Source organism: Rathayibacter sp. AY1F9 (assembly GCF_002932155.1).
In the GTDB taxonomy this organism is placed as follows: domain Bacteria; phylum Actinomycetota; class Actinomycetes; order Actinomycetales; family Microbacteriaceae; genus Rathayibacter.
This window is the reverse complement of record NZ_PSVA01000002.1, coordinates 167,610-277,527: the sequence shown is the minus strand read 5'-3', so window position 1 is coordinate 277,527 and position 109,918 is coordinate 167,610. Positions and strand designations below refer to the sequence as shown.

Below are 109,918 nucleotides of genomic sequence, written 5' to 3'. Positions count from 1 at the left end.
GGGGCGAGCAGGGCGGCGGGTGCGGGGAAGGCCAGGAGACCGCGCTCCCCCGGGGCGCCGAAGGCCGCGGCGGTGCGTCCGCCGAAGGTCCGGGCCGCGGCGACGGACACCTGCTGGCCGAGGACCGCCATGACCGCCGCCTCGAACGCCTCCGGGTACTGCGTCGCGCGCAGCCCCGGCCGGGCCGCGACGGAGCGGGCGAGCAGCGGGTCCCGCGAGAGCTCGGCGCCGATCGCCACCACGTCGGAGTCGAGGTCGAACCAGGCTCGGACGACCGCGGCCGCCGGCGTCAGCACGTCCGGCTCCGCCTCCACCCGCAGCCCGGTCTCCGTCACCTCGAGCACGATCGGCCGCGGCGCCCCGTCGAGGGTGAGCAGGCGCTCCAGGCGTCGGCCGTCGGCCGAGACCCGCTCCACTCCGGGGAGGGCGTGGTTGCGGAGGAGGCTCGCGGCGCCGGCTGAGTCGAAGGGCCCGAGGGCCGGCAGGTCGAGGGAGGACGTCTCGTTCAGGGGAGCAGGACCGTCTTGCCGCGCGCGCGGCCCGACTCGACGAGGGCGAGCGCGGCGGCCGCCTCGGTCAGCGGGAAGGAGGGCCCGAGCACGACCTCGAGCTCCCCGCGACCGGCGCGGTCGAGCAGGCCCGGCCGGGCGGCGTCGCGGAGCGCGGTGCCGGGATCGGCTCCCGGTCCGCCGCCGAGCAGCAGGATGCCGCCGAGGCGGGCGGCGTGCTCGAAGCCGGCCACAGTGGCGATGCGCGAGCGGTCGGCGACCAGAGCCACCGAGGCGTCCAGCGCCTCGTCGGTGCCCGCCGTGTCCAGCGCGACGTCGACGCCGCCGGGGGCCAAGACGCGCACGCGCTCCTCCAGCCCGGCGCCGTAGCGGACCGGCTCCGCGCCGAAGCGGCGGACGACCTCCTCGCCGCGCTCGCTCGTGGTGCCCAGCACCCGTGCTCCGCGGGCGACCGCGAGCTGCACCGCGAGCGAGCCGACGGCCCCGCTCGCCCCGTGCACCAGGACGGTGTCCCCGGAGGAGACGCGGGTGGCCTCGACGAGGTGCTCGGCGGTCGTCCCTGCCAGCAGCAGGCCCGCGGCCGCCGCCCAGCCGAGCCCGGCGGGCTTGGGCAGGACCGCGCTCGCGGGCGCGACCAGCTCGGCGGAGTAGCCGCCGGAGACCCGGAACGCCACGACCTCGTCGCCCACTCGGATCGGGCCGAGCGGCCCCTCGGCCCCCACTCCGACCGCGGTCACGACTCCGGAGACCTCGCTGCCCGGCCGGACCGGCACCCGACCGCGCCCGAACATCCCGCGCAGGAGCTTCGCATCGGCCGGGTTCACGCCCGCGGCGCGCACCGCGATCCGCACCCTGCCGGGCGTCGGCTCCCCCGGATCGACCTCGACGGCGCGCAGCGCCTCCGGCCCGTCGAATCCCTCGGCCTGCATCGCGACGACCATGCGTCCGCCTCCCGTCCCCGGGCGCCTGCGCACCCGAGCGCGACGCTAGCAGCAGCGTCCGATCCCCGGACCCCCTGCGGAGAGCGCGGCAGCCGACCGAGAACGCCCGTTCTGGTAGCGCCTACCATGGAGGGATGTCCCCGATCCTCGACGAGCGCCCTCCCCGCGAGGCGATCCTCGCGGCCGCCGACCGGCTCTACTACGAGCGCGGCATCCAGTCCGTGGGGATGGACGAGCTCCGCACGGCCGCGGGCGTCTCGCTGAAGCGCCTCTACTCGGAGTTCCCGAGCAAGGAGTCGGTGGTGGTCGCCGTCCTGCACGGCCGGCACGAGCAGTGGACCCTCGGCGTGACCACCCGGGTCGCCGCGGCGGACGGACCTCGCGGCAAGCTGCTCGCGATCTACGACTTCCTCTTCGACTGGTTCTCCGAGGACTCGTTCCGCGGCTGCGGCTTCATCAACGCCTTCGGGGAGCTCGGCTCGTCGAACCCGATGGTCGCCGAGATGGCGCGCGACCACAAGGAGACGTTCCAGCGCTTCCTCGCGACCCTCGCCGAGGAGGCGGGTGGCGGCGCCGAGCTCGCCGCGCAGCTCGCGATCCTCGCCGAGGGCGCCCAGACTACCGCGGCCATCGCCGGAACCCCGGAGGCCGCCCTGCACGCGCGTCGCGCCGCCGAGATCCTCATCGACGCGGAGACGCGCCCCGTCTGAGGCGCGCCGCGCTCGGGATCAGGCCTCGCCGCCCCCGGGCGGGCCGACCACCAGCAGCGCCGCGAAGACGACGGCGACCAGAGCCAGGACCAGCGCCCCGGCGAGCACGGGCCGCGCGAGCGCCCAGCGGAGGAGCCGGCTCGTCACGCGCCGGTCGCGCGGGTCGTCCGTGGCGTGCGTCCGCCACGGGCCCTCCAGCAGGCCGCGGCGCTCGAAGCCGCGCTCCAGCGGGACCGTCGCGTAGGGCACGACCGCGCTGACGACCGCGAGCGCCGTCGCGCCCGCCGACCACCGCTGGTTCACCGCGAGCACCAGGGCCGCGGCTCCGTAGGCGAGGAACGCGAACCCGTGGATCGGCCCGGCGACGCTCACCGGCCAGTCGCCGGCACCGGCCGCGTACTTCAGCAGCATCCCGACGATCAGGAGAGTCCAGGTCACCGCCTCGACGATCGACAGCAGGCGGAAGAGGCGGCGCGGGCTCATGGGATCGGCTCCGTTCGGTCCGCGGCGACGCGGCTCGGGGTCGGTCGAGGGTCGCCCGGAGCCTACGGGAGCACGCTCGCGAGGAACCTGAGCGGACGAGGACCGCTCGGGGCGCTCAGCCCAGCCAGCCGGTAAGCGAGAGGGCCGTCACCGCGCCGACCAGGCCCGTGGCGACGAGGGCGACCGTGCCCGTGACTCCGCTGCGGGAGGGGGCTGCGGCGGGGCCGCCGGCCAGGCGCGCCCAGAGCCGGCGTGCCACCTCCTCGGCGGAGGGGCGGTCGGCCGGATCGAGAGCGGTCATCGCGGTCAGCAGCTCGCGCCACTCCGCCGGGACCGACTCCGGGACGACGGGCGCGTGGTGGAGGCGCTGGATCGAGATCTCGAGCGTCGTGCCGGTGTAGGCCCTGCGGCCCGAGACGGCCTCGAGCAGGACCAGCCCGAGCGAGTAGACGTCGGACGCCGGTCCGACCGGGCCGGAGCCGAGGCTCTCGGGGCTGAGGTACGCGGCGGTGCCCACCAGCACGTCGGAGCGGGTGAGCCGGGCGTCGTCGACCGAGCGGGCGATCCCGAAGTCGCTGAGCTTGGCCTCGTGCGCGGAGAAGCCGGACGCGGTGGCGCGCGAGCGGACGAGGACGTTCTCGGGCTTCACGTCGCGGTGGAGGACGCCCTGCGCGTGCAGGTGCGCGAGAGCATCGGCCACCTGAGCGCCGACCTCCGCGACGAGCCGCTCATCGCCGGAGCCGAACCAGTCGGCCGCCGGGTCGCTGCGGTCGAAGTACTCGAGGACGAGGAACGCGAGGTCGCCCTCCTCGCCGGGGATCTCGCCCTGGTCGAGGACGTCCACCACGGAGGCGTGACGCGAGTCGATCAGGAAGCGGATCTCGCGCTCGCGACGCGCCCGCTCGTTGGGGGTGTCCGGGACGTCGCGGTGGACCTTGACCGCGACCTGGCGGGCGAGGCGGAGGTCGCGGGCGCGGTAGACGACGGCGCTGCCGCCCTCCCCCACCCGCTCGAGCACGAGGTAGCGACCGGCCAGGGTGGAGCCGACCAGCGGATCCACGACGTCGGCCAGGAGCGGCTGCAGGCGGTCGAGTTCGTCCAGCACGGGCAGCTCCCTTCGCGAATGAGTCACTAGCTCGTCTAACTAGTAGTCCCTTCGTAGTGGTCGCCGCCCTTCCAGGCAAGCACCTCGGGGGAGGTTGGCTTGTCTAGATGTTCTTGCTACGAGACTGTCTAGACTGTTCGGCATGGATGAGGTCACGCTGAAGCGACCCGGGGCCTTCTGGTTCTCGGGTGAGGCGACCGAGCCCGGAGCGGTGGAGGTCCTCGCCGCGATGCGCGCCTTCCGCACGGCGGAGGCCGCGATGCGCCGACGGACCCGCGGATCCATGGGCATGGGCGAGAACGACCTGCTGGCCGTGCAGTTCCTCATGCGCCGCCAGCAGAAGGGCGTGCACGTCAGCCCGAAGGACCTGGCCTCCTACCTCGGCATCTCCTCCGCCTCCACGACCGTGCTGATCGACCGGCTGGTCAAGAGCGGGCACGTGGTCAGGGAGCCGCACCCGAGCGACCGCCGGGCCATCCGCATCGTCGCCACCCCCACCTCCCACCGCGAGGTGCGCGAGACGCTCGACGAGATGCACCGCCGCATGCTCGAGGCGGCCGAGACGCTCAACCCCTCCGAGGCCGGGACCGTCATCCGCTTCCTGCAGACGATGCGCGACATCGTCGAGCGCCCGGCCGACTCCGAGACGGTCGACGCCGCCCAGGAGCTCGCGGGCGAGCCGATCGGCGAGTACGCCGACGGCGTGCTGGAGCAGCGCCGCGCCTGACGCGCGTCCACGCGGCCGTGGCCGTGCGTCCCCGAGAGTTCACTCCGAGGGACTTCTGCCGCGCCCCGGGTCCGTCGGAGAATCGAGGCGACCGGCGGCGATGGACAGAAAACGCAGTCCGCGACGTAAGTAGCTAGCTCAACTAGTAGGAAGTCTTTCTAGCGATATAGAGTGACGGACGTCAGCCACTCGCACGTCAGATCGGAGCACACCATGGGCAACATCCTGTACGGCACTCCCCCCGCCGCCATCGAGGTCGAGGACCGCGCCCTCGCCCACCTCCAGATCGTCATCATCAACAAGTTCCGCCGCGACGAGCGCTTCCTGCTCACCCTCGACGCGAGCCCCCAGGCCGGCACCGGCCGCCGCGGCGTGTGGATGCACCCGACCATCCCGATCCAGTTCGAGTTCAAGGGCAGCCGCCAGCCCACGATCAACCCGGAGTGGGTCGAGGCCCTCATGGAGCGCGCCAACAGCGGCGCCGGCCTCCGCATCGTGCCCGAGCCGACGAGCAACGCTGCCGTCCCGCTGCGCCGCGCCGAGCCCGCCGCCTGACCCTCCGCGCCGGAGCCGCTCCCGATCAGGCTCCGCCGCCGCACACCGACACGACCCGCCTTCCCGCCCGGGAGGCGGGTTCCGTCGTCTCCGGGCCAGAGAACCCCGGGAGCGCGCTCGCAAGTGGTTGACATTCCGCGCCACGGTCAGGGTCGCAGTCCTACACTGCTCCTGCGGCACGGGGTCGTTCCGGCGGGCTCGTCCCTGCTGTCGCACGCATGACCGGCCGCCGGCCGCTCGGGCCCCCCTCTCGAGCGACCGGCGGACGGCTGCGCGGCGCACCCGAAGCGCCGTCCGCGAGGTCCGCCGGAACCAGGAGCGGCCAGATGACCCACGGAACGAACAGCCTCACCACCACCGTCGACGAGGTGCGCCCGGGCGACCTCTTCTGCGCCGTCGTCGCCCACGAGACCGAGCAGTGGCGCGTCGTCGCCGTCCTCGGCATCCGCGTCCTCGCCGAGCGGGTCTCCGGAGGAGACCGCCGCAGCTTCACCCTCCGCTTCGTGCGCCACCAGCTCTCGCCGGACGTGCTCATCGCGAGGGGCGCCGCAGCGACGGCCTCTCCGGACTCCCGCCGCTAGAGCGACGCCGTCGCCACGGCGGGACGCGCCAGGCGGGCGAAGAGGCGGTCGAACACGACCCGCCGATCGAACTGCAGGGCGTACTCCCGGGCGGCCGCCGCTCGGCGTGCGCGATCGTCGGCGCTGAGCTCGAGGACGGCGTGGTCGAGGAGCGCGGCGATCGTGTCCGGGCTGTCGACCGGGGTCACGAAGGCGTGCTCGCCGATCGCCTCGCCGATGCCGCCGGTCAGCGTGGTGATGATCGGCCCGCCCCCGGCGAGCATCTTCTCGGCCAGCGCGATGCCGAAGGTCTCGACGAACTCGGGCCGCGGCTTGCTCGGGAGCACGAACGCCGCGCAGCCCGCCATCAGGAAGGGCTTCTCCGCGTCGCCGACGTCGTCGAGGAAGCGGATGCGGTGCGCCAGCGGCGACGCCGCCGCGATCCGGCGCAGCTCCGCCTCCTGCGGACCGCGACCCGCGATGACGAGCTCGTGGCGCTCGTGGACGGCACTGCGCTCGTAACCGGTGATGAGGTCCTCCACGCCCTTCGCCTCGGTCAGGCGCGAGAGGAAGAGGACGTAGCCGTCGGTCCGGAGTCCGCGGGCCCGCACGACCTCCTCGACGACGCCGGGGTCGAGGTCGAGGTACGCGTCCGCGTCGATCGCCGGGTAGGACACGGCGATGCGCTCCCGGCACTGCGGAGCGAAGCGCGTCCCGTGCGCGGCGTCGACGCGCTCCGCCTCCTCGATGATCAGGTCGCGCGTGTACTCCGACACCGCGACGCAGTGGTCCTGCGAGAGGTAGGAGGAGAGGATGTGGGCGGCGGCGCCCAGCCGGCCCTCCTCCACCGCCCGGCGGACCACGTTGGTGACGTCGGAGCCGACGGCCTCGGCGATCGTGGTGACCTCGACGGGGAGTCCGGTGCTCCAGGCGGCGCGGAGGGCGTCGGCCACGACGAGCGTGTGCGGGCTCAGGTAGAGCGAGAGGCAGACGGTCGGGACGCCGTCGGTGAACAGCTCGATCAGGCGTCCGGTCATCCCGGCCAGCCAGCGGCCGTCCGGGACCTTGTAGTCGCCCACGGGTCCCGGCCGCTCCACGACGATGCCGTCGCTGTAGGGCAGCACGGCGTCGAGCGGCTTGAGCGGGAGGCCCGCGGCCTCGAGCCGGTCGATCGGCCAGGTGACGATCCGGACCTCGTCGAATCCGCGCTCCCGGGCGGTCTCGGCGAGATTGCGCGCTTCGACGGAGTGCCCGCAGATCACCGGATCGGCGCGGACGACGATGACGAGTCTGTTCTGCACGGTGTTCGCGTGCGTGCTCTGGTCCATGGGTCTCCTTCAGGGGTCGTCGGTCGGGTGCGGCGGCGGAGGCCGGACGCGCGGGGTCGGTGGTAGCGGGGGTGACGGCGAGCGGGGGTCAGTGCCGGCGCGCCGGCCACGAGGGCGGCCGATGCTCGGGCAGGGTCCCCCAGTCGGAGGGCTCCGGACCGAGGTGCAGGACCAGCTCGCCGCCGCGATGGAGGGCGGCCGCGGTCAGGACGCTCGTCAGGAGGGGCGCGCCGTCGAACTCGGCCGACTGCACGTACTGGACCGGCCCGCCCGGCTCGGGCTCGACGAAGCCGGTGGTCCGGATCTCGAGGTCGGCCCCTCCGATCGCCACCGACGCGCGCGCGAAGCTCGGCGCGTTGACCAGCACCAGGCCCTGCCCGGCGACGGGGAACAGCCCGAGGCTCGCCCACACGTACCAGGAGCTGAGGCCGCCGGAGTCGTCGTTCCCCGGCAGGCCGCCCCGGCCCGCTCCGAACCGCTGGTGCAGCACGCCGTGCACGATCTCGGCGGTCCGGTCGGGCCGTCCCGCGTAGTGGTACGCCCACGGCGAGTCCATGTCGGGCTCGTTGTTGAGCCCCTCGAAGCGTCCGAGCTCGGCTCCCGCGAGCATCTCGCTCCGCTCGGGGCGCAGCCCGGGCTGGACGACCGGCTCGGCTCCGTAGCCGAAGAACTCGTCCAGCTGGGCGACGAAGCCCTCGTCCCCTCCGCTGAGGGCGATGCGCCCGGCCATGTCGTGCAGCAGGCGGAACGAGTAGTTGTGGCGGGTGCCCTCGTAATACGTCGAGTCCTTGAGCAGGCCGGAGCGGAGGTCGAACGCGTTCACCCACTGCGCGGCGCGCTCCTCGAGCTGCTCGGCGAGCTCGAGATCGCCGACGTGGCGGGCCACGACGGCCGTGCACCAGTAGCCGTGCGCCAGGTCGAGCGTGTGGCTGATCGGGTGAGCCTCCCCCGCGGCGAGGAACTCCTCGCCGTACATCCGCTTGAGGTCCTCGCTCATGTGCACGAGAGCGGCGTCCCAGTCGACCCCGGGCAGCCCCAGCCGGCAGAGGTCGGCGAGGAAGGTGTGCGCGAGGGCACTGCCCTGGCGCGAGAACCGGTCGCTGCCCTTGGCCATCCGGTAGCCGATCGGGAAGTTGCCCTCCTCCTCGCAGATGGTGAGGAGCGCAGCCGCGATCTCGACCGCCCGCTCGGGCAGCAGCATCGTGAGCAGCGGGAGCTGAGTGCGGTAGATGTCCCACATCGTGCTGATGTCGAAGACGAAGGGTCCGTCCGTCGGCCAGAACGGGCTCTCGGAGGGAGCGAGGCACGGCTTGATCAGCGAGTGGTAGAGCGCGGTCGAGAAGACCGTCTCGCGCTCGGCGGACGGGGTGTCGACGGCGATCGTGCGCAGGCGCTTCCGCCACGTCTTGCGGGTGCGATCACGGCGCTGGTCGAACCCGGTGCCCGCAGGAGGGACGTCGCGATGCAGGTTCTCGCGGGCGCGGTCGGTGCCCCGCAGCGAGAAGCCCATCCGGAGCTCGACGGTCTGCCCGGCCGTGCTGGGTCCCGCCCACATCAGCCCGAAGGGGCGCAGCGTGGTGGGACGGATGTGGTCGAAGTCGAGCCGGGTCCCGCCGGGCATCAGCCGGCGGTCGTACCAGAGCATCTGCCGCCACTGCAGGGCGTCGCACTCCAGGTGCACCGCGAGCGGCGCCCCCTCCATCACGACCTCGCCGGCCGCGACGCCGGGCGAGATCGAATGCAGCTGCGCGCGCAGCGGCACCGTCGCTCCGCTCGGGATCGCCAGACCCCCGAGGGAGAGGTCGACCACCACGCGGGCGCTGCGGTGCTCGGGGAAGGTGTAGCGGTGCACCACGGAGGCGGGCCCGACGGTGAGCTCGGCCCGCACGCCGGAGGAGAGGGTCGCCGCGTAGTAGCCGGGCTCCGCCACCTCGTCCTCGAGGGCCCAGCTGCGCCCGAGCTCGTCGAGCGGCTCGAGCATCGGCGTGACCCGCAGGTAGTTGTAGTACTTGCGGATCGCGCCGGTGCCCGACTGCTGGAAGTGGGTGAATCCGCTCGCCTCGAGGCCGTCGTGGAGCGTCGGCGGGACCCCCTCGAGCGCGAGGTCGTAGCGGCCGTAGCCCGTCGGATAGGCGCCGGAGTAGGAGCACGCGGACACCATGCCGAGGGGGTAGGTGGCTCCGGGGTGCGTGTTGCCGATCTGCGGCTTCGGCGACCACCACGTCGCTGCGAGCCCCGTCGGCTCCGGGAGCGCGGTCGCCTCCGTGCCCAGGAACGGGTCCACCCGCTCGATCATCCGCTCGCCGCCATGCCGTGACGCTAGGCACGGCGGGGAGACGAGGGGTGTCGACGGGGTATCCGGCGGACGACGGAGCGGCGACGGATGAGGGCCGGCGGGCTAGGGGATCAGGCGCTCCGCGCGGTAGCGGTCGAAGAGCGCCGTGAACGAGTCGACCGTCCGGTGGAACGCCGTGAAGCCGGCGAGGCGGGACTTGCCGATGTCGGTGACGACCTCGAGGTTCCGGCCGAGGTCGGCGTCGGTGTGCCACCAGGAGGCGACGCGGGAGAGGTCGGGCTCGATCAGCCCGTGCTCGTCGACGAGGCGCCGCCAGACGGGCTCGGCATCGGCCATCTGCTGCTCGAGCGGCTGCGGCTCCTCCCCCGGGCCGACCGGCTCGACGCCGAAGTGCTCCGCGATCCGGGTCCACATCCAGCGCCAGCGGAAGACGTCGCCGTTGACCACGTTGAAGGCCTGGTCGCGGCCCGCCTCCGACGTCGACGCCCAGAGCATCTGCTCGGCGAGGATCGTCGCGTCGGTCATGTCGGTGAGTCCGTTCCACTGCGTGAGCGAGCCGGGGAACACGAACGGGGTGCCCTCGGCACGGTGGATCGACGCCGCGACCGCGAGGGTCAGCCCCATGTTCATCGCGTTGCCGACGGCGTGCCCGATGACCGTGTGCGAGCGGTGCACCGACCAGGTGAACCCGGCGCGCCCGGCCGCGGCGAAGAGCTCGTCCTCCTGCGCGTAGTAGAAGTTCGGGGCGTCGAGGCGCTCCTCCTCCTCGTGGAACGGGGTGTCGGGCATCGCGCCCTGCCCGTACGCCTCGAACGGGCCCAGGTAGTGCTTGAGGCCGGTCACCAGCGCGACGTGCTCGACGGGAGCGTGCGCGAGCGCGGCGAGGAGGTCGCGGACCATGCCGCCGTTGACCGCGATGTTCTCCTCCTCCGTCGCCTGGCGCGACCAGGCGGTGAAGAAGAGGTGCGTGGGGCGCTGGTCGGCGAGCACGCGGGCCAGGTCCTCGGCGGAGCGCAGGTCGGCGGCGAGCGGAGTGACGCCGGGGCGCGCGTCGATCGGGCGGCGCGAGAGGGCGGTCACCGGCCAGCCCTGCTCGGTGAGCAGGTCGACGAGGGCGGAGCCGCCGATGCCGGTCGCACCGACGACGAGGGCGCTGCGGGGGTCGGACGGGGGGACGGGAGTGGTGGAGGACATCCCCTGGGCCAACAGCCCCGGGGGCGAGGCATTCCCCGATCCGGGCGTCACGGAGGGACACCGGAGGTCACGGAGGGACACCGGGCGTCACGGGCGGACCGCGGACCGGGCTCCTCCCCTACCGTCGAGCACGAGCCGCCCGGGGTGGGCGCAGCGGAACAGGAGCCGACGATGACCGCGACCGATCTGCGGGCCGTGCCCGAGGTGGACTACGAGGAGCTGGCGGGGCGGTTCCGGCCGCTGTTCGCCGAGATCGCGGCGGGGGCGGCGGCGCGGGAGAGCGCACGCGAACTGCCGGTCGCGCAGATCCGAGCGCTGGCGGACGCCGGGTTCGGCGCGGTGCGCGTGCCGCTGGAGTCCGGCGGGGCCGGCGCGAGCCTCCCCCAGCTGTTCCGCCTGCTGACGGAGCTGGCCGCCGCCGACTCCAACTTGCCCCAGGCGCTCCGCGGCCACTTCGCCCTGGTCGAGGACCGGCTGCTCGCGACCGACGGGACCCGCGAGCGCTGGCTCCGGCGCTTCGCCGACGGCGAGCTCGGCGGCAACGCCTGGACCGAGGTCGGCACGGTCGCGATCGGCGACGTGCAGACGAAGGTCGCTCCGGTCGAGGGCGACCCGACGCGGTTCACGGTGACCGGCACGAAGTACTACTCCACCGGCAGCGTCTTCGCCGACTGGATCGACACCTTCGCCCAGCGCACCGACACCGGGCAGAAGGTGATCGCGATCGTCGACGCGCGCCAGGCGGGCGTCGAGCACGCCGACGACTGGGACGGCTTCGGCCAGCGCACCACCGGCTCGGGGACGAGCACCTTCACGGAGGCGGTGGTCGCGGCCGAGGACGTGATCGCCTTCGAGACCCGGTTCCGCTACCAGACCGCGTTCTACCAGGCGGTGCTGCTGGCCGTGCTGGCGGGCTCGATCGCGGGGGCCGAGCGCGAGATCGCGGCCGAAGTGCGGGCGCGGACCCGGATCTTCTCGCACGGGAACGCCGAGTCGTTCGCGGCGGATCCGCAGATCCTGCAGGTGGTGGGGCAGGTCTCGGCCGCCGCCTACGCGGGAGCGGCGATCGTGGAGCGCGCGGCGGTCGCGCTGCAGCGGGCGCACGACGCGGCCCTCGACGGCGACCCGCTCGAGGACGAGCGGCAGAACGACCTCGCCGAGCTCGAGACGGCGCAGGCCCAGATCGTCCTGACGCAACTGGCCACCCGGGCGACCTCCGACCTCTTCGACGCGCTGGGCGCCTCCGGGGTGAGCACCCGCAAGAACCTCGACCGGCACTGGCGCAACGCGCGCACGGCCGCGAGCCACAATCCGTGGGTGTTCAAGGCGCGGATCGTCGGCGACCACGCGGTCAACGGCACCGTGCCGCCGCGGGTCTGGGCGATCGGCGCGGGGCCGAAGCGGTAGTCGCCTCGGCGCCGGCCGGGGGCGGTGGACAGCCGGCGAGAGCGGAGGAGAGGATCGAGGGGGCGGCGACGCGGCCGCCGCGGACGAGGGGGCTCGCGATGATCCGGACGACGACCGCGAGGGGCGCCGGTGCGCTGCTCGCCTGCGGGGCGGGGCTGCTCGCGCTGAGCGGCTGCACGGGAAGCGCCGACGAGGGGACGGCCCCGACGACCGCTCCACCGCTGATCTCGAGCGCTCCGACGCCGAGCAGTGCCGTGCCGACCGCGAGCGCCGGCAGCACGTCTCCGCTGCCCACCGCGACCCCGGCCACCGCCCTGCTCCCCTGCGAGGACCTGCTCACCGCCGACGAGGAGGGGTCGCTCGCCGAGGACGGTCTCGCCCTCTCACCCGAGGCGACGGTCTACGACGTCGACTACCCCGTCGTGCAGGAGATCGCCGAGGACGGGGTGCTCTGCCGGTGGAGCGGCCAGGGCGACGTGTCGGTCGTGGTCGGGCAGCTGGCGGTCCCGGACGCGGAGTGGCCTGACCGGAGCGCCGCGCTCCTCGCGGATGGGTTCACCGCCGACGACACCGCGGCTCCGGGCTTCCTCGACGGGCCCGACGGACCGGACGAGAGCTACCCCGGCCGCGGCGTCCTCCACCGCGACGGCGTCCTCTACTACGTGAGCTACTCCGGGATCGTCGGCTCGATCGTGCCGCTCTCCGGCTGAGGCGGCGGATCGACGACCCAGGGCGGGCGCCCGTGGTCGGCGCTGCTCCCCGTCGTCAGCTGCTCGCCGTGGTGGTCGAACGACAGCGGGGCTCCCGCCTCGGCGCACTCACGGCCGATCAGGTCCATGGCGTTCCAGAAGTACTCGCTCGCTCGTCGATCCCCGGAGATCGCGGAGAGCAGATTGCTCGTGGCGAGACGAGCAGCGTCGGACGCGATCGAGTTCGAGGAGCTCTCGTCGAAGCCCTCGAGGGCTTCGCGAAACGGTGGACGCAGAACGGGATCGAGTTCCGGCGCGTAGTCGTTCCACGTGCGCTCGAGCGGGACACAGGGAGCGGCCTCCTGATCGCCTCCCGGCTCGGTGCAGCCCACGAGGAGCAGCACGGATACGAGTACCGCCGATGAGGCGGTCGGGCGGTCCACCATCGTTCATCGCTCGATGTGCATCGTCCCCGTCGTGACCCAGACCGCGCAGGCCTTCTTGCGATGTTCCGGGGCACTGGTCTCGACGATGTGATCGCAGGTCGAGACGCCGGTGTACCACTTCACGCACCCCCCTTGGAACTCGTACTCGCAGTTCTTGTTCGGCTGAATCGGAGCGGCCGAGGCCACCTGCGCCCCGAGAACCGACGTCAGCGCCAGCGCGACGACAGCGAGACCGGACCCGAACCACAGAGAACTCTTCATGACGTCTCCTCATTCGCCGGCAGATCCATCGGGTCCTGGGACCGTATCCATCGCGGAGAGGGTGTCGGACGGTCGGCGCGAACTCGACACATCGAGGCGCGGGCCGGGCCCTCGAGAAGGGGTAGCGTCGACAGGTGCGATTCCCGTGGCGTTCCCGAGACAGCGAGCGACTGCCGCGGGACGTGCTCGTGCTGGGGGTCGTCGCCTTCTTCGTGATGCTGGGGTTCGGCGTCGTCGTGCCGGTGCTGCCGACCTACGTGCGCAGCTTCGGCGTCGACTACACGGCGGTCGGCGCGGTCGTCTCGGCGTTCGCGCTGATGCGGCTGGTCGCGAATCCGTTCGTGGGGCCGCTGGTCGACCGGTTCGGCGAGCGGGTCGTGCTCGCCGTCGGCATCGGCATCGTCGCGCTCTCCTCGGCGCTGGTCGGCTTCGCCTCCGACTACCCGCACCTCCTCCTGCTGCGCGGAGTCGGCGGCATCGGCTCCGCGATGTTCTCCGTCGCGGCGATGACGCTCCTCCTGCGCACCGCGAGCCCGGAGCGGCGCGGCCGCTCGATCGGCTTCTACCAGGGCGGCTTCCTGCTCGGCGGCATGGCGGGCCCCGCGGTGGGCGGCGTGCTCACGGCGATCTCGCTCACCGCCCCCTTCTTCTTCTACGCCGGCACGCTCGCGATCGCGGGGCTCGTCGGGCTGATCCTGCTGCAGCGGCCGGAGCGCGACGCGGCACCGTCCGCCGCGGCGAGGACGAAGCCCCTGCGCGAGGTCGCCCGCGACCGCCGGTACCAGAGCGCGGTGCTGGCGAACTTCGCCCTCGGCTGGTCGGCGATGGGAGTCCGCGCGACGCTCGTCCCCGTGCTCGTCGTCGAGGGGCTCGGCGGGCAGCCCGCCTGGACCGGCATCGCCTTCGCGATCGCCGCGGTGGTGCAGACGATCGCGCTAGCGCCCGCCGGCCGCTTCGTCGACACGGTCGGCCGGCGCCCGGCGCTGATCGGCGGATTCTCCGTCGCGGCGGTGGCGATGCTGGCGATGCCGTTCGTCTCGGAGCTGTGGCTGCTCGTCGTGCTGCTCTGCGTCTACGGAGCGGCGGCCGCCTTCATGGGCACGGCCCCGGGTGCGCTGGTCGGTGACGCCGCGGGCGAGCGCGGCGGCAAGCCGGTCTCGGTGTTCCAGGCCGCGTCCGACCTGGGCGGCGTGATCGGGCCGCTGCTCGCAGGCGCTCTCGCCGACGCCGCATCCCCGACCGCGGCCTTCGCCTCCGCCTTCGTGCTGCTGGCGGCGAGCGCGCTGCTCGGCCTGCGGATCCCGCGCTCGCGGATCGCCTAGCTGTTCCGCCCGCGGGCGTCGACGGGCCAGACGGCGCCGCCGCCGTCGCGGAGGAGGACACGGTACTCGTCGGCCAGGTTCACCGCGACGCAGACGTGGTTCGGCGCGATCCGCACCCGCGTCCCCACGGGCAGGTCGACACCGGTGATCGTCGCATGGTGCTCCGAGAGCACCGGGATGCGCGCCTCCGGGTGCTCCGGGAGGCGGCCGAAGCCGCTCGAGGCCGCGCCACGATCGGAGGAGAGCACCTTGCTGCCCGCGTCGGCGATCAGGTGGTCGCCGCGGCGGGACACGATCGTGGCGAGGACGGTGACGGCGATGTCCTCGGGCGTCACCGTGCCGATCTCCCACTGCTGGGCGTCGCCGAGGGCCGAGACCCCGGGGCGCAGCTCCGTGAGCACCGAGGAGTCGGCGAACGCGGCCGAGGGGGTCGAGCCTCCGCTGACCACGCGGGCCTCGACTCCGGACGCCGCGAGCGACGCGACCGACTCGGCGAGCGCGCGCGCCTCGTCGCGGGCGGCCGCCGCTCCGTTGCCGGCCGCGTAGCTGTGGCCGGGGAAGGTGAAGACGCCGGCGACGTCGAGCCCGGCGGAGACGGCGGCCGCGGCGATCGCGCCGGCTTCGGCGGGGAGCACGCCGCTGCGGTGGTGGCCGGAGTCGATCTCGACGACGACCTCGAGCCCCTCGCGCTCGGGCAGGGCCGCGGCCAGGCGCTCGGCCGACTCCGCCGAGTCGACGCCGACCCGCACACGGGCGCTCGCGAGGACGTGGCGGAGCCGCCCGGCGCGCTCGGCGTCGAGCCAGAGCGGGTAGGCGATGAAGAGGTCGCGGATCCCTCCCGCGGCGAAGACCTCGGCCTCCGAGACGGTCGCGACGGTGAGCCCGACGGCCCCCGCGGCGAGCTGGCGCCGGGCGATCTCGAGCGACTTGTGGGTCTTCGCGTGGGGGCGGAGCGCCAGACCCCGCTCGCGGGCAGCCGCGGCGACGGCGGCGATGTCGCGGTCGAGCACCGCCTCGTCGAGCACCAGCGCCGGAGTGGCGAGAGCGTCGAGCGCGGCGGAGCGGGCGGAGGAGTCGGCGGCGGCGGTATCGACGGTCACGCGCCGAGCCTAGGGCGCACCACCGGCCCGCGTCCGGCCGTCACGGCGGCCTCGCGCCGGTCCGCCGCCCGGTCGTCGAGCCCCGCGGAAGGCCCCGCGGAAGGATCCCGTCGAGCAGGACACGTCGTCGACCTCGGAGGCGGCCGCGCCGCACCGACACCGTCTTCCGGATCGCCCACCTCTCCGCCGGGACGCTCGCGACGACGCTCCTGGGCTTCGGCGTCGTCGGGCAGAGCCCTCTCGTCCACTGACCGTTCATCCGCCGCGGGATGCGGGGAGGACCCCGGCGCTGCCAGGCTGAGCGGATGACTCCGCAGTCCTCCCGCCTCCGGCCCTTCGGCCCGTCCGGCGCCACCGTCACCCGGCTGACCCTCGGCACCTCCTGGCGCCCCGAGCGCGTCGCCGACCTCGACCGGGTGCCGGCCCTCGAGCGCGTCCTCGACTCCGACGCCGCCACCCGCGCCGTCTCCGTCGTCGACACGTCCAACGAGTACGCCGGCGGCCACAGCGAGCGCCTGATCGGCGAGGCCCTGCTGGCCCGCGGCGGCGTCCCCGAGGGGATCACCGTGGTCACCAAGCTCGACCGCGACCCGAGCACCGGCAGCTACTCGGCCGAGCGGATGCGCCGCAGCCTCGACGAGAGCCGCGAGCGCCTCGGTATGGACGTCCTCCCCCTGCTCTACCTGCACGACCCGGAGCGCATCTCGTACGACGAGGCCTTCGCCGAGGACGGCCCGGTCCGCGCGCTCGTCGCGATGAAGGAGGCGGGCGTCGCCCTCTCGATCGGGATCTCGGGCGGACCCGCGCCGATGCTGCGCCACTACGTCGACACCGGCCTGTTCGACGCCGTGATCACCCACAACCGCTTCACGCTCGTCGACCGCTCCTCCGAGGAGCTGATCGACGCGTCCGTGGACCGCGGCGTGATCGTGGTCAACGCGGCGGTCTACGGCGGAGGCGCCCTCGCACGCTGGCCGGAGCCGGTCGCCTCCTACGCCTACCAGCCGGCGCCGCGCGAGATCGTCGACGCCGTCGCGGCGATGGGAGCGGCCTGCGAGCGGGCGGGCGTGCCGCTCGCCGCCGCCGCGCTGCAGTTCTCGACGCGCGACCCCCGCGTGACGACGACGGTCGTCGGCGCCACCTCCGCCGAGCACTACGACTCCTTCGTGGCCGACGACGCGCTCGAGATCCCCGACTCGTTGTTCGAGGAGCTGGAGTCGCTCGCTCCGCCGAGCACCGTCTGGCAGGACGCGCCCGGGGCGACCTGGCCGCGCTGATCCGGGCATAGCCGGGCTCTCCTCCCGGTTGGAGCACGTGACCCCCTCCGCGAGATGCCGTCGGCGTGCGCCCTCACCGGCGTATCGCCTACCGAAGCGGCGTTCCGCGGAGAAGCACGACAGGAGAGACATGACCGACACCGCCTTGTTCCAGCCGCTGACGCTCCGCTCGAGGACCGCGCGCAACCGCCTCTGGGCGGCACCGATGTGCCAGTACTCGGTGGAGGCGCAGGACGGCGTGCCCACCTCGTGGCACCTCGTGCACCTCGGCGGGCTCGCGCGCGGCGGATCGGGCGTCGTCATCGCGGAGGCCACCGCCGTCGTCCCCGAGGGGCGGATCAGCCCCTGGGACACGGGGCTGTGGAACGACGAGCAGCGCGACGCCTGGGCTCCGATCGTCGATTTCGTGCACGGACAGGGCGCGCTCGCGGGCGTGCAGCTCGCCCACGCGGGCCGGAAGGCGTCGACCTACCGCGAGTGGAGCGGACGCGGATCCGTGCCGCTGGAGGACGGCGGCTGGCCGACCGTCGCTCCCTCGGCCGTCGCGTTCGAGGGCTATGCGGAGCCGCGCGAGCTGGCGGCGGACGAGCTGCCCGGCCTCGTCGAGGCGTTCCGCGCCTCCGCCCGCCGCGCCGCGGACGCCGGCTTCGACGTGATCGAGCTGCACGCCGCGCACGGGTACCTGCTCCACCAGTTCCTGTCGCCGCTCTCGAACACGCGCGAGGACTCCTACGGCGGCTCGCTCGAGAACCGGGCGCGCCTGCTGCTCGAGGTCGTCCGCGCGGTCCGCGCCGAGATCGGGGAGCTCGTGCTGCTCGTCCGCTTCTCCGCGACCGACTGGGCCGAGGGCGGCTGGACACTGGAGGAGACGATCACCGTCTCGGAGTGGGCTCGCGCCGAGGGCGTGGACCTCTTCGACGTGTCGACCGGCGGACTCGTGCACGCCAGCATCCCGGTGGCGCCGCTCTACCAGGTGCCGTTCGCGCGCGACCTGCGGAAGGCGACCGGTGCGCTGGTCGGCGCCGTGGGACTCATCACCACGGCGGAGCAGGCGGAGGGCGTGGTCGCGAACGGCGACGCCGACGTCGTGCTGCTCGCCCGCGAGCTGCTGCGCGATCCGAACGCTCCGGTGCGGATGGCGCACGAGCTCGGCGCGGACCTGCCGGTGCCGCCGCAGTACACCCGGGCCTGGCGCTGAGCCTTCAACCGCGAGATGCCACTTGTGCGCACGCCTCGCGGCGTGTCGTGTGCACAAGTGGCATCTCGCGGAGGAGAGCGGTCGGGCTCCCCGGAGGAGAGCGTCAGCTCTCGGAGGGCTCCTCGGGAGCGTCCTCCTCGGGGTTGAAGTGCGAGTCTCCGGAGACCCCCACCGCCAGCCCGTCCTCGGAGTGCGGGATGGTCTCGTCGTCGCCGAGACCGTTCGCCTTCTTCTCGCCCTCGGACGAGGTGGCTGCGTCGGTCACGGCTCAGGCCTCGACGTCGCCGCGCCAGGCACCGTCGGGGGTGCCCTGCTTCTCGATGTACTCCTTGAAGTTGTTCAGGTCCTTCTTCACGGCGTGGCTGCCGGCGCCGACGAGCGAGCCGAGCGTCTCGAGGAAGCCCTTCGGCTCCCAGTCGAGCTGCACGGTGACGCGGGTCTCGGTGTCGGAGAGCTTGTGGAAGGTGACGACGCCGGCGTGGTCGGTCTCGCCGCCGGTGCTGTTCCAGGCGACGCGCTCGTCGGGGTGCTGCTCGGTGATGTTCGCCTCGAACTCGCGCTCGACGGGGCCGACCTTCACCTTCCAGACGGTGAGGGTGTCGGTGACCTGCTGGATCGACTCGACCTCGTCGAGGAAGCGCGGGAACTCCTCGAACTGGGTCCACTGGTTGTAGGCGACGGACACGGGGACGTTGACGTCGACGGTCTCGATGATCTGCGGCACGGTGGTGCTCCTTGCTGTCTCACTCGGTGTGCGGCGTTCCGCTGCTGCGGTCGTCACGCTCGACGTTAGGCGGGAGCCGCCTGGGAGCGCACCGGGTTGCGGACTGCCCCGAACGTGGTAAGCGGAGGCGGTGCTGCGGTGCGCGCGCCGGGACGGCTCCGTCGGGTGCCGAGACGCCGCCGTGCGCGCCGGGACGTCCGCGGGAGGGCGGCGTCCGGACGGCACGGCGGCGTCTCGGGAGCGGCAGGCCGGAGCAGGCCGTGGTCAGCGGTCCTGCGGGTCCCCGCCGAGCTGGCCGATGGCGGGGAGGGGGCCGCCGTCGTCGGCGCCGGTGCGGCGCCAGCGGGCGATGGCGTTGCCCAGGTGGTAGATCACGAGGGCGGCGCCGGCGCCGAGGACGATGCCGCCGAGCTCGAAGCCGCCGGAGGAGAACGAGAAGCCGGCGATCGCGATCACGAGGGAGACCGCGGCGGTGTACTGGTTGACCGGGCGCGAGAAGTCGACGCGGTTGTCGATCCAGATCTTGATGCCGATCACGCCGATCAGGCCGTAGAGCGCGGTGGTGGCGCCGCCCAGGACTCCGGCCGGGATCGAGTTGAAGACGGCGCCGACCTTGGGCGAGAGGCTGAGCAGGATCGCGGTGACGCCGGCGACCCAGTAGGCGGCCGTCGAGTACACGCGGGTGGCCGCCATCACTCCGATGTTCTCGCCGTAGGTCGTGGTGCCGGAGCCGCCGAAGGCGCCGGAGAGGGTGGTCGCCACACCGTCCGCGATCAGGGCCCGGCCGGTGCTGGCGTTGGCGGAGGCGTCGGTCATCGTCGCGACGCCGCGGACGTGTCCGACGTTCTCGGCGATGAGGACGAGCACGACCGGCAGGAACATCGCGATGCCCGACCACGTGGATCCGGAGGCGAAGTCGGGGAAGGTGAACGGCGGCAGCCCGAACCAGTCGGCCGCACCGACCGCGGAGTAGTCGATCTCGTTCCGCAGCAGGGCGACGACGTAGCCGATGACCACGCCGAGGAAGATCGAGACGCGGCCGAGGAAGCCGCGGAGGAACACGCTCGACAGGATGATCGCGGCGAGCGTGATCGTCCCGGTGATCGGCGCCTGCTTGAAGCTGAGGTACGCGGTCGGAGCCAGGTTGAACCCGATCAGGGCCACGATCGCGCCGGCGACGACCGGCGGCATCAGCCTGTCGATCCAGCCGAGGCCGACGACCTGCACGAGGACGCCGACGGCGGCCAGGAGGAGGCCCACGGCGACGACTCCGGCGAGCGCCGACCCCGTCCCTCCGACGGTGGTCGCGGCCGTGACGGGCGCGATGAACGCGAAGCTCGAGCCGAGGTAGCTGGGGAGCCGGTTGCGCGTGATCAGGAGGAACAGCAGCGTCCCGACTCCGGAGAAGAGCAGGGTCGTGGCGACCGGGAACCCGGTGAGCACGGGCACGAGGAACGTCGCTCCGAACATGGCGACGACGTGCTGGATGCCGATGGCGATCGTCGCCGGCCAGGCGAGCCGCTCGCCGGGGGCGACGACGGCGCCGGGCTCGACGGTGCGGCCGTCTCCGTGCAGGGTCCAGATGGGCATGGGGCTCCTCGGCGGGGAAGGGAGGCGGGGGTCGACGTTCACAGTAGCGAGGGGTCTGGCCGTGCCGCGGCACCCGACCTACGATCGGGCCATGGACGGAGCGCGGCGTCTCGGCGAGGAGGAGTTCTCCGCGCACCTCGCCGAGCGGGTCGCGCGGATCCGCGGGTCGTTCGGCGACCTCCCGCTCTGGGCGGTCTCGGGCTGGAACGGTCCGCGGCTGCTGGCGGAGTGGACGCTGACGGGCGGCCCGCGGGGGCTCTCGTTCCTCGCCGACGACGCGGTCCCGGGCGGGCCGGGGCCCTCCGTCGAGATCCGCACGACCCTCGGCGATCCGCGGCACGACGTCGCGCTGCTCTGCTGCCGGGAGGAGGCGCCCGTCTCGTTCGTGCAGCCGGAGGCGCTGCCCGCTCCCACGCGGATCGCGGAGATCCCGGTCGACGGGGCTCCGGAGCCCTTCGAGGTCTGGGAGGGAGCCGGGGCCGTGCGCGCGGCCGCCTGGGTGCGGGGGCACGTCCTCACGCTGGAGTGCCGCGGAGTCGATCTGGACGCTCTCGCGTTGGACGAGGTGGACGACATCGAGCCGTTCGTGGCCGGCTGGCTGGAGTTCGTCGGCGCCTCGCGGCGTTGAGCGACGACCCGCGCTCCCGCGCTGCTGGGAGAGCGCGGAGTCCCGCCCGGCGCGCCGGTGAAAGATGTGCGCCGATCCCGGACAGGAGGGAGCATGAGGCACATGCCAGCTCCCCTCGCGGGTCCCGACCGGTTCGCCGCGGTCGCCGCCGCGGTCGCCGATCCCGTCCGCCGCTACCTCTGGCGGCGCACCGACTCCGCCACCGCCGACGACGTGCTCGCCGCGACGCTCTCGGCGCTCTGGCGCCGCAGCGCCGACGTGCCCGAGGACGACCCGGTGCCGTGGGCGATCGGCGTCGCCCGGCTCCAGCTGCAGAACGCCCGGCGGATGCAGCGCCGCCAGGTCATGCTCGCCCAGCGGATCGCGGTCGTCGATCCGCCCCAGGTGCAGATCGACGAGGGCGAGGCGTCGGGCGCGGAGGAGACCGTGCGCCTCGTGCTCGCCCGGATGCGCGAGCAGGACGCCGAGCTGCTGCGCCTCTGGGCGTGGGAGGAGCTCGACGTCCGCGGGATCGCCGCGGTCCTCGGAGTCACGGCGAACGCCGTCTCGATCCGCCTCCATCGCGCGCGGCGCCGCTTCGCCGAGCTCTACGACTCCACCGACCCGCACGCGCCCGAAGGGGGACTCCGATGACCGGAACCGACGACGAGGACGTCCGCCGCCTCCTCCGCACGGTCGACCCCGCGCGGAGCCTCCCCGCGCTCGACCGCGACGAGCTCGCCGAGCAGATCGCCGCCGCGACGGGTGAGGGCACGCGGACGGTGCACTCCCGCCGCCGCTCCCCCTGGCTGATCGTGGGAGTCGGCGCGCTGAGCGCCGGGGCCGCCGCCTCCCTCCTGCTGCCCTTCGCGCTCGGCGTGGGCGGGGGCAGCACCTCGACGCTGATCCTGCCGAGCACGGGCGGGCCGATGGCCGCGTGCTCGCCGGTGACGGCCGCCGCGCTGGCCCCTGCTCAGCTCGCGTTCCGGGCCGAGGTCCGCTCGATCGACGGGAGCACCGTCACCCTGCACGTGCTCGAGCGCTACGCGGGCGAGGTCGGCGACGGCGTCACGGTCACCCAGGGCAGGGAGACGGCGGTGGACGGGGCCCCCATCGTCTTCGAGACCGGGGTCGACTACCTGGTCGCGGCCGACGGCGACACGATCCTGACCTGCGGCCTCAGCGGCGAGAGCTCCCCCGAGCTCGCGGCGCTGTACCAGGAGGCGTTCTCGCGGCAGTAGGCGGAGGCGGGTAGCGGCCCGCGCGGGCGGTGGCAAGGGCCTCCCCGATCGGGGGGAGCGGCGCGCAGGCTGAGGCATGGGCCTCTCGGCCCTCCCCCTCCGGTCGCCCGGCGGCGCCCGCGGGCCCTCGGCGACGCCGCCCCGCCCGCCCCGCAGGAGGCCCGCATGCCGGTGTTCCGGCTCCTCGAACCGCTCCACGCCGCCGGTGTCGCGCTCGCCGACCTCGCGAGCGATCGGCTCCGCCTCCACGGCGACGGCTCCGACGTCCGCATCACCGCGGTGACCGTCGCGCACACCGAGGCGGGCCCCGGCGCCCTCTTCGCCGCGCTCCCCGGGAGGAGGAGCCACGGCGCCCGGTTCGCGGCCGACGCGGCGGCGGCAGGAGCGGTCGCCGTGCTCACCGACGCGGGCGGGCTCGACGAGGCCCGCGCATCCGGACTGCCCGTCCTCCTCAGCGACGACCCCCGCACCGCCCTCGGCCCGGTCGCCGCGCAGGTGTACGGCACGAGGAGCGGACCGGTGCTCCTCGGCGTGACCGGCACCAACGGCAAGACCAGCACCGTGCACCTCCTCGACGCGGTGCTCCGGCAGCTGGGCGTCGTCTCGGGGCTGAGCTCCACCGCCGAGCGCCGCAGCGCCGACCACGTCGTCGCCAGCCGCCTCACCACGCCCGAGGCCTCCGAGCTGCACGCGCTCCTGGCCCGGATGGCGGAGGACGGCGTCGAGGCGGCGGCCATCGAGGTCAGCGCCCAGGCGCTCGTGCGCTCCCGGATGGAGGGGATCGTGCTCGACGTCGCCGGGTTCACCAACCTCAGCCACGACCACCTCGACGACTTCGGCGACCTGGACGAGTACCTCCGCGCCAAGCAGCGCCTGTTCACGCCCGAGCGGAGCCGCCGCGGCGTCGTGGTCGTCGACACCGAGGCGGGGCGCCGGGTCGCCCGCGAGGCCTCCGTCCCGGTCGTCACGCTCTCGGCCGGGGACGGAGCCGACTGGCGGATCGACGTGCTCGAGACCGCAGTCGACCGCACCCGCTTCCGGCTCACCGCCCGCGACGGCTGGTCGACGACCGCCTCCGTCCCGCTCCTCGGCCGCCACATGGCCTCGAACGCGGCCCTCGCGCTGGTGATGCTGATCGAGGCGGGCCACGCGCGCGACCGGGTGGCCGCGGCGGTCGGCTCCGGGATCGACGTCACCGTGCCCGGGCGGACGCTGCTCGTGTCCGGCGCCGACGGGCCCCGGGTCTTCCTCGACTTCTCGCACACCCCCGACTCGGTCGCGCGCACCGTCGACGCCCTCCGCGAGGTGACGCCCGGCCGCGTGCTCGTCCTCCTCGGCGCCGACGGCGACCGCGACCCGAGCAAGCGCGCGCCGATGGGCCGGGCCGCTGCCGAGCGCGCCGACCTGGTGATCGTCACCGACCACCACCCGCGCTTCGAGGACCCCGCGCGGATCCGCCGCGCCCTGGTCGACGGCGCCCGCCGCGTCGAGCGCTGCGAGGTGCTCGAGATCGCGGAGCCGGCCGACGCCGTCCGCGCCGCCCTGCACCGGGCCGGCCCGTCCGACTCCGTCCTCTGGGTCGGCCCCGGCGACACCGACTACCGCGTGGTCGGCGCCGACGACCTCCCCTACTCGCCCCGCGCCGACACGGCCCGCGCGCTGGCCGAGGCCGGCTGGAGCGTCGACCTGCTTGACTGATCGGGTGTTCTCGACCCTCCCGGTGCGCCGCGTGCAGGCCCGACCCGAGCACCCCGCCGACCTCGCGCGCTGGCCCGCGACGCTCGCGCCCGTGCGGCAGGTGCTGGCCGAGGGCTGGGATCTCGGCCAGGTGACGGTGATCACCGGCGAGAACGGCTCGGGCAAGTCGACGCTGCTCGAGGCGGTCGCCCTCGCCTACGGGCTGAACGCGGAGGGCGGATCCACGGGTGCGATGCACTCCTCCCGCGCCTCGGAGTCGGACCTGGCCGAGCACCTCCAGCTGGTCCGCGGGGCCGGCGCGTCCAAGCGCGGCTTCTTCCTCCGCGCCGAGACGATGCACGGCTTCTTCAGCTACCTGGAGGAGGTGGGGATCGACGGCGGATACCACGAGCGGAGCCACGGCGAGTCGTTCCTCGACATCGTGGCGAACCGCTCCCGGATCAGCGGGCTGTGGCTCCTCGACGAGCCGGAGTCGGCCCTCTCGGTGTCGGGCTGCCTCGCCCTGATCGGGCAGCTGCGCGACCTGGTCGCCGGCGGCTCGCAGGTCGTCCTCTCCACGCACTCGCCGATCCTCGCGGCCCTCCCCGGAGCCGACCTCTACGAGCTCGACGAGACGGGCCTGCGCCCCTGCCGCTACGACGACCTCGACCTGGTGCGGACCTGGCGCGGCTTCCTCGACCAGCCGGCCCGCTTCCTGCGGCGACTGGAGTAGGCCGGCGGCCGCTCGGCCGCGCCGGAACGGGCCCTGCGTGTTCACCACGAAGGGAAGTACGTCGGCAGGCTGCCCCGTTCTAGCGCATCCCGAGCCGGCCGGGCGAAAGTCTCCGCCGGCACGAGCACTGTCAGGCCGCGGAGGTCGCCGCCGGTCGGGCGACCCGGGGCGCCCAGCCCACCGCGATCGCGGCGCCGGCGAGCGCGAGCTGTCCGAGCGGCGGCAGGATCGCCGAGACCAGGGAGCCGTCGCCGCCGGAGGTGACGAAGGTGTCGGCGACCGACATCCCGAAGCCGAACCCTGCGAAGAAGCGGAAGACGACGGCGCTGGCGACCAGGGCGAGCATGAGCACAGCGATCCGCCGCGGAGTGAGCGGCGACCTCCGGCCGACGAGGGCGCCGGCCGTCACGACGATCGCGGCGGCCGTCCAGAAGGCGGCCCACCCGGTGACCCAGATCGCGTGGGAGCCGAACTCGAAGCCGTCGCGCTCGGACATGGTCGCGTAGATCTCCGCCAGGGCCACGCCGGGGACCTTCGCCTGCGGATTCCAGACCAGCAGGTCGACGGCGCCCACCACCGTGACGCCCGCCACGAGCGCGAGGCCCGCGAGGGCGACGGGGAGGCGCTGAGCGCGGGTCGCCGTCCGCGGTGCGAGGGCGATGGTCCTCGAGCCGCCGAGGACGATCGCCCCGCAGACGAGTCCGGCGAGGGAGACGGGCAGGCCGACGAGGGCGAGGGGTCCGGGGAGGAGGAGGCCGGCCGCGGTGAGCACCGGGCCGACGACGGCGGCGACCAGGGAGATCCGCGCGAGCACCGTGCGGGCCGACGCCGCAGCGCCGAGGAGGTGGACCGCGCCGAGGACCGCGACCGCGACGGCGGCGACGAGCACCGCGGTCTGCACGGCGCCGACGGCGGCCAGGGCTGTGTCGGAGGCGGCACCCGGCTCGGGGACGATCCCGCCGCCGGTCAGCGCGATGCCGCTGAGCATCAGCGCGGCCGCGGCGAAGAGCGCGAGTCCGCGGCGGGCGAGGCGGCGCGGGAGCGTGCCCCGCGCTTCGCCGGTGTGCGCGGGCAGGTCGCGGTCGACGCTCACCAGCAGGGCGAGCGCTCCGAGGACGACGCCGCGCCGGGGCAGTCCCAGCTCGGCGGCCCCGGCCAGGTCGGCCCGCCACTCCTCGAGGTAGCGCTCGCGGGCGAGCGGGGGCAGCAGCAGCGACAGGAGCCGCAGAAGCGCGCTCATGCGGTCGCCTCCGCCGCTCGCGGCGCCGTCCGCGCGGTCGACCGCATCCGCTCGACGGCGGCCCGGGCTGCCGGGGCGCCCTCCGCGGTCAGCTCGTAGAGCCGGCGACGCGGGCCGCTCCGCTCGCTCGCGGCCTCCCACTCCGAGACCACCCAGCCCGCTCCCTCGAGCCGCTCCAGGATCGGGTAGACGCTGCCCGCCGGTCGCCCGGTGGCCTTGATCACGACCATGCCCCAGGTCGGGCCGTCGGCATCGAGGAGGGTCCGGAGGACGTCCGCGGTGGCGGACGTGAGGCGAGGGAGTGGCTGCACACGGATGACGCTACCTATGTAGAGATAGCGGGGTCAACACAGGCGGGACGGCATCTCTAAGCAATACCGCTCTCTGGATTCTCAGCTGCCTGTCAGCCTCTGACATACTCCGCAGATGACCGAGTTCAACCCCGCCGTATTCCCCGGCTCCGCCCCCTCCGCTCCGAAGAAGACCGGCAACGGGCTGGGCCTCGCCTCCCTCATCATCGGAATCCTCGCGCTCATCGGCGCCCTTATCCCGATCGTCAACTACGCCTCGGGCTTCCTCGCCTTCATCGGACTCGTCCTCGGCATCATCGGCCTCTTCCTCAAGGGCCGCTCTCGCGGCACGGCCATCGCCGGCACCGTCCTCAACGTGATCGCGCTTGTCCTCTCGATCATTCTCGCCATCGTCTACACGGCCGGATTCGCGAGCGGCGTCTCGAACGCGATCGCCACCGCGCAGGCCGAGAGCTCCGAGGCCGCTGCCGTGCCGCGGACGCTCGTCTATGAGGTCACCGGCTCGGCTACCGCGGCCTCCATCACTTGGTCGACCTACGACGGAGGAACCTCCGGCTCCGAGCAGGCCACCGGTCAGGCGCTCCCCTTCACGAAGGAGCTGCAAGTCCAGACCGGAGGCGACTTCACCTTCCAGAGCTTCACGCTGACCGCCTCGAACGGCATCGATGACGAAGGCGAGATCAGCTGCCGAATCACCCTCGACGGCGAGGTCATCGCCGAGCAGACCAGCACCGGGGCCTTCGCGTCGGCGCTCTGCTCGGCGACCCCGGAGTAGCCGCCGTGCGTAAAGCCCTTCTCCCTGCAGCTCTCAGTGCGGCAATGCTCCTCCTGACTGCCTGCACGGCTTCCCCGCCCGCAGCAGCTCCGGCCGAGTCGACGACCCCTGCACCTGCGGCGCCCGCGACACCTGCGTTCGTCGAGCTCGACACCGCACAAGCGGCGTCCCGTTATCTCGATCTCGTCTGCCCCAACAACATCGCGATCAAGAATCTGAGCGACGCCTTCTCATCCGGCGAGGACGAGCTTCTGAACGGTGGCGACCCGGACCCTTCCGGCGTGCACGCCGCTGCGTCTGCTCGGCTCGATCTGACAAGACGGACACTCACGCTCCTGGACGACTCGTACTACCACTGGCCGAGCGATGTCTCCGAGCAGATCGCGACGATCCGCGGCTCCTACATCGCCGAGATGTCCACTCTCAACACGATGGCCAACTCGGCCGATTTCAGTGACGCCTATTACTCGACGTTCCCTGAGGCCACGACTGAACAGCAGAGCGCCGGACAAGAGGTCCGCTACGCGCTGGGCGTCGATCCGGACACGGTCGCCAGCTGTGTCGGGCACGAGAACGGGATCGACGCTCTGACGTCCGAGAAGGAGCAGCGGGATGCCGGAGCGTAGCGCCTGATCGAGAGGCAGCGATCGGTGGGCGCGTGTTCCCGGAGACGGTCGAAAAGGGGACCGAGGGCTCCGACGCCGACCAGGCGACGTGTTCGCAAGCGGGAGCCCTCGCGCTGACCGTCCGCCGCCGGCCCTCGCGCCGCTAGCCGGACCCCGCACGCAGAACGTCGGCCGAGAGCAGCCGCCCTCCACCCTCGGGGGACGGCGGGCACTCTCGGCCGACGTTCTGCGCGCGAGCGCGGGGACTACTTGCGGAACATCCGCGCCGTGGTCTCGAAGAGGCCCTTCACGGGGCGCTGCTGCTCGCCCTGCTGGGCGCCGAGGACGATGATGACGGCGGTCAGCACGGGGATGGCCCACTGGGTGACCTTCTGCACGCGGAGGGCCGTGGTCAGCTCCTGCGAGTTCTGCTCCGACGCCTCGGTCACGCCGGGGGCGCCCTCGTCGGCGTGCTTGGCCTGCGTCGCTCCGGCGACCGCGGCGATCACCGAGGCGGCGCCGGCGAGCCCGGTCACGACGGTCTTGACGACGGTGTTCGTGCGGCTCTCCTGCTGGTTGGCCAGGCGGGTCTTGTTGGCGAGGACGAGTCCGATGCCGCCGACGCCGTGGGCGGCGATCGCGGCGAGCTGCACAGGGGTCCAGCGGGCCCAGCCGTTCGAGGAGAGGCGGAGGCGCTCCGCCGGGTCGGACGAGGTGGACGCGGCGCCGTTCAGGCCGACGGCGCCCATGAGCGAGCCGCCGAACCAGGCGGCGGCTCCGAGGTCGTGGAGACTGCGGACGAGGGTGTTGCGGGAGGGCATGTGGGCCTCTTCTCTGCCGGCGGCGGACGCCGGCGGTGGTCGGCTGGTGCGGACTCCTCCGACGCTACGCGCGCCCTGGAACCGCGCACGGGGCTTGACCTCTCCCCCTCCGACAGGCTCCGCTGGAGGTCACCGACCGACCCGGACCGACCGACCCGAGGAGCCCCGCGATGCCCACCGACGACGAGAAGCGGACGACCCGCGACGAGTTCCACGACGCCGTGAACATGACCGCGAAGGAGCTCGAGGAGTGGCTCGGCACCGACGAGTCGAAGGAGGTCGGCCAGAAGCCGGAGGGCGGCGGCGAGTCCGTCGGCCACGAGAGCGGGCGCCGCATCGTCGAGCTGCTGGGCACGAAGCAGGCCGACCTGAGCGAGGACGACTACGCCCACATGACGAAGGTCGTCGGCTACGTGCACCGGCACGCGAAGCAGCGTCCCTCGGGCGATGTCACCGAGACGAAGTGGCGCTACTCCCTGATGAACTGGGGCAACGACCCGCTGAAGGGCTGACCCGGTCCGAGAGCTGCGCTCAGCACATCCCGAAGAGGTTGCAGAGGGCGCCGCGGTCCTGGATCGACTCCATGCCGCCCGGCTTCTGCACCTTCGGCAGCTCGTAGGAGGCGGCGACCGTCTGCACGCCGGCGGACGAGGCGGCCTGCACGGGAGCGGCGGCAGGAGCAGCGGCGGGAGCGAGAACGGCTCCGAGGGCGAGGGCGAGGGCGGCGGCGGCGAGGATCGGGGCCATGGTCGTTCTCCTGTGATCGAGGGGTGCGATCGGCTCGACCGCTCCATAAGCATGGCGACGCCCCGTCGCACCGCTCCTGTACGAAAGACCAGTCCGCCCTTGTACGGAAGGCCGACGGGGCTCGGGGGAGGCTTCGGTACCCTGGTCCCGTGGTGGGGACGACGCGGTGGACGAACGACGTGCGGACGCTGCCCGGCGGGTGGATCACCCGGTCCCTCCTCCTCGGCTCCTTCACGCTCCTCGTCGTCATCGACCTGATGGGCGGCAGCGTCGACCTCACGTCGGTCCGCGGCTGGATCGAGCTGGCGCTCCCCTACCTGCCGCTCCTGGCGCTGCTCGCCGGCGCGATCCCCGCGGCGGTCTCGCTCTACCTCGTCTACGCCGTCGTCCTGATGCTCGGCGCCCCGCCGCTACTGCTCGCGGCGCTGATCTTCCCGACCATCGTGGTGGTCGGCTTCGTCACCTTCCTCCTCCCCTGGCGCGCGGGGCTCGTCTTCGTGCTCGGCACCCTCGTCCTCCTGCCCGCGGTGCTGCTCGTCGACCGCGCCATGGGCACGGCCGTCTACGTCCTGGGCGCGTTCGTCCTCTTCGGCGGCACCGCCGGGCTGGGCCTGAACGCCTTCCGGGGCCGCAGCGAGCGGAGCGAGCGCCGGGCCGACCGCATCCAGGAGGAGCAGGCGCGGATCCGCAACGAGGAGCGGACCCGGCTCGCGCACGAGCTGCACGACATCGTCGCGCACGAGGTCACCATCATCGCCATGCAGGCCCGCCGCGCGACCTCGGTCGAGGACCCGGCCAAGACCGAGCGCATCCTCGAGAGCATCGGCGACGCGGCGCAGCAGGCGCTGCAGGATCTGCGGAGCCTCGTGACGCTCCTCCAGGACGAGGACGAGGCAGGCGCTCCCGCCCGCGGCGACTCCGACCTGCTCGGGACCCCGGAGGTCTCGGGCGCCACGACCACCGCTGTCGGCTTCGTCCACGACGTGCGGAACGTCGCCGACGCGATCGAGCGCGCGGGCTTCCGGGTCCGCCTCGACGTGGCGGGCTCCGTGGCGCAGGTGCCCGCGAGCCTCCGCCAGGTGCTGCGGCGCACGGTCCGGGAGCTGGGCACGAACGTGCTCAAGCACGGCGACACCGCCGGTGAGGTGCAGCTCCGGCTCGAGGTGTCGGGGGGCGAGGTGCAGCTGAGCTCCTCCAACGCGATCGCCTCCGCGGCTCCGATCGTCTCCTCGCACCTCGGGATCGAGGCGATGTCGGCCCGCTGCGCCGTCTTCGGCGGGCGGCTGGACGCGGGAGCCCGCGGCGGCCGCTGGACCACGACCATGACCATCCCCCTCGAGGGCCGGGCGTCCGGTGCGCTCGTCGCGGGGGCGACCGACGAAGGACGAGAGCGATGACCCGCGTGCTGCTGGTGGACGACGAATCGATGACCCGCGAGATCCTCCGCGACTACCTCTCGCAGGACCCGGCGATCGAGGTGGTGGGCGAGGCCTCCGACGGGAGGATCGCGGTGCAGCAGGCGGCGACGCTCCAGCCCGACCTGATCCTGATGGACATGCAGATGCCGGTCATGAACGGCGTCGCCGCGACCGAGCGGATCCACGCCGAGCACCCGGGCATCGCGATCCTCGGGCTCAGCACGTTCACCACGGACCGCTACGTCGTCGACCTGCTCCGCGCGGGCGCCTCCGGCTACCTGGTCAAGGACACGAAGCCGCGGGAGATCATCGCGGCGGTGCACGCGGTGCTCGCGGGCGAGTCCGTGCTCTCCGCCGAGGTCACGCGCCACGTGGTGAAGGGGCTCGAGGAGTCGGTGCCGGCGGAGACGGTGCCGGACCCCGATCTGCTCGAGGCGCTCACCGAGAAGGAGCTCGAGGTGATCCGCCTGCTCGCCCGCGGGATGAGCAACCGCGAGATGGCGCAGGAGCTGTTCGTCACCGAGTCGACCGTGAAGGCGCGGTTCGTGAAGGTGATGGAGAAGCTGGGCGTGCGCGACCGGGTGCAGATCCTGGTCTCGGCGATCGAGCACGGGCTCGTCGACCTGGGGACGCGTCCCGGCCGGAGCTGATCGAGCCCGCCGGATTCAGCCCCAGCCGACCACGTCGGCGACGGGCCGCAGGAGCCCCGCGACCGCCCGCTCGAGCGCACTCTCGTCGACCGCGGCGAGCGCCGGCTCCGGATCGAGCACCAGGGCGCCGCCCCAGCCCATCACCTCGTACTCCACCAGGGTGCGCGCGAGCGTCTCGGGCGACCGCCAGGCGCGGAGGAGGTTCGCCCGTCCGAACGCGTGCGCGGCGCGTGCTCCCTCCCCGTGCGCGGCGCGGCCGTCGAGGACGGTGCGCAGCACGGTCTCGAGGGTCGGGATACCCTGGCCGGCCGGGGAGACGACCTGCCAGGTGAGGGAGGGGCGGCTCGAGCGCAGGCCCCGCGCGACCTGGGCGACCGCATCGCCGCCGGCGGAGCGCAGTGCGGCGGGGACGAGCGGCTCGGCCCCCGCGGTGAGGCGGCACAGCGCCAGGAACGTCGCAGCGTGGCCGACTTCGCCGGACGGGTCCGCGCCGGTGACGATCGTGCTCTCGTAGCCCTGCTCGCGGGACTGGTGCAGAGCGCTCGGCAGCGGAGCCGCGGCGGGCACGGAGACGGGCCGGGACGTCTCGCGGACGGCGCGTTCGGGCCCGACCACGGCGAGCACCGGATCCCCGGCTCCCTGGGCGCGCTCGAGCGTCAGGGCGGTCCAGGCCGCGGCGCCCTCCGGAGGGAGCACCGCGGTGAGGCTCTGCGCCCCGGCCGTCGCCGTCCACGCGAGCGAGACCGCTCCGGGGGGAACGGCCGAGCGGAGGCGGGCAGCGCGGTCGGGCCCGTCGTCTCCGGCCGGGGCGCGCCAGCCGAGGGCGACGACGGCGAAGCGGGAGCGCTCGTCGACGACGGCGAGCGGGGGTGCGGCGGTCATGGGCTCCTCCTTCCGGGACGGGTGGAGGCGGCGGGAACGCCCAGTGCGGCGAAGGGCTGCTCGGCGAGGCGGGCCGCGGCGTCCGCGAGCAGCGGGCGCGGCGGCCGCGCGGCGAGGGAGTCGACGAGCTCGCCCGCGAAGCCGGGCGCACCGCGCAGCAGGGCATCCCGGGCGACGGTGCGGGCCAGACGCTCGTCGTCGTGCACCAGCCGCTCCGCACGCAGCACCGCGCGGTGCCGGGCGTGCTCGAGGGCGGAGTCGTCGCTCACCGCGAGGGCGCGGAGGCGGTGCCACGGATCGACGGGCACGGCGGTGTCGTCGACCAGCACGAAGAGGTCGTCGGCGACGGTGTCGCCCGGGCCGAAGAGTCCGGCGCTCGCGTCGAGTCCGGCCTGCGCAGCGAGCGCCTCGGCGGCGATCAGGTCGCCGAGCAGCTCGTCGGAGACGCGGGTCGACGGCGCGGCGGCGGTCGCGGCGAGCCGGCGGGCGGCGGGCTCGGCGCGGTACTCGGGGCGGGCCGTCCCAGGTGGGACGGCGACCGGTCCTGCCGCGCGATCGGGCGTCTCCGCGAGGGCCGCGACCAGGCGGTCCAGGAGCCGGGCGGGGTCGTCGGCCGTGACGCCGACCAGCACGGAGCCGGCCGGGCGGTAGTGGCGCCTGTGCAGCGCGCGCAGGACGGGCTCGGTCGCGCGGCCCTCGAGGTCGAGGTCGCCGCTGCCGTCGTGCGCGTTCGGGGCGTCGGCCCAGTAGCGGGCGGTCAGGTGCGGCCACGGCAGCACGCCGCCCGGAGCGGGGGCGAGGCGCGCGGCCCGCTCAGAGGCGACCGCGCGGATCTGCTCCGCGATCTGCTCCGGCCGGAAGGCGGGGCGGAAGACCTGCTCGACGAGCCGCTCCGCGATCACGGCGGCCGACCCGGGAGAACCCGTCTCGAAGAACTCGGAGTAGTCGAGGTGCGTGTGACCGCCGAGGACGCCGCCGCTCTCGGCGACGCGGGTCTGCCGGACGAGACCGGCGACCCCCTCACTGTCCTGGTAGACGAGGTGCTCGATCAGGTGCAGCATCCCCTCCTCGCCGTCGCGCTCGTGGCGCATGCCGGCGGGCACGGCGAGGGCGACCGAGTCGTTGCGGACCTCCGGCCGGTGCACGACGAGCGCGCGGGCGCCGGAGGGCAGGGCGGCGGACAGGGTCGGGACGTCGCGGGCGCTCATTCCGCCCGCTCCCCCAGCTGTGCGGCGGACAGACGCAGCAGCAGCCGCGCCTGATCGCTGCTGGCGCCCCCGGAGCGGTGCCAGTCGACGGCGTGCTGGGCCAGCCGGAACGCGGTGCCGACGCGCAGCAGCTCGGCGTCGTGGTCCTCCTCGAGCGAGAGTCCGCGGCGGAGCGCGTCGAGGGCCGGGCGGAGCGCGGGGTGGAAGGCGTGCAGCTCTGCGAGCTCCCCGAGCACCCAGGCGGCGTCCCAGACCGGGTCGGCGAGCCCGACGTCCTCGCCCGTGAGCAGAGCGACGCGGGTCCCGTCGACGACGAGGTGGGCGAGGCCGGGGTGGCCGTGGACCACGACCGCGGCCGGCGAGGCGACGACCGCCTCCGCCCAGTCGGCGAGCTCGAGGAGACCGCCGGCGCCGAGCTCCTCGGCGGCGGGCGCCCAGCCACCGGCGAGCCAGCCGCGGGCGCGCTGCAGCGGACGCGGAGGGAGCGGCTCCCCGGCGGGCCGGGCGCCGTGGAGCGCGTCCAGCGCGCCCTTCCACTCGCGGCCGACGGAGACGAGCGCCTCCTCCGACAGCTCGTGGAGGAGCGCGGGCAGCAGGGCGCGGGCGGTGGTGCGGTAGCGGCGGATCGACGGGTCGGCGCCTCCCGGCACGATCCGGGGATCGGGCGCTGCGAGGCGGACGGGCACCGGCGAGAACGGCAGCGGCGCCTGCTCTCCGAGGCGGCGGGTCCAGACGGTGGTCCCGTCGGGTCCGGCCGAGAGCTCGGTGACGAGCAGCCCGGTGACGAGGGCCCGCGGAGGGGCGGTGGTGCTCACGCCGACCTCGCCTCCTCCGCGGCAGCCGGTGCCGTGCGCAGCGACTCCAGGTGGCGCAGCACCGCGGGGAACGCGGGCGGCACCCAGGCGAGCGCCGTGTCGCTGGACTCGCTCGGCCCGGGCACGGGGTCGATGACGGTGAAGTTGGCCGGCTCGCGCAGCAGCGCGAGGGTGGACTCGACGACCGGGTTGCCGAGCGCCCGCGGCGGGAGCGACGGAGCGATGCACACCGGCGCCTCCGTCGTGAGGGCCGCGAGCAGCGATGGGGAGTCGGTGATGCCGTGCGCGAGGCGCGAGGCGTAGTCGAGGGTGGCCGGGTAGATCAGGATGAGGTCGGCCCACTCGGCGAGGTCGACGTGGGCGACGACGATCTCGTCGTCCCAGCGGTCGTCCTGGATCCGGCCGCGCAGTCGCGACTCCAGGTTGTGCCGGGTGGTGAAGCGGTAGGCCGAGTCGCGGACGAGCACGCGGAACTCGGTCGCCGGAGCGGCGGCGCGCGCCCACTGGATCCAGTAGGGCATGACCTGGGTCATGGCGGAGCCGGTCAGGACGAGGGCCACCCGGGAGTAGCCGAAGCGGCCGAGCGAGAGGTCGGAGAGTGCGGCGCTCTGCGCACCGGGCGGGGTGGTCATGGCGGTCTCCTCAGAGGGCGGCGGGCGGGAGGGCGGATCGGGTCACGGCCGGCGGTGAGGACGGCGGCGGACGGGCGGACCGTGCCCGCGGAAGGGGCGGACGGGGATGGGCGGACGGCGCGAGCGGACGGCACGCGCCCGGGAGGGGCCGGGGCGACGCGGTCGAGGACCGGTCGCCCCGTGCCCGTCAGCACCCTGCGGTGAGGGTGACGCCGATGATGACGCCGGCGCAGAACGGGGTGGTGGCGGGCGCCTCGGAGGCGGCGTCGGTGCCGATCTCGTCGGCGGCGGTGAAGGTGTCGTGGGCGGTGGCGAGCTCGGCGAGGTCGGCGGGCTGGACGGTCTGGGCGGTGATGGTCGACATGGTGTTCTCCTTGGATGAGTGGTGGCGGCGGATCCGCCGGGTCGTGCGGGGAGTGGTGCGGGTGGTCCGGCCGGAGGGCCGGGGAGCGGGTGCTGCGGGAGCACCCGGGCGGGAGGAGGGCCGGGTCAGCAGCCCGCGCCGAGGGTGGCGCCGACGATGATGCCGACGCACAGGGGCGTGGTGGCGGGCGCCTCGGTCGCGGCGTCCGAGCCGAGCTCGTCGACGGTGGCGAAGGTGTCATGCGCTCCCGCGAGGGCGGTGAGGTCGGCGGACTGGGCGTCGGTGGAGATGGTGGTCATGATGTGTCCCTTTCGTGGAGTACCTCGGGCTGAGGTGGTGGTCCCCTCGGGATCGAGGGGAGGTTCGTGGGGCCCTAGCGGGCGGTGAGTCCCGGGCGGTCCGGGTCGATGCGCGCGGCGCGGGCGGCGTCGGCCCAGGCGTCGGCGGCGGGGATCGTCTCGGCCGAGGAGCGCAGGAGCGCTTCGGCGAGGACGCGGGAGCGGTGCTGGCCGAAGCTCAGTCCGCGGTAGGAGGAGCGCTCGTCGGCCGGGTCCTCGGCGTAGGCGAGGCCGTCGGCGAGCCTCTCGGCGAAGGCCGAGACGGCGGTGCGGGGCGAGGGCCGGGCATCGAGCAGCGGAGTGATCCTCCGGGCGACGTCGTCGGCGGAGTCGGCGGGCAGGTAGACGACGAGGGCGTCGGAGCGGGGGAAGGCCCGCGGGTCCGAGAGCGCCTTGGCCTGGTGGCGGGCTCCGGAGGCGGCGAGCGCCTCCAGGAGCGGGCCCCACAGGGCGAGCGCGTCCTCCGCCGAGTCGGCGACGAGCGAGAGGCGCACGACCCGGTCGGCGGGATCGAGTCCCATCGGGCCGAGGGCGAGGAGGTAGCCGGGAGTGGTGCGGGTGCGCCAGCTCGGCAGCCGGACGCCGGCGACGGCCCCGTCGGCGGAGCGGACGAGATCGACCTCGGGCACGAGGACCCGGACGCGGCCCAGCTCGACGACCCGGCGCTCCTCCCCCTGCACAGTGGCGGAGCCGAGCACCCCGGAGGGAGCGGGCTGCAGGACCGTGCGGTGCGGGATCGCGTCGATCAGCCGGGGGGCGAGGTCCTGGCCGTCGCCTCCGGCGGTCTCGCCGAGCAGCGGGTTCCGGAGGTGCAGGTGGGTGTAGAGGGTGGCGGCGAGTCGGGCCCGCAGCTCGATCGGCCCGGTGGCCTCGATCACGGTCCCGTCGACCTCGGCCCGCAGCCGGGCTTCGTCGACGCTGATCACGGCCTCGTCGAGGACGGAGCGGGTGGTGAGGGCGGTCATCGCGGGCTCCTGTCGAATCCGAGGGCGGTGGAGTAGGCGGAGGGGGCGAGCAGGACGCGGCGGCCGATGCCGGCGGCGGCCCGCTCGATCCCGGGGAGGCGGGAGACCATCGAGGCCCGGGCGAGGGTGCGGTCGACGAGGTGCCAGCCCAGGTGGGCGGTGGCGCGGACGGCGAGAGCGTCGTCCGCGCCGGCGGTCTCGGCGGCGTAGGCGAGCCACATCCGCCGGATCCTCGGGACCAGTGCCGCCATCCGCTCCGCGATGCGGGCGTCCGCGGCCGCGGTGTCGAAGGCGAGGGGAGGAGCGGAGGCGCCCTCCCGGGTGGTCACGGTGTCGAGCACCGCGCGGTGGATCCACTCCCCCGCCAGCGTGCCGAGGTCGCGGGCCGGATCCCCGATCCCGAACTCCTCCCAGTCGAGCAGCTGGAGGCGCCCGTCGCGGAGGTGGAACTGGTCGAGGCGGAGGTCGCCGTGGATCGGGGCCGTGCGGTTGCCGCTCTCCCACTCGCGGAGATCCTCCGTGGCCGAGACGAGCTGCTCGTCGTGCTGCAGGTCGCCCCAGAAGGCGAGCTCGGCGAGGGTGAGGTCGACGTAGCGGGTGTGCGGGATGCCGACGCGCAGCATCTCGACGGGAGGGCTGGGGTGCGAGGTCGCGGTGAGGCCCGCCACCGGGCCGGCGTGCAGCCGGGCCAGGAGCCGGCCGGCCTGTTCGGGGAAGTCCGCGGGGACGCGCTCCTCCACGAGCAGGAGGGCCAGGCTGGTGCCGGGGCAGTGCTCGAACACCAGCAGGGAGTCGTCCTCGTGGGCCGCCAGCAGGCGGGGTCCGGCCGGGGCGTGCTCGGGGCTCCGGGCGGCGAAGCCGGCGAAGTCCCTGGAGCGGCGGAAGGCCGCGGGGCCCGCCGTCCGGGGCGAGACGTGCTTGACGAAGACGCGGGCGCCGTCGTCGAGGGTCATCGTCCACGACGCGTTCCGGCCGGCGAAGGCGGGGCGGTCGATCGCGGCGACGCGGTGGCGTCCGCCGCCGAGCAGCCGCTCGGTCGAGGCCGCCGCCCGGAGGGCCGCCGGATCCGCGGGGCGGTGCCCAGGGGTCGCGGGGCGGAGCCCGGGAGTCGCGAGGAGAGTCACGATCGTGTCCTTCGGTCGGTCGAGCGGATCAGAAGAGGTAGGTGACGACGAGGTAGGCGCCGCCCGCTCCCCCGACGAGGAGGGCGGTGTTGACGAGCAGCTTCTTGAGGGGCGAGGGGCGGGTCGAGGCGGTGCGCGAGGTGGTCATGGTGGTGTCCTTCCGAGGGGTGGTGGTGGTGGATATCGGGAGCCGGGCCTAGGAGGCGTCGGCGGCCTTGAGGGAGGCGCGGAGCGAGACGCGGGAGCCGGTGCGGAGCGCGTTGTTGCGGTAGATGCGGACGACCAGGCGGAACAGCAGCGGCACCGTGATCGCGGCGACGACGGCGGCGATCACCATCTCGGGGGTGCCGACCGAGTCGAGGCCGAAGCGCATCGGCATCAGGTAGGAGGAGAAGAGGGGGACGAAGGAGAGCGCGTGCACCCAGGCCTCGTCGAGGTTCGCCGGCACCACGTAGAGCGCGATGATCAGCAGCGCCATCTGCACGACGGAGAGCGGCATGGCGGCGGTGCCCAGGTCCTCCTGCCTCGACACGGTCGAGGCGAGCAGGGTGCTGAGGAGCGCGAAGAGCACGTAGCCCTGCAGGAACCAGACGAGGAACCAGACCAGGCTCGGGCCGAGCTCGATCTCGAGGACCGACCACCCGCCGACCACGCTGAACCCGCCGACGACGGCGCCGCCGATCACGAGCAGCTGGGCCAGGGTCACCAGGCCGACGCCGATCATCTTCCCGGCGAGCAGCGGGGCGACGCCGATCTTCGTCAGCAGGATCTCGACGATCCGGGACGACTTCTCCTCGACCACCCCCGAGGCCAGACTCGACGAGGAGTAGACCATCGCGGCGAGCAGGGCGCTGATCATCGCGGTCGCGAACAGGATCCGGGTGTCGAGGACCACGGTCCCCGCCTCCCTCGTCGCGTCGACCAGGAACCAGCCGCCGATCCCGGCGCCGAGGCCGGCGATCGCGGCCAGCGCGAGGGTCGCGGTGAGGATCGTGCGGTTCCCGGTGCGGGTCAGGATCTCGCGGCGGACGATCGTCGCGGCTCCCCGGGCCGGCGTCGGAGGAGCGGAGCTCTCGGCGGTCCGGGCGTGGGCGGCGCGGGGGTGCGTGGTGGTCATCGTCCTGCTCCTTGGATCTCGAGGCGGCGCTCGGCCGCAGGGGTGGAGGCGGCGGTGAGCCGCTCGGACAGCAGCTCGGTCAGCGAGCGCTGCGCGGTGCGGATGCTCCGGAGGCCGCCGTGGCGGGTGAGGGTCGCGAGCACCTGCTCGGGGACGTCCCGGCCGCTGCCCTCGATCGAGACGAGCAGCGACTCCGGCTCACCGGGGACCGGCTCGGCCGACAGTCCCGGTGTGACGCCGAGCTCGGCGACGAGCAGGTCGTCCAGGGGGCGGGAGAACTGCAGCTGCCAGCGGCTGCGGCCGTCGTCCTGCAGCTCGGCCACCGCGCCGCTCGCGGTCACGCGGCCGGAGTCGAGCACGCAGACGGTGTCACAGAGGCGCTCGACCAGGTCGAGCTGGTGGGAGGAGAAGAGCACGCCGACGCCGCGGGCGGACTGCTGCCGGATCAGGCCGGCCATCGTCTCCACGGCGACCGGGTCGAGCCCCGAGAAGGGCTCGTCCAGCACCAGGAGCGACGGATCGCCCACCAGGGATACGGCCAGCTGCACGCGCTGCTGGTTGCCGAGCGAGAGGTCCTGCACCAGGGTGTCGGCCCGCTCGGCCAGGCCCAGCGCGTCGATCACCTCCTCGGCGGTCTCACGGGCTCCCCGGGCGTCGTGCCCCTCGAGCAGAGCGAAGTGGATCACCTGCTCGCGGACCCGCATCTGCGGGTAGAGGCCGCGCTCCTCCGGCATGTAGCCGATCGAGCGGCGGTCCTCGGCGGTGATCGGCGCGCCGTCCCAGGTGATGGTCCCCGTGTCGGGGGTGAGCAGGCCCAGGATCAGCCGCATCGTCGTGGTCTTGCCGGCGCCGTTGCCGCCGATGAAGCCGACGATCTCGCCGCGGCCCACGGACAGGTCCACGTCGTGCAGGACCCGGTGGCCGCCGAATGCACGGCTCACGCCGCTGAGCTGAAGCCCTCGCATGTCATCTCCTCGAAGTCGTTTCTCTTGACTCCTCAGACGCTACGGACGCTCTCGCGACGGGCTCCTGTACTTCGGTACAGCGCCGAGGTGGCCGAAAGTGCAGGTCCCGGATCACCGGACGTGCAGGTCCCGAGGCGGCCGCGCGTGCAGGTCCGGGGGCGGCCCGGGTGCGGGCCGCCGGCGTCCCGAGCACGACGGACGCCCCCGTGCTCGTCCGGTCGGCGACCGGAGCGCACAGGGGCGTCCGTGGAGGAGGAGGAGCGGGGGTCAGGCCGTCGCGCAGCTCCCGTCGACCTCGCCGATGACGCCGTCCGTCACCGACACGACCGCGCAGTTCGGGTAGCCCCGCTGCGGCCGGTGCGCGGGGTCGAGCGCGCGGAGGATGCTCCCCAGCACCGCTCCATGGGTCACGACCAGCACGTCCCCGTGCTCCGCCGCCGGCGCGAACCGCGCGATCGCGGCCTCCACGCGGGCGCGCACGGTGGCACCGCTGTCGGCCCGGCCGGAGGGGTCGTGGCGGTGGATCGCGTCGAGCACCGAGTCGAGCCCGGCGTCGGTCATCCGCGGCCAGTCGGCGGAGGAGGGCACGTAGGAGTAGCCGTGGTCGGCGAACACCGGCTCCCAGAGCGAGGCGTTCGGCTGCCCCTCGAAGGCGCCGAAGTGCCACTCGCGGAGCTCGACCATCGGCTCGGCCTCGAGCGACGGGTGCCCGGCGAGCGCCGCCGCCGCCGTGGTGCGGGTGCGGGTGAGGTCGCTCGTGAACGCCGCGACGAGCGGCACGTCGCGCATCCGCTCTCCGAGGGCCGCCGCCTGGCGCTCGCCGCGCTCGGTCAGCGGCGAGTCGCACCAGCCCTGCAGCTGGCCGGCGACGTTGAAGAGGGTCTCGGCGTGGCGGACGAGGTGGATCGTGCCGCTCACGGGCGCGCGCTCGCGGGCGTCGTCGGGCGGGCGGGGGTGGCGCGGTGCATGCGGTTCTCCGGGGTCAGCGCGCTACTCCGGAGCGGCGCGCGCGATGTGGAGGGCCAGGAAGGCGACCTCCTCGTTGGGCAGGGCGGCCTGGTACTCGGCCGCCACGAAGGAGCGGACCCGCTCGGCGGAGGCGATCGCGCGCGGGTAGCGGGCGCTGAGGCTGGTGAAGAGGAAGTCGTCCTCGCTCTCGAGCAGGCCGCCCGAGAAGAAGCGCTCGGCGAAGTACTGCAGGTGCGCCACGAAGCGGGCGGAGCGGAGGTCGTCGCGGTCGAGCGCGGCTCCGCTGGAGTGCTGGATGATCGCGGTCACCGAGCGGATGAGCTGCACGATCCGGAGCGAGTCGATCCCGACCTTGCCGAGCTCCGCGTTGGCGAGGTGGAACGCGACGTTCGCGGCCTCGTCGGCGGGCAGCTCCACGTCCAGCCGCTCGCGCATCCGCTCGACCGCCCGCTCCCCCACCGCGTACTGCACGGGGTAGACCGTCCGCATCTCCCAGGCCAGCCGGTTGGCGACCGAGAGCCCGCGCCGCTGCCGCTCCACCGCGAAGTGCAGGTGGTCGGTGAGCGCGAGGTACACGTGCGGGTCGAGCTTCAGCCCCTGCTCCTCCGCGTCGGCGACGACCGCGCGGGTGAGCTCGACGAACTCCGGCGGGATCTGCGCCAGGAGCTCGACGAGGTCGCGCTGATCCGAGTCGTCCAGCGCCACGAACACCTGGTCGACGCTCGAGGGCTCGATCGCCTCGCCGGCCTTCGCTCCGAAGCCGATCCCCCTGCCCAGGAGCACGCGCTCGACGCCGCGCTCGTCGACGACGAGGACGACGCTCGAGTTGAGCACCTTCTTGATGGTCTGCATGCGTGTCTCCGTCGACGGCCGCGTCAGGGCTGGGGTGGGGGTGGCGGGGCCTCTGCCCGGAGAGCCGGACGGCGCCTCCGGGCAGAGGAGGATCATCCCAGATCCGCGCCGTTGGAGGCGATGACCTTCTGGTACCAGAAGAACGAGTCCTTCCGGTAGCGCTCGGTGCTGCCGTGGCCGAGGTCGTCCATGTCGACGTAGACGAACCCGTAGCGCTTCGAGATCTGCGAGCTGGAGGCGCTGATCAGGTCGATCGGCGCCCAGCTCACGTAGCCGAGCAGCTCCACGCCCTCGTCCACCGCCTGGATCATCTGCTCGAAGTGCGCGCGGAAGTAGTCGATCCGGTACGGGTCGTGGACCCGGCCGTCCTCGGTCAGCTCGTCGCGCATCCCGAGCCCGTTCTCGACGATGAACAGCGGCTTGCCGTAGCGGTCGTAGAGGTCGATCAGCGAGATCCGCAGCCCGACGGGATCGATCTGCCAGCCCCACTCGCTCGACTCGAGGAACGGGTTCTTGACGCCGAGGACCGTGTTGCCGGGTGTGCGCTCGGCGTCGGGGCGGACGGACTCCGTCATCGACATGTAGTAGCTGAACGAGATGAAGTCGACCGGGTGCTCGCGCAGCAGCTCGACGTCGCCCGCCTCGAACGGGATCTCGACCCCGCGGCTCTCGAGCGCCCGCAGCGCCAGGCGCGGGTAGGCGCCGCCCGCCTGGACGTCGGTGCAGAGGTAGAGCATCCGCTCCTTCGCCTGCGTCGCCGCGACGTCGTCGGGGTGGCAGGTGTTGGGGTAGGTGGTCAGCATCGTGAGCATGCAGCCCATCCGCGACTCGGGCCACAGCTCCTTCAGCGTCCTCGTGACCGAGGCGGAGGCGACGAACTGGTGGTGCAGCGCCGTGTAGCAGGCCTGCTCCACGCTGCCCTCGACGGTCTCCTCGATGATCCCGCCCGAGGTGAACGGGTGGCGGATGATGCCGTCGATCTCGTTGAAGGTCAGCCACATGTCGACGAGGTGGCCGAAGCGCTCGAAGCAGGTGCGGGCGAAGCGCTCGAACAGCCCGATCGTGCGGCGGTCGACCCAGCCGTTGTGCTTCAGCGCGAGCGCGAGCGGCGGGTCGTAGTGCGAGAGCGTGACCAGCGGCTCGATCCCGAGGCGCCGCATCTCGGTGAAGAGGGCGAGGTAGTACGCGATGCCCTCCTCGAGCGGCTCCGCCTCCTCCCCCGTCGGGTAGAGGCGGGTCCAGGCGATCGAGACGCGGAGGGTGGTGAAGCCCATCTCGGCGAACAGCGCGAGGTCGCCGGGGTAGCGGTGGTAGAAGTCGATGCCGCGGCGCTTGGGGTAGTACTCGGTGTCGTCGTCGGACATCGCCGCCGTGATGCTCTCCACCGTGTTGCGGTGGTGGATCGCGTACTCCTTCGGGTCCGCCTTCGGCTTGTAGGAGGCGACGTCGCTGACCGCCGGGCCGCGCCCGCCCTCGCGCCACGCGCCCTCGACCTGGTTGGCGGCGAGGGCGCCGCCCCATCGGAATCCGTCAGGAAGCGCCATCGGCGAGCTCCTTCTCTCTCTGCGTCACGGTCATGATCCGGTCGCCGGCGGTGATCCGCTCGGCGGCCTCGACGAGCACGGTGTACTCGGCGGAGTTGGTCACGAGCACCGGGGTCGTGGTGTCGTAGCCGGCCGCGGTGATCGCGGCCAGGTCGGCGGTGAGGAGCAGCTGCCCGACCTCGACCCGGTCGCCGACCGCGACGTGCGCCTCGAACGGCGCGCCGTCCAGCTGCACCGTGTCGATGCCGACGTGGATGAGCACCTCGACGCCGTCCGCGCGGCGCAGCCCCACGGCGTGGCGGGAGGAGAGCAGCGCGATGACCTCGCCCGCGAACGGCGCCCGGACGGCTCCGTCGGTGGGGCGGATCGCCAGCCCCTCGCCGAGCACGCCGGCCGAGAACACGGGGTCCGGCACCTCCGAGAGGGGGATGACGGAGCCGGTGAGCGGCGCCTGCAGCGCGAGCGGGCTCCCGGCGGCGGCCGCCACGTCGCCGAGCGCCTGGACGCTGGCGGAGGCGTCGTCGCGCCAGATGACGAAGGAGACGACGAACGAGACGGCGACCGAGATCAGCAGGCCGATCACGGCGTTGAGCAGGTTCCAGGGGTTCAGCCCGTCGATGAACATCGAGATGCTCGCGACGCCGGGGCTGACCAGCGCGAACGCGGCGACCTGCGTGGCGCCGATGTAGGCGCCTCCGACGACGCTGCCCGTGATGACGGAGACCAGGGCGCGCTTGTTCTGCAGCGTGACGCCGTAGAGCGCCGGCTCGGTGATCCCGAAGAGGGCCGAGAGGCCGCCCGAGAAGGCGGTGGCGCGGAGGGTCGCGCTCTTGGTGCGCAGGGCGATCGCGAGGCTGGAGCCCGCCTCCGCCGCGTTGTGGGCGAGCGAGGAGGCGAGGTAGAACGTGTCCTTGCCCGCGCTGGCCATCGTCGCGATGGTCGGCGGGATGAACGCCTTGTGCATGCCGACCGAGATGATCAGCGGGAGCACGCCGGCCAGCAGCGCGACGGCCACCCAGCCGAGCGCCCCGTAGAGGCCGATCATCGCGCCGGTGAGCATCGAGCCGAGCCAGTAGCCGAGAGGGCCGAGCAGGAAGATCGTGGCCGGAGCGACGATCACGAGGCACATCAGCGGCACGTAGAACGTGCGGATCGGGCCCCACGAGTGCTTCGTGAAGAAGCGCTCGACGACCGAGAGCAGCAGCACGGCCAGGATCGCCGGGAACACCTGCGCGTTGTAGGCGATGACCGGCACCGGGACGCCGAAGAGCGCGACGCCGCCCTCCTGGTTGAGCAGCGTCGTGAACGCCGGGAAGACCAGGACGCCGACGAGCCCGAGCGCGAGCGGCCGGTTCACGTCGAGCTTCTTCGCGCTCGTGTAGGCGACGAGCAGCGGCAGGAAGCCGAACACCGCGTCCGGGATGGCGGACAGCAGCTTGAAGTTGTCGGAGGCCGGGTCGAGCCAGCCCAGCGCCGAGGCGAGGACGAGGAACGACTTGAAGATGCCGGCGCCCGCGATGGCCGGGATGATCGGCGTGAACACGCTGACCACGAAGTCCATGATCGTCGCGCCGAGGCGCTTGAGGGACCGCGGCTGCTTCGCCTGCGCCGTCGACGTGGTGGTGCCGCCGCGCAGCTTCTCGACCGCCGCGTACATCTCGCTGACGCCGCTGCCGACGATGACCTGCGTCTGCGGGCCGGTGACGACGCCGATCACGCCGGGCACCGCCTTCAGCGCCTCGACGTCGGCCTTCGCGTCGTCCGCCAGCGCGAACCGCAGACGGGTCGAGCAGTGCTGCAGCTTCGCCACGTTGGCGGCGCCGCCGACGTGCTCGAGGATCGCCTTCGCGTTCTCCTGGGTACTCATCGGTACTCCTCCGGGTGTGTGGGGACGCGCGCTTCCCTGCGCTGTGCTGCCCGGCCGTCCGTCGCCGTCCCCGCCCCCTCCGGCACCGTCATCGGTGCTCCGGCGGAGCGTCAGGAGGCGTCCGGGCACAAAAAAAGGACCCGACGACGCTCATTACGCGTTTCGTCGGATCCTGCCTGCACGACCAGTCACATGTCCGAGAGGGACGCTAACACGAGGGTGGGCGGGGCGTCAAAGACGGGGCGGACCACAACGGCTGCCCTCGGTGCGAGCCTGTTCTGCCCGCGCCAGCGCGTTTCGCGTCCTCCCCCGCGCGCTCTGGCGGCCTCGTCGCGCCGATCTGCAGCCGACGCGAGCCGGCGTCGATAAGGGCTCGTACTATCGGAGGGTGACCCAGGCTGAAGCGCAGAAGTACACCGTTGTCGAGATCTGCGCGGGCGCCGGAGGGCAGTCGCTCGGTCTGCACAAGGCAGGATTTGACCACTCGCTGGCCGTCGAGATTGATCCCACCGCGGCGGACACGCTGGCGTCGAACCTCGGTGCTCAGGTGGCGGTCGGCGACGTTGCGAACCTGGACGTCTGGGACCCCAAGGACTACGCCGGAGCAACGCTGTTCGCGGGAGGAGTGCCCTGCCCGCCCTTCTCGATCGCGGGGAAGCAGCTCGGAACGTCCGATGAGCGAGACCTGTTCGCCTGGGCCATCGAGCAGGTCGGCGTGATTCAGCCGCGCGCCGTGATGCTCGAGAACGTCCGAGGGCTCTCCGCTCCTCGTTTTGCCGCGTACCGGCAGCGCGTGCTCGATCGACTCGACGATTACGGCTACGTCGGCGAGTGGAAGCTCCTGAGCGCTTCGGACTTCGGCGTCCCTCAGCTGCGACCGCGTTTCGTCCTCGTCGCAATGCGTCCGGAGGACCAGGCGTACTTCCGGTTCCCCGAAGGCGGAACGGCGGCGCGAGTGACTGTCGGCGACGCTCTGCACGACCTCATGAGCTCGCGCGGCTGGACCGGCGCTGATGAGTGGAAGGACCTGGCAACCGACATCGGCCCAACCCTCGTCGGAGGAAGCAAGAAGCACGGAGGCGCCGACCTCGGCCCTACCCGCGCCAAGCTCGGATGGGCAAAGCTCCACGTCGACGGACGCGGCATCGCAAACGAAGCTCCTGCCCCGGACGCGCCGTCCGCGCTCGAGGTGCACCCACGCCTGACCGTCGACATGGCCGCACGGGTGCAGGGGTGGCAGCGGGAAGACAACTACATCTTCAGCGGACGGAAGACCTCGCAGTACCGGCAGATCGGCAATGCCTTCCCACCGCCGGTCGCCGAAGCCGTCGGCCGACAGATCGCGGCCGCCCTCCAGCATGAGGGCGCACGTCGTGAAGACCTCGGTATCGCCGTTGATCTGCACGACCCGGTGTACCGCGCTCTCGCGAACGCGTCGGAAGCCCTCTCGCTCACCGAACTTCTTCGAGCGCACAACGAGGGAAGCATCGCCTCGGTCGAGCGGAAGATCACCGCGCTCTCGCACGACTTCGATCTCGACGTCACTGTCGACGAGACCGGAGAGACCCGCTACAAGCTCGGCACGTTCAAGGGCTTCACCGGACAGCACGACCACACCCGCCACGAGTTCGTCGCGCAGAAGCGCAACCGGGTCAGCTGAGCATGGCTGACGAGCTGTCCCTCGACTGGTCGATCGATCCGGTCGCTGACGAGACAGACGAGGCCTTGGTCGAGGTGTTCCGCGCCTTTCAGCGAGCGGACCCGGACGGTTCACGCACCGGCAAGATGATGCGTCGCACCCTCGACCAGCTGTACGACGGCCAGCGGACCGGCCGGTACTCGTGGGCGCAGCTGCACAAGACCGAGCGCACGCACTTCGGCACTCTCTTCGAGATCAACCTCCGCCGAGAGTTCGATGACGTCATCGACGAGGGCATCACCCTCGACTACCGGGTGGCCGGCCACGACGTTGACTGCAAGTTCTCGCAGACCATGTTCCAATGGATGATTCCGCCGGAGGCGATCGGGCACCTGCTGTTCGTCGGACACGTCAACGACGTCACGAGCGAGTTCGCCGTCGGGATCGTTCGAGCATCCGCCGAGCATCTCCGCCCAGGTGCGAACCGAGATGCGAAGGTCGGCTTGAACCGAGAAGGCCGCTTAGCGGTCCGATGGCTCCACCGCCCCGGCGATCTGCCGCCAAACGTTCTCCTCCACGCCGATCCTGCCGACATCGCCGCCATCTTCGCGAACCAGAAGTCGGGGCAAGCTCGCGTAAATGAGCTCTTCCGACGCGTCGTCCGGCAGCGCATCGGCCGCAACGCGGTTGCAACCGTCGCCCAGCAGGACGACTTTATGAAGCGCGTGCGAGAGAACGGTGGCGCCCGGAGCAGCCTTCGACCCGAGGGTTTCATCATCCTTGGCGGCGACTCTGCCCACCACCGCTTCGTCGCGTCATCTCTGGGTGTAGTGGCTCCCGAACCGGGTGAGCTGGTTAGCGTTCGCGTTACGCCGGCTACAGACGACGACCCTGACACCGTCAGGCTTGACGGCGGTACGTGGCGAGCTGCAGCGAGCGGCGAGGAGCCGGATACCGCGGCGCCTCTCATTCGCCGACGGTGACGTCGCCACCTCCGAATCTCAGAACGGACCCTTGCTGAGTTCCCGCACGCAAAGCCAACTCTGACATCTATGCTCAACATCAGAACCGTGGTCACTCGCTGGGCCCGGTCACCTGGTAGACGCTGCAGATTGAGCTACGCCGATACGTCTCGGCCACCCGAATGGTGCCTGGCCACCGCCTCTCCACCAACACGCCACCCTACGGCTAGGTAGTTTTGCCATCTTCACGGGAAGGACCGTCGAGCTCGGGTCCTCGCGTCGCACTCCGCCCATTTGCGGGGCCGAGCGCGTTCAACGGTCGGACTCGTTCCTATCTCGCGTAAAACTACTTTAACGACAAACGCTCAGCTACTTGTGGTCACACGGCTTGTGCAGTGAGCACTTGGCAAGGCAAAGCGAGCTAGCAATTGGACAGATTCTTCGCGCGGACGCGTCTAACTCCCTGTAGCGTGTGCAGTGTGCACCGCAAACCTAGGAGGATGAACAGAGCAACCGCTGCCGCCGGAACATCTTATCGCGCCCTTTGCCACACGACGATCGCGTTCTTGCCAGTCGGGCTCGTCCCGAATCCACTTCGCGGCTCAAAGGACTTCTGATGAAAAATAATGCAAACCATCGATCGGAGTCAGGCACAAGCTTTTGTGACGCACTTTTATACAGCGGTAGAACCACTCCGGCCTTCAAGCGAACATGGATTCTACCAGGAGAAGCTCTTGCGCGACCGGCGCTAAAGCCCGAAATCTGTGGTTTCTCATAGATGGGATCTAGATATGGGAACCAGCGATCTTAAGACTGGCAAGATTATAATCCCGCAGCAACAGTTCGACCAAACCATCATAACCGCTCGAAGGACCATCAATGACTGAGTTCGGCCTACCCCCGAAAAGCAACGAGATTGCAGCCGTAATTAGCCAGCGTCTCAAGCAGGCAATGAATGAAGAAGGCGGAAAGATTACCATCGACTGGCGCGGAGAATCGCGTCATCTATACATCATTTCCATGCCGGTCGAAATGTTGTATTTCAACCCGGACACTCACCGAATTCGCGCTCAACGCACACTCGACCCCGAACGAAGTAAAGCGCTCGACGAAGATCCTTGGGGTAACGCCGCACAAACATACCTCCACGATCTACTCAAGCAACGACCCTCAAACCCGGACCAGATCGATCCTGACTACACAGCGCTACTGAACGAACTCGACGACGACGGCCAGCGCGAGCCTGGCATAGTGAGCCCGAATGGCATCCTTGTCGATGGCAATACACGCGCAGCCGCCCTCCGAGACCTAGGCGCGCAAATCATCAAAGTGGGTGTTCTACCGGATGACACTTCCCGCCATGACATCAACGCTGTTGAACTCTCCCTCCAATTGCGTAGGGACAGGCGGCGGGACTACTCATATATCAACAGACTCATCGCTATAGATGAAGAGCTTGGCCGGGGAAGAACCGAAATAGACGTTGCCCGCGACTTCAACATCAAACTCGCGACTCTTCAGCGCGATCGCTGGGTATATCGTCAGATACTTGATGCGATCGACCGTAGTCAATCCTCAACCGGCGCGTCGTTGCGCCTTGTCGATTTTGAGCAGCACCAAGAAAAGCTGCGAGAACTACATCGAGACTACGCCAAGCTTAAGCACGCGGATCCCGACGCCGCGAAAAGACTCATGCAGTCACGATTGGCTATGGTCTTACTTGACTACCCAAAAACTTCACTTCGTCTCGCTGAGTCTGACTTTCATCAGCGATATCTGGAAGAGCGTCTTCCGGATTCCCTGAAGTCATCGATCGCGCCCTCGCAGCGCGTCACTGTCCCAGGAATTCCCGGCGCATCGTTACCAAGTGCCGACAACGAGACGAAGGCTGTTGAAGCGCTTACCGGCAAGCTCCTCCGCGCGAAAGCCATAACGAGCGACACCGCGAACTCCACTGCGGAAGAAATCGTAGCTGCATCATCAATTATGAAGCAGGCGCGTCAGACCTTTGACGTTGCCGTGAAGCTCGCCGGACAGAATGCCGAGCTAGTCAAGCGCAAGATTGCCGTCCCAGAACGACTTACCGATGCCGCAGATTATGTGACTCAATGCGCAAGCGAATTTGCGGAGGCGAGGAGCAAGCGTGCTCTCGACGACGAGGCTTTTGATGACGCACTTATAGTCTTGCGAGACAGTCTTCAGAATCTGGCGAAACAAGCTGGGCGGGCGTACTCCGCGCCGAGTGAGGGCGTCGCATGGCTGCTAGAAGCAGTTCGGGGACGCTAATGACGCCTCCGGAGGCTACCCTTCACATTGGATTCGCTCAGGAGGTGACTCGCGCGCAGCTGAGTGCCCGACCTGGGCTAGAGAACGACCTTCGTCGGCTGGCGGTGGGCTTTGAATCGAGTACCCAGCGCTCCCCCGTCAGCATCGAGATTGACCTCGATGACCTCCTCACAAACCTCGAGCATCTTGGGCGGTGGTCACACCAAAAGGAGGGCGAAGTAGTCTGGGAAGAATCGCTACAGACTTTAGTGGTCGACTCCTTGCACGATGCACGAATTGTCTCAGATCGGCTCAGTACACGAGAGAGCGCAGAAGAGGTCAGCGAAGAGACGCTGATGTCGCAACTAGGTACTGACTGGGTTGGCGATCTTACGACTTTTCAGCGACGGGACGTCGCAAAGCTTCTCTCTTTGCGACATGGAGCAAACTTTTCAGTGCCGGGCGCAGGAAAGACACGGGTTGCATTCGCCGTCTTTCAAGCTCTACGCCTAAAGGACGGAATCGAGCGTCTCCTCGTTGTCGGACCCAAATCGAGCTACTCAGCCTGGCAAGCAGAAAATAAGGTGTGTCTGCAGCCACCACTTGCAGTGCAAGAGGCTCCGACCCCAATAGCGAGCGCGTCAGACGTTGTTCTAGTGAACTACGAACGCTTGCCGAACATGGTTGGATCCCTGAGTCGTTGGCTCACAGAGCGCCCGTCCATGATGATCCTGGACGAGGCGCATCGGATGAAACTAGGAGCAAATGGCGCTTACGGGGCGGCATGTCTCGCGCTCGGACCGCGTACTCGACGTAGACTTATCCTGACGGGAACTCCGGCCCCGAACGGCACGAAAGACCTCGAGAATCTCTTCGCATTCGTGTGGCCTGGAACTGGGCGCCAAAGTGTTATCAGCGCGGTCAACGGCGGCGATCTTGGTCAAGCAAGCCGCACACTTCAGCCGCTGTTCACACGGACCACGAAGGCAGAGCTCGCTTTACCGCCTGTCGAAACGACACTCAGATCGCTCCCCCTTCCACCCTTGCATGCCGAAATTTATGAGGCGCTGGTTGGGCGGTTCTCCGCTCGGGCCGCGGGACAGGAAGGTGACTTTCAATCTCTCGGGCGCATCATGATCTATCTCCTTATGGCCGCAACGAGCCCCGCTCTTCTCACAGTAGGGACAACACGGAATGAGCCCCTTGCTTACCAGGTTCCGCCGCTCGCTATTCCGCGACGGTCGTCTCTCTTTGAACTGATGCGAGATCTCCCGTCCTATGAGATGTCGCCGAAATATCAGGAAGTTCTGGCAATTGTTCGAGACAATGCTGCGAAAGGACGAAAGACGCTAGTTTGGTCGACGTTCGTTCGAAGTTTAAATACCTTAAGAGGTTTACTCTCGCAATTCGGACCGGTAGTCATTCACGGTGGCACGCCAGATAGGCAAGAACATATCCGGCGCTTTCGCGAAGATAGCGATTCATTTGTACTTCTATCCAATCCTGCGACGCTAGGCGAAGGTTTGAGCCTGCATCACGAATGCCATGACGCCGTTTATGTCGATCGAGACTTCGCAGCAGGACGATTTCTGCAAAGTCTTGACCGGATTCATCGGCTCGGGCTAAGTCCGGACGTGACGACACGTATAACCGTACTCGCTTCGGAGGGCACTATCGACGACGTGGTCGCCGCGCGGCTGTCCACCAAATTAGCGTTTATGGGCGGAATTCTGAATGATCCTGCGGTCCAGCGACTCGCCGACTTGGATGACGAGCCCTCTGTCGGCGGTGGTCTCGATGCTGTCGACCTCCGCGCTCTGATTGGTCATCTGAATGTCACTTCCGCCTGAACCAATTCTGCGCGCGGCGAAGCGCTGGGTCGACATCGTCGCTCCAAGCGGTGGCATCTCCCGAGCTAGGGCCATCTTGACTAATCACCTCGCGTATAGCGATCTATCGCCTGGACAATATTCGACTGCATTGAATTGGCTGAATGACGCAAAAGTTTTTGAGGCGGCTGAACCAGGCATACCGTCGGCGAATCTGATTTTAGATGCCATTCTTGAAGTGGACGACCCCCTCTGGTTTCGCGACTTCGATATCCTCGTGCGTTCGCCCGACGAACTTCCGACAGACTTTTCGTCAGCCGGAGGAGCGCTTGGCCTGAGCGAGCTCGAGGTTTATCAGCAAGTTCAGCGCAAGTGGGGCAAAGTAGATGCAGCCGCCCGTGCACAGATTGGTGCCGCGGGAGAGGAAGCGCTTGTTGCTCTGCTGAAAGATGCTCCAGGTTGTAGCGTCGACCACGTTTCTACCTGGTCCGATGGATTTGGCTACGACATTGCGTTTTCGCGAGACAAGACCACTGCCCATTTAGAGGTGAAAACTACAACTCGAACAGGGCGTTTCGTCGCTTATCTTTCCCGACACGAGAGCGACGTGATGCGATACGATGAGCATTGGTACCTCATTCTTGTTCGAATGACTGACCAACTAGCCCTGACGGGGGTGGGATGGGTGGCTCGCGAGTGGATTGCAGCGAACCTTCCACAGGACGGAACTCGCTACGGCACTTGGGCATCCTGTAAGCTTGATGTCCCACCAGAGGCAATCAAAGACGGGTTTCCTGTTCTAGGCGACGATATCTGTCTAAAAGCACCCCCCTGGGACTACTCGCGTTAGTCGAGGAGCGTGCCGTAGCTAGTCGCTTTGTAGCCCGGATCTAAACCAATTTTCGACCTTTGATGGAAGGAATCGTGAAACCACCCCGTTGGAATGACCCTTCACTCTCGGCGGGCACTATGGTGCGCGGTGCGCTCTGGCTTCTACAAGAAGTTCACGAGGGGCAGACATTCACGAAGAATCAGCTCCGAGAGGCCTTTCCCGGCGTGTCCCAAGTGGACCGGCGAGTTCGAGATCTTCGAAGTTATGGATGGATCATTCATTCGAGCACTGAGGACGCCTCGCTCACGACCGAGGACCAGCGTTTCGTGAAAGAGGGCGTTGCCGTCTGGGACGCAGAAGAACGCCGACGATCGTTAGCGGTAAAGTCACTGCCAAGCAAAGAACGACAAGCAGTTCTTGCCCGCGATGGCTTCATGTGCACCCTGTGCGGCATCGCAGGAGCCGAGTCATACCCCGACGACTCCTTGATGACTGCCGTTCTCGCCGTTTCTCGACGCATTCTCGTCATGCCAGACAGGTCATCGGTAGAGGTTCTAGTGACGGAATGCGCCCGCTGTCGGGCCGGCCGAGTCGGTGACGCAATCGAAGTTCAGCACCTTGTGACCGCGGCAAGCGAGCTCACGCCTGGCGACTATAGGCGGTTGCGCAGATGGATTGAGCGAGGCAGGCGTGGACAGACCGATCTCGATCGCGCCTGGGCCTCCTACCTGAGAATTCCTGCGGATCGTCGTTCAGAAATCGGACAGTACCTACAAGAATAGGTACGGCGTTCGTCCGTGAACGTTCGACGACCTTGGTGCGTTGTGGCGGGCCATTGACCGAGGATCGTCGATGATCGCAGCAGAGCTTCCGCTTGCCTATACATTGCATGGGTTTCGCTAAATCGTCGACCGGGCAGTCCGCTCGAGCAGGTAATCGGATCTCTTTTACTGTTTAGGGCACGGCCCGGTTTCGTAGAGCTGGGACCTGGTGCGGATATCTTGGTGGACAGGTTCCGGCGAAAGCTGCTCCCGTCGCGGGTCACCGGGCAGCGACGATCACGATCCCTGTCGCTATCAGGAAGGCGACGACGGTGGTCACCGCGCCGACCACGGGTATCCACAAGATGTGGTGGGATCTGTCGGGCCGGGCGAGACCGATGATCGTTGCGAGGACGGAGAGGCCTAAAGCGGCGGGGACGATCCATGTCGTCTGCTCCAGAACTGAGGTGCCGCCCCGGCGTTCGTGGACTCGTGACGCATCGAAGTTTAGGTTCTCGATGAGGACGAGGACGAAGAGGATCGCGCCGAGCACGAGCAGGAAGACGAGCAGCACGATCGCGGTGACGCGGTCCTCGCCGGCCGATAGGCGGCGGGTGGGACGCCTACGGGTAGCCAATCGGTCGAACGGGTCCGAGTCGTTCCAGTGCGTGTCCGAGTCGAAGGCCATAGTGCCGCTCTGGCTAGCCGAGGGCGCACGGGCACCGCGGGCTGCACTGCCCGATGAAAGTCAGCACCCCGCCAGCACCGCCTCCGACGCCGCCCGGTCCCGGGCGTCGGTCCCGAGCCCGTACTCGCCCAGCACCGCCACGAACTGCTCCACGTACCCGCAGCGCAGCTCTGCGACCGGCGGCAGCCACTCCCCCGGACCGGCGTCGCTCTTCGCGCGGTTGGTCCGCTCGGAGGCGGCGACGAGGTTCGCGGGGTCGTTCGCGAAGGCGAGGCGCTGGTCGTCCGTCCACGACCAGGCGCCGTGGTGCCAGGCCCAGCCCAGGGCGACGACGTGGTCGATCTGCACCAGGCGGGAGGTGTCGGTCCCGGAGACGAAGGCGACCGTGGCGCCGTCGTAGGGGTCGATCAGGGTGCCGGTGAGGACCTTGCAGTCGCGGGTGCCGGGCTTGAACACGGGGCCGAGCAGGTCACGGCCGAGGACGTCGTTGCGGGTGTCGCAGCCGTTGCGGTCGACGTCCGACCACGCCTGACCGAAGAGGTCGCGGTCGTAGGGGACGGCGGCGGGTCCCTCGACAGCGGGGAGGGTGGCCAGCATCGCGAGGGACGGAGCGGTCGGCTCCATGCTCGGAGCGGACTGCTCGGCGGAAGCGGGGCTGGTCGGCGAGGGTGCAGCGGGACTGCTCGACCCGGCAGGCGCACCGGCGGACGAGGGAACCGACTCCGGCCCCGTTCCTCCCGCCGTCTCCGACAGCACGACGGCTGCGACGGCGAGCGCCGAGGCCCCCAGCAGAGCGAGGATCGCGCCGGCCCACCGACGAGGGCGCCGGCGGATGGGGACGGCCGACCAGTGGCGCACGATCGACCCCTCCTGCAACGAGACCCGCGATGCCGTCGAGGTGACGCGCCTCCTCAGTATGCGCAGCGTGCCGTCGTGGGGTCGGCGGTCCACACGGAGCGTCGGGATCCGCGGCCGGGCCGGAAGCAGCGGCGTCTGAGCGTCGGGAAGCGGCGGAGGGCCCGCCCGGACCGCGCCCGCCTCGCGCCCGCGCCCGGGACCCGCGCCTGCTTGACTGCTCCCATGGAGATATTCATCGGAGTGGTCGGTCTGCTCGGCGGGCTGGTCATCGCCGGGCTCGCGGTCGTCGCGGTGGTCATCGGGCGACGGCGGGCGGTGCCGGCGTCGCTGGTCGACGTCGAGGTGCGGCTGACTCACGCCGGGGACGACTGGTGGCGGATCGGCGCGCGGGTGCGCAACTCCGGCCGGTCGCTCGTGCCGGTGACGAGCTACAGCGACGGACGGCCGATCGCGATCGATCTCGGTGGTGCCGCGTCGGCGGAGTGGTACGGGTCGGCTCCCCGGTCGGACGCGTGGCGGATCGATCCGGCGGTCGGGCTCCTGCTCGGACCCGTCGCGCTGGAGCGCGGGGCCGACCTGGGGGCGACGATCGTCGTGCGCGGGCGGCCGCAGGTGCGGATCGACGCGCCGCTGCGCTTTGTGCCGGTGCGCGAGAACGTGATCGAGTCGCAGATGCCGGACGCCGCTCCGGTCTGGGGCGTGTCCGAGGCCGCGACCTCTCCGGCAGCAGCGCCTGCGTCGGCTCCCCCCGCGCCGATCCGCCCGCGCCAGCAGCGTCCGATGGACGCCGACCCGTCGCGTCCCGAGCGTGAGAGCGTCCTCCGCGGCGGCTTCGGGGTGTGGGCGGCCATGATCGCGGGGGGCGCCGGAGCCGTCGGCGTCGCGATCGGGATCGCCCTCGAGCTGGCCGGCGTCGAGGCGTCGGGGCTGGGCGGCGCGGGCATCATCCTGATCGCGGCCGGCTTCCTCGGCCTGGTCGGCACCCTCGTGATCCGGCTGCTGCGCCGCTGGCTCGAGCCGCCCGCCCTCTGGCGGACGCCCGCGCAGCGCCTCCGCCGCCCCGGGACGATCACCGTCCTCATCCTGAGCTACGCCGGGCTGGCGCTGTTCTGCACCGAGTTCGCGGCGCAGTCGGTGACCGGCGACACGACCTGGGTGGCCGGTGTCGCCGTGCTGATGCTGATCGCCGCATTGATCGGCATGGGACTCGTCGGGTTCCTCCGTCTGGTGGTCCTGCTCGGCGTGCGCCGCGCCTCCCGGGAGACCCCGTGACCCGTGAGGTCGTCGTCGTCGGAGCCGGCCTGGTCGGAGCGGCGACAGCCCGCGCCCTCACCGAGCGCGGCGACCGCGTGGTGCTCGTCGAGCAGTTCGAGCGGGGCCACGACCGCGGCTCGTCCCACGGCGAGACGCGCATCTTCCGCCGCGGCTACCTCGAGGACGACTACCGCGCCCTCACCGGACGGGCCGGGCGCGCCTGGGCACGGCTCGAGGCCGAGACCGGCCGCCGTTTGCTGCACCCGGTCGGCGCGATCGACCACGGCGACCCCGCCGTCCTGGCCGCCGTCGAGGCTGTCCTCCTGCGCGACGGGATCCCCGTGGTGCGGATCGAGGCGGACGAGGCGCAGCGGCGCTGGCCGGGACTCCGCTTCGAGACCGACGTCCTGCTGCACCCCGAGGGCGGACGCCTCGACGCGGCGGCCGCGATCGACGCGATGCTCGACTCCGCCCTCGGACGCGGCGCCGTCCTCCGGACGCGGACGCGGGTGCTGGGCATCGAGGAGCGCGCCGACGACGTGCGCGTGCTGACCACCGACGGCGCTCTCGACGCGGACGCGGTCGTCGTGGCCGGTGGATCCTGGACGCCGCCGCTCGTGGACGGCCTCGTCCGTGCGGCCGGCCGACGCCTCCCTCCGCTGCGCGTCACACAGGAGCAGCCCGCGCACTTCGCGACCGACCCGCCCCTCGACTCGTGGCCGAGCTTCGCCCACCACCGCGCCGGCCTGCCGGTCGTCTACGGGCTCGCGACGCCCGGAGTCGGGGTGAAGGTGGGCGAGCACAGCACCGGTGTCGTCGTCGATCCGGACGAGCGCACCTTCGAGCCCGAGCCCGGAGCGCTCGCCCGCCTCGTCGGCTACGTCGCGGAGTGGATCCCGGGCGTGGACGCGGCGAGCGCCGCTCCGATCAGCTGCCTCTACGACAGCACGCCCGACGAGGACTTCGTGCTCGACCGCGTGGGCCGCGTGACTCTGGCGACCGGGTTCTCGGGGCACGGCTTCAAGTTCGGCCCGGTCCTGGGCGAGCTGCTCGCGGACCTCGTCGCCGGCGGAGCGGCGCAGAAGCGGTTCCAGCTGCTGCCGGCGTGAAGGGCGGGTGCATCCGGAGGAGCGGCTTCCGACCGGGGAGCAGCGGGTGCTCCCGATCCTGCAGCGGATGCTCAGCGGCCTGCGGGGCCCGTCCCGCGCTGCTCGCGGCCGTCCGGGTCGAGGAGGACGGCGTCGTCCCAGCCGCTCGCCGCCTCCGTCGTGCGGGCCTTCGCCGGCGGGCGCCGCGCGACCGCGACGACGATCAGCGCCCCCAGCATCACCAGGGCGGCGGTCTGGAGCGGCGGCGCGACCATCGCGAGCGCCTGCCGCACGTAGAGCTCCGGCGGGACCGTGATCGAGTCGCCCTGGTACTGGTTCGGCAGCAGGAGGACCACGACCGGGAGCGCGAGCACTGCGGCCCAGAGGACGACGGTGACCGCGATGGAGGCGGCCCAGAGCAGGCGGACCCGCGTCATCGGCCGGGAGCCCTCAGCAGCGGGACCACGACCGCCAGGCCGAGCGCGATCAGGCCGACGGTGAGGAACGGTCCGATCGCGTTGTCGCTGAGCACGCGGAGGTACTGCTCGGGCCCGAAGGCGCTCTGCGACGGCGAGTAGTCGTACCAGCTGTGGGAGCTGTTCCAGAGGGCGAGGAGTCCGACGAGGACGCTCACGCCGCCGACGACCGCCAGGGCTCCGGCGATGCGGCGAGTGAAGACAGCGGGGCGGGGGTCGGTGTCGGTCGCGTCGTGACGGTCACCGGAGTCGGGTGCCGCGTCGCCGGGAGCGGGGTCGGGTTCGGCGGGAAGCGGGACGGTCGGCTCGGTCGGGAGTGGGACTGTCGGCTCCGCGGGTCGGGGCGCGGTCGGCTCCGCGGGTGTCGGGACGGCCCGCACCGCCGCTCTCGCGCGCTCCGGAGCGGTCCGTCGGCCGGAGACTCGGGAGCCCGTCGGGCCGTCGACCGATCGCACGTCCTCCTGCTCGGGAGCGGACCCGCCACCTCGCCGGCCAGCTGATCGCCCGATGCACGAGGTCCCGCCCGACAGGAACGGGGAGCGGAGGCGCTCCTCTCCGCTGCCGCGCCGCTCGGCCTCGCGTCCGTCGTAGCCGCGCTGGAAGCCCGCGTGGTAGCGCGGGTCGGTGCCGCCCTCGTCCGTCCCGCCGCTCTCGCGTGGGGAGCCGTCCGCTCCGGTGCTCCGCGCCATGCCGTCCCCCGCTTCGTGCAGTCGGGCCATCATGTCGCACCTCGCTCGCTGCGGGGAGGTGCCGGGCGGAGCTCGGGGTGCGGTCGACGGAGGCGGGGGTTCAGCGCCCGGCCGCGGTGGTGCGCGACGGGAGGCTGACGATCCCCGCTCCGACCAGCAGCAGGCCGATCGTCACCGCCGTCAGCGCCGGCCAGCCACCGGCTCCGACGGCCAGGCCGAGGAGCCACCCGCCGGCGGCCGAGCCCGCGTAGAAGGCGATCGTGTAGACCGCGCCGGCGTGCCCGCGGAGTGCCGGAGCCGCGCGCGCTCCCGTCCAGGCGGCGCCGGTCGCGTGCAGGGCGAAGAAGCCGGCCGTGAAGACGAGGAGTCCCGCGATCACCACGGCGACGTTCTCGGCGAGCATCACCAGCAGTCCGACGATCATCAGGGCGACGCCGATCCGCATGACGAGGCGGGGGCCGATCCGCGGCCCCCATCTCCCCGCGAGCCGGGAGGAGACGGTTCCCGCGAGGTAGGCGGCGAAGAGGAGGGAGACGAGCGCGGGCGCGAGTGCGAACGGCGGCGCCTCGAGCCGGAACGCCAGGTAGTTGTAGACCGCGACGAACACGCCGACCGCGAGGAAGGTCTGCAGCGCGATCGCGACGAGCATCGGATCGCGGAGCACCTGCACCGTCTTCCCTCGCCAGCCGCCGGGGGCCGCCTCGCGCGCGCCGCCGCCCCGGGGCGCGAGCACCGCGAAGACGATCGCCGCGGCCGCGCAGACGGCCGTCACCACGAGCAGGGCTCCGCGCCATCCGAGCGCCGCCGCGAGCGGTCCGGCGAGCAGTCGTCCGGCAGCACCGCCGATCGTGGTCCCGGAGACGTAGGCGGTCGCGGCGGCCGTCGCTCCGGCGCCTCCGACCCGGTCGTGGATCGCCGCGACGGCGAGCGCCGGGACCGCACCCAGTGCCGCTCCCCCGAGGAAGCGCAGGACGAGGAGGAGCTCGAAGGTCGGGGCGATGCAGGCGAGCAGCGCCAGGACCACGGACGTGAGGACCGCGATCCGCATGGATTCGAGCCGTCCGATGCGCTCGGCCACCGAGGCCCACGGCAGCACCGAGAGCGCCAGCCCGAGGGTCGCGGCCGAGACGGTGAGCGCGGCGTCGGACGGGGCGAGGGCCCACTCCCGCGCGAGCTGCGGGAGGACGCTCTGCACGGCGTAGAGCTCGGCGAAGGTCGCGACTCCGGCGGCGAGGAGGGCGATAGTCAGCCGCCGCTGCGAGAAGGGTGCCGCTGCGCGCATCGGTCGGGTGCGTGCGGCGGTGCTCATGGTTCCGACGGTAGACCGCCTCCGGGTGCATGACTAATGTCCTTTCTCGTACTGTTCATGCGTTCTGGTCATGTCCGGATCTAGGGTGGTGGCGTGTCCGACGACTGGCCCGCGACCCTCCGCCTCCTGCCCCTGCTCGTCGCGGTCGCCCAGACCGGGAGCGTCACGGCGGCGGCCGCCGAGCTCGGGATCCCGCAGCCGACCGCGAGCCGGTCGCTCGCCCGGCTGTCCGCCCTGGTCGGCACTCCCCTGGTCCGCCGGGAGGGCCGCGGGGTGGTGCTGACGGAGGCGGGGACCCGTCTCGCCGAGGTCGCTCAGGACGGCATGTCGGTGATCCGCGCCGGGCTCGCGGAGGTGCGACTGGCGGGCGACGTGGAGCACGGCCGGATCGACCTCGCCTTTCAGACGCTCCTCGGGGAGAGCTTCGTGCCGGATGTGATCCGCCGGTTCCGCCGCCGCTGGCCGCAAGTCGGTTTCGGGCTCCGTCACGGCTCCCGAGCCCTCTGCCTGCGGGCCGTGGCGGAGGGCGAGTCCGAGCTGGCGATCGTCGCGGATCCGCCCGATCTCCCCGGAACCACCACGACGACCCTCTACTCGGAGCCTCTCCTCGCGGTCGTGGACCCCCGTCATCCGCTGGCCTCGCGGCGCTCGGTCACGGTCGAGGACCTCCGCGGCCTCGACCTGATCATGCTGGCACCCGGCTACGGCCTCCACGAGTCGGCCCGGCGCCTGCTCGCCGTGGACGGCCGCGACCCCGTGCCGGCGTTCGAGGTCGGCGACTACCGCGCCGCCCGGGGACTCGCGGCAGCCGGCCTCGGACTCACGATCCTGCCGCCGAGCCCGTCCTCGGTCGACGACGACGTCCGCGAGATCCCGATCGACGATCCGGGCGCGAGCCGTGAGATCGGTGTGCTCGCCCGCGACACCGGGAACCCGGTCGTCCCCGAGTTCCTGCGGGCCCTGCACGCCGCGGCGGCCGCCCGGCGCCGGTGACCGCTGCTCGGCTCTGCTGTCAAGCACAGGAAGCGGAGGCCCTTCGTGCAGCAAGCTTCGAGAGGATCCCCGCACCGCCAGCGACACCCCCCTCCCCCCGCTCCTGCACCACGTCACCGAGGACGGCCCCGGTCATGATCCTTCTCCGCACCCACGCCAACCGCTGGACCGCGCGCGCCCGCCGCAGCGGCGGCGTCCTCGGCATCATCACCCTGGTCTCCGACCTCCCCCGCCCGGCCTATCGGACGGTCCGCCTCGATCCGACGAGCGGTGAGCGCGTCCTGCTCCGCGACACCGCCGAGCTCGAGGAGGCCTTCGCCGTGCTCCTCGCCGGGCTCGAGCGCTCGCGCATCGCGGCCTCGGCATCCCCAGCCGAGTCGGCTCCCCCGTGCGCCCCGGTCGACGCGCCCGTCGCAGTCGAGGACGACCTCGAGGAAGCCGCCTGACCTGACGGCGTCCTTGCGGGGAGACCCTCACCGCGCATCAGGTGCCGAGCTCTCCGCCCGCCTCCTTCACACTCGACGTGTCGGATCGACGTGCCGTGACACCTCGACCGGCGGATCCGTCCTCGGCAGGTCCCGCGGGCCGATGATCTGCCGGAGCCGGGCCGACCTGCGCGACCGCAGGAGAGCCCGGCGCCAGCGCGGATCGGTGCGGGCTCGGAGGTGGGGGTCGAGCGGGCGGAAGCCTCCCGCGGTCCGCTCCTCGATCAGCACGATCGTCGCGGTCGCGAGGTGCAGTCTCCGGACCGGTTCCCTCTCGGGATGCGGATGCCCGGAGCGCGTGCGGAGCTGCTGCTCCAGCTGCTCCGGGTCGGCGGACCACCAGGTGCTGACGCCGACGCGTCCATCGGGGAGAGGGAAGCGCTCGGTGATGCGGTAGGGGAGGCCGTGCTCGGTCATGCAGTAGTGCCTTTCGAGGAGAGGGTCCGGCAGCCCGGGCCGCGCTGCAGCGGCCCGGGCTCCGGTTCACGAGGTGCGGGTCGAGCGACGGCGCAGCGCCGTCAGGGCGCCGCCGGCCAGGAGCAGAGCGCCGGCTCCGGCCGCGAGGGGCCCGGCCGCCGCTCCCGTCGAGGCGAGGACCGTCGGCACGAGTCCGACCGGAGGCACCGCCACCTGGGCGCAGCTGGCTCCGCCGTCGTCCGCGCACGGGTGCAGGACGGTCGTCGGATCGAAGCCCTCCGGGACCTCGGTCAGGCGTGCCCGGTTGGGGATGGTCCACGCGTCCACGCCGTCGGCGACCCGTCCGGTCACGGTGAACGTCGTCGACGCTCCCGGGGCCAGAGACAGGTTCTCGACAGTCAGGTCGGACGACGCCGGGCCGCCGTCCCGGGAGATCGTGACGTCGCTCAGGTGCGCGAGCTCGGGGATGTCGGTGAGGGTCACCCCGTCCGCCGGCCGAGCCCCCTCGTTGGCGACCACGATCCGGAACCCGGCACGCCCGCCGTGGTCGACCTGATTCCCGATCGCCGTCTTCTCGATGGAGAGCCTTCCCTCGACGGGCGGCACCGGGATCTCGGCGCAGGACGACGTCGCATCGTCAGCGCAGGCGTTCTCGACCGTCGGCGGGTCGAAGCCCTCGGGCTGGTGGGTGATCGAGACGCGGTTGGGCAGGGTCGCGGCGTCGTACCCGTCGGCGACCCGGCCGCTGACGTGCAGCGACACCTGGCCGCCGGCGGGGATGTCGAGACCCGTGACGGGCTCCGTGGCCGGCTGCGTTCCTCCGGCGCCGTTCTCGATGGTCGCCTCGAGCAGGTGGTCGAGCGTCGGGACGTCGGTCACGGTCACGTCCGTCGCGTCGACCGTTCCGGTGTTCGCCACGACGATGTCGAAGCCCGCCGTGCCGCCGTGCTCGGCGCTCGCCTGGGACGCGGTCTTCCGGATCAGGAGCGACCCCTCGCCGATGTCGTGCGGGACGGTGGCGCAGGGGTTCGCGTCGGTCCCCGTGCCGGACGAGGCGGGAGCGAAGGGCGCATCGGCGAGGCAGGCCGTGTTCGTCAGCGCGCGGTCCCCCTCGCCGGTCACGATCACGTCGAAGGTCAGCTCGGCCGTCGCCCCGACAGGCAGGCTGCCGGCCGCCCAGGAGATGCGGCCCGTCTCCGCATCGATCGTGGCCGTGCCCTGCGAGGCGCGGAGGGAGCCGGAGTCGAGCTCGGCGTCGTCGAGCACGCCCTTGTCGAGGTAGTCGATGACGGCGGCGTCGGAGTAGTCCCCGGTCCCGTCCGAGGTCAGCGTCACCCGGTAGGGCACGCGGGCGCCGCGGAGCAGCGGAGTGGCGGAGTCGACCGACGAGGTCTTCGCGATGGTCACGTGCGGCGCGAGCGGATCGAGGCGTGCGACCGCGACCGCACCGTCCGAGCCGTAGGCCCAGTCGTCGATCGCCCGCAGGTCGCCGTAGGAGCCGTGCACCGAGTCGTTGGCGTTGGGGATGCGGCCTCGCCCGGAGTCGTCGCCCTCCCAGCGGTGCACCCCGCCGGACGAGTCGGTGCCGCCGTCGCCGGACGTCACCGCGGAGGTGCCGGAGTACCGCTCCGAGTTCGATCCGGCGAGGAGCGAGTCGTCCCAGTGGACCATCGACGGGTCGTCGCCGCCGCCGGTCGACCTCACGACGGACACGCCGCCGGCGGACGTCTCGGCGTCGACCCGCGTGAAGTGGAACTCGTTCGTGCGGCCGATGGAGGCGCGGAAGGTGACGTCGGGGTCGGTCACGTCGACCGTCCCGCCCTTCGCGTCCCGTCCGTCCCAGTCGACCGAGAAGGGACCGGTCGTCCCCGCGATCCGGGTGAGGTGCACGTCGCGCTCGCTGTCGTAGGAGCCGTCCCCGTCCGCATCGACGTCCACGACGACGGTGCCCGGCTGCGTCCCCAGGACGCCCGTGAGTGTGCCCGCGTCGGAGCCCGCGGACGACCGCCGGAAGGCGAGGCCCTCGATCGTCGGCGCGCGGTAAGCCGGAGCGATCGACTCCGGCAGGTCGGACGACGGCGGGTCCAGGAAGAGCTTGTAGGTCTGCAGGCCGTCGATCCCGGAGCGTCCGGACGCCTGCACGTACTGAGCCCCGATCCCGCCCGCCTCGCTCGACTGCGGCATGGGGACCGAGAGGTAGGACGGATCGGACGACCCGACCTTCACGTTGCCCTTGTTCGTGGCCTGGACCGTCGAGGCGACCCCGTCGTAGCCGCGCAGCCCGAGCTCGTAGCGGGCGCCCGTCTCCGTGACGGCGTGGAGGGTGAAGGAGGAGCGCCGCTCCTCGGGCGAGGAGTAGGACTCCTTCGCCCCGGACTGGATCGCATAGGACTCGGACCACACCCGGCCCGCGACCGCCGCGCCCCGCGCGTCCTGGACGCCGATGCTCCAGACGAGGTTCACCGGCGCCGTCACGTCGTCGTCGGACACCCGGATCTGGAAGACCCCGGTCTCGTTTGCCACGAACGAGCCGCCGGCGGACACCGAGGGCGCCGCTCCGGGCGCGAAGTCCTGCTCGTCGAGGACGGCTCCGCCCGGAGCCGTCACCCGGGCGGTACCGCCGCCGGTCTCGCCCTCGCCGGTCCCCGAGCCCGCCTGGAGCGGGTGGAGGTCCACCCGGAGCGTCTCGCCCTTCTGGCCCCAGGCCGAGACGGTCGTCACGCCGGCGTTCGTCGCGCCTCCCTGCAGGAGGGTGTTCTCGATCGTCGTGTGAGGACCGTCGGCGGCGAGGGCGGGCGGCGGCGCGAGGCCTCCGCCCAGCAGCCCGCTCACGAGCACGCAGCCCGCCGTCGTGCCGACCAGCGCTCGCGCCGTCCGCGCTCGGGGTCGTCCGCGCTCGTCCCGCCCCGACTGTTCCGTTCGACTCATCCGATGTCCTCTCCTCTGCCGACCGAGCGCACTGCGTCGGCGGCGACCGTTCAGCCCCACGGAAGGAGAGTATTGCTCGGTTCGACGTCACCGCGGCCGGTACGGCTGCATCCGTGGAGAACGGCGCGAGATGGGCGCTGTGGAGGAGGAAACGGCGCGCGAGAAGAGCCGAGCGACGTGCTCGCGACGGGTGATCGCAGAGCCTGCGAGGAGTGATCGCGAGCGCGGGCGCGGACTGATCGCGGATGCGGGCGGAAGACGGTCGACGTCGTCGACGGCGCGAAGAGGCGTCCTGCGAGGCGGAGGACCGGCTGTTCCCTCGCCCTGCACTCACCGGGAGACCGACGCCGACGGCCACCGGAACGAGCGACCGTTAAAACGAGAACGGCCCGCCGAAGCGGGCCGTTCTGCTCTGTCTCAACCAGAGTGCGCCCGGAGGGATTCGAACCCCCAACCTTCTGATCCGTAGTCAGATGCTCTATCCGTTGAGCTACGGGCGCAGTCCATCGCGTGGGCCAGAGGCGCACGCAACGAGGTACGACTATACATGCCGGGAGCCCCCTCCGCGAATCGGCGGCGGCGGCGCAGACGGCTCCCTCTCGGGACGCCGCCGCAGCCACCAGAACCCAGGCTCCGTCGCGGTGTCCCGGAGCGCCTCGCAGAGCCTCCGACCGGCGGACGCCGCTGCTCCCCCTCACGGCGTACCGTGGGCTCATGGAGGCCGCCGCGATCGAGCTCGTGGGCTTCGTCGTCTCTCCGCTGCACCGCTACGAGGGCCGCCCCGCCGATGGCCCGGTGCCGTCCGAGGGCAACGAGCAGCCCGAGCGGATCGAGATCCGCGCAGGCCTCGGCATCGTCGGCGACCGCTTCTTCGCCCAGCGCGCGCACCGCCCCGCGGCGATCACGCTCTTCGCGGTCGAGACCCTCGAGCACATCGCCGCCGAGCTCGGCGCAGGGCCCTTCGATCCCGCCGACGCCCGCCGCAACATCATCGTCCGCGGCGCCGACGTCGATGCGCTCGCCGGCCGCACGTTCGCGATCGAGCAGGGCGGGGAGCGGATCGAGTTCCAGGGCGGACGACCGGCGAACCCCTGCGCCTGGATGGACGTCGTGCTCGCCCCCGGGGCGTTCCGGGCGATGCGGAGGCGCGGCGGCGTCCGGACCGCCCCCCTGACCAACGGCGTCCTCCACACCGGGCCGGCCCGTCTGATCCTCCACAGGTCGGACGACATGCTGATCTGAGCCCGGCGGCGAGCGCCTAGGCTCGCAGCGACCGACTCCCCCGATCGAAGGAGGCCCCGTGCTCCGCCCGAGCGACCTCCTCCCCACCCTCGCCACGACCCTGCGGCGCGGAGTCCGCGACGTCTTCGCGACCACGCGCTCCCGGGGGCGGGATCCGCACCGCCGCACCCGCAGCACCGACGTCTCGGTCCAGCGGGTGCACCACCGAGACGTCTGGGCGCGGGTGAGCACAGTGGGGCGCGACGGCGAGCGCACGTTCGTCCTCGTGCCGGGGATCGGAGTCGCGGCCACCTACTTCGAGCGCCTCGCGCCCGCGCTCAACGAGTTCGGTCCGGTGCACGCTCTCGACCTGCCGGGCTTCGGCGGCGTACCGCACCCGATCGACGCGCGGCGCATGGACATCGGCGACTACGCCGAGCTGGTCGGCGCCGTCATCGACGAGCTCGGCCTCGACGATCCCGTCGTCCTCGGCCACTCGATGGGGACGCAGGTGGTGGCCGAGCTCGCCGCGCGCCGTCCGGAGCTGACCACCATCGTCCTGCTCGGACCCGTGATGAACCGGCACGAGCGCCGCCTCCCGACCGCCGCGCTCCGCTTCGCCCAGTCGAGCGTCCGCGAGCCCCTCAAGGTCGCGATCCTCGCCGCGGGCGCCTACCTCCTCTGCGGACCGCGCTGGTTCTCCCGCGTGCTGCCCGAGATGATGCACTACCGGATCGAGGAGACCGTCCCCCGGATCCGCGCGTCCGCCCTCGTCATCCGCGGCGAGTTCGACCGGCTCGTGCCGCGCGAGTGGGCGGAGGAGATCGCCCGGTCGATGCCGCACGCGCGGGCCTGGGAGATCCCCGACGCCTCCCACTCCGTGATGCACGCGCACGCGGAGGAGGTCGCCCGCCTCTGCGTCGAGCACGCGCGGGCGCCGCAGCCCGACCGGGACGAGGCCGCCCTCCGCCGCTACCCCGACTCGGAGGTCGACCACTCCGAGGAGGACGCGCCCACCGAGGACCCGATCGGCGCTCTCCGGGGACGCATCACCGAGCTGGCCGGGATCCTCGTCGACGACGACTCCCTCATCGCCGAGGGCAAGACCCTCCACGCCGAGGCGAGCGATCCGGAGGCACTGCACCAGGTCGCTCCGGACCCGGGCGACGGCGAGCTCGTCGAGGGCGGCGGATCGAGGGAGGACGGCGAGCAGGACGGCTGACCACCGCAGGCCACCACGACCCGCACGTCGCGCGGCGTGAGACGCCGAGCGCAGCAAGAGCAGCCCTCCCGCCGACGCCACTCGGCGACCGCCCGTCAGGACTCCGCGCCGACGATCTCCTCGCGGATGCGCCGCAGGTCCTCGGCGAGCGCCCCCAGCAGGATCCAGTGCTGCGGATGCGGAGTCGCGATCACGAGCGGCGCGGTGAGAGCGGGCAGCTCGTCCGTGATCGCCTCCGGCTCGGGAACGTCGACCGAGGACTGCACGAGGAGCCGCAGATCGTGGGCGGCCCGGTGCAGCTGGACGGCGATGTCGGCGATCGTCGGCTCCCCGACGAGCTCGTCGTCGTAGAGGTCGTGCACGGTCCGGGTCATGCCGCGGACCCGGGTCACGATGCGCCCCAGCCGCGGGACGACGGAGTCGAGGGCCAGCAGCCGGTCCCGGTGGGCGGAGCGGCGCGGGTTGAGGCGGAGGGACTCCTCGCCGGTCGCGATCGCCTCCTCCGCCTTGCTCTGCATGGTCTGCAGCAGCCGGGCGTTGATGAGCAGCTCGTCGAGCCGACGTCGCGGGACGGGGGCCTGGAGGGCGTCGCCGAGGTCGTCGAGGGCAGCGGCGAGCTGAGCGGTGAGGTCTCCGATCGCCCGCTCGGCCGGCGCCAGCACGACCGGAGGGACGATGAGCACGTTGATGACGACTCCCACCGCCGCGCCCAGCAGGGTCTCGAGGATGCGGTCGAGCGCGTAGTTCGGCGTGACCGCGCCCACCGAGAGCACGAGCATCGCGCTGATCGGGATCTGCACCGCGGAGGCGGGGGTCAGGCGCACGGCCCACCCGACGGCGATCGCGGCCACGATCGCGAGGAGCACGATGATGCTCTCGCCGCCGAGCACCGTGCCGATCACGGATCCGACGATCACGCCGATGATGACGCCGACCGAGCGCTCGAGGGCCTTGGAGAACGACTGGTTGATGCTCGGCGCGACGACGAGGAGCGCGGCGATCGCGCCGAAGACGGGCAGCGTCCCTGGGAAGACGACGCCGGCGAGGAGCCAGGTGACGACCGTGGCGGCCGCCGTCTTGACCAGCTGCAGCACCGGCGGCCGCGTCGGCACGGTGAAGCTCGAGGTCAGGCGCATGGGACCACGGTAGCGAGCGCCCGCCGCCTCGCGGTCCCCGCGCGGGTCACCGGCTCGCGGCCGCCTCGACGCTCGCGAGCACCGCGCGGAGCGAGCGCGACGCCTCCGCCCGCAGATCGGCGGGCACCCCCGAGAGCAGCGCCCGCTCGGCGTCGAGCACCTCCGGGAAGGCCCGGTCGACCAGCTCCTCCCCCTCGCGAGTCAGCGTGATGAGCGAGCCGCGCCCGTCCGCCGGGTTCGCGGCGCGCCGCACCAGGCCCCGCCGCTCCAGCGAGTGCACGCGCTTGGTGATCGCGGGAGCGGAGGCGAGAGCGATCGTCCGGAGGGTCGTCGGCGACTGCGGAGCGCCGGCGCGACGCAGCGTGGAGAGCACGTCGAACTCGCCGCGAGTCAGCCCGTGGGCGGCGAGCAGCTCCTCCGTCGCCCGGACGATCAGCGCGGAGGCGCGGATCACCCGCCCGACGACGTCGACGGCGGAGGTGTCGAGCTCGGGCCGCAGCACCGCCCAGCCCGCCCTGATCTCGTCGACCGCGTCGCCCGGCTGGCTTTCAGACTGATTCACACGTAAAGTATATCTGCTTCACTCGTGAAACACTTCTCCGGCCGCCGCCGCTCGGACCCCGATCAGAGGACCCGATGGCCGCCACCCCCGTTCTGCCCCACCCCCGCGAGCTCCTCGCCTTCGGCCCGCACGCCGGTGCCCATCGCGTCGCCCTGCGCGCCGGCGTCTCCATCGCCGTCCCGCTGCTCGTCCTCTGGGCGCTCGGCCGCACCGATCTCGCCCTCTACGCGACCTTCGGCGCCTTCACGGCCCTCTACGGTCGCCAGCACACGCACCGGCCGCGCCTGCTGATGCAGCTGTCAGCAGCCGCGTTCCTCGTCACCACCGTGACCCTCGGCACCGTCGTCTCCCTCTCTCCTCACCGCGACTGGCTGATCATCCCCGTCGTGGTCGCCGTGACCGTCGCGGCCGCCTACCTCAGCGACGCCCTGCACTGGCACCCGCCCGGCCCGTTGTTCCCGGTCTTCGCCGTCACGGCGTGCGCGTCCGTCCCGTCCGAGGCCTCGCGGATCCCGGTCGCCGTCGCTCTCGCCGCGGGCTCCGCCGCCTTCTCGCTCGTCGTCGGCCTGAGCGGTCTCGCGCTCCCCCGCGCACGCCGCCTCGCCCCGACGCCGTGGCGCACCTCGTTCCGCGCGGCGGCGGCCCGTCCGGCGACGCGCGCCGCCCTGCTCCGCTTCGGGGCCGTCGTCCTGGTGGCAGGCACCATCCCGACCGCGACGAGCCTGGGCCACCCCTACTGGGCGATGGTCTCCGCCGTCGCAGCCGTCTCGGGAGCGGACGCGGGCGCCCGGCTCGTGCGCGCGGGCCACCGGATGCTCGGCACGATCGTCGGAGTGCTGATCGCGGCCGCGCTCCTGGCCCTGCCGCTCTCCCCGCTCGCCGTGATCGTGGTGGTGGTGCTCCTCCAGATGACCGCCGAGCTCGTCGTCGGCCGCAACTACGGCCTGACCCTCGCCTTCGTCACTCCGCTCGCGATCCTCATGGTCGAGCTCGCGCACCCCGTCGACGAGCTCGTGCTGCTGCGCGACCGGGCGCTCGAGACCGCGCTGGGCGTGCTCGTCGGAGTCGTGGCGACGCTCCTGACCCACGCCGCCTCGCAGCGCTCGCGCTCCCGCTCCTAGGCTCAGGAGGATGGACCGCACGTTCCCCGCTGTGCTCGCCGAGATCACGGCGGCCGTCGCCGAGATGCGCGACGTCGCACGGTCGCAGCAGGACGGCGCGCGGGCCCGCGTCGCGGACCGGCTCGACGAGCTGTTCGCCGGAGCGACGACCCGCCGAGACGTCCGGGCGGCGGCCGCCGACGCGCTCGGGCTCTGGGGCGGGGCGGGCTCCTTCTCGGACGTCGGCTCGGCCGAGGCCGACCACGCGATCAGGCGCCTGTACCGGGCCCTGCGCGCCGGCCGCTCCTGGCTGCTCCACGCCGGCTGACCCGCACGTCGCGACCGCCACACGACGCCGAGAACGACGAAGGCCCCCTGCTTCCGTGGAAGCGGGGGGCCTTCTCGTTGGCGGTACCGGTGGGATTTGAACCCACGGTGGACGCAAGCCCACACATGTTTTCGAGACATGCTCCTTCGGCCGCTCGGACACGGTACCGGGGTCGAGTGTACGCGACGGCCGGAAGTCGCGCCAATCGAGCGGACGGGCCGCCGTCAGGCGGGGAGGAGGAAGCCGAGCACGCGGTCCCACTCCGGGATCGCGAGCAGGTGGCCGCGGCCGGGCACGACCTCGAGGCGGGAGTCGGGCAGCCGTGCGGCGTACCACTCGGCGTGGCGGCGGCCGGCGACCGCGTCCTCGGCGCCGTAGAGGAGGAGCGCGGGCGGCTCGGCGGACTCGACGGCGAAGCCCCACTCCTGCACGCCGTAGCCGATGAGATCAGCGGCCATGCCGAGGGCGCCCTGGGCGGCGGCGCGCTCGAGCATGCGCGAGAGGCGCTCGCGGACTCCGGGGGTCTCGAGCACCGCGGTGTCGGCGTCGCCGGAGCCGAGCATCCCGAGCAGGGCGTCCGGGGCGGGGGTCGGGCCGAAGGCGCCCTCGAGGGTGCGGGTGAGCGAGCGGACGGCCTCGTCGAGCGGGAGGTCGGCCAGGCGGGCGAGCTCGGCGCGGTTCTCGTCGCCGACCCACGGCACGGCGTCGTCGGGAGCGGGCGTGCCGATCACGGCGACTCGCTCCACGAGGCCGGGGTAGTTCGCGGCGAGCGCGAGGGCCACGCGGCCTCCCGCCGACCAGCCGGCGGCGCTGACGGAGGCGATGCCGACGGTCGCGAGGTACTCGGCGATGTCGGCGGCGGCCTGCTCGGGGCTGGCGCCGACGCCCGCTCCGGCGGGGTCGAGGTCGGTCAGGAGGGAGGAGGCGCCGTAGCCCGGGCGGTCGAACGAGAGCAGGCGCACCCCGTGGCGCGCGGTCGCCTCCGGGTCGGGGTCGAAGTCCGAGGAGCCGGGAGCGGGATGCGCCAGGACGACGACCCGCTCGGCGCCCTCGGGGCCGGACCAGCTGACTCCGAGTGGGCGGCCGGACTTGAGGACGTGCACTGTCGAGGGCATGTCCCCCAGTCTCCCGCAGACGTCCGACGCCGACGGAGCGGCGCTCGGGGCTGAGGCGTTCTCCGAGGCGCGATCCTCCGCCTCCGCCCCTCCGCGACGACGCTCCTCCACAGACGGCTTCCACGCGACCTCTCCCCCGGCCTGGCGCGCCCCGCTCGCGGCGTCGGTGGTCGACGGTACTGTCGAAGACACGTTCGAACGAGCGGCGGTGTCGGGGGTCCCCCGTAGCGTCGCGCTCGTCCCCCTCCTCCGCCCCGAAAGGACCTCATGGCCTCCTCGAAGACGCGCACCGCCCCGTACCGCTGCTCGGAGTGCGGGTGGACGACCGCGAAGTGGGTAGGCCGCTGCGGCGAGTGCCAGCAGTGGGGCTCCGTGATCGAGAGCACCGAGCGCACCGGCCTCGTCCGCGCGGTCGCCGCTGTGGCTCCGGCCGCCGGCCGCATCGCGCGGCCCATCACCGAGATCGAGACCACGTCGGCGGCGCACCGCCCCACCGGCGTGGGCGAGCTCGACCGCGTGCTCGGCGGCGGGATCGTCTCCGGCGCGGTCGTGCTGCTCTCGGGAGAGCCCGGCGTGGGCAAGTCGACCCTCCTGCTCGAGGTCGCGAGCCGCGCCGCGGCCGAGGGCCAGCGGGTCCTCTACGTCAGCGCGGAGGAGTCGGCCGCGCAGGTGCGCATGCGGGCCGAGCGCACCGGCGCGATGCACGACAGCCTCTTCCTTGCGGCCGAGACCGACCTCGCCACCGTGCTCGGCCAGATCGACGAGGTCCGGCCGGACCTGCTCATCGTCGACTCGGTGCAGACGGTCGCGAGCGACACCGTCGACGGCCTGCCCGGCGGTCCCAGCCAGGTCCGCGAGGTCGCCGCGACCCTCATCCGCGTCTGCAAGGAGCGGGCGCTCCCCCTCGTGCTCGTCGGACACGTCACGAAGGACGGCTCCATCGCGGGGCCGCGCCTGCTCGAGCACCTGGTCGACGTGGTCTGCCACTTCGAGGGCGACCGGCAGACGGCGCTGCGCTTCGTCCGCTCGCTCAAGAACCGCTTCGGCCCGACGGACGAGGTCGGCTGCTTCGAGATGACCGCCGAGGGCATCGCCGAGATCCCCGACCCGAGCGGTCTGTTCCTCAGCCGCACCCGCTTCCCCACCCCGGGCATCTGCGTCACGGTCGCGATGGAGGGACGCCGCGCGCTCCCCGTCGAGATCCAGGCGCTCGTGATCGCGAACGACGGCGAGCACCCCCGCCGCGTCACGAACGGAGTCGACGCGTCCCGGGTCGCGATGATCCTCGCGGTCCTCGAGCGGCAGGCGGGCATCCCCCTGCGGCGCTGCGACGTCTACGTGTCGACCGTCGGCGGCGTGAAGCTCATGGAGCCGGCGGCGGACCTGGCGATCGCGGTCGCCATCGCCTCCGCCCACGCCTACACGCCGCTGCGGCCCGGGATCGCCGCGTTCGGCGAGATCAGCCTCTCGGGAGACATCCGGCCCGCCTCAGGAGCGAAGCAGCGCGCCTCCGAAGCGACACGACTCGGGCACTCCTCGCACCTCGACTCCAGCGCCTTCACCCTCTCGAGCGCGATCACCCACGCGCTCGTCCCCGTTCCCGAGCGCATCCGCCCGGAGCGGGTGCCCACGCACTGACGGCCGCGTCCCCGGCACGCTGCACACGCACCCGTCCACCGCTCGGAGCCGCCGGCGCCCCCGTCCACCGCATGGTCGAGGATCGCCACCGGAGGCGAACACGGGCTCGATGGGCACTGCCCGACAGCTCCGCCCGACCACGCGCGCGTCCGCTCCGCCGCGGCCGCCCGTCTCAGCCTGTCCCTAGACGCCGCCCCCGCCGCCGCCTCCGCGGCCCCCGCCCGAGCTGCCACCGCCGCCCGCGCCGCCGCTCGACGAGCTCGACGAGGATCCGACGTAGCTCGACGTCGACGACGAGAACGAGGACACGCTGCCGGCGAAGGCCGCCGCGTGGAAGCCGTTCGGTCCGGAGTACCAGACCGGCTCCTCGCCGGTGCGCTCGTAGGCCGACGCGAGCTCCGCCGACCACTCCTTCTCGAGACCGAAGAGCACGGCCCACGGCAGCAGGCGCTCCGTCACCTCGACCACCTCGACCGGTCCGACCGTGCGCCGGTCCGCCCCGCGTGGCGACTGCAGCATCGCGATCCGGTCGGCCTCGGCCAGGCGGATGTACAGCTCGAGCCCGCGCAGATGGTCGCGCAACTCCGCGCCCGCGGCCGTCAGCGGCACCCTCGAGACCAGGATCGTCCCGACGACGGCCGCGACGATCGCGACGAGCATCAGCACGAGCGGGAGCGCTCCGCCGAAGGAGCGGGTCATCAGGAGGATCGCGCCCAGGAAGGCGGCCATGACACCCAGCAGCAGCGGGACGATCACGAGCACGCTGCCGCCGATCGTCCCGGCCTTCTTCAGTCCCGCCTCGGTCACCCGGTTGCCCAGCGCGGTCTGGAACTGTCCGACGGCCTTGCCGAACTACTTGTCCTTGCCCGAGAGCTCACGCACCGTCCCCGGCGCCCGGCCGAGGGCGATGTCGAGGAACTCGCGGTCGTCGGAGGCGAGGGGCCGCGGGCGTCCCGCGCGTCGCGTCGGCGTCGTCGCAGGGTCGAGCACCCGCACGGCGTACTCCTGCTTCCGCCCCTCCCCCGTCTCCTCGATGCGCACGAGACCGCGGACGGCGGCGTCCAGGAGTCCGGCCGCGGGGGCCTTCGACGTCTTCCGCAGCAGCGCGGCGGAGAGGAACAGCCCCTCCGCGGGCGGGTCGTACTCGGCGACGACGGTCGGGCGGCCGGGAGCGTCGCGGAGCACGGTCCGGCGGCGGTGCACGGCGAGCGCGAGGCCGATCAGGACCGCGGCGAGGCCGCCCAGCTGCACCCAGGACCAGCCGGAGGCGAGGTAGCGGTCGTCGCGCGGCGTGAAGGTCCCGGGAGCGAAGCCGATCGCCACGGTCACGTTCTCCCCCGGAGCCAGCGACTCCCCCGATGCCGTGACGACCGCGCCGTCGCGGCCGATCGGACAGGGCGTCGTCGAGCCCTCCGGTCCCCGATAGCAGCTGACGGTCCCCGTCGCGGCGGAGGCCAGCGACCCGGCGAGCTCGACGCGCACGTCGTAGCGGTCGAAGGACTGGCGCCAGCCCGTGCCGTTGACGTCCCAGTAGAACTCGTCCTCGCCGCTGCGCGTGCCGGATCCAGGCAGGGTCGTGTTGTTCTGCGTGTAGGTGAAGACGTAGGTCTGGCTGCCGCTGACGAACTCGTCCGCCGCGCTGGTGACCAGGAGGAAGCCGTCCTCGCGCTCGGTGTCGACCGGCCGCGCCTCCCCGTCGCCGTCGGTGACGGACACCAGGTCGACGTCGGTCGGGTGCCCCTCGTAGTCGAGCGGGATCGCGCGCTGCATGCCGCGGTTCTGCGACGGCGGGAACTCGGCGACGAAGGTCTCGACGGTGGTCAGCGTCGAGCGGCCCTTCTCGTCGCGGTCGAGACGGAAGTCGGCCGAGTACTCCGAGAACCGGAAGCCGTCCACATCCGCGCGCACGACACCCGCGACGGGCTGCGGAGCCGCGACAGGGTGCGGAGCCGCCACGGCCTGCGCCGCCGCTCCGCCGACCAGCAGCGGGACCGCGAGGGCCACGGCCGCCGCGCGCCGCGCGACCACCCGCGCCCGGCCGGTCGAGGCGGACAGGATCGTGCCGAGCAGCCCCCACATGCCTGCGATGCTACGCGCCGACGCACGCCCGGCACGTCCCCCGGGCGGACTACTGGAGCAGGAACTGCGTGGGCGAGCCCGAGGGGATGCCGGCGACCGACACCGACAGGTTGTAGGCGGCGCCGCCCGCCTCGACCGCCTCGCGTCCGCCGGAGCAGGTGTCGGCGGAGGAGCGGGTGCGGTCCCACGTCAGCGCGCTGCCCATCACCGAGCGGCCCGCCTGGAGGAGCACCGGCAGATCGGCCGCGCCGGTCTGGCAGTCCGTGGAGGTCCAGATCTGCTCGGAGCCGCTCGTGATCGTGAAGACCTGCTTGCTCGTGCCCGCGTCGATCACGCAGTCGGTGCTCGAGATGTTGGCCAGCGAGAGCGAGAGCTGCGGATCCTCGCCGGGCGCGTAGCTCGTGGCGTCCGTGACCGCGGTGACGGCGACGGAGTCGGCCGTGCAGGCGGGTGCGGCGCCGGGCGTCGCACCGGGCGAGGTGGTCGGGTAGAGCGTCGGCAGCACGACGGTCGGCGTGGGGCTCGACGCGGCGTCGGAGCCGGTCATCCGCGGGAGCAGCGACAGCACCACTGCCAGGCCCGCGACGATGACGACCAGCGCGAGCAGCACTCCGGCGCGGCGTCGCCGGTAGACCCGGGAGGGCAGGCGGCGGGGCGGCGGAGTCACCGGGACAGGCTACGACGTGGCGGCGGTCAGAGCGTCTTCAGCATGCGGGTGTTGCCGAGCGTGTTCGGCTTCACCCGGGCGAGGTCGAGGAACTCGGCGACTCCCTCGTCGGGAGAGCGGAGCAGCTCGGCGTAGACCTCGGGGTCGACGACCTTCTCGCCGATCGGCTCGAAGCCGTGGCGGGCGAAGAAGTCGACCTCGAAGGTGAGGCAGAACAGGCGCTTCAGGCCGAGCTCGCGCGCGTCGTTCTCGAGGCGCTCCAGGATGTGGTGGCCCACACCCCTCCCGAGCCAGTCCTGCGCGACCGCGAGGGTGCGCACCTCCGCGATGTCGTCCCACATCACATGGAGCGCACCGCAGCCGATCGCCGTCCCGTGGCCGTCCTCGGCGATGCGGAACTCCTGCACGGCGCCGTAGAGCACCACGCGGTCCTTGCCCAGGAGGATGCGCTCGTTCACGAGCGGCTCGCTGAGCTCCTGGATGAAGGGGACATCGCTCGTGCGCGCGCGGCGCACCGGGTACTTCCAATCGGCCATTCGACAAGCCTAGGCCGCACCGGGCGCGGGATCCTGCGAGCAGGCGCTCACCCCCCCCGGACGACGACGTGCCCGCCCCCTCGCGAGAGGGGACGGGCACGGGGTCGTCCGGGAGCCTGCTACGACATCAGGTCGGGCGTCGCCGGGCCGGCCGTGGCCGCTCCGGTGGACGCGCCGGCGCTGATCGAGATCAGACGCGGGGTCGTGGTGAAGACGAACCTGTTGTCGGCGAAGTCCACGTGGATGTGGTCTCCGGCGCCGAGCTCGCCGTGCAGGATCCGCTCGGACAGCTGGTCCTCGATCTCGCGCTGGATCGCCCGGCGCAGGGGGCGCGCACCGAGGGCCGGGTCGAACCCGACCTCGATCAGGCGCTCCTTGGCCGGCTGCGTCAGCTCCACCGTCATGTCGCGGTCGAGCAGGCGGTCGCCCAGGCGCTTGATGAAGAGGTCGACGATCTGGAGCAGCTCGGGCTTCGACAGCTGCGGGAAGACGATGACGTCGTCCACGCGGTTGAGGAACTCGGGCTTGAAGTGCTTCTTGAGCTCCTCGTTGACCTTGCCGCGCATGCGGTCGTAGCCGGTGGCGTTGTCGCCCTCGATCTGGAACCCGACGGGACCACCGGCGATGTCACGAGCACCGAGGTTGGTGGTCATGATGATGACGGTGTTCTTGAAGTCGACGACACGGCCCTGGCCGTCGGTCAGTCGACCCTCCTCCAGGATCTGGAGGAGCGAGTTGAAGATGTCCGGGTGCGCCTTCTCGATCTCGTCGAAGAGGACCACGCTGAACGGCTTGCGGCGCACCTTCTCGGTGAGCTGGCCGCCCTCCTCGAAGCCGACGAACCCGGGAGGGGCGCCGAACAGCCGCGAGACGGTGTGCTTCTCGCCGTACTCCGACATGTCGAGCGAGATCATCGCGTTCTCGTCGTCGAAGAGGAACTCGGCGAGCGCCTTGGCCAGCTCGGTCTTCCCGACGCCCGTGGGGCCGGCGAAGATGAACGAGCCCGAGGGGCGCTTGGGGTCCTTGAGGCCCGCGCGGGTGCGGCGGATCGTCCGCGAGAGTGCCGCGATGGCCTCCTCCTGGCCGATGACGCGCTGGTGCAGGGCCTTCTCCATGAAGACGAGCCGCGAGGACTCCTCCTCCGTGAGCTTGAAGACCGGGATGCCCGTCGCCTGGGCGAGGACCTCGGCGATCAGGCCCTCGTCGACCACGCCGGTGGCCTTGACGTCGCCCGACTTCCACTGCTTCTCGAGGCGCAGGCGCTCACCGAGCAGCTGCTTCTCCTCGTCGCGGAGCGACGCGGCCTTCTCGAAGTCCTGGTCCTCGATCGCGGCCTCCTTGGCGGAGCGGACCACGGCGATGCGGTCGTCGAAGTCGCGCAGCTCCGGCGGCGCCGAGAGGATCGAGAGGCGCAGGCGTGCGCCGGCCTCGTCGATCAGGTCGATCGCCTTGTCGGGGAGGAAGCGGTCGCTGATGTAGCGGTCGGCCAGGTTGGCCGCCGAGACGATCGCGCCGTCGGTGATGGACACCTTGTGGTGCGCCTCGTAGCGGTCGCGCAGGCCCTTGAGGATGTTGATCGTGTGGGGCAGCGACGGCTCCGCGACCTGGATCGGCTGGAAGCGGCGCTCGAGAGCGGCGTCCTTCTCGAAGTGCTTGCGGTACTCGTCGAGCGTGGTCGCGCCGATGGTCTGCAGCTCGCCGCGGGCGAGCAGCGGCTTGAGGATCGAGGCGGCGTCGATCGCGCCCTCAGCGGCCCCTGCGCCGACGAGGGTGTGGATCTCGTCGATGAAGGTGATGATGTCGCCGCGGGTGCGGATCTCCTTCGTGACCTTCTTCAGGCGCTCCTCGAAGTCACCGCGGTAGCGGGATCCGGCGATGAGCGAGCCGAGGTCGAGCGTGTAGAGCTGCTTGTCCTTCAGCGTCTCGGGCACGTCGCCGCGCACGATCGCCTGGGCGAGGCCCTCGACGACGGCGGTCTTGCCGACGCCGGGCTCGCCGATCAGGACGGGGTTGTTCTTGGAGCGGCGGGAGAGGATCTGCATGACCCGCTCGATCTCCTTCTCGCGCCCGATGACCGGGTCGAGCTTGTTGTCGCGCGCCGCCTGGGTGAGGTTGCGTCCGAACTGGTCGAGGATCTGCGATCCCCCCTGAGGCTGCTGCTGCTCACCGCCCACGGCGACCTGCTCCTTGCCCTGGTAGCCGGAGAGCAGCTGGATGACCTGCTGGCGCACGCGGTTCAGGTCGGCACCGAGCTTGACCAGCACCTGAGCGGCGACGCCCTCGCCCTCGCGGATGAGGCCGAGCAGGATGTGCTCGGTCCCGATGTAGTTGTGGCCGAGCTGCAGCGCTTCGCGCAGGGACAGCTCGAGGACCTTCTTCGCCCGAGGCGTGAAGGGGATGTGGCCGGTCGGCTGCTGCTGCCCCTGGCCGATGATGTCCTGCACCTGCTCGCGCACAGCGTCGAGCGAGATCCCGAGGGACTCGAGCGCCTTGGCGGCCACTCCCTCGCCCTCGTGGATCAGGCCGAGCAGGATGTGCTCCGTGCCGATGTAGTTGTGATTGAGCATCTTGGCCTCTTCCTGGGCCAGGACGACGACGCGCCGCGCGCGATCGGTGAATCTCTCGAACATGCTGTCACTCCCTACAGAACCCGCAGGGGTGGGCTCCGATACGTCGACTGTAACCAGCGCTCCCCCCGGTGAGCAGGCCTGTTCGCCCTGGGCGTGCACGCGATCCGGAGGGGTGCGGGCGGCGGTCCGGTCCACCGGTCCATGCGAAGGCATACACTTCCCGCATGAGCAACCTGGAGGAGCATCCCGACGAGCTCCCCGTCGCCGCGGAGCCGGACCCTCGCGAGTCCGGCGCAGTCGAGATCCTGGCGGCGCGGCTCGTCCCGCTCGGCGGTCCGCGCGCGATCGAGGTGCGCCGCACCCTCCCCCAGCGCTCGCGCTCGACGATCGGCGCATGGTGCTTCGCCGACCACTACGGCCCGGTGCGGCTCGGCGAGGAGGCCGGGATGGACGTCCCGCCGCACCCGCACACCGGCCTGCAGACCGTGAGCTGGCTCTTCGAGGGCGAGATCGAGCACCGCGACAGCGTCGGCAGCCTCGCCGTGGTGCGCCCGGGCGAGCTCAACCTGATGACGGCCGGACGCGGCATCTCGCACTCGGAGGTCTCGACCGGGGGCGCGCCCGTCCTGCACGGAGTGCAGCTCTGGGTCGCGCTGCCCGAGGAGGCACGGCTCGTCGATCCGTTCTTCGAGCACCACCGCGGCGTTCCCGTGGAGCTGCCCGGCGCGCTGGTGCGCGTCTTCGTCGGAGGGATGCTGGGCGCGTCGGTGCCCGCGAGCACCTTCACTCCGCTGGTCGCCGCGCAGATCGACCTCGAACCGGGTGCCCGGGTCGAGCTGCCGGTCGAGGAGTCGTGGGAGTACGGCGTGCTCGTCGACGCCGGCCCGGTGGCGGTCGAGGGTGCGGACGTCCCGCGCTCGGACCTCGCCTACCTGACGCCCGGCCGCTCGCACCTGGTGCTGACCGCCGGGGACGCGGGAGCCCGCGTGGTGCTGCTCGGCGGCGAGCCGTTCGCCGAGGAGCTGGTGATGTGGTGGAACTTCGTCGGCCGCAGCCACGACGACGTGGCGGCCGCCCGCGAGCGCTGGCAGTCCGACGTGATCGCCGGGGCGGATCCCGCGGGACCGTTCGGCACCGTCGACGGGTACGGCGGACGCGCGCTCCCCGCGCCCGTGCTGCCGACCGTGCGCCTCAAGCCGCGCCGCCGGGCCTGAGCCGAGACCGTCAGGCCGAGGCGCTCCGAGGCGGGGCCGCCGACGCGGGAGCGCGGAAGTCGCGATGATCCCGCTCGACCACCGCGACTCCCGCGCTCTCACCGGCGCGTCAGGACGCGTCCGACTCCTTCTTCGCGGCGGCCTTCGCAGCGGCCTCGCGATCGGTGGCCTCGGCCGTCTCGCGGAAGGCGCGGCGCGGATCCTGCAGCGCGCTCATCGGCGAGAGGTCGCGCGGAGTGACGGCGTCGACGAGCCAGCCCGTGATGATCCGCCACTTGCGGTCCAGGGTCGGCATCGCCGCTCCGTGGTAGGCGCGGTGGGCGAGCCAGGCGGGGAGGCCGCGCAGCTTCACGCCCTTGATCAGGCCCGCGCCCTTGCCGATGCCGTACTCGGCGACGGTCCCGACGGAGGCGTGGCGGTACTCCTCCACGGTGCCTCCGGTGAGGTCGGCGATGATGTTGCGCGCCAGGAGCTTGGCCTGCCGAACGGCGTTCTGCGCGTTCGGCGGGTAGTACGCGGGCTGCTTCTCGCTGGTGAGGTCCGGCACCTGCGCGCCGTCGCCGGCCGCCCAGGCGCCGCCCACCGGCTCGCCGTCCTCGCGGATGACCCGCAGGCGCGCATCCGCCATGACGTGGCCCTTCGGCCCGCGGGGCGCGTCGGTCGCGTCGAGGATCGGGTTCGGCTTCACGCCGGCGGTCCACACGATCGTGGCCGTCGGGATGCGCTCGCCGGAGGAGAGCTCCACGACGCCGTCCTCGCAGGAGGGCATCGTCGTCTTCAGGTGCACGTGCACGCCGCGCGAGCGGAGGTGGTCGAGCGTCCACTTCGAGAGCTCGGGACCGACCTCGGGGGCGACCCGGTCCAGCGCCTCGACGAGGTGCCAGGTCACGTCGCCCATCGAGAGGGAGGGCTGTGCGGCGAGGGTCTTGCGGCTGAGGTCGAGCAGCTCGCTCAGCGCCTCGACGCCGGTGTAGCCGCCGCCGACGAAGACGAAGGTGAGCAGGCGCCGGCGCTCGGCGGGATCGGTGGTGAGCGCCGCCTTCGCGATGTTCTCGATGACGCGGTCGCGCAGGTGCGCCGCCTCCTCCACCGTCTTGAAGCCGATGCCGTGCTCGGCGAGGCCCGGCGTGGGGAACGTGCGGGTGACGGCTCCGAGCGCGAAGACGACCTGGTCGAACTCGATCGTGCGGGTGGAGCCGTCCATCGCGGCGACGGTGGCGCTGCGCTCGGCGAGGCTCACGCCGGTGATCGCGCCGCGGATCACGCGGGTGCGCTTGAGCGCGGAGACCAGCGGCACCGTGACGTGGCGCGGCTGGACGTGGCCGCCGGCGACCTCGGGCAGCAGCGGCTGGTAGGTCATGTAGGGGTTCGGCTCGACGACGGTGACGTCGATCGGCGCCTCCCCCCGTCTCTTCTCGAGGCCCCAGGCCGTGTACAGGCCGACGTAGCCGCCGCCGAGGATGAGGATGCGCGTCGTACGGGATGCCGTCATGTCCGTTCCCTTCTCGAACCCGGCGCCGGGCAGGCGGAACCGGATGGTGCTGAGGACGCTCCGACGCTACGCGGGGCGCGGCGGCCCGCACAGGGACTTGCGCGACGAATCGGTCCCGCGCATCCTCCGCCGGCGGGCGGACGGGAGCCGCGCTACTGCAGCGCCGAGGTGAGCCGCGCCAGGTTGTCGAGCAGGGTCGAGCGGAGCGGCTGCTGCCGCCACTCGCGGAGGGTCAGCTCGCGGGAGTGCTCGCGGTAGTCCTGCTGCACCTGGCGCAGGTCCTCGACGAACTCCGAGCCGCGCACCATGAGCGAGACCTCGAGGTTGAGCGTGAAGGAGCGCATGTCCATGTTGCTCGAGCCGATCACGGCGACGTCGTCGTCGATCGTGAAGTGCTTCGCGTGCAGGATGGTCGGCTTGCGGTACATCCAGATGCGCACGCCCGCGGTCAGCAGCGTCTCGTAGTACGAGCGCTGGGCGTGGTAGACCACGGCCTGGTCGCCGATCTCGGAGACGAAGAGCTCCACGTGCACGCCCCGCCGGGTCGCCGTGGTGATCGCGTAGAGCATCGCCTCGTCGGGCACGAAGTACGGGCTGGTGATGATGATCGACTTCTGCGCCGAGTAGAGCAGCGTCAGGAACAGCCGCAGGTTGTTCTCGCCCTCGAACCCCGGCCCGCTCGGCACCACCTGGCAGTCGATCGTGTCGCGCTGCTGCAGCGCCTCCATCGGCTCCGACTCCCGCAGGAGCAGCTCGTCGGTCTCGCTGTACCAGTCGGTGATGAAGATGGCGTTGATGCCCTGCACCACCGGCCCCTCGAGGCGCACCATCAGGTCGTGCCAGTGCAGGCCGCGACGGATGTTGCCGCGCTTGTTGTAGCTGGAGTCGACGACGTTCTGCGAGCCCATGAAGGCCGCGTTGCCGTCGACGATCAGCAGCTTGCGGTGGTTGCGCAGGTCCGGCCGCTGGTACTGCCCGCGCCACGGCCGCACGGGGAGCATGTACGACCACGAGGCGCCCGCCCGCTCGAGGGCGCGCAGTCGGCGGTGGGTGCCGCTGTAGTAGCCGGGCACGCGGATCGACGCGATGTGGTCGAGGAGGATCCGCACCCGCACCCCGCGGGCCACCGCGCGGTCGAGCGCGTCGAAGAAGGGCGCGGTGGTCGAGTCGGCGGCGAGGATGTAGAACTCGCAGTGCACGTACCGGCGGGCGCGGTCGATCTCGGCGGCCATCGCGCGGATGGTCTGCTCGTAGTCGCCCTGGAGGCGCGCGTCGTTCCCGCCGACCAGCGGCATCGCGCCGAGGTTGCGGTTGAGGGTGACCACCGACTCCAGCCACTGCGGCCACGGGTGCTCCCGGGCGACGCGGTCGATGCCGTCGGTCGACTCCAGGATGAACCGGTTGATCTCCTGCTGCTTCCGGCGGCGCTTGCGCGGCAGCCGGTAGCTCCCGATGAAGAGGAACAGCAGGATGCCGACGTACGGGATCAGGAAGATCGCCATCAGCCAGGCGAGGCCGGTGGTCGGACGGCGGTTCCGCGGCACGACGATCACGGCGATCACGCGGACCACGAGCTCGACGACGACGGCCGCGATCGGGAGGATCACGGCCCAGTCGGGTGCGGGCACCGCGCCTCCTCGTTCGTCGTGCGGAGCCGCTCAGCGGGCGCGGGAGGCACCCGCGCGGCGGCGGTGGTCAGGAGGCGTCGCGGGGAGGCAGGCCGCGGCGCTCGCGCTCGCGGGCCTCGATGCGGTCGTACGCGCGGCGCTCGTTGCGGTCCGAGCGGATGAGGGCGCGCATCACGAACCAGAAGATGGCTCCGACCGTGATCGTCGGCACGAGGGCCCACAGCCCCTGGTTCCACAGCTCCCAGTCCATGCGGCGATCCTACCCGCGGCACCGGCGCGGGAGCCGTGAGCCCGGAGGCCCGTGCGCCCAGCGGCCTTCGCGGGCGCTGGGCGCTACTGGCTCTCGACCGACTTGTTCAACGCCGCGGCGTCGGAGTTGAGGCCCTCCAGCTCCGAGCGCAGGCCGTCGTACACGGCGATGTCCGCGTCGATGGCGGCGCGGGTGGCGTCGACGGCCTGGCTGCGGGCGAGCAGATCGGCGCGCTCCGTCTCGAACTCGGCCGTCGATCCGAAGTCGCCGCTGTCGGCGCGCGAGTTGAAGTCGTCGATCTCGACGTTGAGCGCGTCGTACTCGGCGTTGTTCGCGTCGACCCGCGCCGTGAGGTCGGCGTACATCGTCTCGATCCGGGAGACCAGGTCCTCGATGCGGTTCTCGAGATCGGTGAAGACCGCCTCGTAGCGGGCGTTCAGGCCCACGACGACGGAGCGGTCGTCGAAGAACTCGGCGTAGTGCGCCTCGAGCGCCGGCGGCAGGTCGGCCACCTCGGTCCCCAGGATCGAGTGCAGCTCGTTGACGCGCTCGCCGAGGCCACCGGTGCGGTACAGCTCGAGGCGCTCGGCGATCGTGCCGTCCTGCGGGAGGGTCTCGTACGCGGCCTCGAGCTCGTCGCCCAGCTCGGCCTGCTCCTCCGCGTCGAGCCGCACCCACGCGGCGTGCAGCATCTCGTGGGCCGCCGTCACGTCGCGGATCCCGTCGAGGTCGGGATTGGCGACGTCCGAGATGTAGATGCTGGTGCCGGTGTAGCAGCCGAGGACGATGTCGTCGGAGGCGCCGTAGCCGCAGAGGTCGTTGAAGCCGGCGGTCGGCTCGACCGACGGGCTCGACGCGTAGTAGAGGGCGCGGCCGCGGTCCGACATGGCGGTCCGCTCCGCGAAGCCGGCGATCGTGGGGTCGGGCGTGAACGCCTCGGCCGCCCGCCGGTCGGCCAGCGCGGTGCCGACGTCGCCGGAGGAGGTGAGGACGCTCGCGGCGACCGCGGTCCCCACTCCGAACTGCGCGATCGTGAGGACGCCCGCCGCGACGGCCGCGACGATGCTCGATGCCCTGACCATGTCTCCCCCTCGGCTCCTGCGACCCTACTTGACGAGCGGGAACAGGATCGTCTCGCGGATCCCGAGGCCGGTGATCGCCATCAGGAGGCGGTCGATGCCCATGCCCATGCCGCCGGTGGGGGGCATGCCGTGCTCGAGGGCGCGGAGGAAGTCCTCGTCCAGGCGCATCGCCTCGTCGTCGCCCGCGGCGGCCTGGCGGGCCTGCTCGACGAAGCGCTCGCGCTGCACGACCGGGTCGATCAGCTCGGAGTAGCCGGTGGCCAGCTCGAAGCCGCGGACGTAGAGGTCCCACTTCTCGACGACGCCCGGGATGCTGCGGTGCGCGCGCACGAGCGGCGAGGTGTCGACGGGGAAGTCCATCACGAAGGTCGGACGCGTCAGGCCGCCCTTCACGAAGTGCTCCCACAGCTCCTCGACGTACTTGCCGTGCGTAGGGACGTGCACCTCGACGCCCTCGCGCGCGGCGAGGGTCTCGAGCTCGGCGAGCTCCGTCTCCGGCGTGATCGCGATGCCGGCCGCGAGCGACAGGCTCTCGTACATCGAGATGCGGTCCCACCGGCCGCCGAGGTCGAACTCGGTGCCGTCGGCCCAGGTGACCACTTGCGAGCCCGCGACGGCCTGGGCCGCGTTCTGGATCAGCTCCTGGGTCAGGTCGGCGATCGAGTTGTAGTCGCCGTACGCCTGGTAGGCCTCGAGCATCGCGAACTCGGGCGAGTGCGTGGAGTCCGCGCCCTCGTTGCGGAAGTTGCGGTTGATCTCGAAGACCCGGTCGATGCCGCCGACGACGGCGCGCTTGAGGTAGAGCTCGGGCGCGATGCGCAGGTACAGCTCGGTGTCGAACGCGTTCGAGTGCGTGGCGAAGGGGCGGGCGGAGGCGCCGCCGTGCATCACCTGCAGCATCGGGGTCTCGACCTCGAGGAACTCGTGCGAGGCGAAGGTGTCGCGGAGAGAGGCGTTCACGCGGGCGCGGGTGACGACCGTCTCGCGGGCCTGGGGGCGCACGATCAGGTCGAGGTAGCGCTGGCGCATCCGGGTCTCGTCGCCGAGCTCGTTGTGCAGGTTCGGCAGCGGCAGGATCGCCTTCGCGGCGATCGTCCACTCCGACACCCACACGCTCAGCTCGCCGCGCTTGCTCGAGACGACCTCGCCCTCGACGAAGAGGTGGTCGCCCAGGTCGACGAGCTCCTTCCACGCCGCCAGCGACTCCTCGCCCACGTCGCCGAGCGAGACCATGGCCTGGATCCGCTCGCCGTCGCCGGCCTGCAGCGTCGCGAAGCAGAGCTTGCCCGTGTTGCGCTGGAACACCACGCGGCCCGCGAGGCCGACGCGCTCGCCGGTCTTCACGTCCGGCTCGATGCCCTCGTGTCGCGCCCGGACGGCCGCGATGGTGTCGGTGACTCCGACCGCGACGGGGTAGGCGCCGGCGCCGAGGTCGTCGCCCGCGAGCTCGAGCAGGCGCTCGCGCTTGGCGAGGCGGACGGCCTTCTGCTCGGAGGCCTCCTGCTGCGCGGCCCGCTCGGCGGCGGCCTGCTCGGCGGCGGACTGCTCGGCGGCGGGGGTCGTGGTCTCGGGGACGTCGGGGGTGTCGGCCATGAGGGGTCGCGGTGCTTTCGGTTCGGGGCGGACGGCCGCGATCAGGCGAGCAGGATCGGGGCGTTGTCGAGGAGGCGGGTGGTGCCGACGATCGCGGCGACGAGCACGAGTGCCGGGCCGCGGTGGTCGGCGTCGACCGGGAGGAGCGTCGCGGGATCCACGACGACGAGGTAGTCCAGCTTAACGAGCGGCTCGGCGTGCGCGACGGCCTCGGCGGCCTCGATCGCCGCGGCGGCACCGCGGTCCGCGGCTTCCGCGGCGGCCGCGAGGAGGCGCGGCAGCACGAGGCCCGCGCGGCGCTGCTCCTCGTCGAGGTAGCGGTTGCGGCTGGAGCGGGCGAGCCCGTCCTCCTCCCGCACGATGCCGACGCCCTCGATCTCCACGGGCAGGTCGAGGTCGCGGACCATGCGGCGCACGAGGAACAGCTGCTGCGCGTCCTTCTGCCCGAAGACCGCGACGTCCGGCTGGGCGATGCTCAGGAGCTTGGCGACGACGGTGAGCATCCCGTCGAAGTGCCCCGGCCGCGCGCGCCCCTCGTAGAGGCCGCCGACCTCGCCCGCGACGACCCTCGTGGAGGACGGCCCGTCGGGGTACATCTCGGCGACTCCCGGAGCGAAGAGGAGGTCGGCCCCGGCCGCGTCGAGCAGGGCGGTGTCGCCCTCGAGGTCGCGCGGGTAGCGGTCCAGGTCCTCGGTCGGACCGAACTGCAGCGGATTCACGAACACCGACACGACGACGACGTCGGCCAGCTCGCGCGCCCGCTCGACGAGGGCGAGGTGCCCGGCGTGCAGGGCGCCCATCGTCGGCACGAGCGCGATGCGCCGACCGGCCCGCCGCGCCTCCTGCAGCCGCTCGCGGAGGTCGCCGATGCGGTGGACGGTGCTGATCACCCGACGATGCTACCGGCGGTCCCACGGCCGCCCGGGCCCTCGGCACCGAGACGCCGTGCTCCTCCGCGAGGCGCCGCCTCCCGAGCGGCGTCCCACCCGGGGAGCGGCGTCACGAGCGGCACCGCGCGTCAGCCCGCCGCGCGGCGCAGGGCGTCGTCGACGGAGGAGCGGACGAGGCTGGAGAGGAAGAAGCCCGGCTTCTCGACGCCGATGCCCGCCAGCAGTCCCGCCGCCTGGTCGACGATCGCCGTCGAGAAGGTCGTGGCGGTCGAGACGGCCTCCGCGTAGGCGGCGCGGTCCGACTCCGCCACGGTGACCGGCTCCCCGCCCATCTCGACCACCAGCGCCTGCGCGATCGGCAGCACCGGGCCCGGTGCCGACACGGCGAAGTAGGTCTCGGCGAGGCGCGCCAGGTCGAGGCTGGTGCCGCTGAAGGCCATCGCCGGGTGGACTGCCAGGGGGATGACCCCGGAGGCGAGCGCCGGAGCGAGCACCCCATAGCCGTGCTCGGGTGCCGTGTGCAGCACCAGCTGGCCGGGCTGCCACGCTCCGGTCGCGGCGAGCCCCGCGACCAGGGCGGCGATCTCGCTCCCGGGGACGGCGACGATCACCAGCTCGCTGCGCTCGACGAGCTCGGGGATCGCGAGCACGGGGACTCCGGGGAGCAGCGCGTCGGCGCGCTCGCGGCCGCTCTCGCTGGTGGTGGCGATTCCGATCACGGCGTGGCCGGCCCCGGCGAGCGCGGCACCGAGCACCGGGCCCACGCGTCCGGCACCGATCACGCCGACGCCCAGGCGTCCGTCGCGGCGGTTCTCAGGCATGCGGTTCCCCCTCCGGAGCGGGCCAGACGGGCAGGGCGGGTGCGGCCGCGCGCCGCCCCCACTGGTGGCTCGCGTCGCGGTCGGCGGCCCGCACTCCGGCCGTCGCGAGGCTCTCGAAGAAGGCGAGCCCGTCGGCCGCGCTCATCACCGGCACGAGCGGAGTGACGGGGCCGGCCACCGTGTGCACGCGCGCCGAGGCCAGCCCGAGCAGGCGCTGGAGCGGTCCCTGCTGGACCCCGACGCTCTGCATCCGCGCCAGGGGCACCACGGCGACCCGCCGCCAGACCGCTCCGCTGCGCAGGATCGCGACCTCGTCCGTCAGCCGGTACCCGGTCCTCCGGAACGAGAAGGGGCGGAGCCACACCGCCGAGCGCGGCGCCCGGGTGAAGCCGGCCGCGTCGCGGTGCCGGAGCGCGTCTCCGACGGGCGTCGACTCCGCTCCCTCGGCCGGTCCGGGCAGCAGGAGGGCGAGGACGCGCTCGACGGCGGCGAGGTCGCCCACGGGCAGGATCGTGGTGTTCGGCTCGCCGTTCGCCCCGCGGGAGGCCGCGTGGCCGGCGCGGTCGATCCGCACCTGCCACCAGCCGAAGGGGCGCCAGAGCAGCGGCTGCGTGATCTCGACGGCGTGGATCCGGCCGGGCGGGATCGTGTCGCTGCTGGTCGAGAGCACGCCGTAGCCGACCCGCACTCCGTCGGGCGTCGCGGCGATCGAGTACCGGAGCGAGCGCACGAACTGGCGGACGTAGTAGCTGCCCGAGCCGATCAGGCCCGGCAGGATCGCGAAGAGCACGTAGGGCGAGCCGTAGACGGCGACGAACACCACGGCGACGACCGAGACGGCCAGGAACAGCGTGAAGCCGCTGAAGACGAGCGAGCCGAGGAGCCGGCCCGGCGGGATCGAGACGACCGACTCGGGCGGCGTCTCGTCCTGAGGCTCGCCGAACTCCTCCAGCCGGCGCGCCAGAAACCCGCCCGCCGGAGCCGCACCGTCGACCGTCGCCTCCCGCTCGCGCACCCCGGACGCGAGCCGCAGGATGTCGCGGCGCAGGGCGTCCACCAGCCGCGAGCCGAGGTACGACAGCTGGACGTTCGCGTCCTGCCCGGCCACGCTCACCTCGAGCTTCGCGGCCCCGAACAGCCGGGCGAACAGCGGACGCTGCACCGCGATGCCCTGGATGCGGTCCAGCCGCGCCCGCCGGTTGGTCCGGAAGAGCACGCCGGAGCGCACCTCGACGAGCTCGTCCGTGATGCGGAAGGTGTGCATCCGCCAGGACAGCCAGAACGCGAAGACGGCGACCGCCAGGCCCACCGCGACCGCCAGCAGCGCCCAGCCGACGAGGCCGCGGCGCAGCAGCTCGTCGACCGGATCGCCGCTCTCGAAGCCCTCCGGCCCGGGCAGGAACAGCTCGACCAGGCGCTCGCGGAGGTTCGTGATCACGATGCCGAGGACGACCAGCAGGCCGATCCCACCCTTGAGGACCGGGGTCGCGGGATGGAGGCGGTGCCACTCCCCGTCGGCGAGGTCCGTCTCGACGGCGCGGAGCTCGGTCACAGGCCGGCCCGGCGCGACTCGGCGAGCTCGACCAGGCGGTCGCGGAGCTCCTCCGCATCCTGCTCGGCCAGGCCCGGGATGCTGACGCCGGTCGCCGCGGCGGCGGTGACGAAGCGGAGGTCGGCGAGGCCGAGCGCCCGGGCGAGCGGCCCGCGGTTGACGTCGATGAGCTGCATCCGCCCGTACGGCACCGACACGAAGCGCTGGAACATGATGCCGCGGCGGAAGAGCAGGTCGTCCTGGCGCAGGAGGTAGCCGTAGGCGCGCGCACGGCGCGGGGCCACGATCAGGAGGGTCACCGCGAGGGCGGCCGCGGCGGCCAGCGGGATCCAGCCCCACGGCAGGCCGATCAGCATCAGCACCACGGGCACGGCGAGCAGCAGCACGCTCGACACGACGGCCGACACGATCTCGACCGCGACGTACCGGGGCGAGACGCGGCGCCACTCCCCCGTGATGTCGAGGCGGTTCCGCCGGCGTCCCCTCGCGTCGCGGCGGGTCGTCGGCGACGCGTCCTCGGGCTCGGCGGGCATGGCGTCGTCCTCACTGCCCGCGGCGGTCCGGGCGTCGGCGTCAGGCGTGGTTCACCTCGCCTACGGCGGTGTCGTCGTCGTCGCTCGGCGGGATGGTGCACAGGTGCTCGGCGACCAGGCCGGCCACCAGCAGGACGAGCGCACCCACGATGGTCGCGACGTCCTGCCACACGGAGCCTAGCGAAGGGATCGCACGGCTCAGCAAGTACACCAGGATGCCGCCGGAGGCTCCGAGCAGCAGAGCACCGACATGGCTGGACGCCTTCGCCAGCACCACGACGCGCATCGCCCGGAACGGATCGATGGGCCGGCGCAGCGTGCCCTTCGTGGCGCGGTGGATCGGGACGGCGAAGCCGAGCACGAGGGCTGCGACCACGATCAGGGTCAGCGGAACCGTCAGCGGCGGGATGAGCACGGGGCGGCCGGCGGCGGCGATCGCGAGGTCGAGGAGGAACCCCGCGACGGCCCCGGCGAGGCCGAGTCCGAGCAGGGTGCTGATGCGGGTGCGCCTCACGGGGTCCTGCTCTCGGGGTCGGCGGTGGTGCCGCGGGCGGAGTCGCGCCCCGGCCAGGTCAACCCGGCCGGGTGGTCGGTCACGCGGTCGGTCGCCCGTGCGCGCAGCTCGGCCACGGGTCCGGCTCCGGGAAGGACCGCCGCCGGCTCGGCGTCGAGCCACGGCTCGAGCACGAACGCCCGCTCGGCGGCCCGCGGGTGCGGGAGGGTCAGGTGCGGGTCGTCGCGGAGCACGCCGCCGACCGCGATCACGTCGATGTCGAGGGTCCGGTCGCCCCAGCGCTCCTCGCCCTCGCCGCGGATCCGGCCGCCGGCCGATTCGATCGCCGCCGTCGCCGCGAGCAGGTCGTCGGGCTCGAGGACGGTCGAGCCGGTCACGACCGCGTTGAGGTACCCGGGCGCGTCCTCGTCGACGCCCTCGGGCTTCCACGCGGGCGACTCGACGACCTTGGACACCGCCTCGATGCGCAGGCCCGGCGTCGTGGCGAGGGCCCGCAGCGCCTCCTCGAGGTGCGCCAGGCGGTCGCCGAGGTTGCTGCCGAGCGCGAGCACGACGTGGCGCACCGGGCGGACGCGCTCCTGCCGCGGCCTCACGAGCGGGTCCTCGTGATCTGCACGGCGACGTCCTCGAACGGCAGCGGGATCGGCGCGTCCGGCTTGTGGACGGTGATGCGGACGACGTCGGCGGCGGCGAAGCCCAGGGCCACCCGGGCGAGGCGCTCGGCCAGGGTCTCGATGAGGTCGACCGGGTCGCGGGTCACCGCGTCGGCCAGGGCGATCGCGAGCTCGCCGTAGTGCACCGTCTCGGCCAGCGCGTCGCCCTCGGCCGCCGGCGCGGTGTCGAGCCAGACTGTCGCGTCGATCACGAAGTCCTGGCCGTTCTCGCGCTCGAAGTCGAAGACGCCGTGGTGCGCGCGCACGCGCAGCCCGGTGAGGGTGATGGAGTCGCGCACGGCCAGGGCGGCGGGGTCGATCGCGGTCACGGGGTCTCCTCCTGGAGTCGGGCGGCGAGGGCCAGGGCGCGGGCGGACGAGCGGACGTCGTGGACCCGGACGCCCCAGGCGCCGTGCTCGGCGGCGACGAGGCTCAGCATGGCGGAGACCTCGTCGCGCTCGGCGGCCGGGGCGCCGGCGGGGGCGAACGGAGCGAGGAACCGCTTGCGCGAGTGGCCGACCAGGACCGGGAAGCCCAGCGAGACGATCGCGTCGAGCCCGGCCAGCAGAGCCCAGTCGTGCGCGCCGACCTTCGCGAAGCCGAGGCCGGGGTCGAGCAGGAGGCGGTCGTCCCGGATCCCGGCCTCACGGGCGGCGTCGACGCGGCGCGCGAGCTCGCCGCGGACGTCCGCCACCACGTCGCCGTATGACGCGAGAGCGGTCATGCCCGCGCTGTGCCCGCGCCAGTGCATCGCGATGTAGACGGCGCCGCGCTCGGCGACGAGCGGGAGCATCCGCGGATCGGCGAGGCCGCCGGAGACGTCGTTGACGACGACGGCGCCCGCGTCCAGAGCGGCCTCCGCTGTGGCGGCGCTCATCGTGTCGATGCTGACGCGCACCCCCTCCGCGGCGAGGGCGCGGACGACGGGCAGCACGCGGCCCTGCTCGGCGGCGGAGTCGACGCGCGCCGCACCGGGGCGGGTGCTCTCGCCGCCGACGTCGACCAGATCCGCGCCGAACGCGGCGGGTCCGTCCCCGGCGGGCCGGGTCAGGTCGAGGCCGTGGCGGACGGCGTCGTCGACGGACAGCCAGCGGCCGCCGTCGCTGAACGAGTCCGGAGTGACGTTGAGGATCCCGAGGAGCGCGGCGCGGCCGGTCGGCGTGAGGTCGGCGACGGTGGTGGCCACGTCACTCCTCCCGGGCGGCGCCGATCAGCGCGATGATCTCGGCGCGGGCGGCCGGGTCGGCGAGGGAGCCGCGGGCGGCGACCGTCACGGTCGAGCTCGCGGTCTGGCGCGGCCCGCGCATCCGCACGCAGCCGTGCTCGGCGTCGACCACGACGAGCACTCCCTCGGGAGCGAGGCCCTGCTCGAGCGCGTCGGCGATCTGCTCGGTCATCCGCTCCTGGATCTGCGGTCGCGACGCGACCGTCTCGACCACACGCGGCAGCCGGCCGAGGCCGACGACCCGGTCGCGCGGCCGGTAGGCGATGTGCGCGACGCCGAGGAACGGCAGGAGGTGGTGCTCGCAGACGGAGCGGAAGGCGAGGTCGCGCACGATCACCGTCTGGTCGAGCGGCGACTCCTGGCCGCCCTCCACCACCGCGAACGTCTCGGTCAGCTGGGCCGCGGCGTCGTCGTCGAACCCGCCGAAGAACTCCTCGTACGCCTCGGCGAACCGCCGCGGCGTGTCGAGGAGTCCCTCGCGGCCCGGGTCGTCCCCGATGGCCGCGAGGATCTCGGCGACGGCCGCCTCGATGCGCGCCTTGTCGACGGGCACGCGCGCGCTACGCCGTCGCGGGGCGCGGGTTGATCAGCGGCGGACGCTTCGGCGCGACCTCGTCCGCACCGGCGGAGGAGACTCCCCCGTCGGTCGCACCCGAGTCGATCGGCGCCTTGGCGACCGGGACCGCGATGGGCGGCAGGTCGGACAGGGGGCGCTTGTCGCTCGAGAGCCACTGCGGGCGCTCGTCGATGCGGCGGACGTCCTTGAAGATCTCGGCCAGCTGGTCGTGGTCGAGCGTCTCCTTCTCGAGCAGCTCCATCGCGAGGCGGTCGAGGATGTCGCGGTTGTCGTTGATGACCTGCCACGCCTCGTCGTGCGCCTGCTCGATGAGCTGGCGCGTCTCGGCATCGACCGTCTCGGCGATCTGCTCGGAGTAGTCGCGCTGGTGGCCCATGTCGCGGCCGAGGAACATCTCGCCCGACGACTGGCCGAGCTTGACCGCTCCGACGTTCGCGGACATGCCGTAGTCGGTGACCATCTTGCGCGCGATGGAGGTCGCCTTCTCGATGTCGTTCGACGCTCCGGTCGTGGGGTCGTGGAAGACGATCTCCTCCGCGACGCGGCCGCCCATCGCGTACGTGAGCTGGTCGAGGAGCTCGTTGCGGGTCGTGGAGTACTTGTCCTCCAGCGGGAGCACCATCGTGTAGCCGAGGGCGCGACCGCGCGGCAGGATCGTGACCTTGGTCACGGGGTCGGTGTGGCGCATCGCCGCCGCCGCCAGAGCGTGTCCGCCCTCGTGGTAGGCGGTGATCAGCTTCTCCTTGTCGCGCATGACCCGCGTGCGGCGCTGCGGCCCCGCGATGACGCGGTCGATGGCCTCGTCGAGCGCGCGGTTGTCGATCAGCTGCGCGTTGGAGCGGGCGGTGAGCAGCGCGGCCTCGTTGAGGACGTTGGCCAGGTCGGCGCCGGTGAAGCCCGGGGTCTTCCGGGCGACGACCTCGAGGTCGACTCCGCCGGCGAGCGGCTTGCCGCGGCCGTGGACCTCGAGGATCCGCTTGCGGCCGAGCAGGTCGGGGGCGTCGACGCCGATCTGGCGGTCGAAGCGGCCCGGACGCAGCAGCGCGGGATCGAGGATGTCGGGGCGGTTCGTCGCCGCGATCAGGATGACGTTCGTCTTGACGTCGAAGCCGTCCATCTCGACCAGCAGCTGGTTGAGGGTCTGCTCGCGCTCGTCGTGACCGCCGCCCATCCCGGCGCCGCGGTGGCGGCCGACGGCATCGATCTCGTCGACGAAGATGATGGCCGGCGAGTTCTCCTTCGCCTGCTGGAACAGGTCGCGGACACGGCTCGCGCCGACGCCGACGAACATCTCGACGAAGTCCGATCCGGAGATGGAGTAGAAGGGGACGCCCGCCTCGCCCGCGACCGCGCGCGCCAGCAGGGTCTTGCCGGTGCCGGGAGGGCCGTAGAGCAGGACGCCCTTCGGGATGCGGGCGCCGACGGCCTGGAACTTCGCGGGCTCCTTGAGGAACTCCTTGATCTCGTGCAGCTCCTCGATCGCCTCGTCGGCGCCGGCGACATCGCCGAACGTGACCTTGGGCGACTCCTTCGAGACGAGCTTCGCCTTCGACTTGCCGAACTGCATGACGCGGTTGCCGCCGCCCTGCATGCCCGAGAGCATCAGCCAGAAGAACGCGCCGATCAGCAGGATGGGGAGCAGGAAGCCGAGAGCCGAGAGGAACCAGTTGGTCTGCGGAACCTCGTCGTTGTAGCCGGTGCTGCCGAGATCGGCCGCGGACACCGCGTCGACGACCTCCGCGCCGCGAGGGGCCACGTAGTAGAACTGCACCTGCGTGCCGTTGTCGCCGTCGGCCTGCTTGAGCGTGAGATCGACGCGCTGCTCGCCGTCCACGATCTTCGCCGAGTCGACCTTGCCGTCCTTCAGGAGGTCGAGACCCTCCTGCGTCGTGACCGGCCGGAAGCCGGACATGGTGATCAGCGAGGAGCCGATCCACACCGCGACGATCGCCAGGACGACGTAGAGGATGGGACCCCGGAAGATGCGCTTCACGTTCATGCTTGTTGCGGGTGCGACACCCGGCGCCTTTCTGACGAGGAGATTGTGCCTGCCAGGCTACCTCCCGCACTCTGAGCGCCGCCCACGCGTTCGCCGTGGGCCGAACGGCCGCGGGCGGTGTTGTCCGGCGGGGATGCGGCGGGCCGCATCCCCGCGCGCGGTCGGCTTCGCGACGGGGTGCGTTCCGCAGAGCGGGTGCTGTCGGACTGCCGGGAAACGCTGGCACGCGTTTCCCGGTCCGCGTCCTCTGCCTTGCGGGTGGAGGTCGCGGGGATCGGCGCTTCGGCGGTAGGGGCGCGCCGCGAGAGCGCAGGAGTTGTCGCACTCGAGCTCGACAGCGACGACTACTGCGGTCTCGGGAAGGAGGCGAAGGTGTCCGAGCAGGACGCGCCGCGAGAACGCAGGAGTTGTCGCACTCGAGCTCGACAGCGACGACTACTGCGGTCTCGGGGGGGGCGAAGGTGTTCGAGCGGGGCGCGCCGCGAGAGCGCAGGAGTTGTCGCACTCGAGCTCGACAGCGACAACTACTACGGTCTCGGGAAGGAGGCGAAGGTGTCCGAGCAGGACGCGCCGCGAGGGCGCAGGAGTTGTCGCACTCGAGCTCGACAGCGACGACTACTGCGGTCTCGGAGGGGGCGAAGGTGTCCGGGCGGGGCGTGCCGCGACGAGGGGCAGCAGGCGCGGACGGACCGGGACCGCCCGGCCGCGTCAGGCCGACTCGAGGAGGGGCTCCGGGTCGCGGAGGACGGGCACGAGGCCGCGGCGGCGGCGGGCGGCGGCCAGCACGGTCACGGCGAGCGCCCCGACCAGCCAGAGCACGAGCACCAGGACCGCGTGCGCGACTCCGATGCTGCCGCCGGCGATCAGCGAGCGGAACGCCTCCACCGTCCAGGTCAGCGGCAGCACCCCGTGGATCGCCTGGAAGAAGGCGGGCGCGGTCTCGACCGGGTAGGTGCCTCCGGCCGAGGACAGCTGCAGCACGATCATCAGCAGCGCCAGGAATCGGCCCGGGGCGTCCAGCAGCGCGATCAGCGCCTGGTTGATCGCCACGAAGGTGAGGCTCGTGAGCACGGCGATCCCGATCAGCCCGGGCAGGTTCGACGCCTCGACGCCCACTCCGAAGCGGATGACGAGCGCGGCCAGGACGCCCTGGGCGACCGCCATCAGCGCGCCGGGCAGGTAGCTGCGCAGTGCGATGACCCAGGCTGGACGGCGCGCGGCGAGGAGGCGGGAGCTGAGCGGGGCGCTCATCAGGTAGAAGGCCAGCGCGCCGACCCAGAGCGCGAGGGCCATGAAGTAGGGGGCGAGGCCGTAGCCGTAGGACGGCACGCGGTTCATCCGCTCGGCGTCGATCCCGACCGGGGCGGCCGCGACGGTGCTGAGCTCCTGCGCCTGCTCGCCGGTGTAGGTGGGCACGTCGTCCGCGCCGTCCGAGAGCTTCGTGTCGAGGGTGCGCGATCCGGAGGCGAGGGAGTCGATCCCGTCGGCGAGGTCCTGCGAACCGGTGGCCGCGTCGGCCGAGCCGGTCGCGGCGGTCTCGGCGCCGTCCGCGAGGTCCGACGCGCCCGTCGCGAGGGCGGCCGTCCCGGAGGCGAGGTCGGAGGCGCCGGCGGCCGCGGAGGCGATCCCGCTGGTGAGCGGGCCGACCGCGCCGGAGAGGGTGTCCACTCCGCCGGCGACCTGGGCGGCTCCGCCGTCGAGGGTCGCGGCTCCCTGGGCGAGGGCCTGCGCACCGGTCTGCAGCTTCTGGGCGCCGTCGGCGGCGGAGGTCGCCCCGGTGGACAGAGCGGCGGTGCCGGTCGCGAGGTCGGCGGCTCCGCTCGAGACCGTGGCGGCACCGGCGGCGAGCGCCGTCAGTCCGCTGCCGTCGTCGCCGACGAGCGCGGTCGCACCGGAGGCGAGCGTCTGCGCGCCCGCGTCCGCCGAGGCGGCTCCGCCCGCGAGGGCGGCCGCACCCTCCTCGAGGGCGGTCAGCTCGGCCACGCGCTGGGCGTCGGACAGCGAGTCGTACCGAGAGAGCAGGGAGGCGAGGCCGGAGTCGACTCCGGTCGCTCCGGTGGCGAGTTGCGGAGTGGCGGTCGCGAGCGCTCCCGCGCCGGTCGCGAGCTGCTGGGCTCCTGCGAGGGCCTTCCCCGCTCCGTCGGAGAGGGAGGCGGACCTGGTGGCCAGCGCCGCGGCGCCGGACGCCGCCGAGGCCGCGCCGTCCTTCAGGGTCGACGACCCCGCGACGAGGTCGGCGGCGCCCGAGGCGAGCGACGCCGCTCCGCCGTCGAGCTGCTGGGCGCCGTCGGCGACCGTGCGGGCTCCCGTGTCGAGCGCCGCCGCCTGGTCGGGCAGCTGACCGGTCCCGCTCGCGATCCGCTGGAGTCCCGACGAGAGGTCGGACGCTCCGGAGGCCGCGCTCCCCGCGCCCGAGCGGAGGGAGTCGGCGCCGGTCGCCAGCTGCGCGGTGCCGTCCTGCAGCTGCGCGAGCCCGACGACCAGCTCGGAGGAGCCGGACGCGGCGGTTTCGGCGCCGTCCGCCAGCTGAGCGGCGCCGTCGGCCGCCTGCTCGAGGCTCGAGTGCACGTCGGTGAAGCCGAGGTAGACGTTCTCGAGGTAGGTCGCGCCGACCTTCTCCTCCAGCGTCTTCGTCACGGTGGTGCCGATAGTGGAGGCGATGTTGCCGACGATCAGGTTGGCCGCGTCGTTCGTCTCGATCGACAGCTTCGCCTGCACGGCCGCGGCGGGGTCGTCGCCGCCGACGGAGGCGACGTCGGCCGAGAAGCCGGCCGGCACCGTCAGCACGGCGAGGACGTCGCCGGAGGCGAGCTCGCGGGACGCCTCGTCGGCACCGGTCGCCGTCCAGGCGAAGTCCGAGCCGGAGGTGTCGGTGGTGAGCTGCTCGGTCAGGTCGTCGCCGAGGGCGAGCGCGGAGCCGTCCGAGGCGGTCGCGCCGGTGTCCTCGTTGACGATCGCGGCGGGCACCGTTTCGAGGTGGTGCGTGGGATCGAGGTTGGCCGAGGTCAGCAGTCCCGCGTAGATCAGCGGGATGAGCGCGATCGCGGCGAAGACGACGACGAGGCGCGGGTTCACGGCGCGCAGGGCGCGGCGGAGCGGGGAGGTGGTCATGGTCCTTCTACTTCGTGGAGTGCAGGGCGGCGAGCCGCGGCGAGGCGACTCCGGTGACGAGGAGCTCGGCGATGTCGGCGGAGGCCGAGGCCGCGGGACGGCGGGCGTCGCCGTCGAGGAGCCAGCCGACGACAAGCCAGGTGGTGCCGGCGGCGAGGAGGACGGCGAAGCGCTCGACGCGGGCATGGTCGCCGCCGCCCGATCCGCGCTCGGCGAGGGGCGAGAAGGCGAGGAGCCGCTGCGCGAGGAACGCGACGACCGACTCCTGCACGGCGCGGGCCGTGCCTCCGCTCAGCACGCGGCGGTAGAAGTCGGCGTGCACGAGCAGGCCCTCGAGGAGCCCACGGACGATGCGGGGGACCGCGCCCTCCCAGTCGGCGGGGGCGGTGCCGGGAGCGACGTCGCCGAACAGCGCGTGCATCCGCTCCACCGCGGCGGCCTCGATCAGGGACGGCACATCGCCGAAGTGCTGGTAGAACGTGGGGCGGCTGACGCCCGCGGCGCCGCAGAGCTCCGTGATGGAGGGCTGGTCGTCGCCCGGGCGGTCGAGGGCACTCGTGATCGCGGTGAGCAGGAGCTCGCGCGAGCGGGTGAGCCGCGGATCGGTCACGGGGTCCTTCTTCCCGGCGCGAGGAGCGCCTTCTTTACGTCCGTCAGATAACTTACAACCGTAAAGAAGAGCGCGCAAGCATCAGGAGGAGGGCGGCTCCGGGAGCAGCGTCGCGATGGCGGACGTATCGACGATCACCGAGTCGTGCGGAGTCAGTCCCGGGCTCCGCGGCGTCGGCACCGGCAGGCGCACGAGCAGGGCGCCCGGATCCACGCCGAAGCGCCCGGAGCGGGTGCGGCCGACCGGATCGCCGTCCAGCTCGGCGAGCACCGGCTGGTCGAGCTCGAACGAGAACTCGCGGCCGGGCCACTGCCGGAGGGAGGCGAGCCCGTTGCGGTTGCCGGTCGCGACATCCAGCGCGAGGCCGAAGCGCCGACGCAGCAGCACCAGCTCCAGGTCGCCGTCGTCGAGCACCGCGCCCGCGGCCAGCTCGATGTTCGCCACCACGGAGCTGCAGTTGCAGGCCAGCACCATGAAGCAGCGCTGCGGAGGCTCCTCCGCGCCGTCGATCGTGAGGGTCACCTCGAATCCGGCCTTGAACATCGCCGGCGCCCCCGCCGCGAAGTAGGCGCCCCAGCCCACCCGCTTCTTCAGCTCCTCGTCCGTCTTGTCCATGATCTCGGCGTCCAGGCCCACCCCGCCCATCACCATGAACACCCGCTCCTCGCCGTCGTCGAACGCGGCCGTGCCCACGTCGATGGCGCGGTCCTGCCCGAGCAGGGCGATCTCGACCGCCTCGGGCAGCGAGGCGAGCGGGATCCCGAGGTTCCGCGCGAGGAGGTTGCCCGTGCCGCTGGGCAGCAGGCCGTAGGGGACGCCGGTGCCGCGCAGCACCGTGGCGACGGCGCGGACGGTGCCGTCGCCGCCCATCGAGCAGACCAGGTCCGGGCCCGCCTCGAGCGCGGCGCGGGCCGCGGCGGCACCGGAGTCGCCCGGGCTGGTCTCGAACCAGAGCGGCTCGTTCCAGCCGTGGCGGCGCGCGATCGTCGCGACCAGGTCCTCCGCGGCGCCGACGTCGTCGAACTTGCTCGGGTTGATCACGACGGCGACGGTGCGCTTCTCGGGTGCCTTCACCCCGTCAGTCTGACGGCACCGGCGACCGGTCCAGTCGCGCTGACGCCTCCAGCGCGAGCACGGCGCCGATCTCGGCCGAGAGCGTGGCGGGCAGCGACGGAGGCGCGTCCCACCGGGGCCCGGCCAGCAGCACGCCGCGGCGGACGCTCGAGCTCTGCAGCGCGGCGACGCTGCCGGTGACGAAACCGCGGACGCGAGCCGCCACCGCGGGCGCGACTCCGCTCGTCGTGGCGAGGTCGACGAGGTGCCGGTAGGCGATGCCGCCGAACAGGGCGCCGTCCCCCGAGCCCTGGTCGACGAAGACGCCATCGGGGGCGAGCCGGTCCAGCAGGTCCTCGGCCGTGCGGGAGGCGTGGGCGACCAGGCGGGGGTCGGGCCGCAGGCGGTGCAGGGCGAGCGCCGCGCCGATGTAGACGGCGTGGTTGTAGCTGAAGGCCCAGTCGTCGCGCGCGGAGCCGCCCTCGCGGCCGATGCCGTCGGCGACGAAGCCGGTGTCGTCGTCGCGGAGGCGCACGTGCATCCAGTCGAGGGCGGCGCGCGAGAGCTCCTCCCGGCCGTCCGGTCGCAGCCGCTCCAGGCGCGCGCCGAGGATCGCGAACGGGCCGTTCGCGGGCGCGTTCTTGTAGTCCAGCTGCCGGCGGCGCCAGGCGAGGCTCGCCCCGTGGCGGAGGTTCCAGCCCTTCGCGACGGCGAAGCGCCACAGGCGGTCGGCCCGGTCGAGGAACCGCGGGTCGCCGGAGGCCTCCCCGAGGCGGGCGAGCGCGCCGCCGAGCCACATCATGTCGTCGAAGTAGCCGTTGACCAGGCGCCCGCCGTTGCGGAGGCGGATCGCCCGGTGGATCCGCCGGGCACGCTCCAGGTGCGCCTCGTCGCCCGTGCGCTCGAAGGCGTCGACGGCCGCGTCGATCGCGTGCGCAAGCCACCAGTAGTTGAACTCGAGGTCGGCCCGCAGCGAGGTCGGGTAGCTCATGTGGTAGCCCAGCAGGGGCACCGCGAAGAGCCGCTCGAGGCTCTCCTGCGCGGTGTCCGCGGCGCTACTCGTAGACGTGCGGGGCGAGGACGGCGACATCGCGGAGGTTGCGGTAGCGCTCGGCGTAGTCGAGCCCGTAGCCGATCACGAACTCGTTCGGGATGTCGAAGCCGACGTAGGCCACGTCGACCTCGACCTTGGCGGCCGCGGGCTTGCGGAACAGCGCGCAGATCTCGACGGACTCGGCGCCGCGGCTGCGGAGGTTGCCCTGCAGCCACGAGAGCGTGAGGCCGGAGTCGATGATGTCCTCGACGATCAGCACCTTGCGGTTCGTGATGTCGGAGTCGAGGTCCTTCAGGATCCGCACGACGCCGGAGGACTTGGTGCCGCTCCCGTAGGACGAGACGGCCATCCAGTCCATGACGATGTCGAGCTTGAGCTCGCGGGCCAGATCGGCCATCACCATCACGGCGCCGCGCAGCACCCCGACGATGAGCAGGTTCTCGCCCGCGTAGTCGCGCTCGATGGCGCGGGCCAGGGCGCGGATCCGCTCGTGGATCTCGGCCTCGGTGTAGAGGACCTCGGTGATGTCGTCGGCGATGTCGGCTGCTTCCACCCGGCCACTCTACGGGTGACCGGCCCCCGTCTCCCCTCCGCGAATTTCCGCTCCGGTACACCTCCGCCGGCGAGTCGCGCGCCGGAGCGGCATCTCGCGGGGAGGGGGCGGGCGTCTCGCGGGGACCGGCCTCGTGGAAACGGGGTCAGGAGGAGGCGGGTGCGAAGACGAGGGTGCTGCCGCGGCGGGTGGCGAGGACGCCGGGGAGGTCGACGCCCTTCTGGCCGTGCCAGTCGGTGACCAGCGCGGCGACCGCCAGCGTCTGCGAGCGCGAGAGCGCGACTCCGAACTCGTTCGCCACGACCAGGCGGATGATCCGCTGCCGCAGCGCCGGCGGGTCCGCGGCGAGCCCGCGCGCGTCGACCGTGACGTGCCCCGCCTCGTCCTGGCCCACCAGCTCGAGCGCCCAGTCGAGGGCGAGCGCGTCGAGCGCGTCCCCGTCCTCCCGCAGCTGCTCGGCCGTGCGCGCCAGAGCCTGGGCCACTCCCGGCCCGAGCTCGTCCTCCAGCACGGGCAGCACGCGGTTCCGCACCCGGACCCGCGAGTAGCGGGGGTCGTCGTTGTGCGGGTCGTCCCACGGCACGAGCCCCTGGTCGGCGCAGGCGAGGCGGGTCGTCTCGCGGCGCAGTCCCAGAATAGGCCGACGCAGCGGCCCGCTCACCGGCGCCATCCCGTGCAGCGAGGCCGCACCGGCTCCTCGTGCCAGGCCCAGCAGCACCGTCTCGGCCTGGTCGTCGAGGGTGTGGCCCAGGAGGATCGCGGCGGCGCCCGTCGCGGTCAGCGCGTCGTCGAAGGCGCGGTAGCGCGCGCTGCGGGCGGCCGCCTCCGGTCCGCCCTCGGCGGACACCGTCACCACCTCGCGCAGCACCGGCGCGAGCCCCAGCCCGTGCGCCTGCTCCGCGGCCCGCCGCGCGACCTCCGCCGACGCATCCTGCAGCCCGTGGTCGACGATCACCGCGCCGGCCCGCCTCCCGCCCCGCGGGGCCTCGAAGGCGACCGCCGCCGCGAGCGCGAGCGAGTCCGCTCCCCCGCTCAGCGCGACCAGCACCAGCGCTCCGGGGGCGAGCCCGTCGAGGCTCTCGCGCACCGCCCGCCGCAGATCGGCGACGGCGGGGGTCAGGCGGGGGCGATCGGGCACATCAAGTAACGTAATGCCAGCGATCCGCCCCTCCCGCGCGCGCACCCGCGCGAGCGTTCCGGAGGCCGATCCGTCCGCCGATGCGCCGCTCACGGCGCCACCGACTCAAGGAGAGAGCATGGCCGCATACGACGTCGTCGTCGAGATCCCCAAGGGGAGCCGCAACAAGTACGAGGTCGACCACGAGACCGGTCGCGTCTACCTCGACCGCGTGCTCTTCACCTCCTTCGTCTACCCGACGGACTACGGGTACTTCGAGAACACCCTCGGCCTCGACGGCGACCCCGTCGACGCGCTGGTGCTGCTCGAGTACCCCGTCTTCCCGGGCGTGGGCGTCTCCGTCCGCCCGGTCGGCGTGCTCAACATGAGCGACGAGGCCGGCTCCGACGCGAAGGTGATCGTGGTCCCCGCGAAGGACCCGCGCTGGCAGCACATCCAGGACATCGGCGACGTCCCGGAGCAGACGAAGAACGAGATCAAGCACTTCTTCGAGCGCTACAAGGACCTCGAGCCCGGCAAGTGGGTCAAGGTCGACGCGTGGGGCGACGCCGCCGAGGCGGAGCAGATCGTCCAGGACGGCATCAAGAAGCTGGCCGAAGAGGGTCACTGACCCCTCGCATCAACGAAGGAACCCCCTCCCGTCGTCTCGACAGGAGGGGGTTCTCTCGTTGTGCTGTGCGGCCGCGGCTCAGGCGGCCGGGCGGCCGACCATGCCGGCGGGCGTGCCCCAGGTGTTCCAGATGCGCACGGGCTTGCCGTAGTCGGCGGCCTCGATGATCTGGTTGTTCCCGAGGTAGATGGCCACGTGGTAGTAGTCCCCGCCGCCACCCCAGAAGATCAGGTCGCCGCGCTGGCGCTGGCTGTAGGGGACGAGCTTGCCGGCGCCGGCCATGGTGTTGTACTGGTTCGTCGCCGAGTGGGTGCCGATGTAGATGCCCGAGGACGCGTACGAGGCCTTGGTGAGGCCCGAGCAGTCCCACTGGTCCGGGCCCATGCCGCCGAGGACGTACTCCTCGCCGAGCTGAGCCATCGCGTACGAGATCGCGTTCTCGACGGCGCCGCTGGTCGGCACCAGGACCGGAGCGGTCACCGGCTGCGGGAGCGGCTGAGCCGCCGGCTGGGCGACCGGCTGAGCAGCGGGCTGGGCCGGAGCAGGAGCGGGCTGCTGCTGCGCGGGCTGCGGCGCGGCGGGCTGCGGGAGGGACGCGGTCTGACGCGACGGGGCGGCGGTGTCGGCCTGCGCCGAGGACTGCTGCTGGGCGGAGCGGGCGGTGGACTGCGCCTGAGCGGCGGCCTCCGCCTCGGCCTGCGCCTGGGCGGCGGCCTCGTCGGCCTGGCGCTTCTGCTCGCCCGCGAGGTACTGGGTCTCGGCCTCGACCGAGGAGTCCTTCAGCAGAGCGAGCTGGGCGACCAGCTCCTGCGACTTCTCCTCCTGCGCCGAGAGCGACGCGCGGGCCGACTCGGCGGCGGCGTCGGCGTCCTTGCGCGCGGCGTCGGCCTCGTCCGAGAGCGCCTGGTGCTCGGTGACAGCGCGGTCGGCCTGGTCGCCGAGCGACTCCGCGTTCTGCTTGTCGGCGAGGGCGTCGGCGTAGACCTTCTGCGACTGCTCCGAGAGCTGCGACATCGCGCCGAGCTGGTAGAGCAGGTCGCCCGCGTCCTTGCCCTTGGCCACGAGGCTGGCGGAGAGGTCGCCGCCGGCGGCGCGAGAGAGGTGCGCGGCCAGCAGGCCGGCGCGCATCTTCGAGGTCTGGGCCTTGGCGGAGGCGGTGGTCGCCTTCTCCTCGAGGTCGACGACGGCCTTCGCAGCGGCGTCGAGCGCCTCCTTGGCCTGGCGCCAGGCCTCGGCCTTCTTCATCGCGGTGATCGACTTCTCGTCGACCGCGGTCTGCAGGCTCGCGATGAGGCCGGTGATCGAGTCGATCTCGGCCTGCTTGCTCGCCTCGTCCTTCTTGGCGTTCTGCACGTCGTCCCACGAGGGGTACTTCGCGTCGTCGGCGAGGGCCGGGGTGATGCCGAGGGACGCGGTGACCGCCGTGACCGCGAAGGCGGCGGAGATGACGAGCGGGAGGCGGCCCTTCCAGGCGCGCTCCCGGGGTGCCGGGGTGAAGGTGCGTGCGGTCGTCTGTGCGTCAGCCAAGGGTGACTCCTCGTTGGGCCATGAAAGGTTGGGCGTCGACGGCGGAGCCGTTGACGCGGGTCTCGAAGTGCAGGTGGCAGCCGGTGGACGCGCCGGTCGAGCCGACGGCGGCGATCTGCTCGCCCGCCTGGACCTGCTGGCCGACGCGGACGTAGATCCCGCCGGACATGATGTGGGCGTATCCGGTGCTGATGCCGCTGCCGTGGTCGATCAGCACCCAGTTGCCGTAGGTACCGTTGGGGCCCGCGTAGGAGACGGTGCCGCTGTGCGCCGCGAAGATCGGGATGCCGCAGCCGCCCGCGAGGTCGGTGCCGCGGTGGTACGAGCCGGAGGATCCTCCGCCGGTCGAGATGCTGTCGCGCGGGCCGAAAGTGCCGGTGATGCGGCCCCCGGCAGGGCGGACCCAGCCGGAGTCGCTGACGGCGCTGGAGCCGCCGCCGCCCGAGGGGGCGACGTACCCGCCGCCGCCACCGCTTCCGCCGCTGGACGCGGCTGCGGCCCGGGCGGCCTCGCGGCGCGCGGCCTCGGCCTGGGCGGCGGCCTGACGGGCGGCCTCCTCCTCGGCGAGCTTCCGGAGGCGCTCGGCCTCGCGGGCGGCGACGCCGGCCTCGTACTCGGCCACGGTCTTCGACTCGGTGTCGCGGAGCGCGGCGAGCTGCTGCTCGAGCACGACGCTCTGCTCCTGCTGCTCGGCGAGCGCGGCCTCGGACGCCTCCTGGGCGGCGGTCGCCTCGGCCAGCTTCTGCTCGGCGGCGACGCGGAGGCGCTCGCGCTCCGTCTGCGCGACCTCGGCCTGGTCGGCGAGGGAGGACGCGGTGTTGCGGGCGGTGCTGGCCTGCTCGTAGATCGCGGAGGAGCGCTCGACCAGCTTGGTCATGCTCCCGATCTTCGACAGCAGCTGGTCGGCCTGGCCGGCCTTCTGGTCGAGGAAGATGTTGACGGACAGGTCGGTGCCGGTGCTGCGGTAGAGCTGCGCGGCGAGCAGGCCCGCCTGCTGCGAGGCCTTGTCGGCCTCCTCGGCGCTGGCGGCGGCCCGGTCCTCGAGCTTCTTCGACTGGTCCGAGGCCTCGTCGAACGCCTGCTGAGCGGCGAAGTGCTCGTCGCCGCGCTGCTGCGCGAGCTGCTGGGCGGAGGCGACCTCGCTCTGGAGGTCGCCGATCAGGGACGTGATCCGGTCGACCTGAGCGGCCGCGGCGGCGGTGTCGCCCTTCGCCGCCTCGACGTCGGCCCACGACGGGTACTCGACCGCCTGGGCGGGAGTGGCGACGAGCAGGCCGGCGACGAGCGCGACGACGGCGGAGGCCAGGGCAGCACCTCGGAGTCGCCCGAGTCGCGGCGCGCCGGGGAGGCGAGCGGAACGCGGACGGCGCAGGGAGTGGGGCATGGGACCTCGGGGATAGGGGGCCCTCCCTCCGCGGCGGTGCGGCTCCGGCGCGCGGGTGGGGGGAAGAGCGATTCCGCCCCACCCTAACCGCGGCCCTGCCCGATCTCCTAGACCCGGGTCAACCCCGGACGGGGTGCACGCCGCCTGCGGAACCGTCGATTTTGCATCCTGCGCCGCGGCCCCCTATGCTTGCGTGTCGGTAGTCATGGGGGGTCGGCCGCAGGGTCGCCCCGCGAGTCTCCGGCCCCATCGTTTAGTGGCCTAGGACACCGCCCTTTCACGGCGGCAGCACGGGTTCGAATCCCGTTGGGGTCACGGATGGGTCGGTACTACCAGCACCACCAGAAGTACCAGCACCACCGGAAAGTGCATCGGCTCGAGAGGGTCGGGGCGTGAAAATAGAACAGCCTCGAAGGCAGTATGCTTGTCTTCGCAACGAGGCCCTGTAGCGCAGTTGGTTAGCGTGCCGCCCTGTCACGGCGGAGGTCGCGGGTTCAAGTCCCGTCAGGGTCGCAAAGAGGCCCTTCCGAGAGGAAGGGCCTTTTTCAGGAGATCACCTCTCCAGCGACATCACGTCGCAACGGCTCTGTAGCTCAGTTGGTAGAGCGCACGACTGAAAATCGTGAGGTCACGGGATCGACGCCCGTCGGAGCCACTGGAACCCTCGCCTAGCTTCTACATGGCGGGGGTTTCTTCGTACCCGGAGGTCCCCGCCGCCGCGATTTGCCGCACATCCCTCCCGTTCCGGCCCGCGCCGAGCAGTGACTGCGGCCCGGATCCCGTCCAGGCGGTCTGCGTAGGCTGGCCCGGCCATGCAACCCGACGCCTTCCCGCCGCCCGATCCCGCGACGCTCGCGCCCGACTCCGCTGCGACGACGTCGTGGCCGGTCGAGCCCCTCCCCTCGGTCCACGCGCCCTACTCCTCCCTCCTCTACCTGCCCGATCCTCGGGTCCGCTGGGGCCTGCCGACCGCCGTGCTCACGATCGTCGGGATCGTCCTGCCGCTGGCCGTGCTCATCCTGCTGTTCGGGTTCGGCGTGCTCCCCTACTCCGCCGGACTCGCCTTCGCGGGGGCGCTCGCGAGCTATCTCGTCGCGCTGATCGTCCCGTTCGCGGCGTCTCGGCTGCGCGGGCTGGGCACGATGGCGGCCGACTTCGGGCTGCGGTTCCGCTGGATCGACGTGCCCATCGGGATCGGGCTCGGCATCGCGGTGCGCGTCGTGATCCTGTTCGTGCTCGCCGCGTTCGCTCCGCTCCTCCAGGACGCGCAGGGGAACCTCGACATCGACCCCGATCCGCTGTGGTTCGTGCTGAGCTCGGTCCTCATCCCCGTCGTCGTCGCGCCGCTGGTCGAGGAGGTCCTCTGCCGCGGCGTCGTGATGCGCGCGGTGCGGAACCGGATGCTCCGGGGCTCCGCGGAGTCGGCGCCGCCCACCCGCGGCCGCCGCGTCTGGGCGATGGTGTTCAGCATCCTGGCGTCCACGGCGGTCTTCGCCCTACTGCACGGGCACCAGATGGTGAACCCGGCGACGATCGTGACGCTCGGCGTGACGACGGTCACCGCGGGACTCGCGCACGGCTGGATCGCGACGATCACCGGGCGGCTCGGAGCGGCGATCGTCTCGCACGCGACGCTGAACGGCTCCGCGGTGCTGCTGCTGGCGCTGCTGCCGCTGCTGACTCCGTAGGGGGATCTCGAGAGGCCCGCTGCGCGGGGTGCTCGATCGGCAGGAGTCGGGGCGGCCCGATCGGGGCGTGGGGCGGCGCGTCAGACGTCGTAGGTGCGCGCCCCGGGCAGCGGGCCGCGGACCTGGCGATGGAGGCGCTCCATGTCGGCGTCGAGGGTGGCGGCGGTGCGGGCCGCGTCGGCGAGGCCGTCGAGGAGCTCCTGCGGGACCTGGCGGTCGTACTTGTAGTAGATCTTGTGCTCCAGGCTCGCCCAGAAGTCCATCGCGATGGTCCGGAACTGCACCTCGACGCAGACGTCGACCGATCCGCCGGAGAGGAACACGGGCACCTCGACGATCGCGTGCAGGCTCTTGTAGCCGTTCTCCTTCGGCTCGGCGATGTAGTCCTTCACCTCGAGCACCGTCACGTCGGACTGCGAGGTGAGCAGGTCGAAGACGCGGTAGACGTCCGAGACGAAGCTGCAGGTGATCCGCACGCCGGCGATGTCGGTGATCGCGTCGGCGATGCCGTCGAAGGTCGTCTCGCAGCCCTTGCGCTCGATCTTCTCGATCAGGCTGTCGGCCGACTTGAGCCGGCTCGTGACGTGCTCGATCGGGTTGTACTCCTGCAGCTCGCGGAACTCCTCCTGCAGGATCGACACCTTCGTGACGATCTCGTCCATCCCGAACTTGTACTGGAGCATGAAGCGCGCGAAGTCGTCGCGCAGGGCGCGGATCTCGGCGACGGTGGTGGCGTCGAGCGCTTCGGCGACGGCGTCCGTCAGCGGAGGGACGGCGTGCGCGGGTTCGGGGATGCGGGATTCCACAGTCGGACACCCTACGCGCGGAGTCGTTCGAGACCGGTGGGAGGCGCCCGGCCTAGCCTGGGAGCGTGATCACCGAGCCCCGCCCGCTGCGCTTCTGCGCGTTCGTCATGAACACCGCCTCCCACATCCAGCACGGCCTCTGGCGCCACCCCGACGCCCGGCAGCACGAGTTCGACGACGTGCAGCTCTGGGTCGACCTCGCCCGGACGCTGGAGCGCGGCCGCTTCGACGCGATGTTCTTCGCCGACGTGGCGGGGCTCTACGGGCCGGCGGACGGCGACTGGGACGTCAACGCCCGCGAGGGGCTGCAGCTGCCCAGCAACGACCCGTCCGTGCTGCTCTCGGCCCTGGCGGTGAGCACCGAGCACCTCGGCTTCGCGTTCACGAGCTCGGTGCTGCAGTCGCATCCGTTCGACTTCGCCCGCAAGGTCTCGACCCTCGACCACCTCTCGAAGGGGCGGATCGCCTGGAACATCGTCACCAGCGCCCTCGACGGCGCGGCCCGCAACTTCGGCTACGACCGGCTCGAGGAGCACGACGAGCGCTACGCCTGGGCGCAGGAGTACCTCGACGTGGTCTACAAGCTGTGGGAGGGCTCGTGGGACGACGGCGCGCTCCTGCGCGACAAGAGCGGCTCCTTCGCCGACCCGGCGCGCATCCACCGCATCGACCACGTCGGGAAGCGCTACCGCGTGCAGGGGCCGCACCTCTCGGCTCCGTCCCCCCAGCGCACGCCCGTGCTCTTCCAGGCCGGCTCCTCCCCCGCGGGCCGGCGCTTCGCCGCGCGGAACGCGGAGGCGCAGTTCGTGTTCTCGGGGTCGCCGGAGAAGACCCGCGAGCTGATCGAGGACACGCGGGCCCTCGCCGCGGCGGCCGGTCGCGGAGCGGGTGCGCCCTCCTTCTACCTGGGGCTCTCCTTCATCACCGGCGACACGGAGGAGGAGGCGCGACGCGCTGAGCGCGAGATCGACGAGTACCTCTCCTCCGACGCCTTCCTCGTGCACTCGAACCTCGGCTTCGACCCGGCGACGGGCGAGAAGCTCGACCCCGACCTGCCGCTCTCGGCGATCGAGACCTACGCCGGCCAGAGCCACCTGCAGTGGATCCGCGACGCCTCCCCCGACCGCGAGCCGACCGTCCGTGATCTGGCCCGGCTCTCGGCGAAGCTGCGCGGACGGGTCGTCGGCACTCCGGAGCAGATCGCCGACCACCTGGCGGGCTGGCGCGACGCGGGGATCGACGGGATCAACGTCGTCAACTGGATCCTGCCCGGCAGCTACGAGGAGTTCGTCGACCGGGTGATGCCGGTGCTCCAGGAGCGGGGCCTCGCGCAGACCGAGTACGCCGAGGGGACGCTGCGCCGCAAGCTGTTCGGGACGGACGAGCTGCCGGCGACGCACCCGGCGCGGGCGTACCGCGGGGCGTTCGCGGGCTGAGCCGTCGCGGGCCGGGCTCTGCGCGTCCACTGCCCCTGCACCGGCTGCCCGCCCCGCCCCGCGCTCTCCGCCGAGCGGGGGACGCGAGGGCGGGCGCGGCTCCGTAGCGTCGAGGGATGATCCAGACCTGGGGAGTCCTGACCGCGCTGTACGGAGTCGTCGTGACGGCCGTCGCGGTGCTCGCGATCGTGCTGCTGGTGCTGCTGTGCCGCCTGGTGCTCGCCGCGCGCGAGAACCTGCAGGCCTCGACGCGGCTGCGCGAGCTGCAGATCGAGCGGATGCTTCTCGAGGACGAGTAGCGGACGCGCGTCGCCGGCCGCGACCAGGTCTCCTCAGCGAGGAGCATTCGCGGCCGACGACGCGCGGGCCGGTCAGGGCAGAGCGGGTCG

109 protein-coding genes and 5 tRNA genes (2 of these 114 only partly in view) are annotated in these 109,918 nt (G+C 72.3%); 41 read left to right on the top strand and 73 right to left on the bottom strand.

Annotated elements, in window-relative coordinates:
* Together C5C37_RS02995 and C5C37_RS02990 are read right to left on the bottom strand one after the other, a co-directional pair.
* On the bottom strand, positions 1 to 485 hold the 5' portion of the coding sequence (locus C5C37_RS02995) for a DNA-3-methyladenine glycosylase (protein WP_258074025.1). It extends 346 nt beyond the left edge of the window; 485 of the gene's 831 nt are visible here — the first part of the coding sequence; its start codon is at positions 483 to 485; its stop codon lies beyond the left edge, outside the window.
* Positions 486 to 505: 20 nt separating this feature from the next.
* The gene (locus C5C37_RS02990; RefSeq protein WP_258074018.1) at positions 506 to 1,450 is read right to left on the bottom strand and encodes an NADP-dependent oxidoreductase; all 945 of its coding nucleotides are present in this window, start codon (positions 1,448 to 1,450) and stop codon (positions 506 to 508) included.
* Positions 1,451 to 1,584: 134 nt separating this feature from the next.
* Here C5C37_RS02990 and C5C37_RS02985 point away from each other — a divergent pair, with 134 nt between their 5' ends.
* Positions 1,585 to 2,160, top strand: a complete 576-nt coding sequence (locus C5C37_RS02985) for a TetR/AcrR family transcriptional regulator (protein ID WP_104224170.1) — start codon at positions 1,585 to 1,587, stop codon at positions 2,158 to 2,160.
* 18 nt (positions 2,161 to 2,178) lie between these two features.
* Here the strand turns inward: C5C37_RS02985 and C5C37_RS02980 are convergent, their stop codons facing one another.
* Both C5C37_RS02980 and C5C37_RS02975 read right to left on the bottom strand, forming a co-directional pair.
* On the bottom strand, positions 2,179 to 2,643 hold the full coding sequence (locus C5C37_RS02980; RefSeq protein WP_104225947.1) for a DUF3817 domain-containing protein: 465 nt from the start codon (positions 2,641 to 2,643) through the stop codon (positions 2,179 to 2,181).
* Positions 2,644 to 2,758: 115 nt separating this feature from the next.
* Positions 2,759 to 3,748 carry a serine/threonine-protein kinase gene (locus C5C37_RS02975; RefSeq protein WP_181127363.1) on the bottom strand — a complete coding sequence of 330 codons (990 nt, stop codon included), beginning with the start codon at positions 3,746 to 3,748 and terminating at the stop codon, positions 2,759 to 2,761.
* A 142-nt stretch (positions 3,749 to 3,890) separates the two neighbouring features.
* On the opposite strand from C5C37_RS02975, the gene C5C37_RS02970 reads away from it, so the two are divergent.
* The 3 genes from C5C37_RS02970 to C5C37_RS02960 all read left to right on the top strand — a co-directional run bounded on the left by C5C37_RS02970 (position 3,891) and on the right by C5C37_RS02960 (position 5,611).
* On the top strand, positions 3,891 to 4,475 hold the full coding sequence (locus C5C37_RS02970) for a MarR family winged helix-turn-helix transcriptional regulator (protein WP_104224167.1): 585 nt from the start codon (positions 3,891 to 3,893) through the stop codon (positions 4,473 to 4,475).
* A gap of 213 nt (positions 4,476 to 4,688) precedes the next feature.
* On the top strand, positions 4,689 to 5,030 hold the full coding sequence (locus C5C37_RS02965; RefSeq protein WP_104224199.1) for an ATP-dependent DNA ligase: 342 nt from the start codon (positions 4,689 to 4,691) through the stop codon (positions 5,028 to 5,030).
* Positions 5,031 to 5,356: 326 nt separating this feature from the next.
* Positions 5,357 to 5,611, top strand: a complete 255-nt coding sequence (locus C5C37_RS02960; RefSeq protein ID WP_104246999.1) for a hypothetical protein — start codon at positions 5,357 to 5,359, stop codon at positions 5,609 to 5,611.
* On the opposite strand, the gene C5C37_RS02955 is transcribed toward C5C37_RS02960, so the two are convergent.
* The 3 genes from C5C37_RS02955 to C5C37_RS02945 all read right to left on the bottom strand — a co-directional run bounded on the left by C5C37_RS02955 (position 5,608) and on the right by C5C37_RS02945 (position 10,408).
* Complete coding sequence (locus C5C37_RS02955; RefSeq protein WP_104328867.1) at positions 5,608 to 6,918, bottom strand: glycosyltransferase; 1,311 nt, start codon at positions 6,916 to 6,918, stop codon at positions 5,608 to 5,610. The two genes, C5C37_RS02960 and C5C37_RS02955, sit on opposite strands and share 4 nt — an antisense overlap.
* A gap of 88 nt (positions 6,919 to 7,006) precedes the next feature.
* The gene (locus C5C37_RS02950; protein ID WP_258074017.1) at positions 7,007 to 9,202 is read right to left on the bottom strand and encodes a glycoside hydrolase domain-containing protein; all 2,196 of its coding nucleotides are present in this window, start codon (positions 9,200 to 9,202) and stop codon (positions 7,007 to 7,009) included.
* 114 nt (positions 9,203 to 9,316) lie between these two features.
* Positions 9,317 to 10,408, bottom strand: coding sequence for an SDR family oxidoreductase (locus tag C5C37_RS02945; protein ID WP_104338439.1), 1,092 nt, complete (start codon positions 10,406 to 10,408; stop codon positions 9,317 to 9,319).
* Between the two features lie 171 nt (positions 10,409 to 10,579).
* On the opposite strand from C5C37_RS02945, the gene C5C37_RS02940 reads away from it, so the two are divergent.
* Both C5C37_RS02940 and C5C37_RS02930 read left to right on the top strand, forming a co-directional pair.
* A complete protein-coding gene (locus tag C5C37_RS02940; RefSeq protein WP_104338438.1) occupies positions 10,580 to 11,815 on the top strand; it encodes an acyl-CoA dehydrogenase family protein in 1,236 nt (411 codons plus the stop codon).
* A 98-nt stretch (positions 11,816 to 11,913) separates the two neighbouring features.
* Positions 11,914 to 12,525, top strand: coding sequence for a hypothetical protein (locus tag C5C37_RS02930; protein ID WP_146085177.1), 612 nt, complete (start codon positions 11,914 to 11,916; stop codon positions 12,523 to 12,525).
* Here the strand turns inward: C5C37_RS02930 and C5C37_RS02925 are convergent.
* Positions 12,483 to 12,950 carry a hypothetical protein gene (locus C5C37_RS02925; RefSeq protein WP_146085176.1) on the bottom strand — a complete coding sequence of 156 codons (468 nt, stop codon included), beginning with the start codon at positions 12,948 to 12,950 and terminating at the stop codon, positions 12,483 to 12,485. The genes C5C37_RS02930 and C5C37_RS02925 overlap by 43 nt on opposite strands.
* A gap of 3 nt (positions 12,951 to 12,953) precedes the next feature.
* On the bottom strand, positions 12,954 to 13,211 hold the full coding sequence (locus tag C5C37_RS02920; RefSeq protein ID WP_104333320.1) for a hypothetical protein: 258 nt from the start codon (positions 13,209 to 13,211) through the stop codon (positions 12,954 to 12,956).
* Positions 13,212 to 13,345: 134 nt separating this feature from the next.
* Here C5C37_RS02920 and C5C37_RS02915 point away from each other — a divergent pair, with 134 nt between their 5' ends.
* The gene (locus tag C5C37_RS02915) at positions 13,346 to 14,533 is read left to right on the top strand and encodes an MFS transporter (protein WP_244229579.1); all 1,188 of its coding nucleotides are present in this window, start codon (positions 13,346 to 13,348) and stop codon (positions 14,531 to 14,533) included.
* Here the strand turns inward: C5C37_RS02915 and C5C37_RS02910 are convergent.
* Positions 14,530 to 15,633 (bottom strand): alanine racemase, encoded by a 1,104-nt coding sequence (locus tag C5C37_RS02910; RefSeq protein ID WP_104338434.1) that lies wholly within the window; start codon positions 15,631 to 15,633, stop codon positions 14,530 to 14,532. The genes C5C37_RS02915 and C5C37_RS02910 overlap by 4 nt on opposite strands.
* A gap of 305 nt (positions 15,634 to 15,938) precedes the next feature.
* Here C5C37_RS02910 and C5C37_RS02905 point away from each other — a divergent pair, with 305 nt between their 5' ends.
* Positions 15,939 to 16,910, top strand: a complete 972-nt coding sequence (locus C5C37_RS02905; RefSeq protein ID WP_181127362.1) for an aldo/keto reductase — start codon at positions 15,939 to 15,941, stop codon at positions 16,908 to 16,910.
* A 130-nt stretch (positions 16,911 to 17,040) separates the two neighbouring features.
* Entirely contained in the window at positions 17,041 to 18,108 is a 1,068-nt protein-coding gene (locus tag C5C37_RS02900; RefSeq protein ID WP_104338432.1) for an NADH:flavin oxidoreductase/NADH oxidase, read from the top strand.
* 103 nt (positions 18,109 to 18,211) lie between these two features.
* Here the strand turns inward: C5C37_RS02900 and C5C37_RS17375 are convergent, their stop codons facing one another.
* The 3 genes from C5C37_RS17375 to C5C37_RS02890 all read right to left on the bottom strand — a co-directional run bounded on the left by C5C37_RS17375 (position 18,212) and on the right by C5C37_RS02890 (position 20,422).
* The gene (locus tag C5C37_RS17375; RefSeq protein WP_167299017.1) at positions 18,212 to 18,373 is read right to left on the bottom strand and encodes a hypothetical protein; all 162 of its coding nucleotides are present in this window, start codon (positions 18,371 to 18,373) and stop codon (positions 18,212 to 18,214) included.
* 3 nt (positions 18,374 to 18,376) lie between these two features.
* Complete coding sequence (locus C5C37_RS02895; RefSeq protein ID WP_104224157.1) at positions 18,377 to 18,832, bottom strand: SRPBCC family protein; 456 nt, start codon at positions 18,830 to 18,832, stop codon at positions 18,377 to 18,379.
* A 264-nt stretch (positions 18,833 to 19,096) separates the two neighbouring features.
* Entirely contained in the window at positions 19,097 to 20,422 is a 1,326-nt protein-coding gene (locus C5C37_RS02890) for a uracil-xanthine permease family protein (RefSeq protein ID WP_104246990.1), read from the bottom strand.
* Between the two features lie 91 nt (positions 20,423 to 20,513).
* On the opposite strand from C5C37_RS02890, the gene C5C37_RS02885 reads away from it, so the two are divergent.
* The 5 genes from C5C37_RS02885 (at position 20,514) to C5C37_RS02865 (ending at position 24,680) form a co-directional block, all read left to right on the top strand.
* Positions 20,514 to 21,050, top strand: a complete 537-nt coding sequence (locus tag C5C37_RS02885) for a hypothetical protein (RefSeq protein ID WP_104338431.1) — start codon at positions 20,514 to 20,516, stop codon at positions 21,048 to 21,050.
* 102 nt (positions 21,051 to 21,152) lie between these two features.
* On the top strand, positions 21,153 to 21,683 hold the full coding sequence (locus C5C37_RS02880; protein ID WP_181027124.1) for an RNA polymerase sigma factor: 531 nt from the start codon (positions 21,153 to 21,155) through the stop codon (positions 21,681 to 21,683).
* Positions 21,680 to 22,270, top strand: a complete 591-nt coding sequence (locus tag C5C37_RS02875) for a hypothetical protein (RefSeq protein ID WP_104237812.1) — start codon at positions 21,680 to 21,682, stop codon at positions 22,268 to 22,270. Before C5C37_RS02880 ends, C5C37_RS02875 begins: the two co-directional genes overlap by 4 nt.
* A gap of 165 nt (positions 22,271 to 22,435) precedes the next feature.
* Positions 22,436 to 23,968, top strand: a complete 1,533-nt coding sequence (locus C5C37_RS02870) for a Mur ligase family protein (RefSeq protein WP_104246986.1) — start codon at positions 22,436 to 22,438, stop codon at positions 23,966 to 23,968.
* 4 nt (positions 23,969 to 23,972) lie between these two features.
* Positions 23,973 to 24,680, top strand: a complete 708-nt coding sequence (locus tag C5C37_RS02865; RefSeq protein ID WP_104268547.1) for an AAA family ATPase — start codon at positions 23,973 to 23,975, stop codon at positions 24,678 to 24,680.
* A 130-nt stretch (positions 24,681 to 24,810) separates the two neighbouring features.
* On the opposite strand, the gene C5C37_RS02860 is transcribed toward C5C37_RS02865, so the two are convergent.
* On the bottom strand, positions 24,811 to 25,920 hold the full coding sequence (locus tag C5C37_RS02860; protein WP_104338430.1) for a hypothetical protein: 1,110 nt from the start codon (positions 25,918 to 25,920) through the stop codon (positions 24,811 to 24,813).
* Entirely contained in the window at positions 25,917 to 26,231 is a 315-nt protein-coding gene (locus tag C5C37_RS02855; protein WP_104249735.1) for a PadR family transcriptional regulator, read from the bottom strand. The genes C5C37_RS02860 and C5C37_RS02855 overlap by 4 nt, the downstream gene beginning before the upstream one ends.
* 115 nt (positions 26,232 to 26,346) lie before the next feature.
* On the opposite strand from C5C37_RS02855, the gene C5C37_RS02850 reads away from it, so the two are divergent.
* Together C5C37_RS02850 and C5C37_RS17100 are read left to right on the top strand one after the other, a co-directional pair.
* Positions 26,347 to 27,006, top strand: coding sequence for an MmpS family transport accessory protein (locus C5C37_RS02850; RefSeq protein WP_104233472.1), 660 nt, complete (start codon positions 26,347 to 26,349; stop codon positions 27,004 to 27,006).
* Positions 27,007 to 27,050: 44 nt separating this feature from the next.
* Positions 27,051 to 27,632: a hypothetical protein gene (locus C5C37_RS17100; RefSeq protein ID WP_146085175.1), complete on the top strand. Its 582-nt coding sequence runs from the start codon at positions 27,051 to 27,053 to the stop codon at positions 27,630 to 27,632.
* A gap of 245 nt (positions 27,633 to 27,877) precedes the next feature.
* Here C5C37_RS17100 and C5C37_RS02840 read toward each other — a convergent pair whose 3' ends face one another.
* A complete protein-coding gene (locus C5C37_RS02840; protein WP_104225093.1) occupies positions 27,878 to 28,432 on the bottom strand; it encodes a hypothetical protein in 555 nt (184 codons plus the stop codon).
* Between the two features lie 170 nt (positions 28,433 to 28,602).
* Between C5C37_RS02840 and C5C37_RS02835 the strand changes: the two genes are divergently transcribed.
* A complete protein-coding gene (locus tag C5C37_RS02835; RefSeq protein ID WP_104249733.1) occupies positions 28,603 to 28,944 on the top strand; it encodes a DUF3140 domain-containing protein in 342 nt (113 codons plus the stop codon).
* 19 nt (positions 28,945 to 28,963) lie between these two features.
* Here C5C37_RS02835 and C5C37_RS02830 read toward each other — a convergent pair whose 3' ends face one another.
* Positions 28,964 to 29,179 carry a hypothetical protein gene (locus C5C37_RS02830; RefSeq protein ID WP_104338428.1) on the bottom strand — a complete coding sequence of 72 codons (216 nt, stop codon included), beginning with the start codon at positions 29,177 to 29,179 and terminating at the stop codon, positions 28,964 to 28,966.
* A gap of 149 nt (positions 29,180 to 29,328) precedes the next feature.
* On the opposite strand from C5C37_RS02830, the gene C5C37_RS02825 reads away from it, so the two are divergent.
* Both C5C37_RS02825 and C5C37_RS02820 read left to right on the top strand, forming a co-directional pair.
* On the top strand, positions 29,329 to 30,576 hold the full coding sequence (locus C5C37_RS02825; RefSeq protein WP_258059356.1) for a sensor histidine kinase: 1,248 nt from the start codon (positions 29,329 to 29,331) through the stop codon (positions 30,574 to 30,576).
* Entirely contained in the window at positions 30,573 to 31,247 is a 675-nt protein-coding gene (locus tag C5C37_RS02820) for a response regulator transcription factor (protein ID WP_104225096.1), read from the top strand. Before C5C37_RS02825 ends, C5C37_RS02820 begins: the two co-directional genes overlap by 4 nt.
* Before the next feature lie 15 nt (positions 31,248 to 31,262).
* Here C5C37_RS02820 and C5C37_RS02815 read toward each other — a convergent pair whose 3' ends face one another.
* From C5C37_RS02815 to C5C37_RS02760, 14 genes are all read right to left on the bottom strand, one after another.
* Complete coding sequence (locus tag C5C37_RS02815; protein ID WP_104249732.1) at positions 31,263 to 32,129, bottom strand: hypothetical protein; 867 nt, start codon at positions 32,127 to 32,129, stop codon at positions 31,263 to 31,265.
* A complete protein-coding gene (locus C5C37_RS02810) occupies positions 32,126 to 33,337 on the bottom strand; it encodes a pitrilysin family protein (protein ID WP_104225098.1) in 1,212 nt (403 codons plus the stop codon). The genes C5C37_RS02815 and C5C37_RS02810 overlap by 4 nt, the downstream gene beginning before the upstream one ends.
* Positions 33,334 to 34,152: a hypothetical protein gene (locus C5C37_RS02805; RefSeq protein WP_104225099.1), complete on the bottom strand. Its 819-nt coding sequence runs from the start codon at positions 34,150 to 34,152 to the stop codon at positions 33,334 to 33,336. Before C5C37_RS02805 ends, C5C37_RS02810 begins: the two co-directional genes overlap by 4 nt.
* Positions 34,149 to 34,784, bottom strand: a complete 636-nt coding sequence (locus C5C37_RS02800) for a flavoprotein (RefSeq protein ID WP_104225100.1) — start codon at positions 34,782 to 34,784, stop codon at positions 34,149 to 34,151. The genes C5C37_RS02805 and C5C37_RS02800 overlap by 4 nt, the downstream gene beginning before the upstream one ends.
* Before the next feature lie 187 nt (positions 34,785 to 34,971).
* A complete protein-coding gene (locus C5C37_RS17370; RefSeq protein WP_181028725.1) occupies positions 34,972 to 35,148 on the bottom strand; it encodes a hypothetical protein in 177 nt (58 codons plus the stop codon).
* A 125-nt stretch (positions 35,149 to 35,273) separates the two neighbouring features.
* On the bottom strand, positions 35,274 to 35,447 hold the full coding sequence (locus C5C37_RS17365) for a hypothetical protein (RefSeq protein ID WP_181027122.1): 174 nt from the start codon (positions 35,445 to 35,447) through the stop codon (positions 35,274 to 35,276).
* Positions 35,448 to 35,521: 74 nt separating this feature from the next.
* Complete coding sequence (locus tag C5C37_RS17360) at positions 35,522 to 36,451, bottom strand: T3SS effector HopA1 family protein (RefSeq protein WP_181127361.1); 930 nt, start codon at positions 36,449 to 36,451, stop codon at positions 35,522 to 35,524.
* On the bottom strand, positions 36,448 to 37,575 hold the full coding sequence (gene lxmK, locus C5C37_RS02790; RefSeq protein WP_258074014.1) for a class V lanthionine synthetase subunit LxmK: 1,128 nt from the start codon (positions 37,573 to 37,575) through the stop codon (positions 36,448 to 36,450). The genes C5C37_RS17360 and lxmK overlap by 4 nt, the downstream gene beginning before the upstream one ends.
* A 196-nt stretch (positions 37,576 to 37,771) precedes the next feature.
* Complete coding sequence (locus C5C37_RS02785; protein WP_104225970.1) at positions 37,772 to 38,692, bottom strand: ABC transporter permease; 921 nt, start codon at positions 38,690 to 38,692, stop codon at positions 37,772 to 37,774.
* Positions 38,689 to 39,633, bottom strand: a complete 945-nt coding sequence (locus tag C5C37_RS02780) for an ABC transporter ATP-binding protein (protein ID WP_258059757.1) — start codon at positions 39,631 to 39,633, stop codon at positions 38,689 to 38,691. Before C5C37_RS02780 ends, C5C37_RS02785 begins: the two co-directional genes overlap by 4 nt.
* 291 nt (positions 39,634 to 39,924) lie before the next feature.
* Complete coding sequence (locus C5C37_RS02775) at positions 39,925 to 40,575, bottom strand: histidine phosphatase family protein (protein WP_104307927.1); 651 nt, start codon at positions 40,573 to 40,575, stop codon at positions 39,925 to 39,927.
* Between the two features lie 72 nt (positions 40,576 to 40,647).
* Positions 40,648 to 41,478, bottom strand: a complete 831-nt coding sequence (locus C5C37_RS02770; RefSeq protein ID WP_104338427.1) for a PRD domain-containing protein — start codon at positions 41,476 to 41,478, stop codon at positions 40,648 to 40,650.
* Positions 41,479 to 41,570: 92 nt separating this feature from the next.
* Complete coding sequence (locus tag C5C37_RS02765) at positions 41,571 to 43,022, bottom strand: glycoside hydrolase family 1 protein (RefSeq protein WP_104256263.1); 1,452 nt, start codon at positions 43,020 to 43,022, stop codon at positions 41,571 to 41,573.
* Positions 43,009 to 44,889: a beta-glucoside-specific PTS transporter subunit IIABC gene (locus tag C5C37_RS02760; RefSeq protein ID WP_104338426.1), complete on the bottom strand. Its 1,881-nt coding sequence runs from the start codon at positions 44,887 to 44,889 to the stop codon at positions 43,009 to 43,011. Before C5C37_RS02760 ends, C5C37_RS02765 begins: the two co-directional genes overlap by 14 nt.
* Before the next feature lie 388 nt (positions 44,890 to 45,277).
* Between C5C37_RS02760 and C5C37_RS02755 the strand changes: the two genes are divergently transcribed.
* The 5 genes from C5C37_RS02755 (at position 45,278) to C5C37_RS02735 (ending at position 52,434) form a co-directional block, all read left to right on the top strand.
* Positions 45,278 to 46,549 (top strand): DNA cytosine methyltransferase, encoded by a 1,272-nt coding sequence (locus C5C37_RS02755; protein WP_104338425.1) that lies wholly within the window; start codon positions 45,278 to 45,280, stop codon positions 46,547 to 46,549.
* 2 nt (positions 46,550 to 46,551) lie between these two features.
* Positions 46,552 to 47,511 carry a NaeI family type II restriction endonuclease gene (locus C5C37_RS02750; RefSeq protein WP_104338424.1) on the top strand — a complete coding sequence of 320 codons (960 nt, stop codon included), beginning with the start codon at positions 46,552 to 46,554 and terminating at the stop codon, positions 47,509 to 47,511.
* An 858-nt stretch (positions 47,512 to 48,369) separates the two neighbouring features.
* Positions 48,370 to 49,776, top strand: coding sequence for a hypothetical protein (locus C5C37_RS02745; RefSeq protein WP_104338423.1), 1,407 nt, complete (start codon positions 48,370 to 48,372; stop codon positions 49,774 to 49,776).
* Positions 49,746 to 51,605: a DEAD/DEAH box helicase gene (locus C5C37_RS02740; RefSeq protein ID WP_308471048.1), complete on the top strand. Its 1,860-nt coding sequence runs from the start codon at positions 49,746 to 49,748 to the stop codon at positions 51,603 to 51,605. The genes C5C37_RS02745 and C5C37_RS02740 overlap by 31 nt, the downstream gene beginning before the upstream one ends.
* A 76-nt stretch (positions 51,606 to 51,681) precedes the next feature.
* Complete coding sequence (locus C5C37_RS02735) at positions 51,682 to 52,434, top strand: DUF3883 domain-containing protein (RefSeq protein WP_181127360.1); 753 nt, start codon at positions 51,682 to 51,684, stop codon at positions 52,432 to 52,434.
* Between the two features lie 1,023 nt (positions 52,435 to 53,457).
* On the opposite strand, the gene C5C37_RS02725 is transcribed toward C5C37_RS02735, so the two are convergent.
* Together C5C37_RS02725 and C5C37_RS02720 are read right to left on the bottom strand one after the other, a co-directional pair.
* Positions 53,458 to 53,751 (bottom strand): hypothetical protein, encoded by a 294-nt coding sequence (locus C5C37_RS02725; protein WP_181127359.1) that lies wholly within the window; start codon positions 53,749 to 53,751, stop codon positions 53,458 to 53,460.
* Between the two features lie 174 nt (positions 53,752 to 53,925).
* Complete coding sequence (locus tag C5C37_RS02720; protein ID WP_104338418.1) at positions 53,926 to 54,489, bottom strand: HNH endonuclease family protein; 564 nt, start codon at positions 54,487 to 54,489, stop codon at positions 53,926 to 53,928.
* 456 nt (positions 54,490 to 54,945) lie between these two features.
* Between C5C37_RS02720 and C5C37_RS02715 the strand changes: the two genes are divergently transcribed.
* Entirely contained in the window at positions 54,946 to 55,995 is a 1,050-nt protein-coding gene (locus C5C37_RS02715) for a hypothetical protein (RefSeq protein WP_146085174.1), read from the top strand.
* The gene (locus tag C5C37_RS02710) at positions 55,992 to 57,086 is read left to right on the top strand and encodes an FAD-dependent oxidoreductase (protein ID WP_104338416.1); all 1,095 of its coding nucleotides are present in this window, start codon (positions 55,992 to 55,994) and stop codon (positions 57,084 to 57,086) included. The genes C5C37_RS02715 and C5C37_RS02710 overlap by 4 nt, the downstream gene beginning before the upstream one ends.
* 71 nt (positions 57,087 to 57,157) lie before the next feature.
* Here C5C37_RS02710 and C5C37_RS02705 read toward each other — a convergent pair whose 3' ends face one another.
* From C5C37_RS02705 to C5C37_RS02695, 3 genes are all read right to left on the bottom strand, one after another.
* A complete protein-coding gene (locus C5C37_RS02705; protein ID WP_104338415.1) occupies positions 57,158 to 57,502 on the bottom strand; it encodes a hypothetical protein in 345 nt (114 codons plus the stop codon).
* The gene (locus tag C5C37_RS17355; RefSeq protein WP_181127364.1) at positions 57,499 to 58,263 is read right to left on the bottom strand and encodes a hypothetical protein; all 765 of its coding nucleotides are present in this window, start codon (positions 58,261 to 58,263) and stop codon (positions 57,499 to 57,501) included. Before C5C37_RS17355 ends, C5C37_RS02705 begins: the two co-directional genes overlap by 4 nt.
* Before the next feature lie 67 nt (positions 58,264 to 58,330).
* Positions 58,331 to 59,539, bottom strand: coding sequence for an MFS transporter (locus tag C5C37_RS02695; protein WP_104338414.1), 1,209 nt, complete (start codon positions 59,537 to 59,539; stop codon positions 58,331 to 58,333).
* A gap of 93 nt (positions 59,540 to 59,632) precedes the next feature.
* On the opposite strand from C5C37_RS02695, the gene C5C37_RS02690 reads away from it, so the two are divergent.
* Both C5C37_RS02690 and C5C37_RS02685 read left to right on the top strand, forming a co-directional pair.
* A complete protein-coding gene (locus C5C37_RS02690) occupies positions 59,633 to 60,532 on the top strand; it encodes a LysR family transcriptional regulator (protein WP_104262358.1) in 900 nt (299 codons plus the stop codon).
* A 134-nt stretch (positions 60,533 to 60,666) separates the two neighbouring features.
* Positions 60,667 to 60,978: a hypothetical protein gene (locus C5C37_RS02685; protein WP_104261625.1), complete on the top strand. Its 312-nt coding sequence runs from the start codon at positions 60,667 to 60,669 to the stop codon at positions 60,976 to 60,978.
* 66 nt (positions 60,979 to 61,044) lie between these two features.
* On the opposite strand, the gene C5C37_RS02680 is transcribed toward C5C37_RS02685, so the two are convergent.
* The 3 genes from C5C37_RS02680 to C5C37_RS02670 all read right to left on the bottom strand — a co-directional run bounded on the left by C5C37_RS02680 (position 61,045) and on the right by C5C37_RS02670 (position 64,862).
* Complete coding sequence (locus tag C5C37_RS02680) at positions 61,045 to 61,434, bottom strand: hypothetical protein (protein ID WP_104315679.1); 390 nt, start codon at positions 61,432 to 61,434, stop codon at positions 61,045 to 61,047.
* A gap of 66 nt (positions 61,435 to 61,500) precedes the next feature.
* Entirely contained in the window at positions 61,501 to 64,362 is a 2,862-nt protein-coding gene (locus tag C5C37_RS02675; RefSeq protein WP_146085173.1) for a DUF11 domain-containing protein, read from the bottom strand.
* A 427-nt stretch (positions 64,363 to 64,789) separates the two neighbouring features.
* Positions 64,790 to 64,862 (bottom strand) — tRNA-Arg (locus C5C37_RS02670).
* A 214-nt stretch (positions 64,863 to 65,076) separates the two neighbouring features.
* Here C5C37_RS02670 and C5C37_RS02665 point away from each other — a divergent pair.
* The gene (locus C5C37_RS02665; protein WP_104248232.1) at positions 65,077 to 65,604 is read left to right on the top strand and encodes an MOSC domain-containing protein; all 528 of its coding nucleotides are present in this window, start codon (positions 65,077 to 65,079) and stop codon (positions 65,602 to 65,604) included.
* Between the two features lie 58 nt (positions 65,605 to 65,662).
* Positions 65,663 to 66,805 carry an alpha/beta fold hydrolase gene (locus C5C37_RS02660; protein WP_104239287.1) on the top strand — a complete coding sequence of 381 codons (1,143 nt, stop codon included), beginning with the start codon at positions 65,663 to 65,665 and terminating at the stop codon, positions 66,803 to 66,805.
* Positions 66,806 to 66,900: 95 nt separating this feature from the next.
* On the opposite strand, the gene C5C37_RS02655 is transcribed toward C5C37_RS02660, so the two are convergent.
* Both C5C37_RS02655 and C5C37_RS02650 read right to left on the bottom strand, forming a co-directional pair.
* Positions 66,901 to 67,941 (bottom strand): aromatic acid exporter family protein, encoded by a 1,041-nt coding sequence (locus C5C37_RS02655; protein WP_104225996.1) that lies wholly within the window; start codon positions 67,939 to 67,941, stop codon positions 66,901 to 66,903.
* A gap of 46 nt (positions 67,942 to 67,987) precedes the next feature.
* A complete protein-coding gene (locus C5C37_RS02650) occupies positions 67,988 to 68,503 on the bottom strand; it encodes a MarR family winged helix-turn-helix transcriptional regulator (RefSeq protein ID WP_104337356.1) in 516 nt (171 codons plus the stop codon).
* Between the two features lie 74 nt (positions 68,504 to 68,577).
* Between C5C37_RS02650 and C5C37_RS02645 the strand changes: the two genes are divergently transcribed.
* Both C5C37_RS02645 and C5C37_RS02640 read left to right on the top strand, forming a co-directional pair.
* Positions 68,578 to 69,624, top strand: coding sequence for an FUSC family protein (locus tag C5C37_RS02645; protein ID WP_104338412.1), 1,047 nt, complete (start codon positions 68,578 to 68,580; stop codon positions 69,622 to 69,624).
* Between the two features lie 10 nt (positions 69,625 to 69,634).
* Positions 69,635 to 69,931: a hypothetical protein gene (locus C5C37_RS02640; protein WP_104338411.1), complete on the top strand. Its 297-nt coding sequence runs from the start codon at positions 69,635 to 69,637 to the stop codon at positions 69,929 to 69,931.
* Between the two features lie 78 nt (positions 69,932 to 70,009).
* On the opposite strand, the gene C5C37_RS02635 is transcribed toward C5C37_RS02640, so the two are convergent.
* Positions 70,010 to 70,099: transfer RNA gene (locus C5C37_RS02635), tRNA-Ser, on the bottom strand.
* 56 nt (positions 70,100 to 70,155) lie between these two features.
* Positions 70,156 to 71,046, bottom strand: coding sequence for an alpha/beta fold hydrolase (locus C5C37_RS02630; RefSeq protein WP_104338410.1), 891 nt, complete (start codon positions 71,044 to 71,046; stop codon positions 70,156 to 70,158).
* A 267-nt stretch (positions 71,047 to 71,313) separates the two neighbouring features.
* On the opposite strand from C5C37_RS02630, the gene radA reads away from it, so the two are divergent.
* Entirely contained in the window at positions 71,314 to 72,684 is a 1,371-nt protein-coding gene (gene radA / locus C5C37_RS02625) for a DNA repair protein RadA (RefSeq protein WP_104224086.1), read from the top strand.
* Between the two features lie 183 nt (positions 72,685 to 72,867).
* Here radA and C5C37_RS02620 read toward each other — a convergent pair whose 3' ends face one another.
* The 5 genes from C5C37_RS02620 to C5C37_RS02600 form a co-directional block, all read right to left on the bottom strand.
* On the bottom strand, positions 72,868 to 73,491 hold the full coding sequence (locus C5C37_RS02620) for a DUF2207 family protein (protein WP_104338409.1): 624 nt from the start codon (positions 73,489 to 73,491) through the stop codon (positions 72,868 to 72,870).
* 45 nt (positions 73,492 to 73,536) lie between these two features.
* Complete coding sequence (locus C5C37_RS02615) at positions 73,537 to 74,763, bottom strand: DUF2207 domain-containing protein (RefSeq protein WP_104338408.1); 1,227 nt, start codon at positions 74,761 to 74,763, stop codon at positions 73,537 to 73,539.
* A 49-nt stretch (positions 74,764 to 74,812) separates the two neighbouring features.
* Positions 74,813 to 75,430 (bottom strand): hypothetical protein, encoded by a 618-nt coding sequence (locus C5C37_RS02610; protein ID WP_104226002.1) that lies wholly within the window; start codon positions 75,428 to 75,430, stop codon positions 74,813 to 74,815.
* Between the two features lie 26 nt (positions 75,431 to 75,456).
* A complete protein-coding gene (locus C5C37_RS02605) occupies positions 75,457 to 75,966 on the bottom strand; it encodes an amino-acid N-acetyltransferase (RefSeq protein ID WP_104224089.1) in 510 nt (169 codons plus the stop codon).
* Between the two features lie 119 nt (positions 75,967 to 76,085).
* A complete protein-coding gene (locus tag C5C37_RS02600; protein WP_104234294.1) occupies positions 76,086 to 78,596 on the bottom strand; it encodes an ATP-dependent Clp protease ATP-binding subunit in 2,511 nt (836 codons plus the stop codon).
* A 164-nt stretch (positions 78,597 to 78,760) separates the two neighbouring features.
* Here C5C37_RS02600 and C5C37_RS02595 point away from each other — a divergent pair, with 164 nt between their 5' ends.
* Positions 78,761 to 79,750 (top strand): pirin family protein, encoded by a 990-nt coding sequence (locus C5C37_RS02595; protein WP_104338407.1) that lies wholly within the window; start codon positions 78,761 to 78,763, stop codon positions 79,748 to 79,750.
* A gap of 109 nt (positions 79,751 to 79,859) precedes the next feature.
* Here the strand turns inward: C5C37_RS02595 and C5C37_RS02590 are convergent, their stop codons facing one another.
* From C5C37_RS02590 to tilS, 21 genes are all read right to left on the bottom strand, one after another.
* The gene (locus tag C5C37_RS02590; protein WP_104272976.1) at positions 79,860 to 81,242 is read right to left on the bottom strand and encodes an NAD(P)/FAD-dependent oxidoreductase; all 1,383 of its coding nucleotides are present in this window, start codon (positions 81,240 to 81,242) and stop codon (positions 79,860 to 79,862) included.
* A 152-nt stretch (positions 81,243 to 81,394) separates the two neighbouring features.
* The gene (gene cls, locus C5C37_RS02585) at positions 81,395 to 82,870 is read right to left on the bottom strand and encodes a cardiolipin synthase (protein WP_104224093.1); all 1,476 of its coding nucleotides are present in this window, start codon (positions 82,868 to 82,870) and stop codon (positions 81,395 to 81,397) included.
* Positions 82,871 to 82,937: 67 nt separating this feature from the next.
* Complete coding sequence (locus C5C37_RS02580; RefSeq protein ID WP_104224094.1) at positions 82,938 to 83,120, bottom strand: hypothetical protein; 183 nt, start codon at positions 83,118 to 83,120, stop codon at positions 82,938 to 82,940.
* Between the two features lie 83 nt (positions 83,121 to 83,203).
* Positions 83,204 to 84,202: a hypothetical protein gene (locus C5C37_RS17350; protein ID WP_104255539.1), complete on the bottom strand. Its 999-nt coding sequence runs from the start codon at positions 84,200 to 84,202 to the stop codon at positions 83,204 to 83,206.
* A 24-nt stretch (positions 84,203 to 84,226) separates the two neighbouring features.
* Positions 84,227 to 85,795, bottom strand: a complete 1,569-nt coding sequence (gene lysS, locus C5C37_RS02570) for a lysine--tRNA ligase (RefSeq protein WP_104338406.1) — start codon at positions 85,793 to 85,795, stop codon at positions 84,227 to 84,229.
* A gap of 41 nt (positions 85,796 to 85,836) precedes the next feature.
* On the bottom strand, positions 85,837 to 86,685 hold the full coding sequence (gene panC / locus C5C37_RS02565; RefSeq protein WP_104249705.1) for a pantoate--beta-alanine ligase: 849 nt from the start codon (positions 86,683 to 86,685) through the stop codon (positions 85,837 to 85,839).
* A 128-nt stretch (positions 86,686 to 86,813) separates the two neighbouring features.
* On the bottom strand, positions 86,814 to 87,506 hold the full coding sequence (locus tag C5C37_RS02560; RefSeq protein ID WP_104224097.1) for a Rossmann-like and DUF2520 domain-containing protein: 693 nt from the start codon (positions 87,504 to 87,506) through the stop codon (positions 86,814 to 86,816).
* Positions 87,499 to 89,058, bottom strand: a complete 1,560-nt coding sequence (locus C5C37_RS02555) for a PH domain-containing protein (RefSeq protein WP_104338405.1) — start codon at positions 89,056 to 89,058, stop codon at positions 87,499 to 87,501. The genes C5C37_RS02560 and C5C37_RS02555 overlap by 8 nt, the downstream gene beginning before the upstream one ends.
* Positions 89,055 to 89,591, bottom strand: coding sequence for a PH domain-containing protein (locus C5C37_RS02550; protein ID WP_104224099.1), 537 nt, complete (start codon positions 89,589 to 89,591; stop codon positions 89,055 to 89,057). Before C5C37_RS02550 ends, C5C37_RS02555 begins: the two co-directional genes overlap by 4 nt.
* 40 nt (positions 89,592 to 89,631) lie before the next feature.
* On the bottom strand, positions 89,632 to 90,105 hold the full coding sequence (locus tag C5C37_RS02545; RefSeq protein WP_104224100.1) for a DUF3180 domain-containing protein: 474 nt from the start codon (positions 90,103 to 90,105) through the stop codon (positions 89,632 to 89,634).
* On the bottom strand, positions 90,102 to 90,698 hold the full coding sequence (gene folK / locus C5C37_RS02540; protein ID WP_104309500.1) for a 2-amino-4-hydroxy-6-hydroxymethyldihydropteridine diphosphokinase: 597 nt from the start codon (positions 90,696 to 90,698) through the stop codon (positions 90,102 to 90,104). Before folK ends, C5C37_RS02545 begins: the two co-directional genes overlap by 4 nt.
* Entirely contained in the window at positions 90,695 to 91,087 is a 393-nt protein-coding gene (gene folB / locus C5C37_RS02535; protein WP_104347803.1) for a dihydroneopterin aldolase, read from the bottom strand. Before folB ends, folK begins: the two co-directional genes overlap by 4 nt.
* Positions 91,084 to 91,944: a dihydropteroate synthase gene (gene folP, locus C5C37_RS02530; RefSeq protein ID WP_104309499.1), complete on the bottom strand. Its 861-nt coding sequence runs from the start codon at positions 91,942 to 91,944 to the stop codon at positions 91,084 to 91,086. Before folP ends, folB begins: the two co-directional genes overlap by 4 nt.
* A gap of 1 nt (position 91,945) precedes the next feature.
* Complete coding sequence (gene folE / locus C5C37_RS02525; RefSeq protein WP_104338404.1) at positions 91,946 to 92,536, bottom strand: GTP cyclohydrolase I FolE; 591 nt, start codon at positions 92,534 to 92,536, stop codon at positions 91,946 to 91,948.
* 7 nt (positions 92,537 to 92,543) lie between these two features.
* Positions 92,544 to 94,559, bottom strand: coding sequence for an ATP-dependent zinc metalloprotease FtsH (gene ftsH / locus C5C37_RS02520; protein ID WP_104224104.1), 2,016 nt, complete (start codon positions 94,557 to 94,559; stop codon positions 92,544 to 92,546).
* A 708-nt stretch (positions 94,560 to 95,267) separates the two neighbouring features.
* Positions 95,268 to 97,670, bottom strand: coding sequence for a YhgE/Pip domain-containing protein (locus C5C37_RS02515; RefSeq protein ID WP_181127358.1), 2,403 nt, complete (start codon positions 97,668 to 97,670; stop codon positions 95,268 to 95,270).
* A 7-nt stretch (positions 97,671 to 97,677) separates the two neighbouring features.
* Positions 97,678 to 98,280: a TetR/AcrR family transcriptional regulator gene (locus tag C5C37_RS17345; RefSeq protein ID WP_104224106.1), complete on the bottom strand. Its 603-nt coding sequence runs from the start codon at positions 98,278 to 98,280 to the stop codon at positions 97,678 to 97,680.
* Positions 98,281 to 98,361: 81 nt separating this feature from the next.
* Positions 98,362 to 99,354, bottom strand: coding sequence for a diacylglycerol kinase family protein (locus tag C5C37_RS02510; protein ID WP_104297269.1), 993 nt, complete (start codon positions 99,352 to 99,354; stop codon positions 98,362 to 98,364).
* Between the two features lie 4 nt (positions 99,355 to 99,358).
* Positions 99,359 to 100,423 carry a glycoside hydrolase family 76 protein gene (locus tag C5C37_RS02505; protein WP_104297268.1) on the bottom strand — a complete coding sequence of 355 codons (1,065 nt, stop codon included), beginning with the start codon at positions 100,421 to 100,423 and terminating at the stop codon, positions 99,359 to 99,361.
* Positions 100,389 to 100,940: a hypoxanthine phosphoribosyltransferase gene (gene hpt / locus C5C37_RS02500; RefSeq protein WP_104238400.1), complete on the bottom strand. Its 552-nt coding sequence runs from the start codon at positions 100,938 to 100,940 to the stop codon at positions 100,389 to 100,391. Before hpt ends, C5C37_RS02505 begins: the two co-directional genes overlap by 35 nt.
* A 145-nt stretch (positions 100,941 to 101,085) precedes the next feature.
* Entirely contained in the window at positions 101,086 to 102,078 is a 993-nt protein-coding gene (gene tilS / locus C5C37_RS02495) for a tRNA lysidine(34) synthetase TilS (protein ID WP_104333284.1), read from the bottom strand.
* A gap of 118 nt (positions 102,079 to 102,196) precedes the next feature.
* Between tilS and ppa the strand changes: the two genes are divergently transcribed.
* Positions 102,197 to 102,688, top strand: a complete 492-nt coding sequence (gene ppa / locus C5C37_RS02490) for an inorganic diphosphatase (RefSeq protein ID WP_068255683.1) — start codon at positions 102,197 to 102,199, stop codon at positions 102,686 to 102,688.
* 78 nt (positions 102,689 to 102,766) lie between these two features.
* On the opposite strand, the gene C5C37_RS02485 is transcribed toward ppa, so the two are convergent.
* Positions 102,767 to 104,215 carry an NlpC/P60 family protein gene (locus C5C37_RS02485; RefSeq protein ID WP_258063191.1) on the bottom strand — a complete coding sequence of 483 codons (1,449 nt, stop codon included), beginning with the start codon at positions 104,213 to 104,215 and terminating at the stop codon, positions 102,767 to 102,769.
* Positions 104,208 to 105,599 carry a peptidoglycan DD-metalloendopeptidase family protein gene (locus tag C5C37_RS02480; RefSeq protein WP_104226018.1) on the bottom strand — a complete coding sequence of 464 codons (1,392 nt, stop codon included), beginning with the start codon at positions 105,597 to 105,599 and terminating at the stop codon, positions 104,208 to 104,210. Before C5C37_RS02480 ends, C5C37_RS02485 begins: the two co-directional genes overlap by 8 nt.
* A 242-nt stretch (positions 105,600 to 105,841) precedes the next feature.
* On the opposite strand from C5C37_RS02480, the gene C5C37_RS02475 reads away from it, so the two are divergent.
* The 4 genes from C5C37_RS02475 (at position 105,842) to C5C37_RS02460 (ending at position 107,287) form a co-directional block, all read left to right on the top strand.
* Positions 105,842 to 105,914, top strand: a tRNA-Glu gene (locus tag C5C37_RS02475).
* A gap of 124 nt (positions 105,915 to 106,038) precedes the next feature.
* Positions 106,039 to 106,112: transfer RNA gene (locus C5C37_RS02470), tRNA-Asp, on the top strand.
* A gap of 69 nt (positions 106,113 to 106,181) precedes the next feature.
* Positions 106,182 to 106,254, top strand: a tRNA-Phe gene (locus C5C37_RS02465).
* A 157-nt stretch (positions 106,255 to 106,411) separates the two neighbouring features.
* On the top strand, positions 106,412 to 107,287 hold the full coding sequence (locus C5C37_RS02460; RefSeq protein WP_104338402.1) for a CPBP family intramembrane glutamic endopeptidase: 876 nt from the start codon (positions 106,412 to 106,414) through the stop codon (positions 107,285 to 107,287).
* An 80-nt stretch (positions 107,288 to 107,367) separates the two neighbouring features.
* On the opposite strand, the gene C5C37_RS02455 is transcribed toward C5C37_RS02460, so the two are convergent.
* Positions 107,368 to 107,970 carry a GTP pyrophosphokinase family protein gene (locus C5C37_RS02455; RefSeq protein ID WP_104224409.1) on the bottom strand — a complete coding sequence of 201 codons (603 nt, stop codon included), beginning with the start codon at positions 107,968 to 107,970 and terminating at the stop codon, positions 107,368 to 107,370.
* Between the two features lie 230 nt (positions 107,971 to 108,200).
* On the opposite strand from C5C37_RS02455, the gene C5C37_RS02450 reads away from it, so the two are divergent.
* The gene (locus C5C37_RS02450; RefSeq protein ID WP_374954036.1) at positions 108,201 to 109,529 is read left to right on the top strand and encodes an NtaA/DmoA family FMN-dependent monooxygenase; all 1,329 of its coding nucleotides are present in this window, start codon (positions 108,201 to 108,203) and stop codon (positions 109,527 to 109,529) included.
* 116 nt (positions 109,530 to 109,645) lie between these two features.
* Positions 109,646 to 109,828 (top strand): hypothetical protein, encoded by a 183-nt coding sequence (locus C5C37_RS02445; RefSeq protein ID WP_104224402.1) that lies wholly within the window; start codon positions 109,646 to 109,648, stop codon positions 109,826 to 109,828.
* A 72-nt stretch (positions 109,829 to 109,900) separates the two neighbouring features.
* Here C5C37_RS02445 and C5C37_RS02440 read toward each other — a convergent pair whose 3' ends face one another.
* On the bottom strand, positions 109,901 to 109,918 hold the final stretch of the coding sequence (locus C5C37_RS02440) for an MFS transporter (protein ID WP_244230520.1). It continues 1,413 nt past the right edge of the window; the window shows 18 of its 1,431 coding nt (coding positions 1,414–1,431); the start codon falls outside the window, past its right edge; the stop codon is at positions 109,901 to 109,903.

What these genes read in the sequence shown, in the direction of transcription:
- C5C37_RS02990 (WP_258074018.1), bottom strand. Translation starts at nt 1,450, where the DNA reads ATGGTCGTCGCGATGCAGGCCGAGGGATTCGACGGGCCGGAGGCGCTG.
- C5C37_RS02985 (WP_104224170.1), top strand. Translation starts at nt 1,585, where the DNA reads ATGTCCCCGATCCTCGACGAGCGCCCTCCCCGCGAGGCGATCCTCGCG.
- C5C37_RS02980 (WP_104225947.1), bottom strand. Translation starts at nt 2,643, where the DNA reads ATGAGCCCGCGCCGCCTCTTCCGCCTGCTGTCGATCGTCGAGGCGGTG.
- C5C37_RS02970 (WP_104224167.1), top strand. Translation starts at nt 3,891, where the DNA reads ATGGATGAGGTCACGCTGAAGCGACCCGGGGCCTTCTGGTTCTCGGGT.
- C5C37_RS02965 (WP_104224199.1), top strand. Translation starts at nt 4,689, where the DNA reads ATGGGCAACATCCTGTACGGCACTCCCCCCGCCGCCATCGAGGTCGAG.
- C5C37_RS02960 (WP_104246999.1), top strand. Translation starts at nt 5,357, where the DNA reads ATGACCCACGGAACGAACAGCCTCACCACCACCGTCGACGAGGTGCGC.
- C5C37_RS02955 (WP_104328867.1), bottom strand. Translation starts at nt 6,918, where the DNA reads ATGGACCAGAGCACGCACGCGAACACCGTGCAGAACAGACTCGTCATC.
- C5C37_RS02945 (WP_104338439.1), bottom strand. Translation starts at nt 10,408, where the DNA reads ATGTCCTCCACCACTCCCGTCCCCCCGTCCGACCCCCGCAGCGCCCTC.
- C5C37_RS02940 (WP_104338438.1), top strand. Translation starts at nt 10,580, where the DNA reads ATGACCGCGACCGATCTGCGGGCCGTGCCCGAGGTGGACTACGAGGAG.
- C5C37_RS02930 (WP_146085177.1), top strand. Translation starts at nt 11,914, where the DNA reads ATGATCCGGACGACGACCGCGAGGGGCGCCGGTGCGCTGCTCGCCTGC.
- C5C37_RS02925 (WP_146085176.1), bottom strand. Translation starts at nt 12,950, where the DNA reads ATGGTGGACCGCCCGACCGCCTCATCGGCGGTACTCGTATCCGTGCTG.
- C5C37_RS02920 (WP_104333320.1), bottom strand. Translation starts at nt 13,211, where the DNA reads ATGAAGAGTTCTCTGTGGTTCGGGTCCGGTCTCGCTGTCGTCGCGCTG.
- C5C37_RS02905 (WP_181127362.1), top strand. Translation starts at nt 15,939, where the DNA reads ATGACTCCGCAGTCCTCCCGCCTCCGGCCCTTCGGCCCGTCCGGCGCC.
- C5C37_RS02900 (WP_104338432.1), top strand. Translation starts at nt 17,041, where the DNA reads ATGACCGACACCGCCTTGTTCCAGCCGCTGACGCTCCGCTCGAGGACC.
- C5C37_RS02890 (WP_104246990.1), bottom strand. Translation starts at nt 20,422, where the DNA reads ATGCCCATCTGGACCCTGCACGGAGACGGCCGCACCGTCGAGCCCGGC.
- C5C37_RS02885 (WP_104338431.1), top strand. Translation starts at nt 20,514, where the DNA reads ATGGACGGAGCGCGGCGTCTCGGCGAGGAGGAGTTCTCCGCGCACCTC.
- C5C37_RS02880 (WP_181027124.1), top strand. Translation starts at nt 21,153, where the DNA reads ATGCCAGCTCCCCTCGCGGGTCCCGACCGGTTCGCCGCGGTCGCCGCC.
- C5C37_RS02875 (WP_104237812.1), top strand. Translation starts at nt 21,680, where the DNA reads ATGACCGGAACCGACGACGAGGACGTCCGCCGCCTCCTCCGCACGGTC.
- C5C37_RS02870 (WP_104246986.1), top strand. Translation starts at nt 22,436, where the DNA reads ATGCCGGTGTTCCGGCTCCTCGAACCGCTCCACGCCGCCGGTGTCGCG.
- C5C37_RS02860 (WP_104338430.1), bottom strand. Translation starts at nt 25,920, where the DNA reads ATGAGCGCGCTTCTGCGGCTCCTGTCGCTGCTGCTGCCCCCGCTCGCC.
- C5C37_RS02850 (WP_104233472.1), top strand. Translation starts at nt 26,347, where the DNA reads ATGACCGAGTTCAACCCCGCCGTATTCCCCGGCTCCGCCCCCTCCGCT.
- C5C37_RS17100 (WP_146085175.1), top strand. Translation starts at nt 27,051, where the DNA reads ATGCTCCTCCTGACTGCCTGCACGGCTTCCCCGCCCGCAGCAGCTCCG.
- C5C37_RS02840 (WP_104225093.1), bottom strand. Translation starts at nt 28,432, where the DNA reads ATGCCCTCCCGCAACACCCTCGTCCGCAGTCTCCACGACCTCGGAGCC.
- C5C37_RS02835 (WP_104249733.1), top strand. Translation starts at nt 28,603, where the DNA reads ATGCCCACCGACGACGAGAAGCGGACGACCCGCGACGAGTTCCACGAC.
- C5C37_RS02830 (WP_104338428.1), bottom strand. Translation starts at nt 29,179, where the DNA reads ATGGCCCCGATCCTCGCCGCCGCCGCCCTCGCCCTCGCCCTCGGAGCC.
- C5C37_RS02820 (WP_104225096.1), top strand. Translation starts at nt 30,573, where the DNA reads ATGACCCGCGTGCTGCTGGTGGACGACGAATCGATGACCCGCGAGATC.
- C5C37_RS02815 (WP_104249732.1), bottom strand. Translation starts at nt 32,129, where the DNA reads ATGACCGCCGCACCCCCGCTCGCCGTCGTCGACGAGCGCTCCCGCTTC.
- C5C37_RS02810 (WP_104225098.1), bottom strand. Translation starts at nt 33,337, where the DNA reads ATGAGCGCCCGCGACGTCCCGACCCTGTCCGCCGCCCTGCCCTCCGGC.
- C5C37_RS02800 (WP_104225100.1), bottom strand. Translation starts at nt 34,784, where the DNA reads ATGACCACCCCGCCCGGTGCGCAGAGCGCCGCACTCTCCGACCTCTCG.
- C5C37_RS17370 (WP_181028725.1), bottom strand. Translation starts at nt 35,148, where the DNA reads ATGTCGACCATCACCGCCCAGACCGTCCAGCCCGCCGACCTCGCCGAG.
- C5C37_RS17365 (WP_181027122.1), bottom strand. Translation starts at nt 35,447, where the DNA reads ATGACCACCATCTCCACCGACGCCCAGTCCGCCGACCTCACCGCCCTC.
- C5C37_RS17360 (WP_181127361.1), bottom strand. Translation starts at nt 36,451, where the DNA reads ATGACCGCCCTCACCACCCGCTCCGTCCTCGACGAGGCCGTGATCAGC.
- C5C37_RS02785 (WP_104225970.1), bottom strand. Translation starts at nt 38,692, where the DNA reads ATGACCACCACGCACCCCCGCGCCGCCCACGCCCGGACCGCCGAGAGC.
- C5C37_RS02770 (WP_104338427.1), bottom strand. Translation starts at nt 41,478, where the DNA reads ATGCAGACCATCAAGAAGGTGCTCAACTCGAGCGTCGTCCTCGTCGTC.
- C5C37_RS02765 (WP_104256263.1), bottom strand. Translation starts at nt 43,022, where the DNA reads ATGGCGCTTCCTGACGGATTCCGATGGGGCGGCGCCCTCGCCGCCAAC.
- C5C37_RS02760 (WP_104338426.1), bottom strand. Translation starts at nt 44,889, where the DNA reads ATGAGTACCCAGGAGAACGCGAAGGCGATCCTCGAGCACGTCGGCGGC.
- C5C37_RS02750 (WP_104338424.1), top strand. Translation starts at nt 46,552, where the DNA reads ATGGCTGACGAGCTGTCCCTCGACTGGTCGATCGATCCGGTCGCTGAC.
- C5C37_RS02745 (WP_104338423.1), top strand. Translation starts at nt 48,370, where the DNA reads ATGACTGAGTTCGGCCTACCCCCGAAAAGCAACGAGATTGCAGCCGTA.
- C5C37_RS02740 (WP_308471048.1), top strand. Translation starts at nt 49,746, where the DNA reads ATGGCTGCTAGAAGCAGTTCGGGGACGCTAATGACGCCTCCGGAGGCT.
- C5C37_RS02720 (WP_104338418.1), bottom strand. Translation starts at nt 54,489, where the DNA reads ATGGAGCCGACCGCTCCGTCCCTCGCGATGCTGGCCACCCTCCCCGCT.
- C5C37_RS02715 (WP_146085174.1), top strand. Translation starts at nt 54,946, where the DNA reads ATGGAGATATTCATCGGAGTGGTCGGTCTGCTCGGCGGGCTGGTCATC.
- C5C37_RS02705 (WP_104338415.1), bottom strand. Translation starts at nt 57,502, where the DNA reads ATGACGCGGGTCCGCCTGCTCTGGGCCGCCTCCATCGCGGTCACCGTC.
- C5C37_RS17355 (WP_181127364.1), bottom strand. Translation starts at nt 58,263, where the DNA reads ATGATGGCCCGACTGCACGAAGCGGGGGACGGCATGGCGCGGAGCACC.
- C5C37_RS02695 (WP_104338414.1), bottom strand. Translation starts at nt 59,539, where the DNA reads ATGAGCACCGCCGCACGCACCCGACCGATGCGCGCAGCGGCACCCTTC.
- C5C37_RS02685 (WP_104261625.1), top strand. Translation starts at nt 60,667, where the DNA reads ATGATCCTTCTCCGCACCCACGCCAACCGCTGGACCGCGCGCGCCCGC.
- C5C37_RS02680 (WP_104315679.1), bottom strand. Translation starts at nt 61,434, where the DNA reads ATGACCGAGCACGGCCTCCCCTACCGCATCACCGAGCGCTTCCCTCTC.
- C5C37_RS02675 (WP_146085173.1), bottom strand. Translation starts at nt 64,362, where the DNA reads ATGAGTCGAACGGAACAGTCGGGGCGGGACGAGCGCGGACGACCCCGA.
- C5C37_RS02665 (WP_104248232.1), top strand. Translation starts at nt 65,077, where the DNA reads ATGGAGGCCGCCGCGATCGAGCTCGTGGGCTTCGTCGTCTCTCCGCTG.
- C5C37_RS02655 (WP_104225996.1), bottom strand. Translation starts at nt 67,941, where the DNA reads ATGCGCCTGACCTCGAGCTTCACCGTGCCGACGCGGCCGCCGGTGCTG.
- C5C37_RS02645 (WP_104338412.1), top strand. Translation starts at nt 68,578, where the DNA reads ATGGCCGCCACCCCCGTTCTGCCCCACCCCCGCGAGCTCCTCGCCTTC.
- C5C37_RS02640 (WP_104338411.1), top strand. Translation starts at nt 69,635, where the DNA reads ATGGACCGCACGTTCCCCGCTGTGCTCGCCGAGATCACGGCGGCCGTC.
- C5C37_RS02630 (WP_104338410.1), bottom strand. Translation starts at nt 71,046, where the DNA reads ATGCCCTCGACAGTGCACGTCCTCAAGTCCGGCCGCCCACTCGGAGTC.
- radA (WP_104224086.1), top strand. Translation starts at nt 71,314, where the DNA reads ATGGCCTCCTCGAAGACGCGCACCGCCCCGTACCGCTGCTCGGAGTGC.
- C5C37_RS02615 (WP_104338408.1), bottom strand. Translation starts at nt 74,763, where the DNA reads ATGTGGGGGCTGCTCGGCACGATCCTGTCCGCCTCGACCGGCCGGGCG.
- C5C37_RS02605 (WP_104224089.1), bottom strand. Translation starts at nt 75,966, where the DNA reads ATGGCCGATTGGAAGTACCCGGTGCGCCGCGCGCGCACGAGCGATGTC.
- C5C37_RS02600 (WP_104234294.1), bottom strand. Translation starts at nt 78,596, where the DNA reads ATGTTCGAGAGATTCACCGATCGCGCGCGGCGCGTCGTCGTCCTGGCC.
- C5C37_RS02595 (WP_104338407.1), top strand. Translation starts at nt 78,761, where the DNA reads ATGAGCAACCTGGAGGAGCATCCCGACGAGCTCCCCGTCGCCGCGGAG.
- C5C37_RS02590 (WP_104272976.1), bottom strand. Translation starts at nt 81,242, where the DNA reads ATGACGGCATCCCGTACGACGCGCATCCTCATCCTCGGCGGCGGCTAC.
- C5C37_RS02580 (WP_104224094.1), bottom strand. Translation starts at nt 83,120, where the DNA reads ATGGACTGGGAGCTGTGGAACCAGGGGCTGTGGGCCCTCGTGCCGACG.
- C5C37_RS17350 (WP_104255539.1), bottom strand. Translation starts at nt 84,202, where the DNA reads ATGGTCAGGGCATCGAGCATCGTCGCGGCCGTCGCGGCGGGCGTCCTC.
- lysS (WP_104338406.1), bottom strand. Translation starts at nt 85,795, where the DNA reads ATGGCCGACACCCCCGACGTCCCCGAGACCACGACCCCCGCCGCCGAG.
- C5C37_RS02560 (WP_104224097.1), bottom strand. Translation starts at nt 87,506, where the DNA reads ATGCCTGAGAACCGCCGCGACGGACGCCTGGGCGTCGGCGTGATCGGT.
- C5C37_RS02550 (WP_104224099.1), bottom strand. Translation starts at nt 89,591, where the DNA reads ATGCCCGCCGAGCCCGAGGACGCGTCGCCGACGACCCGCCGCGACGCG.
- ftsH (WP_104224104.1), bottom strand. Translation starts at nt 94,559, where the DNA reads ATGAACGTGAAGCGCATCTTCCGGGGTCCCATCCTCTACGTCGTCCTG.
- C5C37_RS02515 (WP_181127358.1), bottom strand. Translation starts at nt 97,670, where the DNA reads ATGACCACCTCCCCGCTCCGCCGCGCCCTGCGCGCCGTGAACCCGCGC.
- C5C37_RS02505 (WP_104297268.1), bottom strand. Translation starts at nt 100,423, where the DNA reads ATGTCGCCGTCCTCGCCCCGCACGTCTACGAGTAGCGCCGCGGACACC.
- ppa (WP_068255683.1), top strand. Translation starts at nt 102,197, where the DNA reads ATGGCCGCATACGACGTCGTCGTCGAGATCCCCAAGGGGAGCCGCAAC.
- C5C37_RS02480 (WP_104226018.1), bottom strand. Translation starts at nt 105,599, where the DNA reads ATGCCCCACTCCCTGCGCCGTCCGCGTTCCGCTCGCCTCCCCGGCGCG.
- C5C37_RS02460 (WP_104338402.1), top strand. Translation starts at nt 106,412, where the DNA reads ATGCAACCCGACGCCTTCCCGCCGCCCGATCCCGCGACGCTCGCGCCC.
- C5C37_RS02455 (WP_104224409.1), bottom strand. Translation starts at nt 107,970, where the DNA reads ATGCTCCAGTACAAGTTCGGGATGGACGAGATCGTCACGAAGGTGTCG.
- C5C37_RS02450 (WP_374954036.1), top strand. Translation starts at nt 108,201, where the DNA reads ATGAACACCGCCTCCCACATCCAGCACGGCCTCTGGCGCCACCCCGAC.
- C5C37_RS02445 (WP_104224402.1), top strand. Translation starts at nt 109,646, where the DNA reads ATGATCCAGACCTGGGGAGTCCTGACCGCGCTGTACGGAGTCGTCGTG.